83 protein-coding genes, 1 tRNA gene and 9 pseudogenes (1 of these 93 only partly in view) are annotated in these 86,155 nt (G+C 62.8%); 31 read left to right on the top strand and 62 right to left on the bottom strand.

The window, feature by feature from the left end; all coding sequences use genetic code 11:
• Window positions 1-312 precede the first annotated feature (312 nt).
• A complete protein-coding gene (locus tag ACTDI4_RS22440; RefSeq protein WP_442843236.1) occupies window positions 313-756 on the top strand; it encodes a PepSY domain-containing protein in 444 nt (147 codons plus the stop codon).
• 18 nt (window positions 757-774) lie between these two features.
• Here ACTDI4_RS22440 and ACTDI4_RS22435 read toward each other — a convergent pair whose 3' ends face one another.
• From ACTDI4_RS22435 to ACTDI4_RS22400, 8 genes are all read right to left on the bottom strand, one after another.
• Window positions 775-1,599 (bottom strand): ferredoxin--NADP reductase, encoded by an 825-nt coding sequence (locus tag ACTDI4_RS22435; RefSeq protein WP_442843437.1) that lies wholly within the window; start codon window positions 1,597-1,599, stop codon window positions 775-777.
• Window positions 1,600-1,750: 151 nt separating this feature from the next.
• The gene (locus ACTDI4_RS22430) at window positions 1,751-2,743 is read right to left on the bottom strand and encodes an FAD:protein FMN transferase (protein WP_442843235.1); all 993 of its coding nucleotides are present in this window, start codon (window positions 2,741-2,743) and stop codon (window positions 1,751-1,753) included.
• Window position 2,744: 1 nt separating this feature from the next.
• Window positions 2,745-3,278, bottom strand: coding sequence for a nitrous oxide reductase accessory protein NosL (locus ACTDI4_RS22425; RefSeq protein ID WP_442843436.1), 534 nt, complete (start codon window positions 3,276-3,278; stop codon window positions 2,745-2,747).
• Window positions 3,279-3,286: 8 nt separating this feature from the next.
• Window positions 3,287-4,117: an ABC transporter permease subunit gene (locus tag ACTDI4_RS22420; RefSeq protein ID WP_442843234.1), complete on the bottom strand. Its 831-nt coding sequence runs from the start codon at window positions 4,115-4,117 to the stop codon at window positions 3,287-3,289.
• Window positions 4,114-5,031: an ABC transporter ATP-binding protein gene (locus tag ACTDI4_RS22415; protein WP_442843233.1), complete on the bottom strand. Its 918-nt coding sequence runs from the start codon at window positions 5,029-5,031 to the stop codon at window positions 4,114-4,116. Before ACTDI4_RS22415 ends, ACTDI4_RS22420 begins: the two co-directional genes overlap by 4 nt.
• Entirely contained in the window at window positions 5,028-6,386 is a 1,359-nt protein-coding gene (locus ACTDI4_RS22410; RefSeq protein WP_442843251.1) for a nitrous oxide reductase family maturation protein NosD, read from the bottom strand. Before ACTDI4_RS22410 ends, ACTDI4_RS22415 begins: the two co-directional genes overlap by 4 nt.
• Window positions 6,387-6,422: 36 nt before the next feature.
• On the bottom strand, window positions 6,423-8,351 hold the full coding sequence (nosZ, locus tag ACTDI4_RS22405; RefSeq protein ID WP_442839800.1) for a TAT-dependent nitrous-oxide reductase: 1,929 nt from the start codon (window positions 8,349-8,351) through the stop codon (window positions 6,423-6,425).
• A gap of 25 nt (window positions 8,352-8,376) precedes the next feature.
• Window positions 8,377-10,668 carry a 4Fe-4S binding protein gene (locus ACTDI4_RS22400; RefSeq protein ID WP_442843435.1) on the bottom strand — a complete coding sequence of 764 codons (2,292 nt, stop codon included), beginning with the start codon at window positions 10,666-10,668 and terminating at the stop codon, window positions 8,377-8,379.
• 286 nt (window positions 10,669-10,954) lie between these two features.
• Between ACTDI4_RS22400 and ACTDI4_RS22395 the strand changes: the two genes are divergently transcribed.
• The 5 genes from ACTDI4_RS22395 (at window position 10,955) to ACTDI4_RS22375 (ending at window position 15,639) form a co-directional block, all read left to right on the top strand.
• On the top strand, window positions 10,955-11,803 hold the full coding sequence (locus tag ACTDI4_RS22395; RefSeq protein WP_442843232.1) for a ferritin-like domain-containing protein: 849 nt from the start codon (window positions 10,955-10,957) through the stop codon (window positions 11,801-11,803).
• A 301-nt stretch (window positions 11,804-12,104) separates the two neighbouring features.
• A complete protein-coding gene (locus ACTDI4_RS22390) occupies window positions 12,105-12,335 on the top strand; it encodes a heavy-metal-associated domain-containing protein (protein ID WP_442843231.1) in 231 nt (76 codons plus the stop codon).
• A gap of 110 nt (window positions 12,336-12,445) precedes the next feature.
• Entirely contained in the window at window positions 12,446-14,386 is a 1,941-nt protein-coding gene (locus ACTDI4_RS22385) for a heavy metal translocating P-type ATPase (protein ID WP_442843230.1), read from the top strand.
• A gap of 91 nt (window positions 14,387-14,477) precedes the next feature.
• Window positions 14,478-15,131: a DUF924 family protein gene (locus tag ACTDI4_RS22380; protein WP_442843229.1), complete on the top strand. Its 654-nt coding sequence runs from the start codon at window positions 14,478-14,480 to the stop codon at window positions 15,129-15,131.
• Window positions 15,132-15,297: 166 nt separating this feature from the next.
• Window positions 15,298-15,639: a PepSY domain-containing protein gene (locus ACTDI4_RS22375; protein ID WP_442843228.1), complete on the top strand. Its 342-nt coding sequence runs from the start codon at window positions 15,298-15,300 to the stop codon at window positions 15,637-15,639.
• A 119-nt stretch (window positions 15,640-15,758) separates the two neighbouring features.
• Here ACTDI4_RS22375 and ACTDI4_RS22370 read toward each other — a convergent pair whose 3' ends face one another.
• Complete coding sequence (locus ACTDI4_RS22370) at window positions 15,759-16,079, bottom strand: ArsR/SmtB family transcription factor (protein WP_442843227.1); 321 nt, start codon at window positions 16,077-16,079, stop codon at window positions 15,759-15,761.
• A gap of 95 nt (window positions 16,080-16,174) precedes the next feature.
• On the opposite strand from ACTDI4_RS22370, the gene trxC reads away from it, so the two are divergent.
• The 6 genes from trxC to ACTDI4_RS22340 all read left to right on the top strand — a co-directional run bounded on the left by trxC (window position 16,175) and on the right by ACTDI4_RS22340 (window position 22,913).
• Window positions 16,175-16,621, top strand: coding sequence for a thioredoxin TrxC (gene trxC, locus ACTDI4_RS22365; protein ID WP_442843226.1), 447 nt, complete (start codon window positions 16,175-16,177; stop codon window positions 16,619-16,621).
• A gap of 28 nt (window positions 16,622-16,649) precedes the next feature.
• Window positions 16,650-17,945: an NAD(P)/FAD-dependent oxidoreductase gene (locus ACTDI4_RS22360; RefSeq protein WP_442843225.1), complete on the top strand. Its 1,296-nt coding sequence runs from the start codon at window positions 16,650-16,652 to the stop codon at window positions 17,943-17,945.
• 10 nt (window positions 17,946-17,955) lie between these two features.
• Window positions 17,956-18,339 (top strand): DUF5368 family protein, encoded by a 384-nt coding sequence (locus ACTDI4_RS22355; protein ID WP_442843224.1) that lies wholly within the window; start codon window positions 17,956-17,958, stop codon window positions 18,337-18,339.
• A 134-nt stretch (window positions 18,340-18,473) separates the two neighbouring features.
• Window positions 18,474-18,674 carry a YgaP family membrane protein gene (locus ACTDI4_RS22350; RefSeq protein ID WP_035026717.1) on the top strand — a complete coding sequence of 67 codons (201 nt, stop codon included), beginning with the start codon at window positions 18,474-18,476 and terminating at the stop codon, window positions 18,672-18,674.
• 17 nt (window positions 18,675-18,691) lie between these two features.
• A complete protein-coding gene (locus tag ACTDI4_RS22345) occupies window positions 18,692-19,690 on the top strand; it encodes an efflux RND transporter periplasmic adaptor subunit (protein WP_442843223.1) in 999 nt (332 codons plus the stop codon).
• Window position 19,691: 1 nt separating this feature from the next.
• Window positions 19,692-22,913, top strand: a complete 3,222-nt coding sequence (locus tag ACTDI4_RS22340) for an efflux RND transporter permease subunit (RefSeq protein WP_442843222.1) — start codon at window positions 19,692-19,694, stop codon at window positions 22,911-22,913.
• A gap of 28 nt (window positions 22,914-22,941) precedes the next feature.
• Here ACTDI4_RS22340 and ACTDI4_RS22335 read toward each other — a convergent pair whose 3' ends face one another.
• Entirely contained in the window at window positions 22,942-23,823 is an 882-nt protein-coding gene (locus ACTDI4_RS22335; RefSeq protein ID WP_442843221.1) for a universal stress protein, read from the bottom strand.
• A 95-nt stretch (window positions 23,824-23,918) separates the two neighbouring features.
• Window positions 23,919-25,040 carry a baeRF11 domain-containing protein gene (locus tag ACTDI4_RS22330; protein WP_442843220.1) on the bottom strand — a complete coding sequence of 374 codons (1,122 nt, stop codon included), beginning with the start codon at window positions 25,038-25,040 and terminating at the stop codon, window positions 23,919-23,921.
• A 380-nt stretch (window positions 25,041-25,420) separates the two neighbouring features.
• Here ACTDI4_RS22330 and ACTDI4_RS22325 point away from each other — a divergent pair, with 380 nt between their 5' ends.
• The 3 genes and pseudogenes from ACTDI4_RS22325 to ACTDI4_RS22315 all read left to right on the top strand — a co-directional run.
• Complete coding sequence (locus tag ACTDI4_RS22325; RefSeq protein ID WP_442843219.1) at window positions 25,421-26,143, top strand: Crp/Fnr family transcriptional regulator; 723 nt, start codon at window positions 25,421-25,423, stop codon at window positions 26,141-26,143.
• 83 nt (window positions 26,144-26,226) lie between these two features.
• A complete protein-coding gene (locus tag ACTDI4_RS22320; protein ID WP_442843218.1) occupies window positions 26,227-27,303 on the top strand; it encodes a tellurite resistance/C4-dicarboxylate transporter family protein in 1,077 nt (358 codons plus the stop codon).
• 260 nt (window positions 27,304-27,563) lie between these two features.
• A pseudogene (locus tag ACTDI4_RS22315) lies at window positions 27,564-27,986 on the top strand (IS21 family transposase); the annotation flags it as partial.
• Window positions 27,987-28,179: 193 nt separating this feature from the next.
• Here the strand turns inward: ACTDI4_RS22315 and ACTDI4_RS22310 are convergent.
• Window positions 28,180-28,368 carry a hypothetical protein gene (locus ACTDI4_RS22310; RefSeq protein WP_442843217.1) on the bottom strand — a complete coding sequence of 63 codons (189 nt, stop codon included), beginning with the start codon at window positions 28,366-28,368 and terminating at the stop codon, window positions 28,180-28,182.
• Window positions 28,369-28,528: 160 nt separating this feature from the next.
• Here ACTDI4_RS22310 and ACTDI4_RS22305 point away from each other — a divergent pair, with 160 nt between their 5' ends.
• The 3 genes from ACTDI4_RS22305 (at window position 28,529) to ACTDI4_RS22295 (ending at window position 31,995) form a co-directional block, all read left to right on the top strand.
• A complete protein-coding gene (locus tag ACTDI4_RS22305; RefSeq protein WP_442843216.1) occupies window positions 28,529-28,969 on the top strand; it encodes an ATP-binding protein in 441 nt (146 codons plus the stop codon).
• A 167-nt stretch (window positions 28,970-29,136) separates the two neighbouring features.
• On the top strand, window positions 29,137-31,005 hold the full coding sequence (gene ftsH / locus ACTDI4_RS22300) for an ATP-dependent zinc metalloprotease FtsH (RefSeq protein WP_442843215.1): 1,869 nt from the start codon (window positions 29,137-29,139) through the stop codon (window positions 31,003-31,005).
• 540 nt (window positions 31,006-31,545) lie between these two features.
• A complete protein-coding gene (locus tag ACTDI4_RS22295) occupies window positions 31,546-31,995 on the top strand; it encodes a universal stress protein (protein WP_442843214.1) in 450 nt (149 codons plus the stop codon).
• Window positions 31,996-32,316: 321 nt separating this feature from the next.
• Here ACTDI4_RS22295 and ACTDI4_RS22290 read toward each other — a convergent pair.
• From ACTDI4_RS22290 to ubiT, 8 genes and pseudogenes are all read right to left on the bottom strand, one after another.
• A pseudogene (locus ACTDI4_RS22290) lies at window positions 32,317-32,463 on the bottom strand (ATP-binding protein); the annotation flags it as partial.
• Between the two features lie 140 nt (window positions 32,464-32,603).
• Window positions 32,604-33,338 (bottom strand): IS21-like element helper ATPase IstB, encoded by a 735-nt coding sequence (istB, locus tag ACTDI4_RS22285; RefSeq protein WP_442843213.1) that lies wholly within the window; start codon window positions 33,336-33,338, stop codon window positions 32,604-32,606.
• Complete coding sequence (gene istA, locus ACTDI4_RS22280) at window positions 33,271-34,839, bottom strand: IS21 family transposase (RefSeq protein ID WP_442843212.1); 1,569 nt, start codon at window positions 34,837-34,839, stop codon at window positions 33,271-33,273. Before istA (ACTDI4_RS22280) ends, istB (ACTDI4_RS22285) begins: the two co-directional genes overlap by 68 nt.
• 114 nt (window positions 34,840-34,953) lie before the next feature.
• A pseudogene (locus tag ACTDI4_RS22275) lies at window positions 34,954-35,396 on the bottom strand (IS5 family transposase); the annotation flags it as partial.
• 317 nt (window positions 35,397-35,713) lie between these two features.
• Window positions 35,714-36,232, bottom strand: a complete 519-nt coding sequence (gene mog, locus ACTDI4_RS22270) for a molybdopterin adenylyltransferase (protein ID WP_442843434.1) — start codon at window positions 36,230-36,232, stop codon at window positions 35,714-35,716.
• A 14-nt stretch (window positions 36,233-36,246) separates the two neighbouring features.
• Entirely contained in the window at window positions 36,247-37,146 is a 900-nt protein-coding gene (gene ubiV / locus ACTDI4_RS22265) for a ubiquinone anaerobic biosynthesis protein UbiV (RefSeq protein ID WP_442843211.1), read from the bottom strand.
• Between the two features lie 3 nt (window positions 37,147-37,149).
• A complete protein-coding gene (ubiU, locus tag ACTDI4_RS22260) occupies window positions 37,150-38,133 on the bottom strand; it encodes a ubiquinone anaerobic biosynthesis protein UbiU (RefSeq protein WP_442843433.1) in 984 nt (327 codons plus the stop codon).
• Between the two features lie 14 nt (window positions 38,134-38,147).
• Window positions 38,148-38,699, bottom strand: coding sequence for a ubiquinone anaerobic biosynthesis accessory factor UbiT (gene ubiT, locus ACTDI4_RS22255; protein WP_442843210.1), 552 nt, complete (start codon window positions 38,697-38,699; stop codon window positions 38,148-38,150).
• Between the two features lie 189 nt (window positions 38,700-38,888).
• Between ubiT and ACTDI4_RS22250 the strand changes: the two genes are divergently transcribed.
• The 3 genes from ACTDI4_RS22250 (at window position 38,889) to ACTDI4_RS22240 (ending at window position 41,375) form a co-directional block, all read left to right on the top strand.
• Window positions 38,889-39,188: a DUF6455 family protein gene (locus ACTDI4_RS22250; protein ID WP_442843209.1), complete on the top strand. Its 300-nt coding sequence runs from the start codon at window positions 38,889-38,891 to the stop codon at window positions 39,186-39,188.
• A gap of 103 nt (window positions 39,189-39,291) precedes the next feature.
• Complete coding sequence (locus tag ACTDI4_RS22245) at window positions 39,292-40,797, top strand: UbiD family decarboxylase (protein ID WP_442843208.1); 1,506 nt, start codon at window positions 39,292-39,294, stop codon at window positions 40,795-40,797.
• The gene (locus ACTDI4_RS22240; RefSeq protein WP_442843207.1) at window positions 40,794-41,375 is read left to right on the top strand and encodes a UbiX family flavin prenyltransferase; all 582 of its coding nucleotides are present in this window, start codon (window positions 40,794-40,796) and stop codon (window positions 41,373-41,375) included. The genes ACTDI4_RS22245 and ACTDI4_RS22240 overlap by 4 nt, the downstream gene beginning before the upstream one ends.
• A gap of 643 nt (window positions 41,376-42,018) precedes the next feature.
• Here the strand turns inward: ACTDI4_RS22240 and ACTDI4_RS22235 are convergent.
• Window positions 42,019-43,208 (bottom strand): IS3 family transposase gene (locus tag ACTDI4_RS22235; protein WP_442843206.1). Its coding sequence is split into 2 segments (ribosomal slippage): window positions 42,019-42,956 and window positions 42,956-43,208, totalling 1,191 coding nucleotides; the frame shifts between segments, so codons are not numbered across the junction.
• 140 nt (window positions 43,209-43,348) lie between these two features.
• Window positions 43,349-43,957: a TetR/AcrR family transcriptional regulator gene (locus ACTDI4_RS22230; RefSeq protein ID WP_442843205.1), complete on the bottom strand. Its 609-nt coding sequence runs from the start codon at window positions 43,955-43,957 to the stop codon at window positions 43,349-43,351.
• Between the two features lie 136 nt (window positions 43,958-44,093).
• Between ACTDI4_RS22230 and ACTDI4_RS22225 the strand changes: the two genes are divergently transcribed.
• The 6 genes and pseudogenes from ACTDI4_RS22225 to istB (ACTDI4_RS22200) all read left to right on the top strand — a co-directional run bounded on the left by ACTDI4_RS22225 (window position 44,094) and on the right by istB (ACTDI4_RS22200) (window position 50,632).
• Window positions 44,094-45,527 (top strand): YfcC family protein, encoded by a 1,434-nt coding sequence (locus ACTDI4_RS22225; protein ID WP_442843204.1) that lies wholly within the window; start codon window positions 44,094-44,096, stop codon window positions 45,525-45,527.
• Window positions 45,528-45,538: 11 nt separating this feature from the next.
• Complete coding sequence (gene arcA / locus ACTDI4_RS22220; protein WP_442843203.1) at window positions 45,539-46,765, top strand: arginine deiminase; 1,227 nt, start codon at window positions 45,539-45,541, stop codon at window positions 46,763-46,765.
• 13 nt (window positions 46,766-46,778) lie between these two features.
• Window positions 46,779-47,780 carry an ornithine carbamoyltransferase gene (gene argF / locus ACTDI4_RS22215; RefSeq protein ID WP_442843202.1) on the top strand — a complete coding sequence of 334 codons (1,002 nt, stop codon included), beginning with the start codon at window positions 46,779-46,781 and terminating at the stop codon, window positions 47,778-47,780.
• A 1-nt stretch (window position 47,781) separates the two neighbouring features.
• Window positions 47,782-48,282, top strand: a pseudogene (locus ACTDI4_RS22210) (amino acid kinase family protein); the annotation flags it as partial.
• Window positions 48,283-48,404: 122 nt separating this feature from the next.
• Window positions 48,405-49,971 (top strand): annotated as a pseudogene (gene istA / locus ACTDI4_RS22205) (IS21 family transposase).
• A complete protein-coding gene (gene istB / locus ACTDI4_RS22200; protein ID WP_442840079.1) occupies window positions 49,904-50,632 on the top strand; it encodes an IS21-like element helper ATPase IstB in 729 nt (242 codons plus the stop codon). Before istA (ACTDI4_RS22205) ends, istB (ACTDI4_RS22200) begins: the two are co-directional and overlap by 68 nt.
• Window positions 50,633-50,773: 141 nt before the next feature.
• Here the strand turns inward: istB (ACTDI4_RS22200) and ACTDI4_RS22195 are convergent.
• The 31 genes and pseudogenes from ACTDI4_RS22195 to ACTDI4_RS22045 form a co-directional block, all read right to left on the bottom strand.
• Window positions 50,774-51,256: pseudogene (locus ACTDI4_RS22195) on the bottom strand (P-type conjugative transfer ATPase TrbB); the annotation flags it as partial.
• A 301-nt stretch (window positions 51,257-51,557) separates the two neighbouring features.
• The gene (locus ACTDI4_RS22190) at window positions 51,558-51,917 is read right to left on the bottom strand and encodes an HVO_A0114 family putative DNA-binding protein (RefSeq protein WP_442843201.1); all 360 of its coding nucleotides are present in this window, start codon (window positions 51,915-51,917) and stop codon (window positions 51,558-51,560) included.
• A complete protein-coding gene (locus ACTDI4_RS22185) occupies window positions 51,914-52,195 on the bottom strand; it encodes a toxin-antitoxin system TumE family protein (protein WP_442843200.1) in 282 nt (93 codons plus the stop codon). Before ACTDI4_RS22185 ends, ACTDI4_RS22190 begins: the two co-directional genes overlap by 4 nt.
• 67 nt (window positions 52,196-52,262) lie before the next feature.
• Complete coding sequence (locus ACTDI4_RS22180; protein WP_442843199.1) at window positions 52,263-52,703, bottom strand: ribbon-helix-helix protein, CopG family; 441 nt, start codon at window positions 52,701-52,703, stop codon at window positions 52,263-52,265.
• Between the two features lie 9 nt (window positions 52,704-52,712).
• Entirely contained in the window at window positions 52,713-54,713 is a 2,001-nt protein-coding gene (locus ACTDI4_RS22175; protein WP_442843198.1) for a conjugal transfer protein TraG, read from the bottom strand.
• Between the two features lie 15 nt (window positions 54,714-54,728).
• A complete protein-coding gene (locus ACTDI4_RS22170; protein WP_442843197.1) occupies window positions 54,729-56,516 on the bottom strand; it encodes a relaxase/mobilization nuclease domain-containing protein in 1,788 nt (595 codons plus the stop codon).
• Between the two features lie 247 nt (window positions 56,517-56,763).
• On the bottom strand, window positions 56,764-57,420 hold the full coding sequence (locus ACTDI4_RS22165; protein WP_442843196.1) for a lytic transglycosylase domain-containing protein: 657 nt from the start codon (window positions 57,418-57,420) through the stop codon (window positions 56,764-56,766).
• 107 nt (window positions 57,421-57,527) lie between these two features.
• Complete coding sequence (locus tag ACTDI4_RS22160) at window positions 57,528-58,466, bottom strand: DUF736 family protein (protein ID WP_442843195.1); 939 nt, start codon at window positions 58,464-58,466, stop codon at window positions 57,528-57,530.
• The gene (locus ACTDI4_RS22155; protein WP_442843194.1) at window positions 58,463-58,981 is read right to left on the bottom strand and encodes a DUF2840 domain-containing protein; all 519 of its coding nucleotides are present in this window, start codon (window positions 58,979-58,981) and stop codon (window positions 58,463-58,465) included. The genes ACTDI4_RS22160 and ACTDI4_RS22155 overlap by 4 nt, the downstream gene beginning before the upstream one ends.
• Window positions 58,978-59,232, bottom strand: coding sequence for a hypothetical protein (locus ACTDI4_RS22150; protein WP_442843193.1), 255 nt, complete (start codon window positions 59,230-59,232; stop codon window positions 58,978-58,980). The genes ACTDI4_RS22155 and ACTDI4_RS22150 overlap by 4 nt, the downstream gene beginning before the upstream one ends.
• Entirely contained in the window at window positions 59,229-59,987 is a 759-nt protein-coding gene (locus tag ACTDI4_RS22145; protein ID WP_442843192.1) for a DNA-methyltransferase, read from the bottom strand. The genes ACTDI4_RS22150 and ACTDI4_RS22145 overlap by 4 nt, the downstream gene beginning before the upstream one ends.
• A complete protein-coding gene (parA, locus tag ACTDI4_RS22140) occupies window positions 59,984-60,637 on the bottom strand; it encodes a ParA family partition ATPase (protein WP_442843191.1) in 654 nt (217 codons plus the stop codon). The genes ACTDI4_RS22145 and parA overlap by 4 nt, the downstream gene beginning before the upstream one ends.
• Window positions 60,634-61,803: a replication initiator protein A gene (locus ACTDI4_RS22135; RefSeq protein WP_442843190.1), complete on the bottom strand. Its 1,170-nt coding sequence runs from the start codon at window positions 61,801-61,803 to the stop codon at window positions 60,634-60,636. The genes parA and ACTDI4_RS22135 overlap by 4 nt, the downstream gene beginning before the upstream one ends.
• A 12-nt stretch (window positions 61,804-61,815) precedes the next feature.
• Window positions 61,816-62,097 carry a helix-turn-helix transcriptional regulator gene (locus ACTDI4_RS22130; protein WP_442843189.1) on the bottom strand — a complete coding sequence of 94 codons (282 nt, stop codon included), beginning with the start codon at window positions 62,095-62,097 and terminating at the stop codon, window positions 61,816-61,818.
• A gap of 132 nt (window positions 62,098-62,229) precedes the next feature.
• Window positions 62,230-62,730: a DUF2285 domain-containing protein gene (locus tag ACTDI4_RS22125; RefSeq protein WP_442843432.1), complete on the bottom strand. Its 501-nt coding sequence runs from the start codon at window positions 62,728-62,730 to the stop codon at window positions 62,230-62,232.
• A 25-nt stretch (window positions 62,731-62,755) separates the two neighbouring features.
• Window positions 62,756-63,001 (bottom strand): transcriptional regulator domain-containing protein, encoded by a 246-nt coding sequence (locus ACTDI4_RS22120; protein WP_442843188.1) that lies wholly within the window; start codon window positions 62,999-63,001, stop codon window positions 62,756-62,758.
• 125 nt (window positions 63,002-63,126) lie between these two features.
• Window positions 63,127-63,390, bottom strand: a complete 264-nt coding sequence (locus ACTDI4_RS22115) for a DUF2285 domain-containing protein (RefSeq protein ID WP_442843187.1) — start codon at window positions 63,388-63,390, stop codon at window positions 63,127-63,129.
• A gap of 128 nt (window positions 63,391-63,518) precedes the next feature.
• Window positions 63,519-63,764 (bottom strand): helix-turn-helix domain-containing protein, encoded by a 246-nt coding sequence (locus ACTDI4_RS22110; protein ID WP_442843186.1) that lies wholly within the window; start codon window positions 63,762-63,764, stop codon window positions 63,519-63,521.
• 249 nt (window positions 63,765-64,013) lie between these two features.
• A complete protein-coding gene (locus ACTDI4_RS22105; protein ID WP_442843185.1) occupies window positions 64,014-64,418 on the bottom strand; it encodes a single-stranded DNA-binding protein in 405 nt (134 codons plus the stop codon).
• Window positions 64,419-65,121: 703 nt separating this feature from the next.
• The gene (locus ACTDI4_RS22100) at window positions 65,122-65,538 is read right to left on the bottom strand and encodes a hypothetical protein (protein ID WP_442843184.1); all 417 of its coding nucleotides are present in this window, start codon (window positions 65,536-65,538) and stop codon (window positions 65,122-65,124) included.
• Window positions 65,539-65,700: 162 nt separating this feature from the next.
• Complete coding sequence (locus tag ACTDI4_RS22095) at window positions 65,701-66,633, bottom strand: DUF2493 domain-containing protein (RefSeq protein ID WP_442843431.1); 933 nt, start codon at window positions 66,631-66,633, stop codon at window positions 65,701-65,703.
• Window positions 66,634-66,958: 325 nt separating this feature from the next.
• Window positions 66,959-68,014, bottom strand: a complete 1,056-nt coding sequence (locus ACTDI4_RS22090) for a DUF7146 domain-containing protein (protein ID WP_442843183.1) — start codon at window positions 68,012-68,014, stop codon at window positions 66,959-66,961.
• Window positions 68,015-68,740 (bottom strand): annotated as a pseudogene (locus ACTDI4_RS22085) (methylase); the annotation flags it as partial.
• Window positions 68,741-68,833 (bottom strand): annotated as a pseudogene (locus ACTDI4_RS22080) (DUF6117 family protein); the annotation flags it as partial.
• Window positions 68,834-68,904: 71 nt separating this feature from the next.
• Window positions 68,905-69,378, bottom strand: coding sequence for a hypothetical protein (locus ACTDI4_RS22075; protein ID WP_442843182.1), 474 nt, complete (start codon window positions 69,376-69,378; stop codon window positions 68,905-68,907).
• 99 nt (window positions 69,379-69,477) lie between these two features.
• A complete protein-coding gene (locus ACTDI4_RS22070) occupies window positions 69,478-71,628 on the bottom strand; it encodes a ParB/RepB/Spo0J family partition protein (RefSeq protein WP_442843181.1) in 2,151 nt (716 codons plus the stop codon).
• Between the two features lie 103 nt (window positions 71,629-71,731).
• On the bottom strand, window positions 71,732-71,914 hold the full coding sequence (locus tag ACTDI4_RS22065; protein ID WP_442843180.1) for a hypothetical protein: 183 nt from the start codon (window positions 71,912-71,914) through the stop codon (window positions 71,732-71,734).
• 378 nt (window positions 71,915-72,292) lie between these two features.
• Window positions 72,293-73,468 (bottom strand): hypothetical protein, encoded by a 1,176-nt coding sequence (locus ACTDI4_RS22060; protein ID WP_442843179.1) that lies wholly within the window; start codon window positions 73,466-73,468, stop codon window positions 72,293-72,295.
• Window positions 73,461-75,353, bottom strand: coding sequence for an ORC-CDC6 family AAA ATPase (locus ACTDI4_RS22055; protein WP_442843430.1), 1,893 nt, complete (start codon window positions 75,351-75,353; stop codon window positions 73,461-73,463). The genes ACTDI4_RS22060 and ACTDI4_RS22055 overlap by 8 nt, the downstream gene beginning before the upstream one ends.
• 18 nt (window positions 75,354-75,371) lie before the next feature.
• Window positions 75,372-76,490 (bottom strand): phosphoribosyltransferase-like protein, encoded by a 1,119-nt coding sequence (locus tag ACTDI4_RS22050; protein WP_442843178.1) that lies wholly within the window; start codon window positions 76,488-76,490, stop codon window positions 75,372-75,374.
• Between the two features lie 101 nt (window positions 76,491-76,591).
• Window positions 76,592-76,951: a helix-turn-helix domain-containing protein gene (locus ACTDI4_RS22045; protein ID WP_442843177.1), complete on the bottom strand. Its 360-nt coding sequence runs from the start codon at window positions 76,949-76,951 to the stop codon at window positions 76,592-76,594.
• A gap of 47 nt (window positions 76,952-76,998) precedes the next feature.
• On the opposite strand from ACTDI4_RS22045, the gene ACTDI4_RS22040 reads away from it, so the two are divergent.
• Window positions 76,999-77,484, top strand: a complete 486-nt coding sequence (locus ACTDI4_RS22040) for an NADAR family protein (RefSeq protein ID WP_442843176.1) — start codon at window positions 76,999-77,001, stop codon at window positions 77,482-77,484.
• 23 nt (window positions 77,485-77,507) lie between these two features.
• On the opposite strand, the gene ACTDI4_RS22035 is transcribed toward ACTDI4_RS22040, so the two are convergent.
• The 9 genes and pseudogenes from ACTDI4_RS22035 to ACTDI4_RS21995 all read right to left on the bottom strand — a co-directional run bounded on the left by ACTDI4_RS22035 (window position 77,508) and on the right by ACTDI4_RS21995 (window position 84,198).
• Window positions 77,508-78,425: a PfkB family carbohydrate kinase gene (locus ACTDI4_RS22035; RefSeq protein WP_442843175.1), complete on the bottom strand. Its 918-nt coding sequence runs from the start codon at window positions 78,423-78,425 to the stop codon at window positions 77,508-77,510.
• Window positions 78,426-78,477: 52 nt separating this feature from the next.
• Entirely contained in the window at window positions 78,478-80,409 is a 1,932-nt protein-coding gene (locus ACTDI4_RS22030; protein ID WP_442843174.1) for a hypothetical protein, read from the bottom strand.
• Between the two features lie 438 nt (window positions 80,410-80,847).
• Window positions 80,848-81,357, bottom strand: a complete 510-nt coding sequence (locus ACTDI4_RS22025) for a GNAT family N-acetyltransferase (RefSeq protein ID WP_442843173.1) — start codon at window positions 81,355-81,357, stop codon at window positions 80,848-80,850.
• Window positions 81,358-81,505: 148 nt separating this feature from the next.
• The gene (locus tag ACTDI4_RS22020) at window positions 81,506-81,658 is read right to left on the bottom strand and encodes a type II toxin-antitoxin system TacA family antitoxin (protein ID WP_442843172.1); all 153 of its coding nucleotides are present in this window, start codon (window positions 81,656-81,658) and stop codon (window positions 81,506-81,508) included.
• Between the two features lie 315 nt (window positions 81,659-81,973).
• Window positions 81,974-82,189 (bottom strand): annotated as a pseudogene (locus tag ACTDI4_RS22015) (antitoxin); the annotation flags it as partial.
• Window positions 82,190-82,272: 83 nt separating this feature from the next.
• Window positions 82,273-82,692, bottom strand: coding sequence for a type II toxin-antitoxin system VapC family toxin (locus tag ACTDI4_RS22010; protein WP_442843171.1), 420 nt, complete (start codon window positions 82,690-82,692; stop codon window positions 82,273-82,275).
• Window positions 82,693-82,711: 19 nt separating this feature from the next.
• Window positions 82,712-83,466, bottom strand: a protein-coding gene (locus ACTDI4_RS22005) for an IS5 family transposase (protein ID WP_442843237.1) whose coding sequence is annotated in 2 segments (ribosomal slippage) — window positions 82,712-83,133 and window positions 83,133-83,466 — 756 coding nt in all. Because the reading frame shifts where the segments join, the coding sequence is not laid out codon by codon here.
• Window positions 83,467-83,537: 71 nt separating this feature from the next.
• Window positions 83,538-83,837 carry a hypothetical protein gene (locus ACTDI4_RS22000; protein WP_442843170.1) on the bottom strand — a complete coding sequence of 100 codons (300 nt, stop codon included), beginning with the start codon at window positions 83,835-83,837 and terminating at the stop codon, window positions 83,538-83,540.
• Between the two features lie 286 nt (window positions 83,838-84,123).
• A tRNA-Gly gene (locus tag ACTDI4_RS21995) sits at window positions 84,124-84,198 on the bottom strand.
• Between the two features lie 252 nt (window positions 84,199-84,450).
• On the opposite strand from ACTDI4_RS21995, the gene ACTDI4_RS21990 reads away from it, so the two are divergent.
• The 3 genes from ACTDI4_RS21990 to ACTDI4_RS21980 form a co-directional block, all read left to right on the top strand.
• The gene (locus tag ACTDI4_RS21990; RefSeq protein ID WP_442843169.1) at window positions 84,451-84,948 is read left to right on the top strand and encodes a prolyl-tRNA synthetase associated domain-containing protein; all 498 of its coding nucleotides are present in this window, start codon (window positions 84,451-84,453) and stop codon (window positions 84,946-84,948) included.
• 112 nt (window positions 84,949-85,060) lie between these two features.
• Complete coding sequence (gene trxA, locus ACTDI4_RS21985) at window positions 85,061-86,032, top strand: thioredoxin (RefSeq protein ID WP_442843168.1); 972 nt, start codon at window positions 85,061-85,063, stop codon at window positions 86,030-86,032.
• Window positions 86,033-86,063: 31 nt separating this feature from the next.
• A protein-coding gene (locus tag ACTDI4_RS21980) for an LON peptidase substrate-binding domain-containing protein (RefSeq protein WP_442843167.1) crosses the window boundary here: on the top strand, window positions 86,064-86,155 show its 5' portion. Its footprint extends 580 nt past the window's final position; 92 of the gene's 672 nt are visible here — the first part of the coding sequence; it begins with the start codon at window positions 86,064-86,066; the stop codon falls past the right edge of the window.

The following is an 86,155-nucleotide window of genomic DNA, read 5'->3' as shown; positions in this document are numbered from 1 at the left end:
AGCAGCATTCTGACTGTCGGCCGCCATTCGGATCGCCATGCGTCCTCCCTGGGTGCATGGCGACCCCACGCTCCGCCTCCGCTTCCGGCAGTGAGCCTGGTCTCTGAAGGAGAGATTTTATGTTTTCCCGGTTGATCGCCGCCTATCGTAATCTCGCCAGCCGGTTTCGCGGCCTTCATCAACCTCGATTCTCCATTATGATCGAAAGCCGACAATAATTGTTGTCACGCTTCAGGGGCATATCAGTTCGCCACCACATGGTTTCCAGCATAAGCAACCGTAGCCTAGCTAGGAGTTGGAACCAAAAAAACATTGACGCTGCCTGCACTCCTCGGGGTACTGGCGGCAACCGCTGCTTTCGCCGGTGAGAAATGCGACGTTCCGCCCGAACAGAGACAATCCTTTGAGGCCTTGGGGCGGCTTGCCGGCGATTTCGGGTGGATCATCGACAAGATGAAGATCGACGACGGCTGCGCCGAGCTTCGTGTCACTGATGGCAGCGGGAACGTTCTCAAGGTGAAGATCGACCCTGCAAGGCTGGACGTCATCGATGGCAACATCAAGCGCTTCGGCGGCGGACTGGCCGCGTCGGAAAACGGTGCGGCCAGGGACTGCTGTGCCGGCTCGGAATTCTGTGTTGCGCCCCAGCGAACCTGCTTTTCGAGAAAATTCCGTTGTAATCGGTCGTCGATGCGGTCTTCGACCGGCCGCCGAACCGCACTCGCATCGAACGGGCAGCCAAAGACCGGCCGGTAAATTCACAACAGACCGCCTTCAGTCTACGAACGCGCGTTCGACGACGAATTCGGCCGGCGCAGAATTGGCTCCTTCATTCAGGCCGGCCTTTTCCACCAGCGCCCTGACATCGCGGATCATGCCCATCGAGCCGCAGATCATCACCCGATCAACGGCTGGATCGAACGCGGGAACGCAAAGATCCTCGAACAGCCTGCCGCTCTCGATGAGTGAAGTGATGCGGCCGGTGCGCACATAGGGCTCGCGCGTGGCAGTCGCATAGTGGAAGAAGCGGTTCTGAACCAAATCTCCGATCAGCGGATCCTCAGCTAGGTTCCTCGCCAGTTCCTCGCCATAGGTCAGTTCGGCCACCTCGCGGCAGGTGTGGGTCAGGATAACCTGTTCGAACTTGTCGTAGGTTTCCGGATCACGCACGATACTGGCGAAGGGCGCAATGCCGGTCCCGGTCGAGATCATCCACAACCGGCTGCCCGGCGTCAACGCATCGAGGACCAGCGTGCCGGTCGGCTTGGTCCGTAGCAATATCGTGTCGCCCGGCATAATTTTCTGCAGGTGCCGGGTCAACGGACCATCCGGCACCTTGATCGACAGGAATTCCAGTTCCTCGTCCCACGAGGGGCTCGCGATGGAGTAGGCCCTGAATATCGGCTTCACCGCATTGGGCAGGCCGAGCATCACGAACTCGCCCGAGCGGAAACGAAAACTCTGTGGCCGGGTAATGCGGAACGAAAACAGCCGGTCCGTATAATGCCGAACGGACATCACCTTCTCGGCATGAACCCCGGCGGGAAGCGGAAATTCGGAGGTGGCGGCGTCTGTTTGCTGGCGCGCTGCTTGTGTCATTCCTGGCATCCTGTCTATCAATGACTGATCGGGAGTGGGTCGTGACCGCTAAAACCGGGCTGATGGGTGGCCGCAGCAATCGGCTAGCGCCGCTGCCGACATGCTTCCCATTTGTGCTGGAAAACCTGCGCGTTGCGCAGCAAATGACCCCTCACACGGAAGTCCACTTGCCGTCATGTGACAGGATGTGGGCTTCGACGCCGGCCATGCCGTCGAGCACCGCTACGATCTCCCCGACATCCATCAGGTTGAAGGCGGTAGAGAGCGCATCTGCCAGCGTCGCCTGACCGGCCACGACGGTGACGCCGGCGTGACGCTGGGGAGTCGCCCCGCTGCGCGGATCGATGATGTGGCTGAACTGTCCTTCCGCGTCGAAGCGGAAGCCGAACGGGCTCGACGTGGCGACGGCACGGTCTTCCACTTCGAGCACCTTGAGGATGCGGGCGCCGTCCTGCGGATCGGAAATGCCGACACGCCACGGCCGGCCGCCCGGCGCGGAGCCGATGGTGCGGCTTTCGCCCATGTCGACCATGGAATGCTCGATGCCGCCGGCCCGCAGGAGGTCCACCACCTTGTCGGTGATGTACCCTTGCGCAATGCCGTTGAGCGTCAGCGCGGAGCCCGGAACCGGCAGTTCGATCCGGTCCGACGAACAGGCGATCCGGGCGAGGCCGACCCGTGCGAGGCATTCGCGCACGATCTCGGCGGAAGGCCCGGTCTCGGACGCGCCGGGGGTTGAAAAGTGGCGGCGGTAGGCATCCCATAGCGGCTGCACGGTGGGGTCGAAGGCACCGCCGGTGAGCGCCCAAGTATCACTGCTTTGGCGCAATATCTCCACGAGTTCCTTTGGCGGCGAGACCAGGAAGTGCTGCCGATTGAGCAAGGTGAGGTCGGAATCGTCACGGTAGAGGCTGAAGATACGCTCCAGCCGCCGTACTTCGGCGACCGTTGCTTCCACCAGCTTTTGCGCCTTCGCGCGATCCGGATGATGGATGACAAGCGAAGCCTGCGCGCCCATCGCCTCGCCCTGCCATGTCACTGCCTCGGGCACGGCCGCAGTGCTGCCGAACGGCAGCAGCGCCATGCCGGCCGCGGCGGCGCTGATGCCGATCATGCGGCGGCGGGTCATCGTTCCGGAAATCATGTCAGTGAACCTCCCCGGAAGTCGCAGGCGCGTCGCCTGCCTGCTGTTCCAGAATGTAGCCGCGCGGAACGGCGTCGAAGCGCACGACATCGCCGCCATGGTCGCCGGCAAAGGCTTTCGCCGCTTCCTCGGTGGAGAAGGGCACGGCCTCGGCCGCGCCCATGCCGCCCTTCCGGTCGCTGCCGATGACGAAGAAGGCCTGCCTTGCGTCCACCCAGTTGTCGGCGCCCGGCTCGTCCCAGGTCTGGGCCCTGGCCATGTCGGAGACGTAGATCGCCCTTATGTCCTTCGGCTCCTCCGGCAGCATGGTGAAGGCGATGGCGTCGCGCGCGGAGGAGAACCAGATCGGCTCGTCATATTTGGCGAGGATGACCTGCCCCTTCGGCCCGGCATGTTCGAGGATGTTCATGCCGCAATAGCGGCCCATCGCCTCGTCGGTCATGGCAAAGGGCGCCGGCGGCGGCTCCGCCTCGCGCTGGCAGGCCCCCAGGGTCGGGAGAAGCGCGAGCAGGCCGGCCAGGAGGGCGATCGTCAGGCGCGGTCTCACAGCTCCCTCCTTGAAAAGGCGGCCGCGGCCAACGCCATCGGCGCCACGATCCATGCGACGAGCGCGGTCAGCAGCGCGGCCGGCTCCAGCGCCGCGCTCTGCACGATGCCGCCCATGCCGGAAGCCGCCGCGATCTCGTCCGAGCCGGCGAGATTGAGCAGCCGATAGGCATCGGTCGGGTTGAGCAGGAGCAGCGCGTCCAGGACGCCGCCGCCGACGGACTGCCCCTGGTCGGCGACCAGCAGCCCCAGCAGCGCCATGTCGTAGATGACGACGAAGACCAGCCAGACGCCGATGGCGATGCCGCCGGCGGTGCCGCGGTCGCGCACAAGCGCACTGACCAGATAGCCGATCGCCACGAAGACGGCGCCCAGCAGCACCGACGAAGCCGTCATCGTCGTGAACGCCGTCCAGCTTCCTCCGCCGATCGCCTTGCCGGTAGCGGCGAGCGCGACCGCCGAAAGGCCGTAACCGACACAGGTGGCGAAGGCGATGATGGCGATATGGCCCAGGAACTTGCCGAACAGAACCTGGCTGCGCCGCACCGGATAGGACAGCAGCAGCGTCATGGTTCCGCGATCGATCTCGCCCACGATGGCGTCGTGGGAGATGAGCAGCGAAATCAGCGGCACGATAAAGATGGTGAGGCTGGCAAGACTGATGACCACTACGTCGAGCGCCCCGGCGCCGACCGTACCGGTCGGCGCGCTGCCAAGGAAGGCAAGCGTCAGCGCCAGTGCGGCGAGCAGCCCGGTGGCCGCCAGCACCCAGCGATTGCGCAAGCCTTCGCGCACCTCCTTGGCCGCAAGCAGCAGGATCGTTTTCATCGGCCACCCCTCCCAGCCAGGAAATGAGCATAGAGTTCGTCCAGGCCGGGGGGCACCATGTCGAGGTCCTCGAAGGGCGCACCCTCGCCGGCGGCGCGGCGCAGGAAAGCGGCCTTGTCCTCCGGCGTGGCGTCGAGCTCGATGATATGGCCGTTCACCTGCCTGAGGCCAGCGGGTTCGCCCATCCATTCCCGCAGGCGCCGGGCGCCGCCCTCGGCGGTCCTGATGCGGATCTTGGTGGGCAGCCGCGCCATGTGACGCAACTCGTCCAGCGAGCCGTCGGCGATCTTGCGGCCCTCGTTCATGATGACGACGCGGCCGGCATTGCCTTCCAGCTCGTTCAGCGCATGGGAACACAAAAGCACGGTGGCGCCGGCCGCACCCATTTCGCGCACGATCTCATAGAACTGCTGGCGCAGCGCGGGGTCGAGCCCGGTGGTGGGCTCGTCCAGCAGCAACACCGCCGGCGTGCCGATCATGGCCTGGGCGAGGCCCAGCCGCTGGCGCATGCCCTTGGAATAGGTGCCGACGCGCCGGTCCGCCGCATGGGCGAGGCCAAGCCGCTCCAGCAGCGCGTTCTCCTCGCCCTTGCTGCCGCCCTTGAGCCGCACGTAGAAACGCAGCGTCTCGCGGCCGGTCAGCGCGGGATTGAACGAGACGTTCTCCGGCAGGTAGCCCAGGCGCCGGCGCACGGCGGCATCGCCCGCCGCCGGGTCCTGGCCGAGCACGGAGACCGAGCCGGCGGTGGGACGCGCAAGGCCGAGCATCAGCTTGATGAGCGTGGTCTTGCCGGCGCCGTTGTGGCCCACCAGTGCGATCACCTCGCCGGGGCCGGCCGCGAAGGACACGCCGTCCACCGCCTTGACCCGGCCATAGTGCCGGGCGACCGATTTCAATTCGACATTCAAGCTCATGGCAGTTGCGTTCCCTTGATGCCGACAGGCTTCATCAGCGGATGGCTGTCGACCACGCCGCCGGGAAAGACCGCCGGAAAACGGGCCTGCGCCCAGCGGATGACCTGCACGGCCGGGCTATTGACCAGCACCTTGGCCGCCGGCGCTTCCCATAGGACCCTGTCCATCATGTCGTTGGGCCGGTAGGGATTGTCGGCTATTCCGTCGCCGTCGAGGTCGAAGGCGGGGTTGTCGCTCCAGTAGTTGCCGCGTCCGCCGCTCGACCAGTCGAGCGAGCGGGTGCCGACATATTTGACCTGGTTGCGGTTGCGCACGAAGGCGTTGCCGCTCATGGCGTTGCCTTCGGAGCCGGCGGTGAAGTGCACGCCGATCTCGCAGCCTTCGAAGAGGTTGTCGGAGAAGCGGTTGCGGTTGGCGTTGTAGATGAAGACGCATTTCTCCGGACCGATGCGCGTGCCCTTGCGCGCCTTGGCGGCGGGCGCGCCGGTGCCTTGGGCGCGCGGCATGTCGGGGTCGGCCGCGAAACGCTGGCCGTTGCTGGTCCAGCGGGCGGCCGGCTGGGCACGGCCGCGCACCACATTGCCGCGGATCTCGGAGCCGTTGGCGTAGTTGAACAGAAGGCCGTTGTCGCGGTCGCCGTCCGAAACGTTGTCGGTGACCTTGAGCCGGTCGGAATACATGATCGCATAGCCGACGATGTTGCCGATGGAGCTGTTGCCGGCGATCACGCTGTCGTTGGTGTACATGTAGTGGATGGCGAAGCGCAGGTTGCTGAAAGTGTTGCCGCGGAACTCGTTCTTCTTGCTTGTGTTGGCGAATATCCCATCGCGGCCGAAGCTGATGTCGTTGTCCAGCACCTTGGCCCCCGGCGCGTTCCACACCGACACGCCGTTGCCCGAACGGCTGGTACGGCCCTGGCGCTGGCCTTCGATGCGGTTGCCCCGCGCCACCGCGTCGCGCGAGCCGTGCAACTGGATGCCGTAGAGATTGCCGACGATGCTGTTGCCTTCGATGAGCGCGCGCGTAGCGGTCTCGGCGGCGAACACCCCGGCATCCAGCGTGTCCAGGTCCGTGCCCGAGCCCTCGATGTGCAGGCCGCGCACGGCGGTGTCGGGCGCCTCCAGCGTGACGACGCTGCCGTGGCCGCTGCCCTTCAGCACCGCGCCCGGCTCGCCCTGCAGCGTCAGCGGCTTGGAGAGGACGACCGGCCCCAGATGCTCGCCGGGCGCCAGGCGCAGCACGTCGCCGGGCGAGGCGGCGTCCACCGCAGCCTGGAGCGGTGCTACGCCTGCCGGCACGGATATTTCCGCCGCGCCCGCCGCGCGGCAGGAAACGGCGGCGACAAGCGCCGCCATTCCCATCGTTGCGATATGGAGTGAACGGATCACGTCCTAGACGCCCTGCGGTTCCACGAACATGCGGCCCTTCATCTCCATGTGCATGGCATGGCAGAACCACGAGCAGTAGTACCAGTAGACGCCGGGCTTGCTGGCCGTGAACGTCACCGATGCCGTGGCATGCGGCGCGACCTCCATGTTGACGCCGTAGTTGATGATGGCGAAGCCGTGGGTCAGGTCTTCCACCTCGTCGATGTTGGTGATGTAGACGGTGACCTCGTCGCCCTGCTTGACGCTGAAGCTTTCCAGGCCGAAGGCGGGCGCCGAGGACGTCATGTAGACGCGCACCTTGTTGCCGTCGCGGATCACCTCGCTGTCGATCATCAGGTCGATGCCGTCGGCTTCGGCCTGCTTGACCGCGTCGGCGAAGAACGGATCGGCGCGGTCCCAGATGCTGACCGGATTGATCTTGGAGCGGTGGACGAGGGTGGCGTCGTGCGGTTCGGCGAAGCTCGGGCCATCATGCACCAGCACCATCTGGTCGCCCGAGATATCGATGAGCTGGTCGTTCTCCGGCTTCAGCGGGCCGACGTTGAGGTAGCGGTCCTTGGAGAACTTGTTCAGCGAGATCAGCCATTTGCCATCGGCCTCCTTGGTCTGGCCCATGGAGGTGTGGTTGTGGCCGGGCTGATAATGGACGTCGAGCTTCTGGCGGATCGGATCGACCGCCTCGCCTGCGTAGGAGCGCTTGGCGTCCTCGATGTTCCATTTGCAGATCTGGCTGTCGATGAACAGGGTGGTGTAGGCGTTGCCGCGGCCGTCATAGGCCGTGTGCAACGGCCCGAGGCCCAATTCCGGCTCGGCCACCACGGTGTCGCGCGGCTGGATCTTGTCGTCGAACAGGTCGTCGAACTTGCGCACGTCGAACACGGTGACCGTCGGCGAGAGCTTGCCGTTGGCCACGACATGGATGCCGTCGGGCGCGGTGTTGATGCCGTGCGGGCTGTTCGGCACCGGCACGTAGCGCGTGTAGGGCGAGCCATGGCGCCCGTCGATGACCGGCACGCCGCCCATCTCCTTGAAATCGCCCTTCTTGACCGCTTCCTCGATGCGCTTGAGGTTGAAGATGACGATCCAGTCCTGCTCCTTGGCCATCATCTCGGCAAGATTGACGCCCTCTTCGGAGTTGTAGCAGGTGGCGAAAGCGTATTTGCCCTGGTAGTCGGCGTCGACATTGTCGAGGTTGCCGTCCACCATCACCTGCCAGGCCACGTTCATCGTCTCGCCGTCCACGGCGGTGAAGATGGAGTGATACTGCTTCGGGTCATCGAGGATCTTGCCGTCATTGGGGATCGGCACGCGGTCCTCGCCGTTGGCGAACACATAGCCGGTCTTGGGATATTTCTGCACGCGCAGGCCGTGCACCGTGTGCTGGTTCGGCAACTGGATGATCTTGTCGCACTTCATCACATCGAGGCGGATGCGGGCGACGCGCGTGTTGGCCTTGTCGTTGACGTACAGATAGCGGCCGTCATACGTGCCCTCCGTCTGGGACGGGTGCGGGTGATGCAGATCGCCGTTGAGGTAGATGCCGCCGCGATCCTTCAGGAACTCCTTCGTTTCCGGCAGCAGCCCCTCGGTCAGGATCTTGCGGCTCTCATTGGTCTCGCCCCAGCCGGTGGCGCTGCAGCGGTTGAAGACGGGGATGCGCATCAGTTCGCGCATCGAAGGCGCGCCGACGATGCGCACCTCGCCGGTCTGGCCGCTGGAGAAGAACACGTAGTATTCGTCCAGTTCCCCCGGCTTGACCTCGAATTCCTGCCCGCCCGCGGCTCCTTGCGCCGCGGCAGGCGAAACGACGCCTCCGTTCAGCGCCAGTCCGCCGCCGACGCCCGCGGCCCCGGCGGCGGCCATGGCGGCGGTGGTGCCCAAAAGCTGGCGTCTGCTCAGGATCGTCTTCCTGTCCTGATCTTCTTGCGACATGCTCCGTCTCCTTCTGGTTGGCGTGTCAGCCTGTTGCATTCGTGTCTTGCTGCGAAGCCGCCACCGGCACACCCTTGTGGCTGATGACCGGCTTTGCGGGCCCCTTGCCCGGTTTCGTCGGGTCTTTCGCGGCGGGTGAGGACAGGGCCTCGAACTTCTCCCGCTTCAGCCGCACCTGGATCATGTGCGGGCAGCGGTGGTCGTCGTGGTAGAGTTCCTGGCAGTGCATGCAGTAGATGCACTCGTTGACGTTGATCTGCCCTTCGGGATGGATCGCCTCGACCGGGCATTCCTTGGCGCAGCGCTGGCAAGGCGAGCCGCATTCGGGATAGCGCTTGAGCCATTCGAACATGCGGATGCGGCCAGGAATGGCGAGCGCGGCGCCCAGCGGGCACAGGTAGCGGCAATAGAAACGCTCTATGAACAGTCCGGCCACCAGAAGCGCCACGGCGAAGACCACGAACGGCCATTCGCGGGCGAATTTCAGGATGATGGCGGTCTTGAACGGCTCGATCTCGGCATAGGTCTCGGCCAGCGCCACCGAATAGAGCGACAGGCCGAACAGGCCGAGGAAGATCATGTACTTGACCGGCCACAGCCGCTCGTGCAGGCCGAAGGGCAGCTTGATCTGCGGCACCTTGAGCCATTGGGCGAGATTGTTGGTGAGTTCCTGCAAGGCGCCGAACGGGCACAGCCAGCCGCAGAACGGCCCCCTGCCCCAGAACAGCAGGCCCGCGGCCACAGCCGCCCACAGGATGAAGATCAGCGGGGCGGCGAGGAAGAACTCCCAGTTGAAGCCGGTGACCAGCGAATTGACGAAGGTCAGCACGTTGACCACGGAAAGCTGGGCGTTGGCGTACCAGCCGAGCCAGACCAGCGTGAACAGCAGGTAACCACGCCGCACCCAGGCGAACAGGCGCGGACGCCGCACCAGCCAGTTCTGGAAGAAGAAGATGGCGGTAAGCACCAGAAGCGCAAAAACCGTGATGCCGACCTCGACCGTGTTCAGCTTCCATATCCTGATCCACAGCGCCTCCTCGTCCGCGAAGCTTTGTGCGGCGGCAGATTCGGGAGCAACCTCCGCGGGCACAGCCTCGGGGGCGGCCTGGGCAGCGGGCTGACCCGCCGGGACTGGCGCCGGCGCGGCTTTCAGATAGCGGTCGGGCAGCGTGTAGCCGAGGTTGAAGGGCAGCGTGGCCTTGTCGCGGGCGCCGAAGCTGCGCTGGACGAGAAGCTGCAACTCCCACGGCTCGGAAAGGTCGAGCGGGAATTCCTCCGGCACCGTGAACAGTGCAATCTCGCGCAGATGCGGCGCGCCCGCCGCGGCGAGGTCGCCCAGACGCGTATGATCGCGGTCGCGGAAGCGTACGCCCTGGCCGTCCTGCATGAGTTCTACGCGGTCGAATATGCCGCCGCGCACATAGCCCGAGCCCTTGAAGGAATAGGCGCCGTCGCCGGCCACGACGACCGCCTGCTGGCCGGGCTTGAGCTTCTTCTGCAAGCGTTCGTAGACGGCTTCGCCCAACAGGCTGCGGCCGATGGCGGGCACGCTGACCGGGGCAAGGTAGAGGTCGATGAAGCGATCGTCCGGATTGCCGGTCTCGGGCCGCTCGGCCGCCTGTCCCTGGCCGGCATCAGCGAAGGCTTTCGTCACCTCGCCCACGGTCAGGCGCAGGCTGCGCACCGAACCGTCGCCGACCAGCGTATTCCAGTCGAGGATTTCCGACACCGAGGTGTCCAACACCCTGGCCGGAACGGCCGCAGCGCCGGCGGCGGCCACGCCCTTCTGCCCCAGGCGCCCGCTGCGGATGAGCTTCACGGCGGAGCGCACGACGCTGTCGCCCATCACCAGCACGGTGACGGTGGCGCCGCTGACGATGTCCACCTGCGGAATCTGTTCCTGCCCGGCCGCGACCCGGCCGAGATCCTTGCCGATCAGCGAATTCAGCGAAGCGACGACCTTGGCCTCGGGAATGCCTATGAGGACGATGGGCTCCTTGTGCTCGACCAGCTTGAAGCCGCGCACGACGCCATTCTCGTCGATGCCGACGAGAATGCGGATCGGCTTGCCGGAATAGCCGACCGCGCTGGTGTAGTCGGTGTTGAGATAGGCATAGCCGACCGTCTCGCCGCCGGAAAGCACGGGCACGAGCGGCGGGCTTCCTTCAGCCTTGCCATAGGCGTCGGCGCCCGGGATCAGTTCGGCCGCCGGCGTGGCGGACAGGAAGTCGCCCAGGCTTTCGCCCTCGGCCCGGACCGGCGCCGCAAGGGAGGCAAGGCAGGCCAGTACGGCGACCACGCACAGCAAGGAGCGCAAAAGCCCTGCGGCGATGCGTGCCTGACGGCCCGCGCCCGACCTGCGCCCCCATCTTGTCGAGGAAATGCTCACTGGTTTCCGCACCTTTTCCCCCGCCCCTGAAACGGGCGGTTTTGCCGGCGCAGGTGTCGGTGGTTTCGCTCGTTACGTCCTTGATCCAGCGCAAGCATGACCCTGTCCCAGTGCAAAAGCCGTCTTGATCCAGCTCAAATCAACTAACTGATAGTTTATTTATAGTTACAGAGTACGAAAGTTCGATCGGACAGCAATGTGGAGGGCTGTTTCATTGATCCGCCTGACATCCGAACCGTCGACGCCGATCCGCTCCATGGACGAGCTGCTCGCGGTCGCCATGGCGATGGAGAAGGAATCGGCCGACAGATATGCGGACCTGGCCGCGCGCATGCGCGCGGCAGGCCGGCAGGAATTGGCCGAAGTCTTCGATCGGCTGGTGCGCGAGGAAAGCGGCCATATCGACATGATCGCCGGCTGGTCGCAGCAGCTTCGCCACCATGAGCCCGACACGCTGACGGCGGAGGCCATGCCGCATGGCGTGTTCGACGACGAGAATATGGCACTCGTCTCGCCCGAACTGCTGGACGCCTACCGCTCCCTTGCCATCGCCGTGCGCAACGAGGAGCGGGCCTTTGCCTTCTGGTCCTACGTGGCCGCACAGGGGGCGTCGCCGGAAATCCGGGACGCCGCCGAGCGGATGGCGCGCGAGGAACTGGAGCACGCAAAGACGCTCCGGCGCGAGCGGCGCAAGGCGTTCGTCCGGCACCGCCACGAGATGGCGACGGGGCAGGAGCCCTACGACCTGCCCCTGCTCGAACTGGAAGTCAGCAAGGCCCTCGAGGAGCGTTACCGCATGAACGAGAAACAAGGCGAATATCGCGGCCTTGCCGAGGAGGCACGCATGCTTTCCAGCGACCTGGCGGCAGATCCGCTACAGGACCCCGCACCCGCAGGCCCGCCGCCGCCCCGCACTCTGGACGCATTGTGCGAATGGCTGGCAGACTACTACATCGAGGCCGGCGAGCACCTGCTTTCGCAGGCCGCCCGCGACCGGGCCCAGAAGTTGGCCACGGCGGCAGTCAGGCGCCTCGCCCTGGTGCGGCATCTCGAAGCCGCATAGCTGAAGGACAGTCGTCGTTCTTCCGTACGACCCGGATGAAGGAACGCCGGTCGGGTGCCAACGACCACGGGGTGAGCGCCGGCGCGGAAGTGCCGCGTTCTTTCCCCACCTTGAGGCGGGACACACCGACACCCGACAGGCTTCCGATTGTCGTAACGGCGAGAAACGCGCGCAAATCGCCCCAATCCTGACCCTGTCCATTCATGCAAGGACTCCTTACGGGTTTCACCAATCCCTGTGCGCAGATTGCACACCTATCTCTACCTCGGAAACGACGCCGATCAACCGAAGGGATCGAACCATGACCACGACAACCATCCGCACCCTGCTGCGCAGCGATGAACTGTCCTGTCCCTCTTGCGTGCCCAAGATCGAAAAGTCGCTGCTGGCGCTGCCCGGCGTGACCAGGGCGGAAGTGAAGTTTTCCAGCGGCCGGATCGAGGTCGAGCACGATCCCGCACTCAGCGACGTGACTGCTCTGGTCAATTCCGTGGCCAAGGTCGGCTATGCCGCCAGGCCGGCGGCGTTCTGACCATGGGATCGCCATGCTCCTTAATGGGAAAGCCGAATTCCGCCTCCCGCCTCATGCTTCAAGGACATGCTGTGTCTGGCGGCAGTGCTCGTCTGTGAAGGAGACCTTGTATGTTTTCGCAACTCATCGCCATCTACCGCAACCCCGCCGACCGGCGCAAATGGCTGACAGTTGCCAGCGGCCTTTCCATCGCCGCCGCGCTGGTCGCCTTTTACGGTTTCGGGCAGGCTGCGCCCTGGGCGCCGCTGATGACGCTTGCCGCAGTCCTGGCCGGCTATGACATTGCACTCAGGGCCTGGACATCGCTGCGACTGCGTCATCTCAGTATCGAATTGCTGGTCATCGTCGCCGCCGTCGGCGCGCTGTTCATCGACAATCACTGGGAATCCGCTGCCGTCACTTTCCTGTTCATGCTGGGGGCGTGGCTGGAAACGCGCACGATGAGCCGCACGCGCAGTGCGCTGAAGGCGCTGCTCGATGCCGCCCCCGTTACCGCCACCGTGCTGCGCGATGGCCAGCCGGTCGAGGTCGCCGCCCATGAAGTGGTGCGGGGCGAAACCGTATTGGTGAAAGCCGGTGAGCGGCTACCCGTCGACGGCGAAGTGATCGAAGGCACCGCTGCCGTCAATGAGGCCGCCATCACCGGTGAACCGATCCCGGCGGAAAAGGCGCCCGGTTCACGCGTCTTTGCCGGCACCCTTGCCGAAAACGGCCTGCTGCATCTGCGCGCCACCGGCGTCGGTGCCGACACCACGCTGGCGCGCATCATCAGCCGTGTCGAGGAAGCGCAGGAAGCCAAGGCCCCGGCCCAGCGGATGATCGAGAGCTTCGGTCGCTGGTATACGCCCGGCGTGTTCGTGATGGCGCTCGTCAGCTATGCCGTGACACGCAATATCGAACTGGCGCTGACGCTGCTCGTGGTCAGCTGCCCCGGTGCATTGGTCATCTCGACACCCGTCTCGGTGGTCGCCGGGATTGGGCGGGCGGCGCGCGCAGGCATCCTCATCAAGGGCGGCGAGCATCTGGAAAATGCCGGCCGCATCACGGCGCTGGCGCTCGACAAGACCGGTACGCTGACCGAAGGCCAGCCGCGCTTGGCCGAAATCGTGGCGCTGGCGGGCAAGAGCAGGCAAGACGTCCTGTTGTGGGCGGCGATTGCCGAGACAGGCTCGAACCACCCGCTCGGCCGGCCGATCATCGAGGCCGCCCGCTCCCAAGGGCACCTGCCGACCGCCGAAGCCCTGGAGGAAATTGCCGGCATGGGTCTGATCGCCCGCTATGACGGCGCACAGATCGCTGTCGGCAGCCACCGCCTGTTCGACCATCTCGGCATTACGTTCGACGCCGAGGCCAAGGCCGGCATTGCCCACCTGCACGGGCTCGGTCACACCGTGGTCATCGTGGCGCATAACGGCGAAATCGTCGGCCTGCTGGGACTGGCCGACATGCCGCGCGCTAGTGCCAAGCCGATGATCGACCGGCTGCATGCACTCGGCGTGCATCGCGTCGTGATGCTGACCGGCGACCAGCGCCCGGCGGCCGAGGCGATTGCCGCCGCCGTCGGTGTCGACGAAGTCCATGCCGCGATGATGCCCGACCACAAGCTCTCGCAGATCCGGGCGATGCGGGCCGAAGGCCTGCGCGTAGCGATGGTCGGCGACGGCATCAACGACGCCCCGGCACTGGCGGCCGCCGATATCAGCATCGCCATGGGCGCCAGCGGCAGCGACATTGCCATCGAGACGGCCGACATTGCGCTGATGACTGACGATCTCGGCAAGATCGCCGAGGCGATGGAGATCTCGCGTGCCACGCTGACCAACATGCGCCAGAACCTGGTCATCGCGGTTCTGACGGTGCTGGGCTTGCTGGCCGGCGTCTATACCGGCTCCATCCATATGGCGGGCGGCATGCTGGTTCACCAGCTGTCGGTGCTGGTCGTCATTCTCAACGGCATGCGCCTGTTGCGCGTTCCGGCTGCCGCAAAGGCCACTGCCGGGGCGGCCATCGAACCGGCACCCGAACAGACAGTGGTGCGGATCTCCACCTGAGCGAGCGGCACGGCAGCAAAACCCGCGCCGCCCCGGCGCGGGTTTCATGTTACGAGGTGTATTGCCCAGAGTTTTGGAAGCGGAGTTTGATATGAAGCCGATCAGGGACCGCCAAGACTGGGACGATGTCCTCGATTTCTGGTTCCCGGAGGGGCGCTCGCTGACAATAGATGCGCAGACGCATCGGGTGCATTGGTTCTGGCGCATGCAGGGCGGCGCCGAAAATGAGATCGTGACGCGCTTTTCCAGCGTAGCCGAACAGGCCCCCGGCGGTGCCCTCGATCACTGGGTGCTCGACCCACATGGGCGACTGGCGCTGATTATCATCCTCGACCAGTTTTCGCGCTCTGTCTGGCGAGACGATACGCGTGCCTTTGCGCAAGACCCTCGTGCATTGGCGCTGGCGACCGAAGGCTTTTCCAACGGGCACTATTCCGCGCTGGAGACGCCGTGGTTCCAGGTGGTGTTCGGCCTGCCGCTGGGTCATTGCGAAGGCCCCGACCATCTGCGGCGTCTCGACCGCCTGATCAGTCTGCGCGAAAAAATCGCGGCGGACGCGCCGGTCCCGCTGCGGCCGATCTATGGATCGCTGGTCAAGCAGGCACGGGACGTCCGCGAAGTCATTGCTTCCTTCGGGCGGCATCCGCATCGCAACGCCGTGCTTGGCCGCGCATCGACCCCGGCCGAGGAGCTTTACATCGCCAAGGGTGCGTTCCCGCACAGGAAAGCGTTCCAGAAAGACTGATAGTCAAGCCTCGTGAGGCCTCGCATCTCTTGAACGGGCTCACCACCTCCGCCCGCTCCCCTTCCTGACAGAAAGCTGACAACAATTGTTGTTTCACTTCAGGAGCGCGTCATCTCTGCACCGCATGATTTCCTCCATGGACAACAGCAACCCAGGAGTTGGAACCATGAAAAAGACAGTTGCGATGCTTGCATTCCTCGCGGCGTTGCCAGCAACCGCTGTTCTGGCCGGTGAGAAATGCGACGTTCCGCCCGAACAGAGGCAATCCTTCGAAGCTTTGGGGAAGCTTGCCGGCGATTTCGGGTGGACCATCGACAAGATGAAGATCGACGATGGCTGCTACGAGCTTCACGTTACGGATGGCAGCGGGAACGTTCTCAAAGTGAAGATCGATCCGGCAACGCTGGACGTCGTCGACGGCAAGGTCAAGCGCTTCGGCGATAGCAACAATGCATCGGTGAACGGGAACGGAGATGGCGCCACATCGCTGGATGCCGAGGAAGACTGAGGCCGAATGCGCGTACCTACCGGAGCTCTACAAGCTGAGGCCAGACCATCGACAAACCCCGCCACTTCTGCGGGGTTTGTTTTGGTGTCGACATTCCTGGACGCATCGAGATCTTAAACTTAGTCCGACTTTTCGTGGGAGTGTACACAAAAAGTCGCGTAGAGCACTTCCACGACGTTGCGCGCCGAGCCGCTTTCGATCCGATACCAAATCGTCTGGCCATCGCGCCGCCCGGCGATAAGCCGGTCCTTGCGCAGGAGCGCCAGATGTTGCGACACCGTCGAATCCCGGATGCCCAGGAATTCGGCAAGCTGGCCAACTGACTTCTCGCCGTCCACCAGCTGGCACAGGATCAGCAGCCGATGACGGTTCGACATAGCCTTGAGAAGCTCGCAAGCGTCATCGACGGCAAGTTGCATGGCTTCAGCATCAATTTTCATAATTGCATATCTACGCTTATTCGTATATTTGTCAATGACGGACCATCACCCCGTGCATAACACGGCGGACAAAATCTTGTGAGGCGCCAGACGCAATGGAAACAGTTCGCACCATCATTTGCCCGCAATGCGCCACGGTAAACCGGGTGATGGCAGAGCGTGATGCCCGCAAGGCCCGGTGCGGTTCGTGCAAGGCATCTTTGTTTGACGGCCATCCCGTTGAGGTCGATACGGTCATGTTTGATAAGCAGACCGGCCGCAGTTCCGTGCCGGTGCTCGTGGATGTATGGGCGCCGTGGTGCGGCCCGTGCCGGATGATGACGCCTGCGTTTGAAGAAGCTGCCCGGCTTCTGGAGCCTGATCTGCGGCTCATCAAGCTGAACTCGGACGAGCATCAGGAAATCGCCGCCCGGCTTGGCATTCGCGGCATCCCCACGCTCATCCTTTTTGCGCATGGCTACGAGCTGGCCCGTACGGCCGGGGCGATGACCACGCAACAGATCGTTGATTGGGTGCGAAGCAAGCTTCCCCCAGGCTCGTGAACCATCATCAAGCAAGAGGAGGCGGGTGATGAACAGAAGGCAATTCCTTTTGACAGGTGCGGCATTGGCTGCGGTAAACGGTATCGCACTTTCCGATGTCAGGGCTGCAACATCTTCCGCGAAGGCGCGTATCGTCATTGCGGGCGCAGGTGCTGCGGGACTGGCGCTCGCTTCGCGGCTGCGGCGGCAAATGCCACAGGGGGCTATCACCGTCATTGATGAGAAGACAGCACATCACTTTCAGCCCGGCTTTACTCTTGTAGGTGCCGGCCTGTGGTCACCCGGCGATGTCACGTTCCGCAATGCGGATTTCATGCCGGTAGGAGTAGACTGGATCACCGAAGCGGTTGCGGAATTCGACCCTGATTCGAACACCGTCACCACGAGCTCCGGTCGGCGTGTGCCCTACGATTTCCTGTTCGTGGCGACCGGGCTTACGCTCGACTATGAACAAATCGAAGGCATGGATCGTTCCCTGATCGGCACGAACGGCATTGCGTCCATTTATGCCAGCCCGCCTGAGGCGGCGGCTTCGTTTCGCGCGATCGATGCGTTTGTCGATCAGGGTGGTGTCGGGCTGTTCGGTCGGCCCGCAAGTGAAATGAAATGTGCCGGTGCCCCTTTGAAGGTCACTTTCATCACCGACGATCTGGCACGCCGGAAAGGGCGGCGAAGCGCGGTCACGCTTTTTTATAACGCCCACAACCCCACGGTCTTTTCCGTTCCGCCTGTCCATGACCGAGTCACGCAAATATTTGCCGGGCGCGACATTGCCGTCAATTTCAGCCATGTCCTCAAGGCCATCGATCCGGGCGCAAAACGAGCAACCTATGAGACGCCGGAGGGCGTGGTCACATTTGATTACGACTTTATTCATGTCGTACCACCCATGCGCGCGCCGGATGCGGTCATGAACAGCCCGTTGCCCTGGCAGCACGGTCCGCTTGCCACCGATGGCTGGGTGGAAGCGGAGAAGGCGACATTGCGCCACCCACGCTATGCGAATGTCTTTGCGGTCGGTGACATTGCCGGAGTGCCACGCGGAAAGACGGCGGCAAGCGTCAAATGGCAGGTCCCCGTCGTCGTGGACAACCTGGTTGCTGAAACCTCTGGCAAGGAGCCTCTCGCCACCTACAACGGCTACACGTCTTGCCCGATGGTCACGGCCTACGGAAAGGCGATGCTGATCGAGTTCGACTATGACGGCAATCTCACGCCGTCCTTCCCGTTTATTTCACCCCTCGAAGAGCTCTGGATCTCATGGCTGATCGAGGAAAAGGGCCTGAAGGGCGCCTACAGGGCAATGCTGCGCGGTCTGGCATAGGAGAGGCATCATGGAAGATTTCAACCCCGTCACAATGTTCGCCATATTGCGGGAAAGCCTGGGACCATGGCTGTGGGGCCTTCTTCTGATCGCACTGGTTCTGGTTGTCGGTGTGGTGTCGGCTGCCATGAAGCTGCGATCCGCACGAAGATCGCCGAAGCACCCGATCATCGCGGCGGCCCTCGCTGGGGGCGTTGCAACAGCAATCTTCTTCATGCTGGTGCCGGGCTGGACCATGGCCACCCATGCCGCGCTGAACGGGCCTGTCGACTATCTTGCTGCTATCCTCATTGCTTTCATTCCGGGTGGCGGTATCGCGGCGATGGTTTTTTCGATGGCGTCATGGCGCTGCGCACGCCGCACCACAGCAGTCTGCGACAAAAGCATGGCGTGACTGACCGGGGCGAACAGGCGCTACCTGCGCGCGATTTGCCTGAGCGGCCCCTTGCAGACAAGCAAAGGCAAACGCGTATTGCGTACATTCATATGTTCGTATATAGGATGCTACATTAATCAGGGAGAATTTGCATGACCCTCGAACGTTCCGTCCTGGCATTCGCCGGCTTCATGGTGCTCGTTTCCGTGGCGCTGACCGTGTGGGTGTCACCCTATTTCGTTTGGCTGACCGTCTTCGTCGGTTTTAACATGTTCCAATCGGCCTTCACCGGCCTCTGCCCGGCAGCAAGCGTACTGAAGCGCCTCGGCTTCAAGCCCGCCTGCTCGATCTGAACCGCTAGAAAGCTGCCATGCGTATCGCTATCCCCACCGCTGCACGCGCGGCGGCTGCATTGACGCTTGCCGCCGGGCTCGTGGCGACGTCCCCGGTGCTTGCCACCGACACCTCAACGCTCAGCACGCAAACCGTGCCGGAATGGAAAGCGGTCTACGGAAGGGTGGAGGCACGCGATCTCGTGCCGGCGCGCGCGCGCATCGGTGGCACCGTCGTCGAGCTTCTCGTCTCGGAAGGCGACACGGTTGCGGCCGGTCAGCGCATCGCCATGGTGCAGGACGACAAGCTTGCCTTCCAGGTCGCAGCCGTCGATGCGCAACTGCGCGTGCTGGACGCCCAGCTTTCGCGAGCCGAAGCCGAACTGTCCCGCGGGCGCTCGCTGGTCGAGCGCGGGGTCAGCACCGCACAGCGGCTGGAGCAATTGCAGACCGATGTGGAAGTGACGCGCAATCAGATCGTCGCCACGCAGGCGCAACGCTCGGTCGTTGTCCAGCAGGGCGAGGAGGGCGCCGTACTCGCGCCGGTATCCGGCGTAGTGCTCGGCGTGCCAATCACGCGCGATACGGTCATCATGGCCGGTGAAGCTGTAGCTACTGTCGGCGGAGGCGGCTTTTTCCTGAGGTTGGCGATCCCCGAACGCCATGCCGATGCCTTGAAGGAAGGCGCTGAAATCCGCGTTTCGGCCAGTGGCGCGGAAGCAATGGGTCGGCTCGCCAAGGTCTATCCACGTATTCAGAACGGCCGTGTTATCGCCGATGTCGAATTCGAGCGGCTCGACACCACTTTCGTCGATTCCCGTGTCCTGGTCGAAGTGCCGGTTGGTACGCGCGACGCGCTTCTGGTGCCCCGTTCAGCGCTCGCTACCCGCTCAGGGCTCGACTTCGTGCGCGTGCGGCAAGATGGCCAGGACGTCGAGCGTGCCGTGGTGCCCGGCGAGGTCATGCGGCGCGACGGCATCGCTTATGTTGAAATCCTGACCGGCCTTGCCGCCGGCGAAACGATTGTCGTTCCCTGATATGCTTAATCCCAGTGAACATGGCACCGGCCCGTCGCTCGGCATTGCTGGTGCGCTGACGCGCAGCTTCATCACCTCGGCGCTGACGCCGCTGATCCTCATTGCCGCGCTGGTCTTCGGCCTGATCGCGCTGATGGTTCTGCCGCGCGAGGAAGAGCCGCAGATTTCCGTGCCGATGGTCGACATCGCCGTACGGGCCGACGGATTGAAGGCGCCTGATGCCGTCAAGCTGATCACCGAGCCGCTGGAGACCATCGTCAAGGGCATCGACGGTGTCGAGCATGTCTATTCCCAGACAAGCGACGACCGCGTGCTGGTCACCGCCCGTTTCTTCGTCGGCACGTCGGCGGATACGGCAGTGTTGCGTGTTCACGACAAGATCCGCGCCAATATGGACCGCATTCCCGTCGGCGTGCCGGAGCCGCAGATTGTCGGGCGCGGGGTGGACGATGTCGCCATCGTGTCGCTGACATTGGCCCCGGTTGTCGGGGCAGCCAGCCATATCACGCCCAACGACCTGACCCGCATCGCCCGCGAACTGAAGACCGAGATCGCCAAGATCGAAGATGTCGGCCTCACCTATCTGGTTGGCGGCGCCGACGAGGCGATCCGCATCGCGCCCGATCCCGCCCGGCTGGCGCTTTATGGCGTCACCTTGCAGCAGCTTGCCGGCAAGGTGCAGGGGGCCAACCGCGCTTTTCCGGCCGGTAGTGTTCGTGACCAGGGCGAGCAGATCGTGCTGGCCGCCGGCGAGACGCTGGCCACCCCCGCCGCCATCGGCAATCTTTTGCTCACGTCGCGCGATGGCCGCCCGGTCTATGTGCGCGACGTCGCCACGGTCGGTTTTGTCACGAAACCGGACGAGGCGCTGGTCTCCACCGTGACGCGAGGCGAGGACGCAACAGCGCTGCGTGTTCCCGCGGTGACGCTGGCTGTGGCCAAGCGCGCGGGCGCCAACGCCGTCACCGTAGCCGATGCTATCCTTCATCGCGTCGAGACGCTGAAAGGCTCGCTGATCCCCGACGAGATCGCCGTCGAAGTGACGCGCGACTATGGCGAGACTGCCAATGAGAAGGCCAATGAACTTCTGTTCCATCTCGGTCTTGCCACCCTCTCCATCATCCTGCTGGTCTGGTTCGCCATTGGCTGGCGCGAGGCGGTGGTGGTCGCTGTCGTCATCCCGGTGACAATTCTGCTCACCCTGTTCGCCTCCTGGGTGATGGGCTACACGCTGAACCGTGTCTCGCTGTTCGCGCTGATCTTCTCCATCGGCATTCTGGTCGACGATGCCATCGTCGTGATCGAGAACATCGCCCGCCATTGGGCGATGGGCGACGGGCGCGGACGACGGCAGGCGGCCATCGAGGCGGTGGCCGAGGTCGGAAACCCCACCATCGTGGCGACGCTAACGGTAGTGGCCGCCCTTCTGCCAATGCTATTCGTGTCGGGCATGATGGGCCCCTATATGAGCCCGATCCCGGCCAACGCGTCGGCGGCGATGATCTTTTCTTTTTTTGTTGCGGTGATGGTCACGCCCTGGCTGATGCTGAAGGTAGCCGGCAAGGCGCCGCTCCATGAGCATGGCTCCGGCCACGCCCATGGTGGGCCGCTGGGACGGCTCTATGCCGCCGCCGCGCGGCCGGTGCTGGCTTCGAAAGCGCGAAGCTGGATCTTCCTGCTAGCTGTCGGCGCACTTACGCTGGGCTCGCTGGCGCTGTTTTATACGCAGGCGGTCACGGTGAAGCTTTTGCCCTTCGACAACAAGTCGGAACTCTCCGTCATCATCGACCTGCCCGAGGGGGCATCGGTCGAGGCAACCGACGCTGTGACCCAGGAAGTGGCGCGCATCGTTCTGGCTATGGACGAGGTGGTTTCGGTCCAGACCCATGCGGGTGCCGCTGCGCCCTTCGACTTCAACGGCCTGGTGCGCCACTATTTCCACCGTGCCGAACCGCAGATGGGCGAGGTCGCGGTCAATCTAAAGCCGAAAAGCGAACGCAGCCGCGCCAGCCACGACATCGCCCTCGACATCCGCCAGCGCATTGCGACGGTGCGGATGCCGGATGGCACGACGCTCAAGGTGGTCGAGCCGCCGCCCGGTCCGCCGGTGATGGCGATGCTGCTGGCCGAGATCTATGGTCCCGACGCCGAGACGCGGCGCAAGGTCGCCGGAAAGGTGGAGGCGGCCTTCCGTTCCGTGCCCTTCATCGTCGATGTCGACAATTCCTATGGCACGGCCCCCCGCCGGCTGCGTGCCACCATCTCCACCGATGACCTCGAATTCTTCCGGGTTGAGGAAAGCGATGTGCTTGACACCCTCGCGATACTCGGCGGCGGCACAACGGTGGGCTATTCGCATCGCGGCGAGGGCCGCCAGCCGATCCCGATCCGTATCGAACGGCCGAAGGATGAGCGCCGGCTGGACGAGCGCTTCCTGACCACGCCGATCCCGGCCAATGTGCTGCCGGGCGATCGTGGTGTGGTGGAACTGGGCGACGTGGTGCAGGTCGCCGAAGAGCGCGCCTCACTGCCGGTCTTCAGGCGCAACGGCCGCGCCGCCGAAATGGTGACGGCGGAGCTTGCCGGTGATTTCGAAGCCCCGCTCTACGGCATGATCGCCGTGCAGCAGGCGCTCGATGCACAAGATTGGACCGGCCTTGAGAAGCCTGTCATCTCGTTGCATGGTCAGCCGCAGGACGAGCGCGCGCCGACGCTGCTGTGGGACGGCGAGTGGGAGGTAACTTGGGTGACCTTCCGCGACATGGGCGCGGCCTTCATGGTGGCGCTGCTCGGCATCTATATCCTTGTCGTCGCCCAATTCGGCTCGTTCAAGGTACCGCTGGTCATATTAACGCCGATCCCGCTGACCTTCATCGGCATCCTCGGCGGCCACTGGCTGTTTGGCGCCCCCTTTTCGGCCACCTCGATGATCGGCTTCATCGCGCTTGCCGGCATCATCGTGCGCAACTCGATCCTGCTGGTCGATTTCATCCGCCATGTCGATCCCGCCGGCCGCAACCTGACGGAAATCCTGATCGAAGCAGGTTCCATCCGCTTCAAGCCGATCCTGCTCACCGCGCTGGCCGCGATGATCGGTGCCGCCGTCATCCTTGCCGACCCGATCTTCCAGGGGCTGGCGATCTCGCTGCTGTTCGGGCTCGCCTCGTCGACGCTGCTGACCGTTCTCGTCATCCCGGCGATCTACCGGGTGCTGCGGACGTGACGGTTACACCGCCCGGGTATAGTCAGGATCAGGCCGAAACAAGCACGTCGCATCCGGCGGCATGCAACATATGACGGGCGACGCTGCCCAACAACAGCTGCGAAAGCGCATTGCCGCCATGGGTGCCGAGCGCCATCAGATCGGTTCGGCCGCGGCGGGTGAAACGCACCAATGCCTGGGCTGCATCTCCATGGACGATCCGCAACTTGGTCTGGATGAGAGGAAGATCGTGCTCCTCCAGTGACGCGCTGATCTGCTGGCGGGCCTCGCTGGCTCTCGCTCGGCGGTAGCGGTCGATTTCCTTTTGCGGGGTTCCCGCTCTCAGCATCGCCTGCTCGAACGCAAGCGGAGTTTCGATGGCATGGATAAGCTCGATGACCGCATCCGGCGCAAGCCGCAAGGCAGCTTTCACCGCCGCCCGTGACGCTGCGGAAAAATCCACGGCAACGGTGGTGTGCCGATAGGGGTTGGCCACCGATGTCCGGACCACCAGGATCGGCTCTCGCGCAGTTCTCACGACGCGGTCGGCCGTGGAGCCAAACACCTTTTCACGCATGTTTTTGGCCTTGCCCGGGCCGATGACAATGAGGTCGGCGCCTTCGCGCTGCACGATCTCGTCGATGACCTGATATGGCTTTCCGGTCTCAACGACGATGTCCACCACCAGCGCTTCGGACCCGAGATTGCCTGTCAATTGCCTGATCCGGTCGACTGCATTCCGTTTCACTATTGCGTGCAACGCGGAAACATCGAGCGAAACCGGCAAGTCACCGCCGGGGGGCGTATCTTCGACCGCATGGACGAAAACAAGGCGTGCTGCGTGCTGGCGAGCGAGCTGCAAGGCGCGACCCGCGACCGGATCGTTGTCTGTTTCGAGCGCAAGCGCTGCGACGATGGTGTTGATCGACAAGCTGTCCTCCCCTGGGTGCGAAACGGATGGCCATGTCCCGTCGTGCCGATGGCCTGCTTCCGGTATTGGCGGAGGCAGGTCTCCTGCCAACCGTATCAAAGCGGATAGCGCAAAATCGCCGCAAATTCCTTTTTGCCGGGGATGTCGGCGCGCCGCACGCCTAGTACCTTGGCACCGCTGGCGAAGGCCCGGCTGGCAATCTCGTCGACCACACCATAGGCTTTCGCGTCGTCCTTCTGGGTGAATTCCACCGCGCCACTGTCGTCGTCGACAAAGCCCGGCACGACTGAATCGATGTCGACCAGAAGCGTGTCGATGGCGCCGAAGGTTGCTGCGCGGGCCGCATCCGAGATATCAGTCGTGGTGCGGCGGTCGTTAGCGCGCTTGTCGAACAAGGCACGGATGGCGCCCAGGTCCTGTTCGTAGGCATTGTCGAGGATCGGACGCGCACGCTGCGCCAGGTCGGCGTTGGTCAGGCGGTCCGGGCTGTCGGCAATGGTTTCGCGCAGCAGGTGCGGATAGGAATTGATCTGCGGAAACACCGAAGCCAGGCGGTCGGTGGCGGCCAGGATGAGCGGGGTCTCGCGCCCGGCCAGAATGGGACGCAGCGCCGTATCCACCCGCCGTACATATTGCTGGAAGCGCACATTCTGCCCCTCGGAGCCGTGGATGCGGCCGCTGAAACTACGATCGTTTAGCGTCGACTTGCCGACCGAGGAGGCCGCGTCCTTGGGCAGGCCCGGAACCTTGACCGTTACCGGCGGCAGATCGGCATGCATCTCGACCAGGCGTACGGCATTCTCCGACAGGGCGAGGATGAAGGCTGAATGCGGGAAGGTCACCGCCCGGAACAGCGGCTTCAGGTGGAAGCGGTCGGCGACCTGCACCATGGAGACCAGATCGTTGGCGAGCCGATAGGTCCGCAGCGCATCGGGCGTGGCGAAAACGGCAAGGCTGTTGGCCTGGAAGCGCCAGAATTCGTCATCGTCAACCAGATCGTTCAACTGCTCCAGAAGCGCAGCCAGCCGCCTCTTGTCGAAGCCTGCATCCTCAAGCTGCGTCTGCGCCTCACGGATCAGATTGCCAAACTCGATGCGCGAGGCCGATGTCTCCTGTGTCACAGGGGTGGTCTTCAAATAGAGCGACACGCAAGCATCGGCACGTGCAACGACGAGGGTGGCAAATTCGGAACGAGTCGGAATGTCGACGTAAAGCATGCAAGGTCCTTTTCCTTATCGGCGCATCGACGCCCTTCGGCAGTCAATTCATGCGCGATAACTTCATTTATTCGCAACACCGTAGCCTCTATATCCGACTTATGTGGGATCATTGCGAAACACATCGCTTTTGGTTCCAATGTCGCAGTGTCACGCGCCGCTTTTCGGGTGTTCAATCGCCACGCCACCGTGGTCCAGCAGGGGATTATGGATGGAAACGCCGCCTTGTCGTCCGTGATAGAACTGATGAACGACAATTTGTCTGCCAGTCGGCAGTGGATGTTTCTTTGATCTCGCTCAAAGTCTGCCCGGTCAAGACAAACTGACGCGGCGCATGCCATAGCTGAAGATGCTATCGATCGTTGAAAGGTGGCAATATCGTGCGCAAGGTTGTCAACAACGGCGCCATTCCTCTGCTGTGCGCCTCATGCGAGGGACGCAGCACTGGTGTTTGCAGTGCGTTAGACTGCGATCAACTTGTCGAACTGGCCGAGGCCTCGCGCAAAACCGCGGCCAAAAGCGGGGCAGCGCTTTTGGGCGAAGCCGAACGGATCGACAGATATGCCAATATCCTGTCGGGTGTGGTGAAGCTGACCAAGACGCTATCCGACGGACGCCAGCAGATCGTTGGCCTCCAGTTCGCACCCGACTTCCTCGGCCGGCCATTTCGCTCCGAGAGCACGCTCAATGCCGAAGCCACTACCGATGTCACGCTCTGCTCCTTCCCCAAAGACGCCATCGAGCGGATGATGCGGGAATCGCCAGAGCTGGAGCGCCGGCTCTACAGACAGGCGCTTAACGAGCTGGACGAAGCGCGCGACTGGATGGTGACGCTCGGACGCAAGACGGCGAGCGAGAAGATCGCGAGCCTGCTGTTGATGATTGCCCATCATGTCGGACCCTCAACGGTGGCAGGCCGTAACTCCGCGCGCTTTGACTTACCGCTAACCAGGGCCGACATTGCCGATTTCCTTGGCCTCACCATCGAAACGGTCAGTCGCCAGTTGACGCGGTTGCGCAACGACAAGATCATCTGCATCGAGAACAATCGCCTGATCATTGTGCCTGACCTCCGACGCTTGAATGCACGAGCCGGGAATTAAGGCAGCCGGCAGAAAGTTTTTGTTCTGCCTGATGCGGGCGACGAGGCCGGGTTTCAAAGGCCGCGACGGACGGGTGCGGGGCGATGACGAGCGCAATCGACAACTCACAGCCAGAGCGGCCGGGACTCGGCCTTGCCGATATGTCGCCGGCCTATTTCGGCCTGGTGATGGCCACAGGCATCATTTCCCTGGCGGCGTTCATGATGCGATACGACGTGCTGGCCTCGGGCCTTTTCTACCTCAATATCGGACAATACGGCCTGTTATGGGTTCTCTATTTCCTCCGGGCCTGGCGCTATCCGTTGCGGTTCTTCGGTGACATGCTTACCCACCTGACCGGCCCCGGCTACTTCACCGCCGTCGCTGGCACCGGCATCCTGGCCAGTCAATTCATGGTACTGCGTGGCGACCTCGTCGTCGGCAAGGCGTTGTGGGCGCTTGCCATCGTGCTGTGGCTTGGCCTTACCTACACCATCTTCACGGCCTTCACCGTCAAGCGCGACAAGCCGACACTCGACAAGGGCATCAATGGTGGCTGGCTGCTTGCCGTCGTAGCCACGCAGTCGCTGTCGGTGTCCAGCGCGCTGCTGGCGGCACGCATCGGCCAGCCTTACAGGCTGGAGCTCAACTTCTTCGCTCTGTCTGCATGGCTATGGGGTGGCATGCTCTACATCTGGATGATGGCGCTGATCTTCTACCGTTACGCCTTCTTCCATTTCTCGCCTGGCGACCTGGCGCCGCCTTATTGGATCAATATGGGCGCTATGGCGATCTCGACATTGGCGGGTTCACTGCTGATCCTCAATGCGCCACAGGCGCCCTATCTCGCCTCGCTGCTTCCCTTCCTGAAGGGCTTCACCATCTTCTACTGGGCAACCGGGACTTGGTGGATCCCCATGCTGTTGCTGCTCGGGGTCTGGCGTCACATCTATATGCGCTTCCCTCTGCGCTACGATCCGCTCTATTGGGGCGCGGTATTCCCCCTCGGTATGTATGCCGCTTGCACCTGGCAACTTGATCGGGCCATGGAGTTCGGCTTCCTGGCCGGATTGACACAGGCATTCTTCTATATCGCGCTGTTCGCCTGGGCGGTTACCTTCGCAAGCATGCTGTACACGCTGGCACCCGCACTGTGGCGCAGATCTGCCTCCCATTCGTGAAGCGGGTGGTGGCTCGACCGGGACAATCCCATATTGCCCTGTACAAATACTCGACACGCCAACACTCAGGCGGAGCCGGACCGCTGGGCAAATGCGGTCGTTGCTGCCTTCACGACCGGCCCGTCGATCAGCGGATCAGGCACTGCGACTGCGTGTGCGCGGCGGTGACAAATTAGGCCATGGAGCGCCGGCGTGATGTCGGTGCGGGCGGAGTAAAAACCGTCCAGTGGTTAGGCTGGTCCCTTGGGGGTCGGCCGGGAATGTTTACCGTGGAAGTCTACGCCGCCGTCCGGCGTTTCGTCTTCGTCGAGGGCAATAGCCGTCGTGAGACGACCCGTGTTTTCGGGCTGAGCCGCGAGACGGTCCTGAAGATGTGCCGGTTCTCGCTGCCGCCGGGCTACACGCGGACGAAGGCTGTCGTGAAGCCGAAGCTCGGTTCGCTACTGCCGGTGATCGACGCGATCCTGGAGGCGGACCGGACGGGTCCGGTGAAGCAGCGGCACACGGCGAAGCGGATTTTTGAACGGCTACGTGATGAACATGGGTTCGGCGGCGGCTACACGGTGGTGAAGGACTATGTCCGTATCGCGCGGGCCCGCGGCCGCGAGACGTTCGTACCGCTGTCACATCCGCCGGGTCATGCGCAGGTGGATTTTGGCGAGGCGGTTGCGGTGATCGGCGGCTTCTCGGATTCGACTTCTCAGCGGAATGAAGCTAGGCTCGACAGCATGTCCTGATGGGCGGGAGAATATGATGACGCGAGTGGAGGTTAGAGTTTTCTGACTGTTGTCAGGAGCAGGAAGGGCGATCTTCATGACTGACACGGTGTTTCCTCGTTCCACTTTACTGCCATCACAGGCGGGTGGCAGTAGCCTCTCACTGACGCCGAACGCGCATCTTAACACCCGGATCGCTGCGGTGCAGCGCGAACGTGCGACGCATCGTCTCGCGGCAATCGGTGAAATGACTGGCGGCATAGCCCATGACTTCAGAAGCCTCTTGTCGGTGATCGATTCCGGCCTGCGGCTCATTGAGCGCAACGCGGACGATGCCGAAAAGATTCACACCCTTATTGCTTCGACGCGAGAGGGGATCGATCGCGGCGTGGAATTGACCTCGCAGCTACTGACTTTCGCCAAGCACCAGGTTCTCGACGCGTATGCCGGCAATATGAATGAGTTCCTGAGAAGTTTCGAGCCGCTCCTAAGGCACGGTGCCGGGCCTAATGTCCGTGTCCGGCTTGTACTCGGTTCCGATATTCCAGGCTGTCTGGTCGACCCGGCGTTTTTTGACACAGCGATACTCAATCTTGTCGTCAGCGCACGGGACGCCATGCCGGATGGTGGAGAGGTTCGTATTGTTACGGAGCGATGGGAACAAAATTCGACGGCATTCGACCCGGTCAAACCGGGAACATATGTGCGGGTTCGCGTTGAGGGACAACGGTTGCGGCATGCCCGAGGACGTCTTGCGAAAGGTGTTCGATCCCTTTTTCACCACCAAGAGAGAGACCGGCACCGGCATAGGACTGTCGCAGGTATTTGCATTCGCCACGATGGTAGGTGGCCAGGTTAACATTGCAAGCGAGAGCGGGATTGGAACAACCGTCACCCTCCTGTTCCCTGCTGTTCGGCCGGATATCTCAATACCGATTTCGGATATGTAGGCCAGAGTCGAGGTTTTCCTCGATTTCTGGCGCGAGCATGTCAGCGCTACTTGCCTTCATGTTCTTTCTACGGGGTAACCATCAACTCCTGAATACAATGTCGCTCGACTCATCGCCGCCTGCTTTGCGTCGGGTCATCGTGAATATGCTGTCGGGATGAGGCTCGCATGAAAAAGAACACGCAATTCCATATCGGATATTGGATCGCTGCCGCAATCGGCCTGATGTTGTTCCAGTACGTTGCGGCCATGTCGCAGCAGGTCGCGGAATTGCCTTACAGTGAGTTCGAGACTTATCTCAAGGATGGAAAGATCGCCGAGGTAGCCGTTTCCGACAATTACCTCCAGGGCACTTTCAAACAACCGCTGTCGACGGGCCAGACGCGTTTCGTGACGACCCGCGTGGATCCGGGTTTCGCCAAGCAGTTGCAAGACAGCGGCGTGAAATTCACAGGCCGGATCGAAAGCAACCTGCTCGGCAATCTATTGTCCTGGGTGGTGCCGATCGCGCTCTTCTTCGGGCTTTGGTATTTCCTGATGAAGCGCATGGGGGCCGGCGCGGGCGGGTTGATGCAGATCGGCAAAAGCCGCGCGAAAGTCTATGTCGAAACCGACATCAAGGTCACTTTCGACGATGTCGCGGGTGTCGACGAGGCCGTGGACGAATTGCGTGAGATCGTTGAATTCCTTCGCAACCCGGTGGAATATGGCAGGCTGGGCGGGAAGATGCCGAAAGGCGTGCTGCTTGTGGGGCCTCCCGGCACCGGAAAAACGCTCATCGCGAGGGCTGTGGCCGGCGAGGCCAAGGTGCCGTTCTTTTCAATCTCCGGATCGGAATTCGTCGAAATGTTCGTGGGCGTCGGCGCAGCCAGGGTCCGCGATCTCTTTGAACAGGCGCGAGCCAAGGCCCCTGCCATCATTTTTGTCGACGAACTCGACGCGCTTGGCCGTGCCCGCGGCGCTGGCCCGATGATGGGCGGCCATGATGAAAAGGAGCAGACCCTCAACCAGCTTCTTGTTGAACTTGATGGCTTCGATTCATCTACCGGCGTCGTCCTGCTCGCGGCGACCAACCGTCCCGAAATTCTGGATCCGGCTCTCTTGCGAGCCGGTCGATTCGACCGGCAGGTGCTCGTTGATCGTCCGGACAAGCTTGGGCGAATCAAGATACTCGGCATCTATATGAAGAAGGCGAAACTAGCCGCCGATGTCGATGCCGAACAGGTTGCGGCTCTGACGCCCGGGTTCACCGGCGCTGACCTTGCAAACCTCGTCAACGAGGCCGCGCTGCTGGCGACGCGGCGTAGTGGCGACGCCGTTACCATGGACGACTTCAACAATGCCATTGAGCGTATCGTGGCGGGTCTGGAAAAACGCAACCGCCTGCTTAATCCAAAAGAACGCGAGATCGTCGCTTATCATGAGATGGGTCACGCACTGGTTGCCATGGCGCTGCCTGGCTCCGACGTCGTGCACAAAGTCTCGATTATTCCACGCGGCGTGGGCGCGCTTGGTTATACAATCCAGCGACCCACCGAGGACCGGTTTCTGATGACCAGTGAGGAACTGGAAAACAAGATGGCCGTTCTACTCGGCGGGCGAGCCGCGGAAAAGGTGGTGTTCGATCACCTGTCGACGGGCGCGGCCGACGACCTGGCCAGGGTTACGGACATCGCGCGCGCAATGGTGACGCGCTACGGCATGTCGGAGAGACTGGGGCACGTGGCTTTGGAGAAAGACCAGCGTTCTTATCTTGGCACCACCCTGATGACAGGGACGAACGAGCGCGACTACGGCGAGGCTACCGCCAATGAGATCGACGACGAGGTGCGCAAGATTGTCGAAACGGCATTCCAGCGCACCGTGTCGCTGCTGACGGAACGTCGGGAAATCCTGGAGCGCACTGCGCGCCGATTGCTGGAGAGGGAGACACTGGATGAATCAGAACTGAACTCGATTGCAGCGGGCCCAGCCTCACCCAGTACTGGTAAGCCGACTTCAGCATATGATGCGCCGCCTGCACGGCATCGACGATGAAAGTTTGACCTGCCGCGAACGAGGTGAGGCGCCGTTAGCCGACTGAGCCGCCCTGCGGATAGTTGCGGGCGAGAACGCGGAAGGTACGGACGCGAAGGCAAGAAGACATACGCTCTGCACGAAGTGCCTAGGCAGTCTTTGACGGAGATCAATGATATCCGTTGGCTTCACTGATAAAGAGAAGATCAAAAAGAACTGGCAGGTCTGAAGATAAGGACCGATCTTAAGGAACGATATCGCGGTCGTAATAGTCGACAAGAAAAAGCTCCGCCGGATCTGCAATAGGGAAACGAACCAGGGTTTGGGCGAACATCACCGCTGTGTGCCTGCTAACCCTGACAGCTTCTGGTTGAACGAAGAGCGGCAGCCGCGATTAACCACGTACTGTAAGGCAATCGCTCCACGACGCCACGAAAGCCAAACCAGGTCTAGGGGCTGGCCAAGGTCCGGCTGCCCGATCGCGGCGATCCTGTCACGCAAATGATCTCGCGCATACATTCCGCGGTGAGCTTGACGATCTAAACCATAGGAAGCGCCGACATGTACACGCATATCCTTATCCCGACCGACGGTTCAGAGTTGGCGCAGACGGGGGTTGCTCACGGTCTCGCGCTGGCCAAACAGCATGGCGCAAGGGTTACGGTGGTAACCGTTACGGAAGCTCCGGGTGGTCAGTTCGCCTATTCCTCCGAACTGTGGACACTCGACGAGGCCGAGATGGCGGCCTATCAAGAGGCCCAATGTCGAGCGGCGCAGGCCGTGCTTGTGCCGGTCAGGGCGACTGCCGGTCAATTGGGTATCGAGATCGAGACTGTTCATGTGCCCAACCGCCGGGCAGCGCCTGCCATTCTCGACACGGCTCACAGATACGACTGCGACGCTATCGTGATGGCATCCCATGGGCGTAGCGGCATGAGCCGGGTCATCCTCGGAAGCCAGACGGCCGAAGTGCTAACCAATGCTTCGATACCGGTGGTCGTCGTCCAGTAGAAGCCGTTCCTGTGCGCGGCAGAGGCAAAGTAGGCCAATGTAGCGCCGGCGTGATGCTGGAGCGGGCGGCGTAAAAGCCGTCCATTGGCTATGCTGATCCCTTTTGAGGGTCGGCCGGGATGTTTGCCGTGGAAGTCTATACCGCTGTCCGGCACCTTGTGTTCGTGGAAGGCAACGGTTGCCGCGAGGCGGCACGTGTTTTCGGGTTGAGCCGTGAGACGGTTCTGAAGATGTGCCGCTTCTCGCTCCCGGAGGGTCACCTCAAACTCCCCCACCTTTGGTCGGGTCAAACTCCTCCACCTGCAGCAGGACGCAGAAGGTTTATTTCGATGTTGCTTGGCGAGCAAGAGCCTCGGCGGCTTCCTTGAGGCGATAGCTTCGGCCTTCGAACTCGAGCAGGTGGCAGCGATGCATGAGGCGGTCGAGGATGGTGGTGCTCATCGTGTTGTCGCGGAGGTAGGTTCCCCATGTCAATGACCGTGGAACCGGGACCCCATATTTTCGCGCAAAAGGGACCCCTGTTTGGGGCACGACGGTGAGCGCTCGATCAGGCGGAGCTGGTCGGGGTTGCACAGCCTGATCGGGCGCGGCTGATTGGCCTTTCGGCTTTAGCTTTGAGAGCGGCTTTTGAAGCGCCAGGATTCGTTTCCGGTCTCGACGATCTCGCAATGATGGGTGAGCCGATCGAGTAGCGCGGTTGTCATCTTGGCATCGCCGAAGACGGTGGGCCATTCGCCGAATGCCAGGTTGGTGGTGATGATGACGCTGGTGCGCTCGTAGAGCTTGGATACGAGGTGGAAGAGCAACTGTCCGCCGGCCTGGGCGAAGGGCAAATAGCCGAGTTCGTCGAGCACGACGAAGTCGAGCCGGGTCAGATGATCGGCGGTACGGCCCTGCCGGCCGGCGCGGGCCTCGGTCTCGAGCCTGTTGACCAGATCGACGACATTGAAGAAGCGGCCGCGCGCACCGTTGCGGATCAGCGATCGGGCGATGGCGATGGCCAGATGGGACTTGCCCGTGCCGGTGCCTCCGACCAGGACGACATTGCGCTGATCGGCAGCGAAGGCTCCGCCGGCAAGATCGCGGATCAGACTCTCGTTGACGGGCGTGCCGGTGAAGTCGAAGTCGTCGATGTCTTTGGCCAGAGGGAGCTTGGCGACGGTGAGTTGGTATTTGATGGAACGGGCCTGCTTCTCCGATATCTCGGCCTGCAGCAGATCGCCGACGATCTTCGGCGGCTCGTGCTGCCGCTTGATGGCGACGCCCATGATCTCGTCATAGGCCGCCCGCATCCCGTAGAGCTTCAATTCTCCCATCAGTTCCAACACTTCGGTGCGTTCCATGGCTGCTTGTCCTCCTGAGGCTGTCATAGCGGGCGCAGTCGGCAATCGGCTCGTGAGCCAGCTTCAGCGCCTGGGGAATGGAAAGGATCGTGCCCGGCACCGGATCGCGGCTGCGAGCCAGGATGTTGAGGATCACCGCCGCCGATGAGACGCTATGCTCGAGCGCTTCCTGACAGGCCGCCTCGACCGCGTTCAATCCGTCGCTCAGCACACAGGTGAGGATCGACACCATCTGCCGGTCGCCGTCATCGGCGGCCTTGAGCTTGCGGCGAACCTTCTCCATGGCCGACGGTAGAACCCAGTTCTTGAACGGCGCGCCGTTGCGCAACCCGCCGGGTTTGCGGGCCAATACCGGGACGTAATGCCAGGGGTCGTAGATCACCTCGTTGCGGCCGAAGCAGCGGGCATGTTCGCCCACGACCGCGCCGTCCTGGCGGATGACGATCCGATCGGCATAGGCATGGATCTCGACCGGCCGGCCGACGGCGCTCGACAGCACTGAGTATTTGTTGTTGTCGAAGCGCACCGTGCAGGTCTTCGACACAGAAGCCGGAATGCAGTGGAAGCCATCGAAGCGCCCAGCATAGGGAATAAAGCTGGCCTGCTCCTCCTCGAACACTTCCCAGACCGTGCGGCCGCCCTGTTCAGGATGCGGGTGTGCCTTGGCGTAGGCGACGCATTTGTCGGCCAGCCAGCCGTTCAGATCCTCCAGCGTCTTGAAGCGCAACCTCGGTGTGAAGAAGCGTTCACGCACCAGCCCGACCTGGTTCTCGACCTGGCCCTTCTCCCAACCCGACGCCGGCGTGCAGGCCTCCGGTTCGACAAGGTAATGACCGCACATCTGCGCGAAGCGGCGGTTGTAGCGGCGATCCCTGCCGATGAAGATCGCATCCACTGCCGTCTTCATGTTGTCGTAGATGCCGCGCGTGCAGGCCCCGCGGAAGAAAGCGAACGCCCGGTCATGGGCGTCGAACACCATCTCCTGCGTCTCGCGAGGATAGGCCCGAACGTAGAACATGCGGCTGTGGCAAAGCCGCATGTGCGCCACCTTCACGGTGACCGTCACACCGTCCAGCAGGACGACCTCGTGGCTCCAGTCGAACTGGTAGGCTTCGCCAGGCGCGAAGCTCAAAGGGATATAGGCCTCAGCGGCAGCGCTACCGCGTTGCTCATCCCAGTCCTGCGCATGCCGCCATACCGAACTGTAGCTGCCGTCATAGCCGAGGCCGCGAAGCTCCTCGTATATCCGGATCAGTGTCAGCCGCTCCCGCTGAGACTTTGCCGCATTCGCCGACAGTAGCCCGTCCAGCTTCTCTCGCCAGGCGCCCATCCGCGGATAGGGCTGATGCTTGCGCTCGTAACGAAACTCCGTCTCGTCCGACCGCAGCACCTTGCGAACAACCTTCCGCGAGATCCCAAGCTCCCGGCAGATCGCCTTGATCGACTTTCCCTGCACCAGCGACAGCCGGCGTATCTTCGCAATCGTCTCCACAATCAACATCCAAAACAAATGCCTCCGATGAAACCGGAAGCATCTTGATGACCCCATCGTTAAGGGGTCCCGCTTGGACGAAAATCACCCCTTAAACAGGGTCCTCATTCCACGAAAAATCACACTCATCTGCCCTTCGCTGAGCAGCATGATGAGCGGTCGACCAAGACCATCGCACACAGCATGCAGCTTGGAGTTCAGGCCGCCCCTGGTTCGCCCGATGCGTCGGGGAACAGCCCCTTTTTAAGCAGGCTTGCGGCCGTTCGATGCGCCTTCAAATGGGTGGCGTCGATCATCAGTTGATCGGGCTTGCCGCCTTTTGCCGCCAATTCGGCAAATATCCGGTTGAAGACGCCGAGCCGGCTCCAGCGGATGAAGCGGTTGTAGATCGTCTTGTGGGGACCGTATTCCCGGGGCGCGTCACGCCACCGCAGCCCGTTCCTGATCACGAAGATGATGCCACTGACGATCCGACGATCATCGACCCTCGGCACACCGTGAGACCGTGGAAAATGTCGCTCGATCCGTCGCATCTGCGCGTCCGACAGCCAGATCAAATCACTCATTGCAGCGCCTCCTCGCGCCACAATGAATCAACTGATCGTCACATCCGCAACCATTTTAATAGGTCCTGAACCTAGCCCGCCTTGCGTCCAGGTGTGGGATAAGCGGAGATGTTGAGAATGCCAAAATGACTGACGTTCAGGATAGGTGATTGTGTTACCTGGAACTCGGAGGCCGGTTCTCAATATGAGATCAAGGGCCCCAAGACAGACACATTACGACCCACGAGGGCGAAGCCTTGCCGCGTGCATCTGTTTACCGATCCTGCCGTGCTGCGGCTGCCAGCTAATTTCACTCCAGCATGTCAAGCGCGCCTACGCTAAGCAGGCCTGAACGAACGACAGACCGCAGGGTTGGTTTCGATTCTTCCCGCTCCTATCAGGTCGAGGCAATAGGGCACGGCGGGAAAGACGGCGTCGAGACATATGTCGATTGCGGAGGGCTTTCCGGGCAGGTTGATGATTAATGTGCGGCCGCGTATGCCGGCAGTCTGCCGGGAAAGGATAGCGGTCGGAACGTGGGCCAGGCTCGCCTGCCGCATCAGTTCGCCGAAGCCAGGAAGCTCCTTGGTGATGACGGTGTGCATTGCCTCAGGGGTGAGATCGCGCGGTGAGGGACCGGTGCCGCCCGTTGTCAGCACGAGATCGGCGGTTTCGCGGTCGCACAACGTCGCCAATGTATCTTTGACGCTCTCGACGCCGTCCGGCACGGTAAGGCGAACACATTCGAAGGGGCTGGAGATGGCGGCACGCAGCCAATTTTCTACGGCGGGGCCACTCAGATCCTGATAATCACCGCGGCTGGCGCGATCCGAGACCGTCACGACGGCAACACGCATCATTGCTGATCTGCTTATGCGGTGACGGCCGGCCTCGACCCAGCCTCACCTCGGGCGTAACCATCCACCAAGCGTCCTGGCAGTTCAAGGCAGGAAAGCACGAAACGGGCGGACTGCGGGTCCTGTGTTTCGTCGAGCACGGAGCGGTAGGTGCGCGCCACCTCCACCATGTCGCAGTCGTGCGGGGATAGCCTCAGCCGCCTTATGCCATGGCGGATAAGCGTCGCCGGCTCGAACAGCGCGGCGTGCACCTCGGCCGACAGCGTCTGCACGCCGTTGATGGCCAGGAAGGACTGATCGTCCAGAGTGTCGACAGCCAGTCCGTCAGGATCCTGCTCGCAGGTGAACTGGCATGAATCCTTATGCAGCCTGTGCAGCCTTGCATGATAGCAGCGTCCTGACAGGGCTAGCGGTAGTCGGCCGAAGGCGAAAAGTTCGAACTCGATCTCCGGGCAGGCGGAGGCGATGGTTCCTACCGTCTCCAGCGACAACTCCACTGGCGGGCAGATGCTGGTGGCGCCATGACGTGCGAGGAAGCGCGCCGTCGTCTCGTTGTAGACGTTGAGGAATGGGCCGGTGACGAAGGGCTTGCCGCTGCGGGCGGGCAGGGCGGTGATGTCGTTGATCTCGACCAGGCGTTCGTCCGCGCATAGCTCGGCGATGGCCTTGCGCTCGCGCACTGTGGTCGGCGCGGCCAGCGTGGAAAGCACCACCTGCTTGCCGCCACGCTCCAGCCTTTCGATGATTTCGGGCCAGACGGGATCGGAAAACGGCATGCGCTTTCCGCACACGACCTCGCCGACATGGACACGCTCCACCGGCGCCTCGTCGGCGATGCGGAAATAGAAATTGCGCAGCTTTTCCGCCGGCCAGTGGAAGAACAGCGGTCCGAGCGTCAGGGCGACCCGTGTCATGGTTTATCTCCAGGTCTTTCGGTAGGCGCCGGTGGTCTGGCGCCCGCCTTCCGATAGGCCGGCGAGGATGTTGTCGATTTCGGTCGCGTCCTCGCCCTGTTCGGCAGCGTCGACTGCCTTTCTGAAGGCGCGTACCACCTCGGTGACGTAGCCCTTGCCGCGCTGACGTCCCTCGATCTTGAGGGCGGTCACGCCGGCGGCCTTGAACGCCACGATCATGCCGCCGGCATTGAGGCTGACCGGGTCCTCGAACAGGTAGCCGGCCTTGTCTCCGGCCTTGAACCTGCCCTTGCATAAGGTCGGATAGCCGGCAGGCTCGCCCGGCGCATAGCGGTCGATGGTAAAGCCGGCGAGCCGCGCTGCGGTGCCTTCGCGATCTTCGTCATAGCTCACCCTTTCCGGTGGCGAGCAGACGCCGTTGAGATTGGGCGAGCGCCCGGCGGCGTAGGAGGAGAGGTAGCAGCGACCCTCGATCATTACGCACAAGCCGCCGAACACGAAGGCCTCGGTCTCCACCGCGATGGCGCGGTTGAGGGCGGCGATTTCCTGTACCGAGAGCACGCGCGGCAGCACCACCCGGCGCACATTGAAGGCATCGGCATAGAAGCCGATCGATTCCGGCGTCGCGGCCGCGGCCTGTACCGACAGGTGCAGGCGGGTTTCCGGATGTTGGGTGGCCATGTGATCGAGCACGGCGATATCGGCGGCGATCACCGCATCGGCCTCGCAGGATGTGGCCGTATCGGCGGCCCGGCGCCAGGGATCGGTATCACCGGCGCGCGCGAAGGTGTTGATGGCGACCAGCACCTTTGAGCCATGGGCATGGGCGAAGCGGACGCCCTCGGCCAGTTCCTGCGGCGAGAAATTGAGACCGGGGAAATTGCGTGCGTTGGTTTCGTCGCGGAAGCCGCAATAGACCGAATCGGCCCCCGCCTGCACGGCGGCCCGCAGGGCCGAAGGCGTGCCGGCGGGGCAGACGAGTTCCATCCTGCCGTTGGTCGTCATGGTTGCGTCCTTTCACGGCGATGGGCACCGGTAGCGATCTGGCGGACGAGCGACAGCCCGCCCAATATGCCCGAATCGGTGAGCCGTGCGACCGCACCTTTAAGACCGAGCAGATCGGAGGGCCGCAATTCGGCATCCTCTATGGCGTTGCGCAACGCCACCACTGCCTCGGTGCGGCCACTGACGGAGATGGCGCGGTGGAAGAACAGCGCATCGCCATCCAGCGTACCGTCAAGGATGCCGAGCAAAAGCAGGATCGGGCCGCGGATGACGACATCGGAAGGCGAAGGGCCGCTTTTGCCTGTGGCGCGCACCAGGGCGGCGTGCCCGTCCGGCACCACATGGAAGGCAAAGGGCAGGTCGGTCGGATCGATAAGGAAGCGCGCCTTCCCGAATTCGCCGAGCCGCTCGAAGGTCTCCGGCCGCCGCCGAGCGAGAGACCGTAGCGCCTGAGTCAGCAGCGGGCCGAGCGGCTGGCCGGAAAAAGCCGGCAGGAAGCGTCGGATCGGCTCGGGCAAACTTGCGTCTTCATTGGGGTCGAGCGCCATCGGCTCCTCCGGAGTGCGGCAGGATGAGCACACCGTAATCAGGATGCCGCCAAAGTGTCTTGCGCTGGATCAAACAAAATCGACGCTGGTGAGCGCCGTCGGCAGTTGCGGCCAACGGGCACATCGCAGCTTGCCCAGTCATAATCTACACTCGCGGCACAATATCCGGCCCCGCACAGGGAGGCAGTCATGTCTTGCGATGCCCGACTCTGGCCGCTGACAGATCAGGTCTGGCGTCAGTTCGGCCAGTTCGATCTTGTAATGGAGCGTACCGGGGTAGATCCTGTTTTTGCCGCTCGCAAGGCGGGCGGTACAGCCATTGCGCAGGCACGCAATACCTGCCTCGTTTGCCACAGGCAGAAGCAGTGTCGGTTCCTGCTGGAGCAGAACGAGGCAGACACCATCATGGCCTTCTGTCCCAATGCCGGCTTTTTCGATTCATGCCGGCAACGCGAGCCCTGTAAAAATTCGGGATGCGGAGTGCGATAGCTGAAGTTTAAGAGTTGGGTGTCCCGCCGCCTTCTTTGACCGGGCGCAACACCGGATCTGGCGCTGAATGATATGGACGGTGTCCGTGGTCAGGGACACCTTCATGCACCAGCGCACTCTTCCTCCTTTTGCGACCCTTGGCGCCTTCCTTACCTATCTGGCGGAACGGGATGAGCTCGAAACCATTGCCGCGCCGGTCTCCATGCATCTGGAGGTCACCGAACTTCATCGCCGGGTGCTTCTCGGCGACGGCCCGGCCCTGCACTTTACGAGGGCGCTTGATCGGGACGGCAATTCAGCCCGGATGCCTGTGATGGCAAACCTGTTCGGAACCGCAAGGCGGGTGGCCTGGGGGCTTGGTACCGATGTCGGGGGCCTTGAGGGGCTGGGTGAAATGTTGGCTTTCATGCGCTCACCACAGCCGCCCCAGAATCTGCGCCAGGCGCACACGATGCTGCCGGCGGCCCGCGGTGCGTTGCGGGCGCGGCCAAAGAAAGTCGCCCCACCTTGGGACTGGCGGGAGGCAGACCCGGATTTCTCACTGTTGCCGGTGCAGACCTGTTGGCCCGGTGACGCCGGGCCGCTGATTACCTGGCCGGTGGTCGTTACCCGCCCGCCGGGTCTGGACGATCCGTCTGCCTATAATCTCGGCATCTATCGCATGCAGGTCATCGATCATGATCGCGCCATTCTGCGCTGGTTACCGATGCGAGGTGGCGCAGCCCACCATCGGCTATGGCGGGAACGGGGAGAGGAGATGCCGGTCGCAGTGGTGATTGGCGCAGACCCGGCGACGCTGCTCGTCGCCGTCATGCCGGCTCCGGAGGGCGTGTCGGAACTGGCACTGGCCGGCATGATCGGCGAGCGGCGAGCGGCGGTAGCCGCCTGCGCGACCATACCGCTGCATGTGCCGGCGAGTGCCGAGATCGTGCTGGAGGGCACGGTTTCGCCAACGGAGACAGCGCTCGAGGGGCCTTTCGGCGATCATACCGGCTATTACAATGCGCCCGAGCACTATCCGGTTTTCAGGCTGAAGCGGCTTTGCCTGCGCGATGGTGCGAGCTATCTCACCACATTCACCGGCCGCGCGCCGGACGAACCGTCCGTACTTGGCGCCGCGCTGCTCGAGGTATTCAAACCATTGCTGCGACAGGCGATCCCCGAGATCGTGGACGTCTGGATGCCACCGGAGGCTTGCTCCTACCGGATCGCCGTGATCGCCATCGCCAAGAGATATGCCGGGCAGGCACGGCGCGTGATGATGGGTTTCTGGTCGCTGCTGCCGCAGTTCTCGATGACCAAGACGATCGTCGTGGTAGATGACGATATCGATATCCGCTCATGGGACGATGTGATGTGGGCGCTCTCCACCCGCATGGACCCTTCGCGTGACCTGCTTCTGGTGGAGCGGACACCCATCGACCCGCTTGACTTCGCTTCGCCTCTGGAAGGGCTGGGCGGCAAGATGGGCCTCGATGCCACCTGCAAGATCGGTGCCGAGACCAGTCGGGAATGGGGCGTCAAGCTGGCTATGGACATCGCGATTACGGAACGGATCGCCGAGCGCTGGTGGGAGTTCTTTCCGGCACGACAGGGGAGTACACAATGACGGCGGCGCACTTGATCGTCGGTGTTACCGGCGCCTCGGGTTCGGTATTGGCGCTGGAGACGCTGCGTCAGCTCGGTGGAGCCGGTGTCGAGACGCATCTCGTGGTGACGAGCGGGGCGCGTATGACAATCGCCCACGAATTGGGTAGCAAAGGCCTGGCCCGATTGAATGAGGCGGCTACGCATGTCCATTCGCCACGCAATCTCGCTGCGCCCATCGCCAGCGGCTCGTTCCGCACCTCGGGCATGATCGTGGTGCCGTGCTCAATGCGCAGCCTGGCCGCTATGGCACATGGGCTAGGCGACAATCTGGTGACCAGGGCCGCCGATGTAGTGCTGAAGGAAAAGCGCCGGTTGGTGGTGGCGCCGCGTGAGGCACCGCTGCATGAGGGTCATCTCGAAGCCATGTTGCGGCTGGCCCGGTTGGGCGCCGTCATTGCCCCGCCCGTGCCGCCGTTCTACGCCCGGCCGGCTACCATCGACGATCTGGTGCGCGAGATAGCGGCTCGGTTCGTGCAATGGGCGGGCATCGATCCCGGCCACTGCATGACGCGCTGGGGCGGGGGGTCGGCTGTGTAAGCGTGAGCTCTATGTCCTGCCGCCGATACGTCGAAGACCCTGCCGTGCGCGACAAAATAAGAAGAGCCCGAAGTAGCTCGCAGCGCCCCTCGACAGCGCCTGCGACCGGGCTGGATACTGAACGGTATGAACCAGCGCCGGATGACAGACTATCAGGCGGAGCAGGCGGGTTCGGCCCTTTTCATGTACACAGGCGTTTCGCTCTCCCCTCCTAATCGATAACGTCAATCATGGCCATGTGGCGATGTCGTCGAACAGAAGGGCGATGTCTACGTAATCGCTGCAGTCCTGTCCCATCGGCCCCAATTCTCTATGACGAGTTCGGTCTTGCCTTCTATATTAAAAGATAGTAATAAGTCACTTGCAAGCGGTAGGCAAACCCGAAATTGCGTGAACCGGTACGGGTGGCGCAAAGAGCGTCACGCTGCCAGGGCGAGGTTTGATCGTTAGAGTGCTTGAGGGAGCCCCAAGCACGTCGGGTGGATGGGTATAGGAGATCAACGAGCCTGCTCAAGTCCTATCCGAATCCCATTGTGACTGAGGAGCATAAAGATGAGTGCTGGATCGTTCCCCTCGGAACTATACAAGGCCAACGTTGAACTGCAACAGCGCATCATTGAGTTACTGACCTGCCACTGAACTGTCATCCAACGGCGATTAGAGCCTCGGCCGTTTCTGTTACGCTGTAGGGCGCGGGTTGAGCAACCGGCAGAGACGCGTAGCGGTCATTGAGCGCAGCGTTGGAGCCGGTTGCGGTGAGGGTTCCGGCGAAAGCCGCCGGGGTCTGGTATCCGAGCGAGGAATGCGGTCTCGCGGTGTTGAAGTCCTGCCGCCATTCGGCGATGGCGCTTCGGGCGTGATCGAGGCCGAAGAACAGGCTCTCGTTCAAAAGCTCATCGCGCATCCGGCCGTTGAAGGACTCGACATAGCCATTCTGCATGGGCTTGCCCGGCGCGATGTAGTGCCATTCCACCAGGTGATCCCTCGACCAGGCGAGGATGGCGTTCGAGGTGAACTCGGTGCCGTGGTCGGAAACGATCATGTCCGGCTTGCCACGCCGGCTGATCAGATCGGTCAGTTCACGTGCCACCCGACGACCGGAGATCGACGTGTCCGGGATCGCGGCCAGGCATTCCCGCGTCACGTCATCGACGATGTTCAGCACGCGGAAGCGCCGTCCGCAGGCAAACTGGTCGTGCACGAAATCCAAGGACCAGCGTGCATTCGGTCTCGCCTCGACCAGGATTGGTGCTCTCGTACCCACCGCTCGTCGCCGCGCCCGGCGCTTGCGAACCGTCAGCCCTTCCTCCCGGTAGAGCCGATAGATGCGGTTGATGCCGGATGGCTCTCCCTCCCGCCGCAGCAGGATGAACAGCCGCCGATAGCCGAAGCGCCGGCGCTCATTGGCAAGATCACGTAGCCGGACGCGCAGGTCGGTCTCCGGCGGACGGCTCGACCGGTAGCGGATCATCTTGCGATCGGCATCGACGAAGGAACAGGCCCGACGCTCCGAAAGGCCCATCACGGCCTGCAGATGCGCGACGGCTTCGCGCTTGGCGGCGGGCCCTACCATTTTTTTGACAGAAGCTCGCGAAGTGCCGAGGCTTCCAGCATCTGGTCGGCGAGCAGCTTCTTCAGCTTTGCGTTCTCATCTTCCAGAGCCTTGAGGCGCTTGGCGTCGGACACGTCCATGCCGCCATACTTCGCCTTCCAGTTATACAGCGTCGCCTCGCTGACACCGTGCCTGCGGGCCAGATCGCCCGCCTTCGCACCCGCCTCGTGCTCACGCAGCACCGCGATGATCTGATCTTCCGAAAACCGCTTCCGCTTCATCTGTCCGTCCTTCAATCGAGGCCGGACTCTAACTCCAGGTGGAGGAAAAACTCAGTGGCAGGTCATGGCGGCCAGCATATGTGCTGAAATAGTTACCTTAAAGCAGCCTCGGGTGCGTCGTCGTTTATTTGTCCACCCGATCATGTCATCGCCTCAATCGAGTGTTTGTAGAGCGCGAACACTCCCGGGGCATTGGCGCGGATGCGCTTGACGTCGCCGGCCAGAAGAGCCTGCATCACGAGTCCCTGTATGGTGCCGATGAAAAGTATGACAGCGGCCTTTTCATCCAGCGCATCAGCGATTTCACGGCGTTCCTTGCCGTCTGCGATGAGCCGGCCGAGACGCTCTCCATAGCGCCGGATCAAGGTTTGTGCCATCTGCTTGGCCACTGTTTGCTCAGCGCGCTGCAATTCTCCAAACAGCATCCTGGGCACGCCAGGATGCTCGGTGATGAAATCAATATGCGCCATGAACGCTGCCTCCAGTGCCCCAAGAGGAGAAACCGCTCTGGAAGTCGCCTTTTCAATGCGAGCCAGCAGCCGGTCGGAAACCCATTCCATCACCGCCTGAAGGATCGCATCTTTCGAAGGGAAGTGCCTGAACAATGCGCCCTGGGTCACCCCCATCCGCTTGGCGATTGCCCCGGTCGTAATATCGGCCGGGTTCTGCTCCGCCGCGAGTTCGATGACGGTCTCGACGGTTATTTCTCGCCGCTCCTCCGCTGGAAGATAGGCTGATCGGGAGATCATTGTACTGCTCCTAAAGATAGTGATTGACTACTACCTAACGATCAGGCAGCTTCGTGGCAAGGTTTAAACGGCCATGCGTTTGTAATTTGAACGACCTCGGTTAGCCATAAAAATTCCGCCAGACACGGAGAGCGCCGTGAACGACGCATCGAAAACTGCAGAACGGAAATCATTACGCTTCCCCACCGCCTTCACCATTCTATTTGGGCTGATCATCCTCGTTGCGGCGCTGACCTGGATCATTCCCGCGGGTCAGTATCAACGCATTCACAACGCTGCGCTCGATCGCGACGTTCCGGTTGCCGGCACCTACCAGGTTACCGAACCCAATCCGCAGGGCATCTTTGACATCATCATGGCGCCGATCGGCGGCCTTTATGATCCGGCCACCAATCAGGCCAACGCCATCGATGTGGCTTTGTTCGTGCTGGTGATCGGTGGCTTCATCGGTGTGGTCGCGGCGAGCGGCGCCATAGATGCCGGCATCGCCAGTTCGATGAGGGCGCTCAAGGGTCGCGAGAAATGGATGATCCCGGTGCTGATGGCGGTTTTTGCCTTCGGCGGCACCACCTACGGCATGGCCGAGGAGACACTTGCTTTTTATGTGCTGCTTCTGCCGATCATGATCGCGGCCGGCTATGACGCTATCACGGCCGTGGCCATCATCCTGCTCGGCGCCGGCGTCGGCGTGCTCGGTTCCACGGTTAATGCGTTTGCCACTGTCATCGCTTCCGATGCCGCAGGCGTCCCATTCACCCAAGGTATTGTGCTGCGCTTCGTCATCCTCGGCCTGACGTGGCTCGCCTGCGTGATCTACGTGATGCGCTATGCCGAGCGGGTTCGCGCCGATCCGAGGCAATCGCTTGTATACGACCGCAAGGAAGACAACGAGGCGCATTTCCTTTCGGCGCACCAGGATATCGCGCGGGAATTCACCACCCTGCACAAGATCGTGCTTGCCATCTTCGGTCTCACCTTCGTCGTCATGATCTGGGGCGTCTTGAAGGGCGGCTGGTGGATGGGTGAGATGAGTGGCCTGTTCCTCGCGTCAGCCATCCTGGTGGGCTTGATCTCCCGGCCTGGAGAGGAAAAGTTCGTAGACGCGTTCCTGAACGGTGCGCGCGACCTGCTTGGCGTGGCGCTGATTATTGGCCTTGCCCGCGGCATCGTCGTGGTTATGGACGCCGGCAAGATTACCGATACGATCCTGCATTGGGCCGAGGTATCGGTTTCCGGTCTCTCCGAGGTCGTGTTCATTAACGTGATCTATTGGATCGAGGTTCTGCTCTCGTTCTTCGTGCCGTCCTCGTCGGGCCTTGCCGTGCTGTCCATGCCGATCATGGCCCCGGTCGCGGACTTCGCCAGCGTCGGGCGCGACCTTGTCGTCACCGCCTATCAGTCAGCCAACGGCCTGGTGAACCTCATCAATCCCACCTTTGCGGTGGTTATGGGCGCGCTCGCTATCGGGCGGGTGCCTTATGAGCGGTGGCTGCGCTTCGTGTGGCCACTGCTTGTCATTCTTACCGTCATCATCATGGCGAGCCTCAGCGTCGCCACAATGATTGCCTGAAGGAGAAGACCGTGTCGATTACTTATGGTGTGCATTCCGAAGTGGGCAAGCTCAGGCGGGTACTCGTTGACCGTCCCGGAGCGGCGCTTGCTCGCCTGACCCCGTCAAATTGTCACGAACTGCTGTTCGATGACGTCATCTGGGTCAAGCAGGCGCGTGTCGAACACATGACCTTCGTCGACGCCATCCGCTATCGCGGGGCAGAGGTGGTTTTCCTGCGCGAGACCCTCGCCGAGACGATGGAGGATATGGAAGCGCGCCGCTGGCTGCTTGAGCGGCGCATCAATGAGAACACGGTCGGGGTCGGACTCGCCGACGACCTGAAGGCCATGCTGATGGAGGCCGATGCCGACGCGCTGTCGCTCATCCTCATGGGCGGCATGAGCAAAGCGGAACTGACCATCCAACCGAAAGGTGTGCTGGTGCCTGCATTGCGGCCTGAAGATTTTATCCTGCCCCCGCTGCCGAACCATCTTTTTACCCGCGACACCACATGCTGGATCTACGGCGGGGTTACGCTTAACCCCATGCGATGGAATGCGCGCAAGCTGGAAACAGTCAATATTACGGCCATCTACCGCTTCCATCCCGATTTTCGCGATGCCGATTTCTCCGTATGGTGGGGCGATCCTGAGAATGACTACGGGCTGGCGACCCTGGAAGGCGGTGATGTCATGCCGCTCGGCAACGGCGTGGTGCTCGTCGGCATGGGTGAGCGCACGACGCCTCAGGCCGTTGGCCAGCTTGCCCGTGCACTGTTTGCACAAGGGGCCGCAGAGCGTGTCATCGCCTGCAGACTGCCGGTTGAACGGGCGTCGATGCACCTGGATACAGTCTTCACCTTCTGCGACCGTGACCTCGTCACACTGTTTTCGGAGGTCGTGGACCGTATCACGACCTATTCGTTGCGGCCGGGTAAGCAGGATTGGCAAATCGACGTACGCGAAGAGACCGAGCATCTCACCGAAGTGGTTGCCGAGGCTATGGGGTTGCCCAAACTTCGCGTTGTTCCCACGGGTGGTGATGCCTACGTCGCCGAGCGCGAGCAATGGGATGACGGCAACAACGTCGTGGCGCTCGAGCCCGGCGTGGTCGTCGGCTACGACCGCAACACCTACACCAACACGCAACTGCGCAAGGCGGGCGTGGAAGTCATCACAGTGCCGGGCGCCGAACTTGGGCGCGGGCGCGGCGGCGGCCACTGCATGACCTGTCCATTGGTCCGGGATCCAGTGTGAAGGAGGTGACGCCATGGCTATCAATCTCAAAGGCCGCAGCGTCCTCAAGCTGCTGGACTTCTCGCCGGACGACATCCGCTTCCTGCTGAGGCTTTCGGCCTCTCTCAAGCAGGCCAAATATGGTGGCTATGAGGAGCCGCGGCTGAAGGGCAAGAACATTGCGCTGATCTTCGAGAAGGATTCCACCCGCACCCGCACCGGCTTCGAAGTGGCGGCCTATGACCAGGGCGCGCATGTCACCTATCTCGGGCCGACCGGTACCCAGATCGGCAAGAAAGAATCGATGAAGGACACCGCCCGTGTTCTTGGCCGACTCTATGACGGTATAGAATATCGAGGTTTTGGCCAGGATCAGGCTGAGACATTGGCAACATGGGCGGGAGTACCAGTCTATAATGGCCTGACCGACGAATTCCATCCGACTCAAATTCTCGCCGACTTCCTGACCATGCGGGAATACACTCGCAAGCATCTGTCACAGATTGCCTTTTGCTTCCTGGGTGACGCCGGCAACAATATGGGTAATTCGCTGCTGACAGGTGCTGCCCTGATCGGGATGGATGTGCGGCTCGGGGCGCCCAAGGCATACTGGCCGGATCCTGCGCTGGTGGAGGAAAGTCGAAGGATAGCTGATAAGACAGGCGCCACCATCACATTGACGGAAGACCCACTGGAGGCTGTGCGAGGCTGCGATTTTGTCTATACCGACGTGTGGGTTTCGATGGGCGAACCGGATTCGGTATGGCAGGAACGGATCAAACTTTTGACGCCTTATCGCGTCACCTCCGAAATCATGCTTGGCACCGGCAATCCCCACGCCAAATTCATGCACTGCCTGCCGGCATTCCATAATCGTGAAACCGAGATCGGTGAGAAGATCTTCGAACAGTACGGCGTCGACTGCATGGAGGTCACCGAGGAGGTGTTCGAATCGGAAGCTTCGATCGTCTTCGACCAGGCCGAAAACCGCATGCATACCATCAAGGCGGTGCTGGTCGCGACGTTGGGTGCATAAGATGAGGGTTGTTGTCGCACTCGGTGGAAATGCCCTGCTCAAACGCGGTGAGCCGATGACGGCCGAGGTTCAGCGCACCAACGTACGCAAGGCGGCAGTGGCGCTCGCCGACCTTGCTCGCCATCATGATATCGTCGTCGCCCATGGCAATGGGCCCCAGGTCGGGCTGCTGGCCCTACAAGCAGCCGCTTACACCGACGTCGCACCCTATCCACTCGATATACTCGGCGCCGAAAGCGTTGGCATGATTGGCTACCTCGTCGAGCAAGAGTTAACCAATGCGCTTCCGCCGAACACGAAAATCGCCACGTTGCTGACCCAGATCGAGGTGGATGGAAACGACCCCGCTTTCTCCCGGCCAGAGAAGCCGATAGGCCCCGTCTACGATGATGCCGAGGCGGCTGGCGTGCGGAAAATCCATGGCTGGCCGCTAGTCGAGGAGGCGAAAGGCAAATGGCGCCGGGTCGTGCCGTCGCCCTTGCCACGTCGCATCACCCAGATCGAGGCGTGTGAATCGGCGTGCAAAATTGACCCCCTAAGCTGGGGAATCGGCGTCCAATTTTGACCCCCCTGATGCTTTGATTTGCGACCATCAGCTCGTCGTAGCGAGCGGATGGTGTGGGGATGAAGTCAGTGGATACGATTGCCCGAGTTCGGCGCGCATTCCATGTGCAAGGATGGTCGCTCAAGCGGATCTGCCGCGAGCTGCACGTGTCGCGGAACACGGTTCGGAAGATTCTCAGGTCTGATGAGACGTCCTTCTCCTACGAGCGCGAGCGGCAGCCGATGCCGAAGATCGGTCCGTGGCAGGATCAACTCGACGGGTTCTTGAATGGCAATCGTAGCAAGGCGGCGCGCGAGCAGCTGACGCTGATCCGGATCTACGAAGAACTTTGCAGCCTCGGCTATCAAGGCGGCTATGACGCCGTCCGTCGATACGCGAGGAACTGGGCGAAGGCGCAGGGATCGGCGACGGCGGATGCCTATGTGCCGCTGTTCTTCGCGCCGGGCGAGGCCTACCAGTTCGACTGGAGCCACGAGATCGTCCTGATCAGGGGCGTGACGGTGACCGTGAAGGTCGCCCATGTCCGGCTCTGCCACAGCCGCATGATGTTCGTCAGAGCTTATCCGCGCGAGACGCAGGAGATGGTGTTCGATGCCCACGACCGGGCCTTTGCCTTCTTCGGCGGCGCCTGCACCCGCGGCATCTACGACAACATGAAGACGGCGGTGGAGACGGTGTTCGTCGGCAAGGATCGGCAATACAATCGCCGCTTCCTGCAGATGTGCAGCCACTTTCTCGTCCAGCCCGTTGCCTGCACGCCGGCGTCTGGCTGGGAGAAGGGCCAGGTCGAGAACCAGGTCGGGCTGGTGCGCGAGCGTTTCTTCACTCCGCGGCTGCGGTTCAGCTCTTATGAGGAACTCAACGCCTGGCTGCTCGACAAATGTGTCGCCTACACCAAGGCGCACCGTCACGTCGACCAGCCTGAGCGCAGGATCTGGGACGTGTTCGAGGAAGAGCGTGGCAAGCTCGTCGACTATCGCGGCCCTTTCGACGGGTTCCATGCGGTGCCAGCCTCGGTGTCCAAAACCTGCACGGTTCGCTTCGACAACAACAAATACTCGGTTCTGTCGACGGCTATCGGCCGCCCGGTCGAGATCCATGCCTATGCCGATCGCATCGTCATTCGCCAGGACGGCGTGGTCGTCGCCGAGCATGCTCGTTCCTTCGGTCGCGGCGAGACGATCTACGATCCCTGGCATTACGTTCCGGTCTTGGCCCGCAAGCCCGGCGCCTTACGCAACGGCGCGCCATTCCAGGACTGGGTTCTGCCCTCGGCCATGGAGCGTATCCGACGCAAATTGAAGGCGGCGCATGACGGCGACCGGCAGATGGTGGCGATCCTCGCCGCGGTGCTGACCGACGGCATCGACGCCGTGGAGGCCGCCTGCCAGGAAGCGCTCGACCAGAACGTCTGCTCATCCGCTGTCGTCATCAACATACTGGCGCGTCGCCGCGACCCGGCGCCGGCCGTCACCATTCTCACCCCGGACGCACTCCGCCTGCAGCATGAGCCGCAGGCCGACTGCGCCCGATATGACAGCCTCAGGAGGGCAAGCTGATGGAACGCACACAGGTTCTGGATCTGATGGGCACGTTGAAGCTCTACGGCATGCGCGGCGCCTATGACGAGGTGATGGCGACGGGCATCAAGCGCCAGCACGAGCCGCCGCGGATCGTCGGCGACCTTCTCTCGGCCGAGATCGCCGAGAAGCAGGCGCGCTCCATCAAATACCAGCTCACCGTTGCCAAGCTGCCGCTGGCCAAGGATATCGAGGAGTTCGACTTCGACGGCACGCCGGTCAACGAGGCGCTGATCCGAGACCTCGCCAACGGAACCTTCGTTGCCGACCAGCGCAACGCCGTTCTCATCGGCGGCACCGGAACCGGCAAGTCGCATCTGGCAATCGCCATTGCCCGATCCCTGATACGCAACGGCTCGCGCGGCCGCTTCTTCAACGTCGTCGATCTCGTCAACCGTCTCGAGACCGAGCACCGCGGCGGCAAGCAGGGCCGCATCGCCGATTACCTCACCCGGCTTGACTTCGTCGTGCTCGATGAACTCGGCTATCTCCCGTTCGCGCAAGCCGGCGGGCAATTGCTCTTCCACCTGATCAGCAAGCTCTACGAGCGAACTTCAATCATCGTCACCACCAACCTGGCCTTCGGAGAATGGCCGGCCGTGTTCGGCGACGCCAAGATGACGACAGCACTGCTCGACCGCCTCACCCATCACTGCGAGATCATCGAGACCGGAAACGAATCCTGGCGCTTCAAGAACCGCGCCTGATCACCCATCAAACCGATCCGCACTCGCCGGGCTGCGCAACCCTGACCCACTTCGCCCGGCGAGCGCTGACCGCCGCGCGCTACACACGGGGGGTCAAAATTGGACGCCGATAGGGGGTCAGTTTTGCAAGCCGTTTGACATGCCGGTGCTGGTGCCGCCCGCCACGAGGATATTGGCGCGGGAAGAAACGGCCTCGCGCAGCGCGACGGCCTGGACGTCGGCCATGATCCCGGCGGCGACGTAATCATCGAGGGTGAAGACGGCGACCGCCGGTTTTCGGATGGCGAAGGTCGGCGACGTGACCACCGGCGGAAGCAAGCCCTCGAACCGCTCGCCGCTCTCCGGCAACTCGGCCGACACGCGCGGGGCGCGGGCATGCACTTCTGCCCCCACGTGATGGGCGACGAGACGAACGATGCGCTCGCCATCGTCCGGGGTCAGCCGCTCGCCGGTGTCTTCAAGTCCTCCGGCGAGGCGATCCACCCAGATGCGACCGTCGGGGTTCAGCATCACCTCGACGATCGAGGGATCGCGCAACAGGTCCGAGATGGCAGGCCCGAGCGCGGTGCGGAGCATGCGCGCGCCGCGTTCCATCGTTGCCTGTTTGCGATTCTGACCAGCCATCTCGTCCCCGTTTCCGGGGAGGAGGGCGAAGGCGGTCCCCGGATGGGGATGACTAAAAGGACGGCAAAACGGGCCGATTCAACAAGTTTCGGTCGTAGTAGTAGTGCAGCGCAGTAATACAGGAGAATGGCGGAATCGGATCGCGGCGAGAACGTGCTGCCGGCCCTGTAGCGGGCGAATCAGTCGGTGGGCCGAAATGGATAATCCAGCCGCCTCGACAGGCCGGACGTCCTGGCGCGGCCCGGCGAGGCGATGGCCGGGGTCTTCGAGCCGGCGCGCAGTCCAGCGACGCGTCAGGCCGTCAAGCGGCTGCGCTCACGTCGAAGTCGAAATGGATGTTCTCGTAGGGAAATTCCACGCCGCTTTCAGTGCGGTCGATGACCCCTGCATTGATAAGGGTCGTCACGTCCCGGTGAACGGCCTGCACATCGCGGCCGACGCGCCGCGCCACTTCACGGATCGACAGCGCGCCATGCCCGGCAAGGGCCTTGACGATGGCGAGACGGGCGGGGGCAAGCACGCGGTGCATGTCCTCATAGCTGCCGAAATTGAGGGCGGGCTGAACGTCGACCGGCTTACCGGCGAGCGCCCGCTCGCTGGCGGTGGCGATCCTGCCGCGAATATCGCTCATGCCGCCCAATCGAACGGTAAGGGTCCTCATACCAGCATCCTTTCCATGTCGCGCTCGAACGCGGTCAAAAGCGCCTCCAGCGTGGTGAACTCGAACGGTTCTTCCCTGTCGCCGATATGGCGGTGATCGCCTTTGCCCCGCTCATTGTCGTAGCGGAGAATACATTTGCCCCCGACCACGAGGGCAAGCCGGTATTTGAAGCTATGGCTGCTGCCGGGAACTGGGGACGGCACATGCCAGACCACGATCTCATGGAAAGCGTTCTCGCTGAGGACCGTGCGTTCCCTTGCAATCAGTATGGCTTCCATGTTGTTATTCCTAACAACGGCTCGGGGTGTTGTCAATCAGAACAACGCACCGTGCGCTCTCCGGCCCTCAAAGGCTGCGTCCCGCATCTTGCCCGTCTGCTGCCGATGGCGCGATGTCGTCGGGGATCTCGCTCAGGAAGCTGCTGCCCTGCTGGAGCCGCATGCCGAGGGTCTGGACGAAGCCGTCGAACCGCTTGAGACCCCTGGTGTGGGCGGCCGCGTTCTCCTCGGGCGGGAGCTGCGGGGTGACGGTCAGCCAGTGCCGGATGAACAGCGCCAGCGTGTCGGCGGTCAGCCGCATATCGCGCTCCAGCCGTGCCGTCTGGCGCGACAGGCGATCGAGCCGGCGCGTGAAGGCGGCTTCGCGCATATCCTGCGCGTCGGGCGACAGGAAGGAGGCGATCGCCGCCTCAGCCACCGCCGAGCGCGACAGCCTGCGGCGATCGGCGAGGTCGTTGAGCCTGACGAGCAGGTCGGATGGAAGGGTCAGGGAAAGGCGTTCACGCATGATGGTTCCTCACATGTCGATGCCGTCATTCGGGTCCATGGCGACCTGGCGGGCGACGCCGCGCATCTGGCGGCGCATGACCTGCCGCTGCCGGGCGCTGTCTTCCTGATCGTCGCCGAGCAGGTGTCGGAACTCGTCCTCGGGAGCGGACTCCTTCTTCTCGTGGACGATCTCGACATGTTGTGGCATGTCGGGTTCGCGGCGCAGGCCGGAATTGGCCTTGTCCTCCTCCTTCCTCGCGGCCTTTTCGGCGGCCGCGACCAGCGCAGCATCGGGCGCAAGGGGGCTCAGCGCTGACCATCCATCCGGCCGCGGCGACTTGGTGATCGTCGCCGGATCGGGGGGCGGCAGGATACGTTCGGTCATGCGCGGGTCGATATAGTAGCGTGCCTTCTTCGCCCGGATCGGCGGGCTGCCCGCGACCATGACGATCTCGTCGTCCGGCGGAAGCTGCATGATCTCTCCTGGCGTCAGGAGCTGGCGGGCGGTCTCCGAGCGCGACACCATGATGTGGCCGAGCCACGGAGCCAGCCGGCTGCCGGCATAGTTCTGCATCGCCTTCATCTCGGTCGCTGTGCCGAGGGCATCGGAGACGCGCTTGGCCGTCCTTTCATCATTGGTGGCGAAGCTCACCCTGACGTGGCAGTTGTCGAGGATGGCGTTGTTCTGGCCGTAGGCCTTCTCGATTTGATTGAGGGACTGGGCGATGAGGAAGCTCTTGATCCCGTAGCCCCCCAGAAACGCCAGCGAGGACTCGAAGAAGTCCAATCTCCCCAAGGCGGGAAACTCGTCGAGCAGCAACAGCACGTGATGCCGTCTGTCCTTGGCGTGGAGGTCTTCCGTCAACCGGCGCCCGATCTGGTTGAGGATAAGGCGGATCAGGGGCTTCGTTCGCGAGATGTCTGACGGCGGCACCACGAGGTAGAGCGTCGAGGGTTCCGGGTCGGCAATCAGATCGGCGATACGCCAGTCGCAGCGCGAGGTGACGGCCGCTACGACGGGATCGCGATACAAGCCCAGGAAGGACATCGCGGTGGACAACACGCCAGAGCGTTCGTTGTCGCTCTTGTTGAGAAGCTCGCGCGCCGAGGACGCGACGACAGGGTGCGGCCCGGCCTCGCCCAGATGCCGCGTCGCCATCATGGCGTCGAGCGTTGCCTCGATCGTGCGGCGCGGGTCGGACAGGAAGGCGGCGACGCCGGCCAGGGTCTTGTCCTTCTCTGCATAAAGAACATGCAGGATCGCGCCGACCAGCAGCGAGTGGCTGGTCTTCTCCCAATGCGATCTCTTCTCAAGGCTCCCTTCCGGATCGACCAGCACGTCGGAGATGTTCTGGACGTCGCGCACCTCCCACTCGCCGCGCCGTACCTCGAGCAAGGGATTGTAGGCCGCCGAGGCCACATTGGTCGGATCGAAGAGAAGGACGCGGCCGTGCTTCGCCCGGAAGCCGGCGGTGAGCTGCCAGTTCTCGCCCTTGATGTCATGGACGATGCAGCTTCCCGGCCAGGTCAGCAGGCTCGGCACCACGAGCCCGACACCCTTGCCCGATCGTGTCGGCGCGAAACACAAGATATGCTCAGCGCCGTCATGCCTGAGATAGTCGCGCTCGTAGCGGCCGAGGACCACGCCGTCCTGGCCGAGAAGGCCTGCGCTTTCGACCTCCGACCGCTCGGCCCATCGCGCCGAGCCGTAGGTGTCGATGTCGGACGCCTCGCGGGCGCGCATCACCGACATGGTGATGGCGACGGCGATGGAAAGGAACCCGCCGGAAGCCGCGATGATGCCGCCCTCGGCGAAAATGCGCGGCGCATAGGCTTCGTAGAAATACCACCACCAGAACAGGGCCGGCGGGTAATAGACCGGCCAGCCGGCGGCCTCGAACCACGCCGGCCCGAGCTGGGGCTGGAAGCCGAGCCGGAAGGCGACCCATTGCGTGCCGCCCCAGACCGAGGCGAGGACGATCAGGAAGACGATGCTGATCTGGCCCCAGAGGATTTTCGTGCCGGACATGGGAGGTTCCTTTCGTCAAAGGCCGAGATCGCGCTTGCGGCCGAGCGACCAGTCGATGCCGCCTCCGTCGCGGGCGACGCCGGAGATGTGCTGGCCGAGCTTGTGTTCGATCTCGCGGGACCAGGGGACGAGCTGGAAGCCGCGCCCGCCGTCGGGGGCGAGGCCCTCGATCATGGCGAAGCGGCCGGAGGAGAGCGCGAGCTGGCGGCGATAGGTGCCGGCGACATATTCCCCGGCCTGCGCCTTCACATGCGCAAGGCCGGTCTCGGTCGAGAGCTCGGCGCCCACCATCTCAAGCTCGCGGCGGCGCAGGGTCGAGAGCAGATTGCGTTGCAGAACGATGCGCTGGCTTTCGCGGCGGGCGAGGCCCTCGTCGGCGAGATGCTCGGCGCGCGCGTCCATCGCCTCGCGCACCTCGCGGCCGAAGCCGCCCATGGCGAGCGGCATGGGCTCGCGCTCGACCAGCCGGTGATCGAGCCAGGTCGCTCCCGGCGCTGTGATCTGGCTCTGAAGGTCGAGGTCGGAGCGATTGGCGAGGACGATGGTGGGCCGTGGATCGTCCGGGCCGCCGAAACGGCGGACCTCGACGATGCCGCCGATCGGCGGCGCGTACTCGAACGCCTCGATGCCGCGCAGCCGGACGTGATGGGCGCGGCCGTCGGCGCCGTCGATCACGGCATAGGCTTCGCCGGTCAGCTCGTCATGGAGGCCCTTGTCGACCAGCCGGCCGATGATGGGTGGCCCGTCCTTGCCGGCATCGATCGTGAAGTCGGCGACGCCGCGCTCTTCGCCCAGCCCCGCGAAGGCCCGGTGCATGGTCTTGATGATCTCGCCGCGCGCGCCGAGATCGCGAAGCGTCCGTTCCGCTCCCGGCTCGACGAACCATTCGTTGACCCCGGCATCGGCGGCGAGGCCCATCTTTTCGAGATGGCGCAGGCGCGCGACCAGCAGGCGGCGGATTTCGGGATCGTCCGGCCCCTTGGCCTCGGGCCGCAGGTCGATATAGCCCAGCTCGTTCGACTGGCGGGTGATCTCCCGATCGAGCCGCGTCCAGCGTTCGGCATCGACCTCCCGCGCGAGGCTGGGGCGGATCTCGTGTTCGGGCTTGGGGCCGAGTTCGGCGTCGACCAGATCCTCGGCGCGTCCGCGCAGGCCGTGGCTGATATAGTCGCGCGAGATGACGAGATCGGCGCCGGTCTCGTCGACGCCGCGCACCAGCAGATGGACATGCGGGTTGTCGGTGTTCCAGTGATCGACGGCGATCCAGTCGAGGCGGGTGCCGAGATCGGCCTCCATCTGCCTCGCGAGATCGCGCGTGAAGGCCCGCAGGTCTTCCATGTCGCCGGCGTCCTCGGGGGAGATGATGAAGCGGAAATGGTGCCGGTCGTCCTGGCAGCGATCCGCGAAGCCGAGATCGTCGGCGCGGTCGTTCTCGGCGTCAAACATGACACCCTTCTCGCCGTCGCGGCTGACGCCCTCACGCTTCAGATAGGAGAGGTGCGCCGAGATCGACGCGGAACGAAAGGCGCGGCCCCTGTGCCGGGCGATGCGCGCCTTGGCGACAACGCGACGACGCGAGCCGAGCAGCCGACTGCGCGGCACGACATTGCGCCCGCGGCCGAAGGTCGAGCGGCCCGAACCGCTGCCTCGGCGGCCTGATCCCGATGCCGATCCGCTGGCGGGCGCGTTGCTCGCCTGCCTGGCGGCGCGCAGCACCTGGTTGATGAAGGTCTTCGTGCGCGGTGCGCGGGTCGAGCGCGGCTTGCCGGGGCGGATGCGAAACTCGTAGTCGTCGCCGCTCATTCGCGCCTCCACCGAGGCACGGCGAAGCCGCCCATACGAAGTGACTTTGATTTTGCTGGCAAAATCGCCCATGCGTATGCACGACCGACCGCCATATGCGCAAAACACCAAGCCATTCCAATGGCTTGACGGTGGTTTGCGCAGGCGCTTTTACCTTGCCGTATTCCGGTCGCCGTGCCCCTTCCGGCGCGCGACCCTTCCCTTCCTTTCTGGCACTCCGCTACAGCGCGAAACCGTGCGATCCAGCTCATGGCAAGCCTCCCGGGCCGGATCGCGCGACGAACAGGGCTTCGGCCGGGGCCGGCGCGAGCGAACCGCGCGACGCGGCAGGCGCATCCGAACGCGCGCCGACACTGCGTTCGCCGTGCAGGCCGGGTGCATGTTCCGGGCCAGCCGGTGCCGTGACGAAGAGGGAAGCATCGCGCCAGTCGGCGACGCGCTGCGGGCCGGCGAAAGCGCCTGGCGCGAACGGCTCACCGCCGAGAACAGGCGCGAGCGCGGCGACGTAATCGCGCGTTTCTTGCGGCAGGCCGCGTTCACCGGCAAGGTATTCGTCATACCGGCCGGGACCGAAATTGTAGGCGCCGAGCATGTCGGTGACGGTGCGGTAGCGGTCCCACATGGCGCGCAGGTAGGCCGCTCCCGCGAGGATGCTGTCGCGCGGCTGGAACGGATCGCTGCCGAGCCGATGGAGCGCGCGCTGTTCATCCCATGTCGCGGGCATGAGCTGCATCAGGCCCATTGCACCGGCCGACGATACGGCGGTCGGATCGCCATTGCTTTCGGCGGCGAGGACGGCCGCGATCCAGCCGGCCGGAATGCCGAAACGGTGCGCTGCCTCGGCGATGTCGATGGCATAAAGACCGCCGATCTCCAGCTGCGCCGCCTGCACGGTCTCGGCCAAGACCCTCGGCCCTGGCGCGAAGCCGAGAAGCAGGCCGGAAAGGAGAAGGAGGAGAGCCGGGCGTCGAACGGCGCAAGACCGTCTGACGCCGGTGGGACGTTGAACGGTCACTTGTCGGCCCCTTCGGACCGCTTCGTCCGCTGGTCGTTGGTGTGCAGGCTCCAGGCGGTGTCGTCGTCGCCGTCGCGGAACAGGTTGGCGCGCAGCCAGCCGAACAGCGGGCTATAGATCTCGATCGCGACGAACTCGCCGGCCTTTTCGCCGACATGCGACCAGCCCGCGCCGATGTCGAGGCCGTTTTCGTCGCCGAGCAGGATGCGGTAGTTCGGGGCGTTTTCGGCCTCCGACGGCTTGGCCGGAACGAATGTGAGCGGCTCATCCATACCGAGCGCGCGGAAGCGCCCCTTGAAGCCGGTTTCCGTGCGGGTGAAGTCCCCGAGATCTGCCATGGTCTTGTCTCCTGTGGGTGGCGGTTGCGGGATGTTCACGGCTCCAGGGCCGGATCGGTGAAGCGCCAGCCAAAGCGGCCCGTCGCCGTATTCGTCGGTGTAGAGAGGCAGCGCGCGGCCGATGACGGCGGAGGCCGGAAGCGCGCCGAAGTAGCGGCCGTCGAGGCTGTCGGCGGCGTCCCAATTCATCAGGAACAGCTCGCCCTCGGCGATGATCCGGCAGCCCTGCCATTGCGGCAGGTCGCGGCCGAAGCGGTCGCGCGACTGCGCGTCGCCATAGGCGTGATCGTAGGCGATCACGGCCGCGCCACGGCGGCAGACCTCGGCACCCGGCAGCGCCAGCACGCGCTTGATGAGCGGCACGCCACGCGGCAGGTAGCCGCGCGCGTCGAGGAAGGCGGCGAGGTCGTCGGGCGGCAGCACCGCGACCAGATCGCCGACCTCGATCGTCGTTACCGGCGCAAGCGAATAGAGCCCGACCGCGACGCTTCCCGATGCGTTCCAGATGAAGCGAGGCGCCTGGCCGGTGACAACGGATGCGGCGATCAGCGCCGCACCGGCCAGCATGGCGATGAGCGTGACGCGGTGTGGGCTCATGGCATGATGCTCCGGCGCGCAAGCCAGGCATCGTGCTGGTCGCGCGTGTAGGGACGCGGTTCCACACCGGCCGTCAGCCGGTTGTGGACGTGCCGCCAATAGACGGGTGCGGCGTCAGCCGGCTCGATGCCGAGGGCCTCGATCGTGTCAACGAGCTGGAGCACGCGCTCGACCTTCGGCCAGCCATGGAGTTTCAGGAGAAGATCGCCGCCGGGCCGGATAAAGGGCGCGGTCTGGAAAGGCTCGCCGCGTCCGATGGCGCGCAGGATGTCGATGCGCGACACGACGGTCCCGTAGTCGTTCGACGCCCAGCGGACGAAGGCGAAGACGCTGTTCGGCGCGAAGCCGACGACGCGGCTGCGCCTGTCGATCGTCCGCTGGTAGATCGGGCGGCCGAAGCGGATGCGGTGCTCGATCCGGCCTTCCTCCCAGGTCAGGTGAACCAGCGTGGTGAAGGGCGGTGCGTCGTTCGGCAGCGCATGGCCGCCCATGCGGCGGTTGTCGAAGCCGGTCATGGCGTGTCTCCATCGGCAGGCGGGAACTCGCGCGCGAGGAGGTCGCGCAGCATGTCGGCGACGGTGACGCCGCGCTGGAAGGCCGTGATCTTGATGCGGCCGCGCAGGGCCGGCGTGATGTCCACGGTCAGCCGGGCGGAATAGGCGTCGGCGGTATCCGCGCGCGGCGGCGGCACGTCGCCGGCCTTGATCCAGCTATCGGGATCGGCCGGGCGCCTGGCGAAGCCGCGCCTGTCCGTGTCGGCCGTCATGACGGGCCTCCGTCATGGAACGGCAGCACGCTGGCGATGCGGTCGCGGGCGCGGTCGGCCATTGTGGGGTCGATCTCGCAGCCGATATAGCGCCGGCCGGAGAGCCGGCAGGCTTCGCCGCCGGAACCCGAGCCGGCGAACCAGTCGCCGACCAGGCCACCTTTCGGGCAGCTCGTGCGGATGAGGATTTCGAGAAGGGCGGAAGGCTTCTCGGTCGGGTGGATGGCGCGACCGTGGCAGTTGCGCAGGTAGATGACCGAGCGCATCAGGCGCGGCCCGCCGTCATGGCTGACATAGTGGCCGGCGCCGATCTGGCCGGTATGGGGTGGACGCTGCTTGCGCCGAACGGTGCGGGCGGTCGCGTCGGGCGTGGTCTGCGGATCGTTGTAGATTTCGCCCCAGGGCGTCTCGGCCGGATAGAACTGGACGGCCAGCTCATGCACGCGCTTGAAGCGGTCGGCGTGAAAGCTCGTGCCGTTCTGCTTCTCCCAGACGATCTCCTGGGCGAGCCGCAACCCGGCATCGGCGAAGCGGTCGGCGGTGGCCATGAAGCTGCGCAGCGAGCCGAAAACCCACATCGAGCCGGTCGGCGCAAGCGCGGCACGCGCCAACGCCAGCCAGCCCTCGACGCGGCGATCCCAGGCGAGCGACGTGTCCCCGTAAGGCGGATCGGCAAGAATCATGTCGTAGGGGCCGTGCGCCGGCATGCGATCGCGGCAATCGCCGGACAGGATGATTTCGGGGAGCACCATCATGGCGCGGTTCCCCTGATGCCGAGACGCATGACCTCGCCCGCCAGCGCCGCGATTTCGCGCGCGGCGGCCGACTGGCGGTCGATGTCCGAGGCGAGCCGCCCGGTCTGTGCGGCGTCGGCGAAAACGACACGCTGCCCGACCGTGGCAGCGAGCAAGGGCGGATCATGGTCGACCAGCGTCTCGGCCGTCTCACGAGCGATGACGGTGCGCGCTCCGCAGCGATTGAGCACGAAACGGGCGACGAGCTGCGGCCGGTAGATGCGGGCCTCGGCGAGCAGCGCCAGCATCTCGGCCGAGGCCCAGCCGTCGAGCGGCGACGGCTGCACCGGGATCAGCACGAGATCGGCGGCAAGCAACGCCGAGCGCATGAGGCCGGCGACGCGCGGCGGGCCGTCTATGACGACGTGATCGACGTCGCGGGCAAGCTCGGGAGCTTCGCGGTGCAGCGTGTCGCGCGCCAGGCCGACGACGCCGAACAGGCGCGGCAGGCCCTCGCGCGCGCGTTGCTGGGACCAGTCGAGGGCCGAGCCCTGCGGGTCGGCGTCGACCAGGGTGACGCGGCTTCCGCGCATCGCCAGTTCGCCAGCCAGATGCAGCGCCAGCGTCGTCTTGCCGACGCCGCCCTTTTGATTGAGCAACGCGACGATCATCGGCGTCCTCCCGGCGGATCGAGAGGAAGCCGGGGCGTGTCGGCCGCAGAGGTATCGGCATCGTCGCTCGCTGCGGCACGCTGCGGCGCGAAAGGCACGCTTTTCTTCGCGGCTACGCTGAGGCTTCGGGCGGCGTCGCGGATGAGGTTATCCACCTCGCGCGCGCGCCCTTTAAAGTTAGTATTATTGTTAGACTCTAAGTTAAGGCCCGGAATCGTCGTGTCCGGCCAAAGGGTTAGTTGGTGTCGCTGCGTGTGATCTCCCGATGGCCCTGCGTGTGATCTCCCGATGGTCCTTGCGTGTGATCTCCCGATTGTTTCCACAGGATTACCCACAGGCCCTGTGGATAAGTGCGCCGGCAGGATACGCAGCATCTCGCGGCCGCCATCATGCTCGATGCGCAGGCAGTAGCCGGGCAATGGCTGACGCGCGGCGATGCGGCGGATCTGGAGCGCGAAGTCGGAGACGCGCGCCAGGCTGCCGGATTTCTCATGCAGATGTTGGAGGTCGAAGACCCAGCCCTGCGGCTGGCGGCCGGCATGCTTGCGGGCGACGCGGTAGAGCCAGCGTTCGATCCCGCCCTTGAGCCGGAAATAGGCGCGGTCGATGGCGAGGACCAGAGAGCGGTCGACGACGCCGCGATAGAACCAGTCGGGCAGGACCAGCTCCATGCCTTCGACGCGGCCGTCATGGCGCGTGAGTTCCTCCCATTCGTTCACCCAGGAGAATTGGTGCCGCCGCCAATGCTCGCCGTTGCGGATCGTTGTGCGGATCGAGGTCGATTGCAGGCGGGCGAGCGCCGCCTTGAGCAGCTTGTAGTCGCTGGCGCCGGTCTCGCGCCCGATGGCGGTCAGGAGGTGAAAGGGGGTGAAGCGGAGGAAGCGGGAGGTGCCCAGGCCGAGATTCTCGGCCTCGACGATCTGCCCTGCCGCCCAGATCAGGATGTCCGCATCCCAGATGGTCGCCATGCCATGCTGCGGCACGGCGAAAACCTCGACGCGGACCTCGCCGGCCTCGTAGAGGATCGGCACGGTGCGCCGTGATTTCGCCAGTGAGAAGAACGGGCGCTCCATCAGGTCGCGCTGGTCGCGCGAGCTGGCGTCGCCTGTGGCGATGACGAACGGGTCGAGGCGGGTGCGCTCGGAGCTGGGAAGGCGTCGGGACATGCGTGATGGCCCTCAGCGCGCCGAGCGGCCGGGCGCGGGATAGTATTGCCTGTTGCCCGGCAGGGCGGGCAGCACGGTGCCGCGCGGATCGGAGGTCGAGGCGACAGTGCCGCGCTCGGCCCAGGCTTCGAGTTCGTCGATCGCATAGACGACGCGGCCGCCGAGCTTGCGAAAAAGTGGCCCGGTGCCATAGGTCCGGTGCTTCTCCAGGGTGCGGGGCGAGAGGCCGAGAAAGTCTGCGGCTTCCCTCGTGCGCAGAAAGCGCGGCGGCAGGAGAGCGGGATTGGGGTGCATGGATGCCTCCGTGGCTCTGGGGGATGCCGCTCGGGGCGAGCGGCGGTCAGGGGTCACGGTGGCGAAGAATCGGGGCGCAGGGAGTGGGGGATTTCAGGGGGTGTCAAATATCCCCACCCTGACCGGGAGTGGTCAGGGTCGGCGGCGGAAGCGCAGAAGCTTGAGATAGCCGCCTGCGATCATGGCGGTGCCGTCACGGATGAGATCGCGCACCGTGTCGCGGAGTGGCGAGGATTGCCAGTGCTCCTCGGCGATGCGTTCGACGCCGAACAGGACCTGTGCGATCTCGCGCTGGCTGGCGCGATGCCGGCGGGCGTCGACGGCGCGCAGCATCACCTTGAGGCGTCTTCGCTGCTGAGCGGTCATGCGCTGATCGGGCGGAATGCGGTAGCCGGCCAGGTGGCGCAGCAGGCGATCGAGCGCGGCGACGCGATCGAGACCGTCGCTGTCGAGCGCGATAGCAACCGATATCGGATCGTCGGGCCGAATCGCAGGATCGGCGACCAGATGCAGGCCAGGGCCGATCTCGCGCAGGAGGAGATGGAGTTCGTCTGGCGCGACCCTCTTCTCACCAGAAAGGAAGGCGCGCAGGGTGACGGCTCCCTCCCGCGCGGGCGCCGGGTTGCCCGCCACCCGCAAAATAGCGGTGTCGGCGGTCTCACTCCAGAAGATCGGTTGGTCGCCTGCCGTCAGACGTGGCCGGGCCGCGAAATCGCAGCCCCCAGCGGCTCTCCATCGGTTCGGGGAGCGGCTTGCCAAGGTTGTCTGCGCGTCGCAGGTCGCGATAATCTTGCTGATAGTCGCCGTTCCGGCGCAGACACTCCCAGGCGAGATGGTCGACGCCTGCCTCGTCCATAAACCCATAAGCGGACTCTGCCCGCCAGCGCGACGTGTCGGGTCTCATGATATTCCTCCCAGGCTACGAACGCAGGTCAAACAGGAAGATGATTCGGCCGGGTTGCGCGCCGCGGAAGTGCCTCAGGCCGCAAACCGCCTTGCCTTGTCAGCAATGCGATGGGCTACGAAACTTCAGTTCAGGCGGCCGAGGCGCAGGATCTTGTAGCCGTGTTCGGTCATCCAGTGGGCGCGGGCGAGGTGCGTATCGTGTATCCGGCGGGCGCGCTCGGGCTCGGTGCCGGGGTCGATGCCGAACAGGATTTCGACGGCTTCCTGCCAGTCGGCACCGTCCGCCTCGGCATCGAGCAGGCGACAATAGAGCTTCACATGCGTGCGGTCGTAGTCGGTGAGAAAATCGCCGTTGGGCGCTTCATCACGAAAGGATAGCGTCGCCATTGCGCCCGTTCCCCAATTGCGACGTTTGGTGCGATGGCGCGCACAGTATCACCATAACGTGATTGGTAAACGACGATTCACCATAAGGCATACGCATGCGGCATCGCGTCCGGTTTGGGGAAATGGCGTCAGCGACGCACAGTGTTCGGGACATCCAGCATCACTCCGATATGCCGGTCGGAATTGATGAAGACAATGCCTGCCGCTTCCAACGCCCTGCGAACCCTGTCGGCAGTACTCTCGAAGACGCGCTCACCATTGACCGACTCCACGCGTTTGAGCGCGGTCAGCGATACGGCGGCCCTGTCTGCGAGCGTCTCCTGTGTCCAACCCAGCAATGCGCGCGCGGCCCGAGTTTGATGGGCGGTGATCATACAAGATCACCTCCCACCGGCACTGAGTCTCGCGCCAGAACTACGGCTATAATAGTCGTAGTTTAAGAAATAAGCGAGTTATAATCGCTCGTTGAGGCAGCCGTACAAGGGTAAGAGACATTGAGTGATTCGGCCGGCCGAGCGCCGGGCCGATGGTCGTCCGGCATCGCTCCTTACGAGGCGAAGGGGTCCAGTTCATCGACGATGAAAACCCGGCGGGTTACGCCGCCGGGTTTCCATCTCTTCCGGTCAGAACGGTATTTCGTCGTCGTAGTCGGGCTGGCTGCCGTTATTGCTTTCAGTCTGCTTCGTCCGACTCAGGAAATCGACCGTCTCGGCGATGATCTCGCACCCGTAGCGGTCGTTGCCCTGCTGGTCCTTCCACTTCGTGTAGTGGATGCGCCCGCGAACCAGTACCTTCATGCCTTTCTCGCAGTATTGTTGGACTGTTTTGCCGAGGCCGTTGAAGCAGGTGATCCGGTGCCATTCGGTATCCTGAACCCGGTAGCCGTTCTCGTCGCGGACGACCTTGCCGTCCGAGTAGCGGGGACGCGAAGTGGCCAGGGTGAAGTGGGTGATGCTGGTGCCGCCCTGAGTGGTGCGGGTTTCGGGGTCCTGACCGATGTTGCCGGCGAGAATGACGATGTTCTGCATTGTAAGTCTCCGTTGCTTCTCGGAGGGACCATCCCTCCGACGAGACCCGGCCAAGGCCGGCGGGAGACGCCTGCAACTGCCTGCTCGCTGGCAGCTCGCCCATAAGGCCCGGAGTGGAGCGGGCAGCCGTGCTTGCGCGGCAACACGGTCCGGAGCCGCGTGGGTTGCGGCCGGAAACCGCACGGACTTAGGGGATCAGTCAGTCGGAGGGATGGCGCCGCTGAGACGGATACGAACCGAGGCGCACAGCAGAACCATCCTTGCCGTCAACAGCGAACCATCTGGTCCGCTCACCACCCACGGATGGGCCGCGCCTGCCGTTCTCCTCTTCAAGCCACCCGTGTCTGCGCTAGTGGACGCTGGCCGGGAAGAAATCAGACAAGCTTATCGGGTTAAGAGGCACGGCATCGCACTGCATTCGCTTGAATAGCGGAGGGACCGGTCAGGCAGAGTTGGGAAAGGTGATGAAGGTTCTGGTTCGTGGGCCGCATTCATCGCTATGTGAGCCGGCGCCCAGGCAATGACCGTTACGGGTGCGAGAGGCATTCGGTGTCCGAGCCTCCATGGTCGGATGAAGCAGGCCGGAAGCGACGGCATGGCAGGAGAACTGACGTCACATGCCTATTTTTGGCAGGAAAGACGGAACCCGGCGGCACAAGCCGCCGGGCTTTCATCGTGAGAATGACGGACCGCAGTCGCCGAATCAACGAGAGAAGACAGAGACACCAAGCGCGTTCAGATTGACCATGGCGGCGATCCCGATGAACAGGCCACCTGCTCCGCCGAGCAGATTGAGTACCACCGTCGAGTCGATTGCGTTCTTCGTGACGCCATGCACGAGTGCGTAGCCGGCAATGGCGGCAGGGATCGCGAACATCGCGAGCGCAATCACGCGCAATGTCGGGTTCTTCGTGAAGCCGAGAATGCCGACTACCAGTGCGATCGACAGCAAAGCGGCTCCCGCGCCCGCAAAGCCGCTCATGAATATTCCGGCGCCGCCGGCCCAGGCATACTGCGCGGCCGAGATCGCAACCATGACGGGCAGCGCGTAGATCGCGAGATTGTAGGCAATGATGCAAAGCATGATCGTCAGCGAGATAGCAAGCAGGATCAGCGTCATGGAAACCTCCAGAAACGGTTGAGGATCACGGCAGGCTGCCTGTGGATACGCTCCGCCTGCGACTATGCTACTGTTCCGGTTCTGCAAGGATGGTTCATATGAGCCATTGACCTCTCAAATAGTCAAGTATTGGCGACGGGAATAGCCGCCAGGCGGCGGCGCTTACGCGCCACCGTCGAACTTCATGATCGGGATGCCGAGCTTACGGGCCTTGTCCGCCAGGTTCTCTTGAATCCCGCTGCCGGGAAAGACGAGGACACCGACGGGTAGGACGTCGAGCAGAGCGTCGTTGCGCTTGAAGGGTGCGGACTTGCCGTGCTTCGTCCAGTCGGGCTTGAAGGCGACTTGGCGCACACCGCGATTGTCCGCCCATTTCGCGGCGATCAGTTCGGCGCCCTTGGGCGAACCGCCATGCAGCAGCACCATGTCGGTGTGTTTTGCGCGGACCTGATCGAGCTTCGCCCAGATGAGGCCGTGGTCATTGTAGTCGAGACCGCCGGTCAGGGCGACTTTGGGACCTGGGGGCAGCATTACCTCGGTCTCGGCCCGGCGTTTTGCGGCCAGGAAGTCGCGGCTGTCGATCATCGTGGCGGTGAGGTTGCGATGGTTGACCATCGAGCCGGTGCGGGGACGCCAGGCGGCGCCGGTGTGGCGCTCAAACTGTTCGGCGGCGACATCGCGGAATAGTTCCATGCTGTTGCGCCGTTCGATGAAGGTCTGCCCCTCTGCCGTGAGGCGCTCCAGCTCGACGGACTTCACCTCGCTGCCATCCTGTTCCCGCTGAAGGCGGCGCTGTGCCTGCTCGTTGTCGTCCAACTCGCGCTCCACCCGGCTTGTGGCGCGATGGAAGAGATTGACGGTCGACCAGAGTAATTCGTCGAGGTCGGGTTCGAGACGGGTATCGCCGAGCGTGGCGATCAGGGCGTCGAAGATATCCGCGACGGCGCCGGCGACGGTGTTGCCTTCGGGAAGCGGCCTCGGGTCCGCTTCGTCCTGAAACGGGCGCCAGCCGTAAAGCTGGAGTTCGGTGAGGACATGATCGGTGGAGGAAGAAGTGTGAACCGGCTCGAAACCCGTATCGTCGTCTTCGTGCATCATCGGGAGCTTCCTTCGTCTGGAGCCGCGCCCATCGCGGCCTTCGCAGGCGTCGAAAGCCCACGGGCGGTACGGGCTGGCACCCTCGCGCTCCCGCGAGGGCTCGATGGCCGGATTCGGGTTATTTTGACTTTCGCGATGCAAAGGCGGGCTTGGCCGCCGGCGGAAAATAGCCCGAGCGCGGCCATTGCCTGCCTGGCCCGTTTGTGGGCCGATCGCCCTCTGAGAAGGCCGTGGGCGTGGCCTCTCCGACAGACAGCGCAGGTGATGCATGGGGACGACGGGTGAAGGCTGACCGGACGCGCCGCTTCCCCAACAGCTCTCCTCACCCCTCCAGAAATCGCGCCCTGTCTTCAGGATGTAGCTGACCGGTGAGCGCCGCCTGCAACGCATCGGCGCCGGCTTCGCGGAGATCCTCGTTGAAGTCTCCACGCACCGGCGACAATCCCACCGCCTCGATCCCGGCACTCGCGGCTCTGGCGATGAGGCTGTCTCGCGCATTGTCACCGGCCGGATCGCGGTCCCAGAGGACATAGAGCCTGCGCAGCGCCGGCGGGAACAGGACGCCAGCGAGGTGCGCGGCGGAGAGCGCAGCGAGCATCGGCATGTGGGGCAGAACCTGACGGGGCGACAGCACGGTCTCGATGCCTTCGCCTGCTGCGAGCACATCACCGGCAACACCGAAGCGGACGCCGTGGCCGAGGAGGTCGCCCATCGCCCGCCGCGGGGTTTCGACATCCGCTTTCGCTGCGCCGTCCGGGGCGAGCCCAGGATCGAGATATGTGCGGTGCGTTCCGGTCTGCCGCCCTGCCAGATCGGTCACGGCGGCAACGATCGCGGGCAGTATCTGCCGGGGCGCATGATCATCAGATCTGTAATAGCACCGGGGATGAAAGCGCAGGCTGGCGGTTCCGTGCAAAGCCGTAATGCCGCGATTGCGGAAATACGCTTCTGCGAGTGTGCCGCCGATCGGCTGCGACATGGCGAAGAGCCGCCGCGCCGCTCCAGGCGATCCCGACGCTCTGCTCGACGACCTGCTGGTCGGCGTTCCCGGCTTTTCCGGTTCGGGATGCGGGAGCGAGAGGAAGCGGCGCGCTTCCTCGGCCACGTCCTTGAAGTCGGTCAGGCCGAGCGTCTCGCGGATGACGTCGAGAAGATCGCCATGTGAACCATCTGCGGCATCGGTCCATTTGCCCGCAGCGCCCTTGCCGGATTCAGGGCCGGTCAGGCGCACGAACATCGAGCGGCCGGGGGTGTTCTGAACATCGCCCACCATCCAGTATCGTCCGGCACGGTGGCCGGACGACAGATAATGCCGGCAAACCGCCTCGGCATTTCGGCCGAGACGGATGGCCAGGTCGGAAGCGTCGTGACGGGCCATCTAGGCAGCCTCCCGCTCGCCGATGCGCTCGACCGGCCAGCGGTCGAGGACGCGGGCAAGCACGTCGACGCCCGACGCATCGGTCGGCACGAACATCCTGAGCTTCCACGAGATGATCTCGTGGAACAGGCCATAGGCCGTCAGGCGCTCGCGCATCGTGTCGGTGAAGCCCGACAGCTCGATGCGGTTGACGCCCATGACGCGGGAGCGGCGTAGCTGGAGGCCCTCGGCGAGATCGAGAATGGTGCGACCGTCCATCAGCGCGGTGAAGGCGGCATCCGGCGTCAGCGCCGCCGTGCCGGTCGTCACCGCATTGGCCGCCCATGCCGGCGAGACCTTACGGCCGATGATGCGCTCGCCTTCATCGGTCTGGAGGCGATAGACGCGCGAGGATTCGTGCGGAAGCCGTTTCCAGATCGGCAGCAGCAGGCCGGCGACGATATGGATGGTGCTGTCGGAAAACTCCGGCACTTCCGCGACCTCCGCATTCCAGGCCGCCGCGAAAGCCTCCCTGTCGGCCTCGACCCAATGGGTCTCGCCCATCATCTTGACCGGGATGTTGTGACTTTCCATTGGCCGGATCAGCCGCACGCGCCGCTCGATCTCGCCATCGTCCAGCATGATGCTGGTGGTCGTGATCTGGACGGCGGCGCGGCCCGAACGCGCGTTGACGAGGAGCTTCGCCTGGCGGTCGTCGAGATGACCAAGGGCATCGTCCAGCGTAACGGCGTCCAGGCACTCCATGAGCGCGAGATTGCCGTCGCCGGCGGCGCGCAGCAGGGTGTTGAAATTGGTGCGGGCATGATCGGGGATGGCCATGGCATTTCTCCGGAAACGAAATGGCCCGCCGTCTTTCGACGGCGGGCGGGGTGACAGGACTGAAGGAATTTTCAGGCCGCCGCCCGACCTTCCACGATTTCGGTGCCGACCTCATCGGCCGTGATCTCCTCCAGGCGGCAACGGCGGTATCCCGCCTTGGCCAGCCAGAGCTCGGCGGCCTCGCGGTTCTCCGCCAGATGCAGCAGCTCCTCCTCGTCGCCGATGGGATGAAGCACGCGGACCATGCCGATCTTCGGCCGCTCGACGATCTCCAAGCCGAGTTCGCTGTCGACCGAATGAGTGCGCATGACGGTGACGAGGATCACCGAGCCGGAAGCGAAGTCGCCCTCATGCAGGGTGATCGATGCCGGCGCGGTGTAGGTCGCGCGCTCACGGCTGGGCTGCCTGCGCACGAGCCGGCCGACGCCGTTGCGGGTCTGCCAGGAGGCGAGCTTTTTGGTGAAGCGCGCAGGCGGTTTCGGCGCGCCATCGAAATACCGCACCAGACTGCCGAGCGGGGCGTCATAAACATTGTATGCGGACATGTTCTGTCTCCTGAAACGAAAACGGCCCGGCTGGACGTCGGGCCTTGAGGTGGAAGGGGAATGACGCGGGGCGACCGGGAGCCGCCCCGCTGGTGCAGATCACTCTGCTGCGACGAGGGTCGCCGGATCGTTGACCGTATCGGCCGCGACATCTTCATCGTCACCGGCGAGAAAGTCAGGCAGAGCCTCGACCTCTCCATCGGTGTCGGCAACGTCACCGTCGAAATCGACCAGACGCAGCGGCTCGGGCAGCCAGCCGGTATCGGCCAGCAGGCGCTCGGCTTCTTTGGCCATGTCGCCCTTCTTCAGATGGTCGATGAGCTGGGCGGCCCGTTCACCCGCGCCTTCGCGCACCGCCGCCAGGATCTGGGTCTTGGTCACGCGACCGAGATAATTCTCGACCGTGGGCCGCCATCCCGCATCGACCACCATGTCGAAGCCGGTGGCGCGAGCAATCCGGTCGGCCCCGGCGAGACGCCGATCGAGGCCATGCTGGGAAATGCCGGAAGCGCTGTGGATGTTCGGACGCTCGTAAAGCGCATTGACGCCATAGCTGACGCAGTGGGCGAGAAGCGCCATCCGGCTCGCCTCGTCAAGCGCGGCGATCCAGTTCCAAAGGGCCGATTCGTCGGACGGAAGGTCGGCCTTCCACCCGTCGAAGCGTTCGCCGATTGCCTTGGCCGAGGGGCTGTCGGCAAAGTCGGAGCCCTGCGAAGACAGATATCTGTGGCACACAGAGACTTCCAGGCATCCGGTCGGCGCGGAGTAATGATAGCGCTCCATCACCATGCGGTGGAGTAGCGCCGTCATCGCGACGTGCGGATTGTTGGCGAGGGCCTCCTGAAGGGCGACGGTGCGATGGGCGGTCAGTTCGATGACGAGCCGTTCCGGCAGCGGCTTGATCCCGCCGTCGTCTTCATCCTCCTCGACATCGGAAGGCCGGCCGCCGATGGTGATGACAGCGCGTTGCGCCTCGCCGTCTGCGCTGGTTGCTGCGACGGCGGTTTCGCTCTCGCCGTCCTCGACATCGACCATCGGCTCGTCCTCGGGCCGGACATAGCCGCGCTCGATGACGGGCTCGCCGTCGCGGTCGATGCTGATGAAAACGCCTGCGCGGGCGATCTCGGCAGGATCATAGATGACCGGGCGCTTTTCGAAGGCGTCCAGAGCGGCCTCGATCTCGCCCAGCCGGCGATCGATTTCCTCCGGCAGCTCGTCATGCTCGGAATATTCCGATCCGAGATCGTCATACTCGTTGCGCAACGCATCGCGGGCAGCGCGCTCCTCGTCGGTGAGCTCGGGGAAGCTGCCGGTGATCTCGCGAAGGCCGTTGTCGTAGCCGTAAGGGTGGCCGGTATCGACAGCGATCCACTTCCAGCCTTCGGCCCCCACGTCATCGGCAACCGCCTTCAGTTTCTCCGCGACCAGGCGATCGAGAAGCGCCACGTCTTCGAGCCACCCGCCATCACTCTCGGAGAAGAGATCCCGCAGCATTGCGCCGCCGGCCTGCTCATAGGCGTCCACGCCGACGAAGCGCACACGCTTGTCGTCGGTCGGAACGGTGGTTTCGGTGAGGAGTTGGCGGACCTGCCAAGGCTGGACATTATAAGAGCGCTGGACAGCTTCCCAGACCTGTTCCTGGCGGGCGTGGTCGGGATTGACGGTGAATGCCTCCAGCATCGCCAGCGGCATGCCGTTGCGCGCATAGACTTCCAGAAGCGCCGGCGAGACCGAGGCAAGGCGCATACGCTGCGTGATGTAGCGCGGCGTGGTGCGCCAGGCGTCGGCGATTTCCTCTTTCGCCATGCCGTCGTCGAACATCCGCTTGAACGCGCGGAACTGATCGAGCGGATGCAGCGCCAGTCGCAGCGTGTTCTCCGCGAGCGAGTCGTCGACCGCCGAGGTCTTGGCGTCGGCCTTCTTGACCAGGCAAGGAACGAGGCCGTCGGCGGGAAAGCGTCCGGCCTCAACCAGACGCGCGATCGCCCGGAAGCGGCGGCCGCCGGCCGGAGTCTCGAAATCGCCGGTCTCGTTGCCGTCGGCATCGAGGATGGCGCGGACATTGATGCCCTGCACGATATCCTCGCGGCGGTCGATGTCGTGGGTGAGATCGTCGAGACCGGCCTCGGTGTCGGTTTCGCGGACGTTGCTGTCCGAGAGCCGGATGCGATTGAAGGGAATGTCACGCGAGCGCGAGAAGACGATCATCGCGGCGGCGGGCTTCTTCGACTTCCTGGCAGCTTTGGCCATGGTGGTTCTCCGCGACGGGCGGCCGAGACCCTCTCTCGACCTTCCAACCCGTCACGAAATCCCCAGCCCCTCTCTCACTCTCGACCGCGCGGCAGGCGCGACGCTACCAGTCGAAGCGCTGCGGCCGCTCCGCATTCACCCTGTATTTCCGGCGCAGCGGCAGGATCGCCGCCTCCTGCCGGTCGATCTTGCGCCGGAGCTGGTCGAGATCCGGCGTCGCAGCCACCAGCAGGCGGGCGAGCACGCGCCGGTATTCCGCCTCGTCCGCGCTGGTCCACCGGCTCATGCTGCCGTGGTAATGACGGGATTTCGGACGAAGAGTGGCGAATCCACTCGCACTGGACCGTGCTGATGGGGATGCCCGTTGTCGCGGCCGCGGGCGCTTGGTTCACATGGCAGGGATATAGCATTACGACCAAGCTGGATGCCTCGGGGTGTATCGTCCGTGGCGTCACGCCCCCACATAACCATGGGATTAATGCGGTCGCCAATGGCAAGCATGGGGCCGTTAGTTGACGGTCCGGTCCTAGCTAGTCGCTAGTGGATAGCTGCCATATAGCTACCCAGTTGTTCATCGTCGGGTAAACAGGTTGAGAATTGGGTATGGGCGCGATCGTGCAACGACGGTAACCATCGAGCCCTCGCCAAAACTTCGCCCTGCGACTTATCTGGCTGGCTCTACGGCTAGCTTCGCGGTACCAATTGGTTTCTCCCATTCGCCTCGTATCCACATTGAATGGAGTTCGTACTTTGCGGTCTCCACATTCTGCTCAGGGTCCCCATAAACTGCTGTTTCGACATAGGGGATCCCGACGTCGAAACCGTCTGTGGAACCATTGCCATATTTGTGATCGTAGCATGCCAGGAGAACACCGATGGACAACAGCTTGGACGAGAGCGGGGACACAAAAAGCTTGCACCCTCCCATGGGCTTAAGTGCCCTCTTATACTGCTCCATCGCCGTGTAAATCTGGCGATACGCCTCGAACGGATTGTACTCGCTGGCCAGCAAAATATTGGCGGGCTCAACTTGGAAGTCATCGAAGAGGGTATCTCGGTGTTCACCGATGATCTCGTCGCCCCTTCGCGGCTTTCGGGTGGGGAAGGGAATCACGGGACAGATTTCTTCAGGGTTTACGTGTTCCTGGATGAGGTGAAGGCGCTCGCGTTGACCTTCGCCTAGCACCGGAAACCAAACCCGGGGCCAGGTCTGCGTGGTTTGCTCTTCAAGATGCCCGGAGAACCCCAAGACGAAGGTTACGCTATCCCGGAGACTGCCTTTCGATGCCTCGAGGTCAGCAGAAACACTTTCCGAAGTCGTGACATGGAGGTTCACACTCGGGCCTCCGTCACTGCACAGCTTATCAAGCCTGAACAAAAGGACGCTGACAGTGGTGAGTGCCACCATTCTCGGCATGGCGCTGATGTTGACGATGATATCGTCAAACTCCAGGTCTTTTGCGGCCCTGTCCAAAGAGGCCTTGGTGTTACGAGGCGTGACTGCGGCACCTGCAGGACCGCCGATCTCGATTGGTACAGATAGGATTTTTTCTGCCGGCACGAGTTTCAGCAACCCTTCATGGTTTGCTTCGGTGAGTTCCGAGCGTTTCGGGCTGTCGCCCAAACCATTGTCGAACACCAACTGCCAGACAGACATGTCCGCGCCCAGCGAATGCAGCCGTCGAACCGTTTCGAGGGTTCTTATGTCGAACCCGCGCCCAATGACGAGCAGGAGCTTACGCTGTTTGGCCGACAGGCGCTGCTTCCAGAACGTCGTGAAGTCTGCATCAAGCGTGAGGGAGTAGGGGTCCCATCGCATTTCTGGGCTCGAACTAGACAAGGGTTGCCTCCTCGGCCACTGCGATCGCTTTAGCTCCGGATTCCTGCCAGTGGAGCAGGGTTTTCAGGCTTTGATGTCTCCACCCGCCATAGCCGAGTGGCAGACCGAAGTGCACGCAGAGCAGGCGGTTGAGGTAGAAGACGACGTAGTCGCGACCGTTATTCTGATGGTCGAGACGAGGCATCAGCAGGTTATGGGATACTAGCGACGTCAATACATCCCGCAGTCGGATCAGGTGAGGAATTTCGGCGTCGTCGCTGTCAATAATCAGCTTGCGGTCCGACATCGTGATCGCAATTCCTGTCACGCCTGGCGAGTAGGGAGCGCTGCTTCTGAAAGTCTGTTGCCGACAGTACTCGCCAATCGCTTCAAGCAGCCGGCGAGCTTCAACGCCGCGTGGTAGCCGGCGCTGCAATCCTTCCCATCGGTCCTTCGCGACGCCCCGAATTAACGCATCCTGCCTTACAGCGCTTAGCGGAACCGGTTGTTCCCTAGGGAAGCGGATCTTGGCCGAGATTTCTTCGAATAGCGCGCCTGCGACCTCAAGATACTGATCGACATTCGAGGACGATACGGCGCTCAGGGCTTCGCGTCCGAAGTAGATCGGAGCGCCGACATCAGTTCGAAGGAAATGCTCTGCGGCCCGATCCGTCCCACTACGTGAACGCGCGCCAAACTCTTCCAACGGCAACGCATCAAAGTCGAAGCTCGTCTGAACCCGTCTTGTATCCCGGATTATCAGGATCTTTAGCAGCTGCCATCGAAAAGCACGCTCCAGAAGGTCGCCTTCCGGCACTCGTGCAGCGGCAACCCAATCAGAATACCGGGGGCCGGGTCCCGCCATCTTGAGAACTTCGGATTCAAGTTCCGCTATACGGTCGTTCAGCACCGCTTCCAGACTGGGGATGTCGTCCGTTTCGCCGATAAGAGGAAACAGCTCCCGCTGCTCGAAGCCGTCGGCTTTCGCCGCGCGCAGATTGGCGATCGTCTCCACGAACCTGGTGTAAGTTTTCGCCCGCTGTCCCGACCAGCGCTCTTCTAGTTGAACGACATTGCTGTAATCGCGGTTGCGAAGCGCTCCTTCTGAGAGGAGATCCTTGTGTGTCAATGCTTCCAGCCGCTCGGCGATCCAAACGCCGCATTGCTCTCGCGCATTCGTTACAAACTCGATCAGGCTTGCACGTTGTGGAGACGACAAGGTCTGAAGTTCGTCCATGAGGAGGACGCGCTTGACGTTTATCTCGCCCTGCGAGTCTTTGATGCACACATGCGCAAACCACTTGAGCCCATCTAGGCGTGCATGCCCACCTTTAATGGAAGCCGGTGAGCCTAGGTCGTCCATCCGATCGTAGAAATCGCGTTCAATGCGCGAGGCCCACTCGAATAGTTCACTACCTGTCGCCCGTCCTGGGATGGTCGCATCGGATTCCGGCTCCCACTCGAACTCGAATTGGCCGAGATCGTCGGGAAACCGCCTCTCGGCCCGCTCCGACACCGATCTCAGCGTTGCAACGACAATCCGAGAGTTCAACAATTCACGGAACAGTACGTTGCCGCGGTCGAAAGCGCTTAGTTCCTTATATTCGGAAGTGAAACTGACCATTGCACCAAGCAGCTGCGGTCCGTCACTTCCGATGGCGCCGGCTTCCTTCAGTGCATCGCGCGTCGCTTTCACATGCGGATGCTGATCGGCAAGGTTTTCGGTGAGCTTCAGCGGACGTGGCGTCAGTATGCGTAGAAAGGTGGTCTTTCCCCCACCAGGCGCACTTCGCAGGAAAACGACGCTGTTCCAAGGATCTTCGAAGGATTTCATGACCTCCAGCGCGCCGACACCGAATAGGCGAACGAACTCGTCATCGCTCGTCGAGCGCTGGGAAGCGCGCATACGAAATGGATTTCTCACCTATTGAAGCTTTCTGTGGCGGCTGACGCGTGGAAATAGACCGCGGACCGATTGGTCGTCTTCTGCCCAGAGCAGGTAGATAGAGTTGTTGGGCGTATTGTGTGCAAGAACGAGCGGCAATCTGCAGCTGGCAAACCCGTAGCGTTTGCTGGTACCGCCGACCTTCGAGTGTTCATCGTCAGCATCGTCGTCGAAATATCGGTCGTCGCCGACCAGGTCCAATATCGCGCTGTCATCTCCATCATTGAGCGGCGTTGCATCCCCCAGCTTATGCACCACGTGGAACGCGATAGTGCCTTTGTCAAACGTCAACTTGGGCAATCGCTCCTCAATGTGTTCGATAGCCTGATCGCCCGCAACGTAAAGAATAATGATGATCTTGACGCCTTCCTCGGCAATCGTGTCGCCGAGATTTTTCGCTTTCATGAGGCCGTCAACGATCTTTGCGATCTTTCCGGTCCATCCGCCGTCTTTGTCCTCTCGAATGAAGCTCGTCCCACTGCCGGTGAAGTCATCGAGAAGGACAATGTATCTGAACCGCTTCTCGTCTTCTTTCGGCGCCCGGCCCAGGATTTTTTCGAGGTGTTTTTCAAGGTCTTTGACCATGCCCTCGCTCTTCGCGTCCGATACGTCGTATGCGTGAAAAACCTGCTCGTTGGACATCTCCTGCGGATTTGCGCGGCGAAACCAGTCTGTCCGAGCTCCGTCGCTCAATCCGAGTACTAGCGTCTGGCGCAAGCGAGTCCGGTATTCGACCGTGTTCACGATCGCTTTCACTCTGTGTGGATCGACACCAAGCTCAGTTGCGGTATCCGCGATCAGGATTGGGCGGATGATGGTCGGAAAAGTGAGCTCGACTAGGTGATTCATCTCGTCCGTAGAGATGAATAGCAGGCGCCTACGCACGAAATCGTAGGCTGCGCGACGTTCTTCGCCTTCTTCGAACTGTCCAAGCCAGAGCGCGAGGCTCTCGACAAAGCGCTTGCCGGGCGAAAACTGCTGATACTCATCGTATTTATAACTGGCGAAACTTTCGAGGTAGGCGCGCTCGGCGGCTTTTTCCTCGTCCGACCACTCCATGATCTTGGCCAAAAGGCTTTCCGCCAGATCCTTTCTCATCCACATCCCCCACAGAACATGTAATCGATAACCGGGATATACCCCGGCGAGCAATGCGTTCGTCTAGTGAAATCAGCAAAAAACCGATCAATTCACGCAATTCACTTGCGAGAAATTTCGCCGACCGCCGTGATAATTTTGGCAAGCCGGTCGGCACCGGCCGGAGTGTTGTCCCAGGCGCGCCGGATAGACCGCTCCAGCTTTACCCAATTCGGATCCACCGAGGGTCGCGATTGCGCTTTCGAAGGCTCCTTGTCAGGCGTGACTTGCAAACCGAGGGCCGTGCAAATTCGCACGACACTGGAACCGAAGGTGATGAACTGCCCCCTGCAGATTCTCGACACCTGACTGGCGTCAACATCAGCATATTTGGCCAGTTCTGCGTAGGAGAGGCCTGACTGCAGCCGCCGGTCATTGATCCGCCGGACCAAATCCGCTCTTTCAATTTGTATCGGTTTCATGTAAATTTGCATGCACTAAAAGATGCAAATTTTCAATGGAGTCTTTCGTGAACGATGCAGGCTTGGAGATTCGGTTCTATCGCGCCAGTGAGAAGCCGTACGGCGCATTCAGCAACCTTTATAGGCGCGAAATCGAATTCGAAGGAGAGCGATTCGCAACGAGCGAACATGCTTATCAGGCAGGCAAGGCACGCAAACCCGAGGTAAAGGCGTGGTTGATGGCGGCACCGTCTCCCGCACTGTTGGCGATGGCGGCGCACGGACTCTATTACTGGGATGTCAGCCCGGGCTGGTCACGCACGAAGTTCGATCGGATGAGGGGCGTGCTGTACGCTAAATTCACACAGCACGAAGACCTTCGCGAAATGCTCCTATCGACCGGATCGGCCCGATTGATCGAGACTGCGACCGTCGATAATGAGGTGAACCGACTCTGGGGCGAGGTGAACGGTCAGGGCCGCAACATGCTCGGAGAGCTGCTCATGGAACTCAGGACAAAACTTCAGAATGAAGAAGTCTCAAAAGCGGCGTAGGCGATTGATCGGTTGGAGAGCGATCAGTCGCCTACGCCTCGCAACACAGAGCGCGCGTAATCGGCGCCGCGCTCTCGGAATAGCCCGCGAGCGCCGACGTAAGCGCAATTCTCCGCCGCCAAACGCTGTCCAGCTTCGACACCGGCAACGAACTCATCGAGCGACAACTTTCCAGTTGCCCGTTCCTGTCGGTTGAGAATCCAATCAATCAGACCCACGCTTACCATATCGCCGGAGCCGCAAGTGTCTCGCACTGCTGGTGCTGGGTAGGATTTGCACCATGCTTTTTCTCTGCCGCGCCTCACTTCAAGTCCAGACTCTCCGTGGGTGACAATCAGAAACAGCGCTTCGTGTAGAGCTACTCTTCCGGTTAACGACGCTAAGCGATCTGACGAGAATTTCAGGACCGAAGCCGCCGCTACCGCGCGGCTGAACAGAGATTCATCGCCGATAGCAGAAGGCTCAAAATAGACGATAGAACCGGCTTTGGCCGCAGCTTCCATCGCATCGACGATCGCCGATGAAAGTCGGTCGGTGTAAAAGACATTGCAATTTTTGATGACAGGAAGCGCGCGGCTGACGTCATGCTGCTCAATCGGTTGATATCGGGGAAGTTCGGCCGCTGTCTCGGGGCACCTGAACTCGAATGTGTGAACGCCGGACGAATGCAGGTGTTGGGCCAAGACTGGAGACTGGATGTGTCGTGTCTGGCGAATGTACCGTGTTTCGGCGCCGGCGCGGCGGAATGCGACTACGAGACGAACGCCGATCTCATCCTCACCAAGACTCAGCACCGGAGCAACGTTACGCTGCAGCATTGCGAGCGATATCAGGACGTTCCCGCAAGACCCACCGAGCTCTTCCGACGACACCACCAGGGAGCCCGCGTAGACGCGGTCGAGTACGGTGAATCCTGTGCCGACCACGTCGACTGCGTACATCGCGCTCTCCCGTGCACTAACTAGCACACTCTGTTTTCTCTGGCCAAGCATTTCAAGGGCGCTGTTCGAGGTTGAGAGCCGAAAGATCAATCATCATTTCGTTCGCTTTAATTTGAACGGCTTTCAGTATGCGTAGCAGGGCATCAGGCCCGCACACTGCTGATCCGAACAGTGTCCAGGCTCCATCCGACGCACCACAGACGGTTCCTACACTCACGCAATGGCGACCTGACAACAATTCACGGTCGTTTCCCAACGGCGAACCACTGTCTCCGATGCCAAGTACGAATTTTTCCGGGTCGCCCGCGCGGCGAGCGAGTTCTTCCACCACTCTGACCTTCGAAGTCGAAGCGGGAACGATATCGAAACTGTGATTGGATCTCAGGCACTTCACGCTGCCATCGGCCAAGTGAGGGCAGGCGGCCAACCTTTCTACGAAATCCTCGATATTCACAACGTCGGTATGGTCGACCGCAATCTGCACTGGGCGTGCTTCTACCTGCACTCCTTCACGAAGGAGACCGGACTCCGTGAGCCAACGGGCGACGGCTGCAATTTTCAGGTCGGCTTGCGGGCGATCCTTCTTCACGTTGACGTCGAGCGTTCTGATATGAGCGCCGTTATAATATCCCATGACGACGTTGGCGTGGAGACGTGGGGGAAAGGCCTCGCGCAGCTTGTCCCCAGCCGATCCCCCACGCCCAGTCGCAAAGCCGACCTGCACTCCACCATCTAGGAGCCTGACCAACTCATCCATGATCTCTGGGGAAGGAGGGCCCAGGCGAGCCTCCCGCGGGGTGTTTGGAACTACCGTTCCATCATAGTCGAGGGCGAGTCCTGCGAAGCTCGCGCCCGCCAGGCCCGAGAGTCTCTCGCGTCCCGCAGCACACAGGGATGTGGATCGTTCGTTGATGGGATCGAAGTGCAACCGCGCAGATGCTTTGTGTCGAACCGATGAAGTCAGATCGCGCGAAAGCGTCTCAAGCGCTGCGTTGTCGTAGATCGTCTCTGCGAACGCACCTCTTCCGGGGCGCCCTGGATCGATTCCGGTTCTCTCTCCGAGGAATTGCACGAAAGAGAGGCCCCACAATATGCCGACCGCGTTCGCCAGTCGGCCGCCGTGATCGAGTTCCATACTTTGCGTCCGTACATCTTCGGGGAGCGCTGCACCGATGGGCTGCCAGACTTCTCCAGTCTCCGAAGTTGTCAAAGCCAGCACAAACATCTTATCGGGATGCTTTGCTGCCCAGACATGGCGGCCATGGGCGAAGTTCCTGAAGTCGGTCCGCTGGACGGGCGCGATGCCCGTTTCCCATAGGGACGTTTCGATTAGCGCTGCAACGGAAGTGATTTGCGGATCATACAGCACGAACAATGCGTCACCCGACCGGAAATCGAAGTTCGCATTCTGTGTCTCGGTTAGAACCTTCGATGCACGCGCCTGGAATTCTTCGATCAAAGCGCTGCGCTGTGGTTGCTCCGCCTTCAAGTCCGAAGCTAAAAGCAATGCCGTGACCATCGCGACCATCGAATGTGTCGCCAGAAAGCCGTCTTTCGGGTCGGCGACAGGCAGCAGAAAAACTTCGGTTTTTTGGTTCTGCATGGCGGCGATGGTGGTTTCGCCCGCTCCGTTGACCGTCAGAAATTGGATCGAACTGGAGTTTGATGCTCGCGCAACGCGGAAGGTTGCTGCAATATCCGGATTGTTCGCTCCAGCACTGAATAACCAGATATCGCAGCCAGACCAATCTTCCATTGACAGGACGAACTGCATGGGCGTCATCACGATCGTCAGGCCCAGTTGTAACGTGGCCCGACAACGTGCGAAGAATTCCGCCACAACAGCCGACCCGCCAGATCCTATAGCTATCGCGAGCCGTCCTTTTCCCTTAGAAAGGGCAGCAGCGATGTCGCTGCAACCTCTCATGCTCACAAGATCGATCGTTTCTGGCAGCCGGCGCACTTTTTCCAAGAATACGGTCATATTTTTCGCCTAATTTCGAACGGACCTGAAACACTTCGACGCCGAAACCGGATCCGACACGACGGTATATAGACAGGCAAATACCGCTGGCCATACTAGATATTTTTGCCAGTTCTAGTGTCCGAAAGGTAACGTTGTCTGTTGTAGGGTCGCAAGCGGTTTTTCCGATTCTCCAACTGAGTGCGAAATCGCCACCGAAAAATCCAGTGAACGAACAGGGTAGCGTGTTCTCTTTATGTTCCAGATAATCGCAGTGCTCAAGCAGGGATTCGTCGGCGATGCGACGCCGCTGACAGGGAAGCGATAATGAGGCACCTGTCGATGCTCAGAAAGCGCGAGCGCAAAGCCGGCTCGATTCCCTCAGGGAACGTCCGCTACCGGGCAACGGAAAGCTCTGCCTGAATGTCCGAGATAAGGGCGCAAATCCGCTGTCGCCACTCACCGTCTGAGCGTTGCCAAAGACACCGCAATATCGGCGATAGAGCGGAACAGCACGAGGGGATCGTCTCGGGATGGGAGGAAACCTCGCCGGCGCCAGAAGGCGGCAGCCTCGTCATCGACCGCGTTGACCATGAGCGCGCGACCGCCGACGAGGCTGGCTGCATGAACGCAGCGCTCGAGTGCATGTTTCAGGAGACCGGTACCAATCCCGCGTCCGGCCCAGTTGATATCGGTGGCAAGCTGGCCTAGCAGCAGGCAGGGAACAGGATCTGGCGGCTGGCCGGTACGAATAGAGCGTAGCAGCACGTTCGGAACGACGGCCGTAGGCGCAAGACTATAGTATCCGGGGACATGGCCAACTTCATGAACGACCGGGACGGCTGTAAAGCCCTTCTCCTGATTGGAAAGGGCGCGGGTCCTGAGCCAATGGTCCAGCGTCGGCTTTCCGCAGCTGAATTCCGAAACGTCGTGAGCCGCAGTGAGCGGCTCGGGCGCCGAGTTCGCCACGATCTAGCGCTTGGCCGTATAGCCGGTTCCTACGGGGCCGGACGCTTTGCCACTTCCACAATTTCGGGCACCGACGTTCCCGGCTCGGACAATGCAGCCATGAATTCGGCGAAGCCTTCCGGGCTCATCCGGATGAGCCCGTTCTCCATCAGCCATCCTCTGCCGCACGTACGGCCGCGTCGCGCATGAAATCCGTACGCGATCGACCTCTTAGGCCGGCGGCACGATCGATCATCGCGATGTCAGCCTCGGGCAGACGCATCGAGATCGGATGTTCCTTACGTCCAACTGTGGTAGCCATTGCGTTCTCCTATTGAAAATAGAATAGTGTGTCGTAGTCTATGCAATACAAAAGCCGTCCCCAGCTAACCTAAGGGCGTCAATGGTCGTAGCCATCTATGAGCTCCCATTTCGTCGGAACGTTTGCGCTCGGTTATTTCCACGGCTGCGGGATGAAACCGATACGGCTGCGATAGACGCCGAAGTAGAACTTATGGGCAGCGACAGAAGAGACGATCAGCGAACCCGTCTCTGTGGATTCGACCCGGTGCAGAAGCGCTTCCGAACGGCGCCTCACCAGCGCGGGGCACCGCGTTGGTGTCGAGGATCCGACAAATCATTGAAACGCTCGGTTAAGATCGAGACGATGCTGTCGTTGGGCCGCTCCCTGCGTCCGCCGTGAGTCGGGACTGAAGCCCCGGTCGATCGCCGCGCGCAGCGAGGCCCAGCGTCCGGCCACACCGGCCTTCGGGCGCAGGATCACGGCATCGCCTTCGCGCGTAACCTCGAGCTCGCCTACGGTGAAGCGGAAATCCTTTGGCAGCCGGACGGCCTGGGAGTTGCCGCAGCCGGACTGGAAGACCTTGTCACATGGGCATGACGACCACCCGGCGGATAGGACTTTTCACGCCGCCGTTAGCGGAACGGGTTGATGAACTTGACGCCAGCGAGATCCTTCCCGTTAGCCGTGACGACAACGCAGTTATTAGCTGCAGCCACTGCGGGAATGATCGTTTCGAGCGCGTTTCTAGGCCGGCCAGTGGCATTCCCGTCTGCCATAAAGCGTGCCCAGATCAGTGCCGCAGCTTCATCGAAGGCAAGGACCCGCCCGGCGAAGAGGGCCAGCGGCCCCTCAGGTCCGACAAACCAGTCTTCAAGCTCGTCGCGACGTTTGCCCGCAGGCTTTTCGAGGATGCCGCGACGAATCTCGGCCACCGTGAGGGAAGCGATGAAGAGATCGGCATCATCCTGCTCGGCCATCCACGTGAGAAGCGTCGGCGATGGCGAAGGCTTCGTAGCATTACTGATGATGTCCGTGTCGAGCAGATAGCGCATTAGGCTCAGGACTCGTTGATCAGAGCCAGAAGATTACGGCTGCTGCGATACAGATGGCGGACATGAAGGTGTGGGCGCAGCGGTCATAGCGGGTGTGGATGCGGCGCCAGTCCTTGAGCCTGCCGAACATGTTCTCGATCTTGTGGCGACGGCGGTAGAGGACGGTGTCGTGCGGGATCGGCACGTTGCGGTTGGCTCTGGACGGGATGCAGGCGGCGATGCCTCGATCGGCCAGGGCCGTGCGGAACCAGTCGGCGTCGTAGCCCTTGTCGCCGAGCAAGGCTGCGGCTTTCGGGAAAGCATCGATCATCAGCGCCGCGCCTTTGTAGTCGCTCATCTGCCCTTCGCTGAGCAGCATGATGAGCGGTCGACCAAGACCATCGCACACAGCATGCAGCTTGGAGTTCAGGCCGCCCCTGGTTCGCCCGATGCGTCGGGGAACAGCCCCTTTTTAAGCAGGCTTGCGGCCGTTCGATGCGCCTTCAAATGGGTGGCGTCGATCATCAGTTGATCGGGCTTGCCGCCTTTTGCCGCCAATTCGGCAAATATCCGGTTGAAGACGCCGAGCCGGCTCCAGCGGATGAAGCGGTTGTAGATCGTCTTGTGGGGACCGTATTCCCGGGGCGCGTCACGCCACCGCAGCCCGTTCCTGATCACGAAGATGATGCCACTGACGATCCGACGATCATCGACCCTCGGCACACCGTGAGACCGTGGAAAATGTCGCTCGATCCGTCGCATCTGCGCGTCCGACAGCCAGATCAAATCACTCATTGCAGCGCCTCCTCGCGCCACAATGAATCAACTGATCGTCACATCCGCAACCATTTTAATAGGTCCTGAACCTAGATGTCTATCTCGCGACCCTCTTCGCGAGGGTGCTTGAGATCGAGGTCGGCGCCGACCAGTGGGGAACGACGCAGCGCGGCCAGAATGTTCCCCTTCTTCGAGCCGTCGACGGCCATGCTCTTGCTGACGGCAGAACGGAGCCGGGAGGCTTCGGGGGTGTCCTCGGTGAGACGCTTGGCGAGCGATCGGATAAGGTCACGATCGGAGTCGCGGCCGAGCACCTCGAAGCGCACAAGGCCCTTCTCGCTGAGGCGCGAGCGATAGTTCTGAATTGCGCGGCGCTGCGAGCTTTCCATGGTTGATCTCCGGCTATATTGCCAGTAATATAACCAGAGAAATCGAAGCGCGCAACGTCGCGTTGCCGCGCGAAGGCGGCGGAACGCTGGGAGTCGAATCGGTGGTTGATTCGCGGAAGAGAGTGGAACGGCAGGGTCCTGGCGGGTCGCCGATTGTGCGCTGCGGCACGCTGGAATTTGCTTCCCGGTGCTTCCCCCCTGCTTCCCCGCTTTGCGAAGATGGGCCGGGGAAGCAAAAAACGCCCCGAAGGGCGCTTTCTAATTGCTTGATTTCCCTAAGGAAATTTGGAGCGGGCGAAGGGATTCGAACCCTCGACCCCAACCTTGGCAAGGTTGTGCTCTACCCCTGAGCTACACCCGCTCGCGCGGCACCGGCAACCGGCGCCGCAAGCCGCGCCTATATGGCCGAAGAGAGCCGCGATTGCAACAGGGAATTTTTGCCTTTTTTCGCCGCCTGCCGCCGGACACGCAGACGGCCGGCGGCGGCGGCGTTGCCGGGCGCGGGACAAAAAACGGCGCCTGCCGAAATGTCCCCGCCGGCGGCGCTGCGGCCTTGTCTTCGGCCGCGCATTGGCCATAAACGGGCGCTGCCGGCTGCACGAGGGGAGACATCATGGCGAAAACCGAAGCGGAGCTTCTGGCGTTCCTGGGCGAACTCGGCATCGAGGTGGAGACCCGGCGGCACGCGCCGCTGTTCACCGTCGCCGATTCGCAGGCGCTGCGCGGCGAGATCGCCGGCGGGCACACCAAGAACCTGTTCCTGAAGGACAAGAAGGACAATTATTTCCTCGTCACCGTCGACGAGGAGGCGGTCGTCGACCTCAAGCAGATCCATCATCTGATCGGCGCGGCCAGCCGCGTCTCCTTCGGCAAGCCGGAAATGCTGATGGAGCTGCTCGGCGTCATCCCCGGCGCGGTGACGGTGTTCGGCCTCGTCAACGACACGCAGGGCCGGGTCAAGGCGGTGCTGGACGCGGCGCTCATGGAAAACGCCGTCATCAACGCCCATCCCCTCACCAACGAGGCGACAAGCTCGATCGCCGCGCCCGACCTGTTGAAATTCATCGAGGCAACGGGCCATCATCCTGTTATCTTGAAAGTCTCGGCGTGATCGCCACATTGGGGGCGGGCCGGGGCGCCCTGCGGCGCGCGCGGGCGGCGGAGCGAACGGCAGGAGCCGGCAAGACGGAACCGGCAAGACAGGGTTCACGAAGGGTGACGAGATGAACGACCAAAACCCGTTCGGCGGCATGGGCGGCCAGTATGACACCACCGTGCAGTACGGCACGCCGCAGCAGGGCGAGGCCGGCGGCGCGGGCGCCGGCGCCGACTTGATCAAGGACACCACGACCGCCAAATTCGCCGCCGACGTGATCCAGGAATCGCGCCGCCAGCCGGTCCTGGTGGATTTCTGGGCGCCCTGGTGCGGCCCCTGCAAGCAGCTCGCGCCGCTGCTGGAAAAGGCGGTCCAGGCGGCCGGCGGCCGGGTGCGGCTGGTCAAGATGAACATCGACGAGCATCCCGCCATTGCCGGCCAGCTCGGCATCCAGTCCATTCCAGCCGTCATCGCCTTCAAGGACGGCCAGCCGGTCGACGGCTTCATGGGCGCGATTCCCGAAAGCCAGATCGCCGAATTCATCCACCGGATCGGCGGCGACGACCCGAAGGCGCAGATCGCCGAAGCGCTGGCCGCCGCGCAGGAGGCCGCCGCCGCGGGCGACGCGCAGACTGCGGCCGACATCTACGAAGCCATCCTGCAGCAGGCGCCCGACACTCTCGACGCCATCGAGGGGCTGGCGACGCTGCGCTTCGAGGCCGGCGACGTCGAGGCCGCGAACGCCGTGCTGGCGCGGCTGCCCGAAGGCGCCAAGGAAACGGCCGGGCTGGCGGCGCTGCGGGCCCGGATGGCGCTGGCCGCGCAGGCCGGCGGGCTGGGCGACGTGGCCGAGCTTGAGCGCCGCGTGGCCGAGAATCCGAAGGACCATCAGGCCCGCTTCGACCTGGCCATGGCGCAGAACGCCGGCGGCGAGCGCGACAAGGCGGCCGACAATCTGCTGGCCATCGTCAAGGCCGACCGCAACTGGAACGACGACGGCGCGCGCGCGCAACTGCTGCAGCTTTTCGAGGCCTGGGGCATGGCCGACGAGGCGACGCTTTCGGCGCGGCGCAAGCTGTCGTCGCTGCTGTTTTCCTGAACGGCCGGTAGCGAAAGGCGGAAAGGAACGCATGCAGGCTGGAAATGCCCACTACAGGAGCGAGGCGGACCTGCCGTCGACGGTCTGCATGTTCCCGCTGGCGGGGGCGCTGCTTCTGCCGGG

The sequence above is a fragment of the Mesorhizobium sp. PUT5 genome, from assembly GCF_052216645.1.
Lineage (GTDB): Bacteria > Pseudomonadota > Alphaproteobacteria > Rhizobiales > Rhizobiaceae > Mesorhizobium.
This window is presented reverse-complemented; position numbering and strand designations above follow the sequence as displayed.

What these genes read in the sequence shown, in the direction of transcription:
- ACTDI4_RS22435 (WP_442843437.1), bottom strand. Translation starts at nt 1,599, where the DNA reads ATGACACAAGCAGCGCGCCAGCAAACAGACGCCGCCACCTCCGAATTT.
- ACTDI4_RS22430 (WP_442843235.1), bottom strand. Translation starts at nt 2,743, where the DNA reads ATGATTTCCGGAACGATGACCCGCCGCCGCATGATCGGCATCAGCGCC.
- ACTDI4_RS22420 (WP_442843234.1), bottom strand. Translation starts at nt 4,117, where the DNA reads ATGAAAACGATCCTGCTGCTTGCGGCCAAGGAGGTGCGCGAAGGCTTG.
- ACTDI4_RS22415 (WP_442843233.1), bottom strand. Translation starts at nt 5,031, where the DNA reads ATGAGCTTGAATGTCGAATTGAAATCGGTCGCCCGGCACTATGGCCGG.
- ACTDI4_RS22410 (WP_442843251.1), bottom strand. Translation starts at nt 6,386, where the DNA reads ATGGCGGCGCTTGTCGCCGCCGTTTCCTGCCGCGCGGCGGGCGCGGCG.
- nosZ (WP_442839800.1), bottom strand. Translation starts at nt 8,351, where the DNA reads ATGTCGCAAGAAGATCAGGACAGGAAGACGATCCTGAGCAGACGCCAG.
- ACTDI4_RS22390 (WP_442843231.1), top strand. Translation starts at nt 12,105, where the DNA reads ATGACCACGACAACCATCCGCACCCTGCTGCGCAGCGATGAACTGTCC.
- ACTDI4_RS22385 (WP_442843230.1), top strand. Translation starts at nt 12,446, where the DNA reads ATGTTTTCGCAACTCATCGCCATCTACCGCAACCCCGCCGACCGGCGC.
- ACTDI4_RS22380 (WP_442843229.1), top strand. Translation starts at nt 14,478, where the DNA reads ATGAAGCCGATCAGGGACCGCCAAGACTGGGACGATGTCCTCGATTTC.
- ACTDI4_RS22375 (WP_442843228.1), top strand. Translation starts at nt 15,298, where the DNA reads ATGAAAAAGACAGTTGCGATGCTTGCATTCCTCGCGGCGTTGCCAGCA.
- ACTDI4_RS22370 (WP_442843227.1), bottom strand. Translation starts at nt 16,079, where the DNA reads ATGAAAATTGATGCTGAAGCCATGCAACTTGCCGTCGATGACGCTTGC.
- trxC (WP_442843226.1), top strand. Translation starts at nt 16,175, where the DNA reads ATGGAAACAGTTCGCACCATCATTTGCCCGCAATGCGCCACGGTAAAC.
- ACTDI4_RS22360 (WP_442843225.1), top strand. Translation starts at nt 16,650, where the DNA reads ATGAACAGAAGGCAATTCCTTTTGACAGGTGCGGCATTGGCTGCGGTA.
- ACTDI4_RS22355 (WP_442843224.1), top strand. Translation starts at nt 17,956, where the DNA reads ATGGAAGATTTCAACCCCGTCACAATGTTCGCCATATTGCGGGAAAGC.
- ACTDI4_RS22350 (WP_035026717.1), top strand. Translation starts at nt 18,474, where the DNA reads ATGACCCTCGAACGTTCCGTCCTGGCATTCGCCGGCTTCATGGTGCTC.
- ACTDI4_RS22345 (WP_442843223.1), top strand. Translation starts at nt 18,692, where the DNA reads ATGCGTATCGCTATCCCCACCGCTGCACGCGCGGCGGCTGCATTGACG.
- ACTDI4_RS22340 (WP_442843222.1), top strand. Translation starts at nt 19,692, where the DNA reads ATGCTTAATCCCAGTGAACATGGCACCGGCCCGTCGCTCGGCATTGCT.
- ACTDI4_RS22330 (WP_442843220.1), bottom strand. Translation starts at nt 25,040, where the DNA reads ATGCTTTACGTCGACATTCCGACTCGTTCCGAATTTGCCACCCTCGTC.
- ACTDI4_RS22320 (WP_442843218.1), top strand. Translation starts at nt 26,227, where the DNA reads ATGACGAGCGCAATCGACAACTCACAGCCAGAGCGGCCGGGACTCGGC.
- ACTDI4_RS22305 (WP_442843216.1), top strand. Translation starts at nt 28,529, where the DNA reads ATGTCCGTGTCCGGCTTGTACTCGGTTCCGATATTCCAGGCTGTCTGG.
- ftsH (WP_442843215.1), top strand. Translation starts at nt 29,137, where the DNA reads ATGAAAAAGAACACGCAATTCCATATCGGATATTGGATCGCTGCCGCA.
- ACTDI4_RS22295 (WP_442843214.1), top strand. Translation starts at nt 31,546, where the DNA reads ATGTACACGCATATCCTTATCCCGACCGACGGTTCAGAGTTGGCGCAG.
- istB (WP_442843213.1), bottom strand. Translation starts at nt 33,338, where the DNA reads ATGGAACGCACCGAAGTGTTGGAACTGATGGGAGAATTGAAGCTCTAC.
- istA (WP_442843212.1), bottom strand. Translation starts at nt 34,839, where the DNA reads ATGTTGATTGTGGAGACGATTGCGAAGATACGCCGGCTGTCGCTGGTG.
- mog (WP_442843434.1), bottom strand. Translation starts at nt 36,232, where the DNA reads ATGCGTGTTGCCGTCGTGACGGTCTCGGATCGCGCCAGCCGCGGTGAT.
- ubiV (WP_442843211.1), bottom strand. Translation starts at nt 37,146, where the DNA reads ATGACACGGGTCGCCCTGACGCTCGGACCGCTGTTCTTCCACTGGCCG.
- ubiU (WP_442843433.1), bottom strand. Translation starts at nt 38,133, where the DNA reads ATGGAACTCGTCTGCCCCGCCGGCACGCCTTCGGCCCTGCGGGCCGCC.
- ubiT (WP_442843210.1), bottom strand. Translation starts at nt 38,699, where the DNA reads ATGGCGCTCGACCCCAATGAAGACGCAAGTTTGCCCGAGCCGATCCGA.
- ACTDI4_RS22250 (WP_442843209.1), top strand. Translation starts at nt 38,889, where the DNA reads ATGTCTTGCGATGCCCGACTCTGGCCGCTGACAGATCAGGTCTGGCGT.
- ACTDI4_RS22245 (WP_442843208.1), top strand. Translation starts at nt 39,292, where the DNA reads ATGCACCAGCGCACTCTTCCTCCTTTTGCGACCCTTGGCGCCTTCCTT.
- ACTDI4_RS22240 (WP_442843207.1), top strand. Translation starts at nt 40,794, where the DNA reads ATGACGGCGGCGCACTTGATCGTCGGTGTTACCGGCGCCTCGGGTTCG.
- ACTDI4_RS22230 (WP_442843205.1), bottom strand. Translation starts at nt 43,957, where the DNA reads ATGATCTCCCGATCAGCCTATCTTCCAGCGGAGGAGCGGCGAGAAATA.
- argF (WP_442843202.1), top strand. Translation starts at nt 46,779, where the DNA reads ATGGCTATCAATCTCAAAGGCCGCAGCGTCCTCAAGCTGCTGGACTTC.
- istB (WP_442840079.1), top strand. Translation starts at nt 49,904, where the DNA reads ATGGAACGCACACAGGTTCTGGATCTGATGGGCACGTTGAAGCTCTAC.
- ACTDI4_RS22190 (WP_442843201.1), bottom strand. Translation starts at nt 51,917, where the DNA reads ATGAGGACCCTTACCGTTCGATTGGGCGGCATGAGCGATATTCGCGGC.
- ACTDI4_RS22185 (WP_442843200.1), bottom strand. Translation starts at nt 52,195, where the DNA reads ATGGAAGCCATACTGATTGCAAGGGAACGCACGGTCCTCAGCGAGAAC.
- ACTDI4_RS22180 (WP_442843199.1), bottom strand. Translation starts at nt 52,703, where the DNA reads ATGCGTGAACGCCTTTCCCTGACCCTTCCATCCGACCTGCTCGTCAGG.
- ACTDI4_RS22175 (WP_442843198.1), bottom strand. Translation starts at nt 54,713, where the DNA reads ATGTCCGGCACGAAAATCCTCTGGGGCCAGATCAGCATCGTCTTCCTG.
- ACTDI4_RS22170 (WP_442843197.1), bottom strand. Translation starts at nt 56,516, where the DNA reads ATGAGCGGCGACGACTACGAGTTTCGCATCCGCCCCGGCAAGCCGCGC.
- ACTDI4_RS22160 (WP_442843195.1), bottom strand. Translation starts at nt 58,466, where the DNA reads ATGAGCCCACACCGCGTCACGCTCATCGCCATGCTGGCCGGTGCGGCG.
- ACTDI4_RS22155 (WP_442843194.1), bottom strand. Translation starts at nt 58,981, where the DNA reads ATGACCGGCTTCGACAACCGCCGCATGGGCGGCCATGCGCTGCCGAAC.
- ACTDI4_RS22150 (WP_442843193.1), bottom strand. Translation starts at nt 59,232, where the DNA reads ATGACGGCCGACACGGACAGGCGCGGCTTCGCCAGGCGCCCGGCCGAT.
- ACTDI4_RS22145 (WP_442843192.1), bottom strand. Translation starts at nt 59,987, where the DNA reads ATGATGGTGCTCCCCGAAATCATCCTGTCCGGCGATTGCCGCGATCGC.
- parA (WP_442843191.1), bottom strand. Translation starts at nt 60,637, where the DNA reads ATGATCGTCGCGTTGCTCAATCAAAAGGGCGGCGTCGGCAAGACGACG.
- ACTDI4_RS22135 (WP_442843190.1), bottom strand. Translation starts at nt 61,803, where the DNA reads ATGTCCCGACGCCTTCCCAGCTCCGAGCGCACCCGCCTCGACCCGTTC.
- ACTDI4_RS22130 (WP_442843189.1), bottom strand. Translation starts at nt 62,097, where the DNA reads ATGCACCCCAATCCCGCTCTCCTGCCGCCGCGCTTTCTGCGCACGAGG.
- ACTDI4_RS22120 (WP_442843188.1), bottom strand. Translation starts at nt 63,001, where the DNA reads ATGAGACCCGACACGTCGCGCTGGCGGGCAGAGTCCGCTTATGGGTTT.
- ACTDI4_RS22115 (WP_442843187.1), bottom strand. Translation starts at nt 63,390, where the DNA reads ATGGCGACGCTATCCTTTCGTGATGAAGCGCCCAACGGCGATTTTCTC.
- ACTDI4_RS22110 (WP_442843186.1), bottom strand. Translation starts at nt 63,764, where the DNA reads ATGATCACCGCCCATCAAACTCGGGCCGCGCGCGCATTGCTGGGTTGG.
- ACTDI4_RS22105 (WP_442843185.1), bottom strand. Translation starts at nt 64,418, where the DNA reads ATGCAGAACATCGTCATTCTCGCCGGCAACATCGGTCAGGACCCCGAA.
- ACTDI4_RS22100 (WP_442843184.1), bottom strand. Translation starts at nt 65,538, where the DNA reads ATGACGCTGATCCTGCTTGCTATCTCGCTGACGATCATGCTTTGCATC.
- ACTDI4_RS22095 (WP_442843431.1), bottom strand. Translation starts at nt 66,633, where the DNA reads ATGCACGAAGACGACGATACGGGTTTCGAGCCGGTTCACACTTCTTCC.
- ACTDI4_RS22090 (WP_442843183.1), bottom strand. Translation starts at nt 68,014, where the DNA reads ATGGCCCGTCACGACGCTTCCGACCTGGCCATCCGTCTCGGCCGAAAT.
- ACTDI4_RS22075 (WP_442843182.1), bottom strand. Translation starts at nt 69,378, where the DNA reads ATGTCCGCATACAATGTTTATGACGCCCCGCTCGGCAGTCTGGTGCGG.
- ACTDI4_RS22070 (WP_442843181.1), bottom strand. Translation starts at nt 71,628, where the DNA reads ATGGCCAAAGCTGCCAGGAAGTCGAAGAAGCCCGCCGCCGCGATGATC.
- ACTDI4_RS22065 (WP_442843180.1), bottom strand. Translation starts at nt 71,914, where the DNA reads ATGAGCCGGTGGACCAGCGCGGACGAGGCGGAATACCGGCGCGTGCTC.
- ACTDI4_RS22055 (WP_442843430.1), bottom strand. Translation starts at nt 75,353, where the DNA reads ATGCGCGCTTCCCAGCGCTCGACGAGCGATGACGAGTTCGTTCGCCTA.
- ACTDI4_RS22050 (WP_442843178.1), bottom strand. Translation starts at nt 76,490, where the DNA reads ATGAGAAAGGATCTGGCGGAAAGCCTTTTGGCCAAGATCATGGAGTGG.
- ACTDI4_RS22045 (WP_442843177.1), bottom strand. Translation starts at nt 76,951, where the DNA reads ATGAAACCGATACAAATTGAAAGAGCGGATTTGGTCCGGCGGATCAAT.
- ACTDI4_RS22035 (WP_442843175.1), bottom strand. Translation starts at nt 78,425, where the DNA reads ATGTACGCAGTCGACGTGGTCGGCACAGGATTCACCGTACTCGACCGC.
- ACTDI4_RS22030 (WP_442843174.1), bottom strand. Translation starts at nt 80,409, where the DNA reads ATGACCGTATTCTTGGAAAAAGTGCGCCGGCTGCCAGAAACGATCGAT.
- ACTDI4_RS22020 (WP_442843172.1), bottom strand. Translation starts at nt 81,658, where the DNA reads ATGGCTACCACAGTTGGACGTAAGGAACATCCGATCTCGATGCGTCTG.
- ACTDI4_RS22010 (WP_442843171.1), bottom strand. Translation starts at nt 82,692, where the DNA reads ATGCGCTATCTGCTCGACACGGACATCATCAGTAATGCTACGAAGCCT.
- ACTDI4_RS22000 (WP_442843170.1), bottom strand. Translation starts at nt 83,837, where the DNA reads ATGGAAAGCTCGCAGCGCCGCGCAATTCAGAACTATCGCTCGCGCCTC.
- ACTDI4_RS21990 (WP_442843169.1), top strand. Translation starts at nt 84,451, where the DNA reads ATGGCGAAAACCGAAGCGGAGCTTCTGGCGTTCCTGGGCGAACTCGGC.
- trxA (WP_442843168.1), top strand. Translation starts at nt 85,061, where the DNA reads ATGAACGACCAAAACCCGTTCGGCGGCATGGGCGGCCAGTATGACACC.